The sequence below is a fragment of the Algoriphagus antarcticus genome (assembly GCF_002150685.1).
Taxonomy (GTDB): domain Bacteria; phylum Bacteroidota; class Bacteroidia; order Cytophagales; family Cyclobacteriaceae; genus Algoriphagus; species Algoriphagus antarcticus.
Genome location: NZ_MSSW01000046.1, coordinates 1 through 90724, shown reverse-complemented (window position 1 = coordinate 90724; position 90724 = coordinate 1). Strand labels below are relative to the sequence as shown.

85 protein-coding genes, 2 tRNA genes and 2 pseudogenes are annotated in these 90724 nt (G+C 41.5%); 53 read left to right on the top strand and 36 right to left on the bottom strand.

Going from position 1 to position 90724, the window contains the following annotated elements; all coding sequences use genetic code 11:
• Positions 1–163: 163 nt before the first annotated feature.
• From BVH04_RS15860 to BVH04_RS15850, 3 genes are all read left to right on the top strand, one after another.
• Positions 164–925, top strand: a complete 762-nt coding sequence (locus BVH04_RS15860) for a PIG-L deacetylase family protein (protein ID WP_086542446.1) — start codon at positions 164–166, stop codon at positions 923–925.
• Positions 926–955: 30 nt separating this feature from the next.
• On the top strand, positions 956–1756 hold the full coding sequence (locus BVH04_RS15855) for a 3-keto-disaccharide hydrolase (RefSeq protein WP_086542451.1): 801 nt from the start codon (positions 956–958) through the stop codon (positions 1754–1756).
• Positions 1757–2059: 303 nt separating this feature from the next.
• Positions 2060–2854, top strand: coding sequence for a glycoside hydrolase family 25 protein (locus BVH04_RS15850; RefSeq protein WP_086542445.1), 795 nt, complete (start codon positions 2060–2062; stop codon positions 2852–2854).
• A gap of 126 nt (positions 2855–2980) precedes the next feature.
• On the opposite strand, the gene BVH04_RS15845 is transcribed toward BVH04_RS15850, so the two are convergent.
• On the bottom strand, positions 2981–3238 hold the full coding sequence (locus BVH04_RS15845) for a hypothetical protein (RefSeq protein ID WP_086542444.1): 258 nt from the start codon (positions 3236–3238) through the stop codon (positions 2981–2983).
• Between the two features lie 54 nt (positions 3239–3292).
• Here BVH04_RS15845 and BVH04_RS15840 point away from each other — a divergent pair, with 54 nt between their 5' ends.
• Positions 3293–4804 carry a sulfatase family protein gene (locus tag BVH04_RS15840; RefSeq protein WP_086542443.1) on the top strand — a complete coding sequence of 504 codons (1512 nt, stop codon included), beginning with the start codon at positions 3293–3295 and terminating at the stop codon, positions 4802–4804.
• 164 nt (positions 4805–4968) lie between these two features.
• Here BVH04_RS15840 and BVH04_RS15835 read toward each other — a convergent pair whose 3' ends face one another.
• A complete protein-coding gene (locus BVH04_RS15835; protein ID WP_086542442.1) occupies positions 4969–6600 on the bottom strand; it encodes a sulfatase family protein in 1632 nt (543 codons plus the stop codon).
• Between the two features lie 367 nt (positions 6601–6967).
• On the opposite strand from BVH04_RS15835, the gene BVH04_RS15830 reads away from it, so the two are divergent.
• From BVH04_RS15830 to BVH04_RS15815, 4 genes are all read left to right on the top strand, one after another.
• Entirely contained in the window at positions 6968–7915 is a 948-nt protein-coding gene (locus tag BVH04_RS15830; protein ID WP_086542441.1) for a TIM barrel protein, read from the top strand.
• 49 nt (positions 7916–7964) lie between these two features.
• Positions 7965–8351: a VOC family protein gene (locus tag BVH04_RS15825; RefSeq protein WP_086542440.1), complete on the top strand. Its 387-nt coding sequence runs from the start codon at positions 7965–7967 to the stop codon at positions 8349–8351.
• A gap of 306 nt (positions 8352–8657) precedes the next feature.
• Positions 8658–9044 (top strand): VOC family protein, encoded by a 387-nt coding sequence (locus BVH04_RS15820; protein ID WP_086542439.1) that lies wholly within the window; start codon positions 8658–8660, stop codon positions 9042–9044.
• Positions 9045–9194: 150 nt separating this feature from the next.
• The gene (locus BVH04_RS15815) at positions 9195–9425 is read left to right on the top strand and encodes a VF530 family protein (RefSeq protein ID WP_086542438.1); all 231 of its coding nucleotides are present in this window, start codon (positions 9195–9197) and stop codon (positions 9423–9425) included.
• A gap of 293 nt (positions 9426–9718) precedes the next feature.
• On the opposite strand, the gene dnaN is transcribed toward BVH04_RS15815, so the two are convergent.
• The 6 genes from dnaN to BVH04_RS15785 all read right to left on the bottom strand — a co-directional run bounded on the left by dnaN (position 9719) and on the right by BVH04_RS15785 (position 16273).
• Positions 9719–10843: a DNA polymerase III subunit beta gene (dnaN, locus tag BVH04_RS15810; protein ID WP_086542437.1), complete on the bottom strand. Its 1125-nt coding sequence runs from the start codon at positions 10841–10843 to the stop codon at positions 9719–9721.
• Positions 10844–10963: 120 nt separating this feature from the next.
• A complete protein-coding gene (gene gldG / locus BVH04_RS15805; protein WP_086542436.1) occupies positions 10964–12652 on the bottom strand; it encodes a gliding motility-associated ABC transporter substrate-binding protein GldG in 1689 nt (562 codons plus the stop codon).
• Positions 12649–13368: a gliding motility-associated ABC transporter permease subunit GldF gene (gldF, locus tag BVH04_RS15800; RefSeq protein ID WP_086542435.1), complete on the bottom strand. Its 720-nt coding sequence runs from the start codon at positions 13366–13368 to the stop codon at positions 12649–12651. The genes gldG and gldF overlap by 4 nt, the downstream gene beginning before the upstream one ends.
• Before the next feature lie 236 nt (positions 13369–13604).
• On the bottom strand, positions 13605–14513 hold the full coding sequence (gldA, locus tag BVH04_RS15795) for a gliding motility-associated ABC transporter ATP-binding subunit GldA (RefSeq protein WP_086542434.1): 909 nt from the start codon (positions 14511–14513) through the stop codon (positions 13605–13607).
• Between the two features lie 228 nt (positions 14514–14741).
• Positions 14742–15326, bottom strand: coding sequence for a TlpA family protein disulfide reductase (locus BVH04_RS15790; RefSeq protein WP_086542433.1), 585 nt, complete (start codon positions 15324–15326; stop codon positions 14742–14744).
• Between the two features lie 188 nt (positions 15327–15514).
• On the bottom strand, positions 15515–16273 hold the full coding sequence (locus BVH04_RS15785; protein ID WP_317045505.1) for an SDR family oxidoreductase: 759 nt from the start codon (positions 16271–16273) through the stop codon (positions 15515–15517).
• Between the two features lie 87 nt (positions 16274–16360).
• On the opposite strand from BVH04_RS15785, the gene BVH04_RS15780 reads away from it, so the two are divergent.
• Both BVH04_RS15780 and BVH04_RS15775 read left to right on the top strand, forming a co-directional pair.
• A complete protein-coding gene (locus BVH04_RS15780) occupies positions 16361–17662 on the top strand; it encodes an amidohydrolase (RefSeq protein ID WP_086542432.1) in 1302 nt (433 codons plus the stop codon).
• Between the two features lie 20 nt (positions 17663–17682).
• The gene (locus BVH04_RS15775) at positions 17683–18135 is read left to right on the top strand and encodes a DUF3995 domain-containing protein (protein ID WP_086542431.1); all 453 of its coding nucleotides are present in this window, start codon (positions 17683–17685) and stop codon (positions 18133–18135) included.
• A gap of 34 nt (positions 18136–18169) precedes the next feature.
• Here BVH04_RS15775 and BVH04_RS15770 read toward each other — a convergent pair whose 3' ends face one another.
• Both BVH04_RS15770 and BVH04_RS15765 read right to left on the bottom strand, forming a co-directional pair.
• On the bottom strand, positions 18170–19333 hold the full coding sequence (locus BVH04_RS15770; RefSeq protein WP_086542430.1) for an alpha/beta fold hydrolase: 1164 nt from the start codon (positions 19331–19333) through the stop codon (positions 18170–18172).
• An 85-nt stretch (positions 19334–19418) separates the two neighbouring features.
• Positions 19419–20789, bottom strand: coding sequence for a DEAD/DEAH box helicase (locus BVH04_RS15765; RefSeq protein ID WP_086542429.1), 1371 nt, complete (start codon positions 20787–20789; stop codon positions 19419–19421).
• Positions 20790–20836: 47 nt separating this feature from the next.
• On the opposite strand from BVH04_RS15765, the gene BVH04_RS15760 reads away from it, so the two are divergent.
• From BVH04_RS15760 to BVH04_RS15740, 5 genes are all read left to right on the top strand, one after another.
• The gene (locus tag BVH04_RS15760) at positions 20837–22180 is read left to right on the top strand and encodes a dihydroorotase (protein ID WP_086542428.1); all 1344 of its coding nucleotides are present in this window, start codon (positions 20837–20839) and stop codon (positions 22178–22180) included.
• Positions 22181–22256: 76 nt separating this feature from the next.
• A tRNA-His gene (locus BVH04_RS15755) sits at positions 22257–22332 on the top strand.
• A 342-nt stretch (positions 22333–22674) separates the two neighbouring features.
• Positions 22675–24591: an amylo-alpha-1,6-glucosidase gene (locus tag BVH04_RS15750; protein ID WP_086542427.1), complete on the top strand. Its 1917-nt coding sequence runs from the start codon at positions 22675–22677 to the stop codon at positions 24589–24591.
• 9 nt (positions 24592–24600) lie between these two features.
• On the top strand, positions 24601–25887 hold the full coding sequence (locus BVH04_RS15745; RefSeq protein WP_086542426.1) for a glycosyltransferase family 4 protein: 1287 nt from the start codon (positions 24601–24603) through the stop codon (positions 25885–25887).
• A complete protein-coding gene (locus BVH04_RS15740; protein WP_086542425.1) occupies positions 25884–27089 on the top strand; it encodes a glycoside hydrolase family 57 protein in 1206 nt (401 codons plus the stop codon). Before BVH04_RS15745 ends, BVH04_RS15740 begins: the two co-directional genes overlap by 4 nt.
• A gap of 163 nt (positions 27090–27252) precedes the next feature.
• Here the strand turns inward: BVH04_RS15740 and panB are convergent, their stop codons facing one another.
• The 4 genes from panB to BVH04_RS15720 all read right to left on the bottom strand — a co-directional run bounded on the left by panB (position 27253) and on the right by BVH04_RS15720 (position 30887).
• Entirely contained in the window at positions 27253–28074 is an 822-nt protein-coding gene (panB, locus tag BVH04_RS15735) for a 3-methyl-2-oxobutanoate hydroxymethyltransferase (RefSeq protein WP_086542424.1), read from the bottom strand.
• 4 nt (positions 28075–28078) lie between these two features.
• A complete protein-coding gene (locus BVH04_RS15730; protein ID WP_205635871.1) occupies positions 28079–28570 on the bottom strand; it encodes a phosphoribosyltransferase family protein in 492 nt (163 codons plus the stop codon).
• A 61-nt stretch (positions 28571–28631) separates the two neighbouring features.
• On the bottom strand, positions 28632–29555 hold the full coding sequence (gene rsgA, locus BVH04_RS15725) for a ribosome small subunit-dependent GTPase A (RefSeq protein ID WP_086542422.1): 924 nt from the start codon (positions 29553–29555) through the stop codon (positions 28632–28634).
• Positions 29556–29642: 87 nt separating this feature from the next.
• On the bottom strand, positions 29643–30887 hold the full coding sequence (locus tag BVH04_RS15720; RefSeq protein WP_086542421.1) for a 3-deoxy-D-manno-octulosonic acid transferase: 1245 nt from the start codon (positions 30885–30887) through the stop codon (positions 29643–29645).
• Positions 30888–31076: 189 nt separating this feature from the next.
• Here BVH04_RS15720 and BVH04_RS15715 point away from each other — a divergent pair, with 189 nt between their 5' ends.
• The gene (locus BVH04_RS15715) at positions 31077–31562 is read left to right on the top strand and encodes a low molecular weight protein-tyrosine-phosphatase (protein WP_086542420.1); all 486 of its coding nucleotides are present in this window, start codon (positions 31077–31079) and stop codon (positions 31560–31562) included.
• Positions 31555–32430: a fructosamine kinase family protein gene (locus BVH04_RS15710; protein WP_086542419.1), complete on the top strand. Its 876-nt coding sequence runs from the start codon at positions 31555–31557 to the stop codon at positions 32428–32430. The genes BVH04_RS15715 and BVH04_RS15710 overlap by 8 nt, the downstream gene beginning before the upstream one ends.
• A gap of 19 nt (positions 32431–32449) precedes the next feature.
• Here the strand turns inward: BVH04_RS15710 and BVH04_RS15705 are convergent, their stop codons facing one another.
• Positions 32450–33574 carry a Gfo/Idh/MocA family protein gene (locus tag BVH04_RS15705; RefSeq protein WP_086542418.1) on the bottom strand — a complete coding sequence of 375 codons (1125 nt, stop codon included), beginning with the start codon at positions 33572–33574 and terminating at the stop codon, positions 32450–32452.
• A gap of 95 nt (positions 33575–33669) precedes the next feature.
• On the bottom strand, positions 33670–34938 hold the full coding sequence (locus tag BVH04_RS15700; RefSeq protein WP_086542417.1) for an aspartate kinase: 1269 nt from the start codon (positions 34936–34938) through the stop codon (positions 33670–33672).
• A 57-nt stretch (positions 34939–34995) separates the two neighbouring features.
• On the opposite strand from BVH04_RS15700, the gene fbp reads away from it, so the two are divergent.
• Together fbp and BVH04_RS15690 are read left to right on the top strand one after the other, a co-directional pair.
• Positions 34996–36033: a class 1 fructose-bisphosphatase gene (fbp, locus tag BVH04_RS15695; RefSeq protein ID WP_086542416.1), complete on the top strand. Its 1038-nt coding sequence runs from the start codon at positions 34996–34998 to the stop codon at positions 36031–36033.
• Positions 36034–36102: 69 nt separating this feature from the next.
• A complete protein-coding gene (locus tag BVH04_RS15690) occupies positions 36103–37269 on the top strand; it encodes a PQQ-dependent sugar dehydrogenase (protein WP_086542415.1) in 1167 nt (388 codons plus the stop codon).
• 36 nt (positions 37270–37305) lie between these two features.
• Here the strand turns inward: BVH04_RS15690 and BVH04_RS25840 are convergent, their stop codons facing one another.
• The 5 genes from BVH04_RS25840 to BVH04_RS15670 form a co-directional block, all read right to left on the bottom strand.
• The gene (locus tag BVH04_RS25840; protein WP_205635870.1) at positions 37306–37593 is read right to left on the bottom strand and encodes a hypothetical protein; all 288 of its coding nucleotides are present in this window, start codon (positions 37591–37593) and stop codon (positions 37306–37308) included.
• Positions 37594–37606: 13 nt separating this feature from the next.
• Positions 37607–37780 (bottom strand): hypothetical protein, encoded by a 174-nt coding sequence (locus BVH04_RS25835; RefSeq protein ID WP_205635869.1) that lies wholly within the window; start codon positions 37778–37780, stop codon positions 37607–37609.
• Positions 37781–38025: 245 nt separating this feature from the next.
• Positions 38026–39084 carry an NAD(P)H-dependent glycerol-3-phosphate dehydrogenase gene (locus BVH04_RS15680; protein ID WP_086542414.1) on the bottom strand — a complete coding sequence of 353 codons (1059 nt, stop codon included), beginning with the start codon at positions 39082–39084 and terminating at the stop codon, positions 38026–38028.
• Positions 39062–40759 carry a 1-acyl-sn-glycerol-3-phosphate acyltransferase gene (locus BVH04_RS15675; protein WP_086542413.1) on the bottom strand — a complete coding sequence of 566 codons (1698 nt, stop codon included), beginning with the start codon at positions 40757–40759 and terminating at the stop codon, positions 39062–39064. The genes BVH04_RS15680 and BVH04_RS15675 overlap by 23 nt, the downstream gene beginning before the upstream one ends.
• 63 nt (positions 40760–40822) lie before the next feature.
• Positions 40823–41326 carry a DUF4199 domain-containing protein gene (locus tag BVH04_RS15670; RefSeq protein ID WP_086542412.1) on the bottom strand — a complete coding sequence of 168 codons (504 nt, stop codon included), beginning with the start codon at positions 41324–41326 and terminating at the stop codon, positions 40823–40825.
• A 147-nt stretch (positions 41327–41473) separates the two neighbouring features.
• Between BVH04_RS15670 and BVH04_RS15665 the strand changes: the two genes are divergently transcribed.
• Complete coding sequence (locus BVH04_RS15665; protein WP_086542411.1) at positions 41474–42448, top strand: polyprenyl synthetase family protein; 975 nt, start codon at positions 41474–41476, stop codon at positions 42446–42448.
• A 288-nt stretch (positions 42449–42736) separates the two neighbouring features.
• Here the strand turns inward: BVH04_RS15665 and thrC are convergent, their stop codons facing one another.
• Genes thrC through thrA form a run of 3 tightly spaced genes read right to left on the bottom strand, consistent with a single transcriptional unit; the run spans position 42737 to position 47422 of the window.
• Positions 42737–44032: a threonine synthase gene (gene thrC / locus BVH04_RS15660; protein ID WP_086542449.1), complete on the bottom strand. Its 1296-nt coding sequence runs from the start codon at positions 44030–44032 to the stop codon at positions 42737–42739.
• 4 nt (positions 44033–44036) lie between these two features.
• On the bottom strand, positions 44037–44972 hold the full coding sequence (locus BVH04_RS15655; protein ID WP_086542410.1) for a homoserine kinase: 936 nt from the start codon (positions 44970–44972) through the stop codon (positions 44037–44039).
• Positions 44972–47422: a bifunctional aspartate kinase/homoserine dehydrogenase I gene (gene thrA / locus BVH04_RS15650; RefSeq protein WP_086542409.1), complete on the bottom strand. Its 2451-nt coding sequence runs from the start codon at positions 47420–47422 to the stop codon at positions 44972–44974. The genes BVH04_RS15655 and thrA overlap by 1 nt, the downstream gene beginning before the upstream one ends.
• A gap of 529 nt (positions 47423–47951) precedes the next feature.
• Here thrA and BVH04_RS15645 point away from each other — a divergent pair.
• Complete coding sequence (locus BVH04_RS15645) at positions 47952–48374, top strand: META domain-containing protein (RefSeq protein ID WP_086542408.1); 423 nt, start codon at positions 47952–47954, stop codon at positions 48372–48374.
• 157 nt (positions 48375–48531) lie between these two features.
• On the opposite strand, the gene BVH04_RS15640 is transcribed toward BVH04_RS15645, so the two are convergent.
• The 3 genes from BVH04_RS15640 to BVH04_RS15630 are packed head-to-tail and all read right to left on the bottom strand — an operon-like array spanning position 48532 to position 50139.
• Entirely contained in the window at positions 48532–48987 is a 456-nt protein-coding gene (locus BVH04_RS15640) for a hypothetical protein (RefSeq protein WP_086542407.1), read from the bottom strand.
• Between the two features lie 6 nt (positions 48988–48993).
• Positions 48994–49452: a nuclear transport factor 2 family protein gene (locus tag BVH04_RS15635; RefSeq protein WP_240510950.1), complete on the bottom strand. Its 459-nt coding sequence runs from the start codon at positions 49450–49452 to the stop codon at positions 48994–48996.
• A 9-nt stretch (positions 49453–49461) separates the two neighbouring features.
• Positions 49462–50139: an SDR family NAD(P)-dependent oxidoreductase gene (locus BVH04_RS15630; RefSeq protein WP_086542406.1), complete on the bottom strand. Its 678-nt coding sequence runs from the start codon at positions 50137–50139 to the stop codon at positions 49462–49464.
• Between the two features lie 59 nt (positions 50140–50198).
• On the opposite strand from BVH04_RS15630, the gene BVH04_RS15625 reads away from it, so the two are divergent.
• From BVH04_RS15625 to tnpA, 3 genes are all read left to right on the top strand, one after another.
• Positions 50199–51092, top strand: coding sequence for a mechanosensitive ion channel family protein (locus tag BVH04_RS15625; protein ID WP_086542405.1), 894 nt, complete (start codon positions 50199–50201; stop codon positions 51090–51092).
• A complete protein-coding gene (locus tag BVH04_RS15620; RefSeq protein WP_086542404.1) occupies positions 51073–51411 on the top strand; it encodes an MGMT family protein in 339 nt (112 codons plus the stop codon). Before BVH04_RS15625 ends, BVH04_RS15620 begins: the two co-directional genes overlap by 20 nt.
• A 136-nt stretch (positions 51412–51547) precedes the next feature.
• Complete coding sequence (gene tnpA, locus BVH04_RS15615) at positions 51548–52009, top strand: IS200/IS605 family transposase (protein ID WP_086542403.1); 462 nt, start codon at positions 51548–51550, stop codon at positions 52007–52009.
• Between the two features lie 279 nt (positions 52010–52288).
• Here tnpA and BVH04_RS15610 read toward each other — a convergent pair whose 3' ends face one another.
• Positions 52289–53731, bottom strand: a complete 1443-nt coding sequence (locus tag BVH04_RS15610) for a sodium:solute symporter (protein WP_086542402.1) — start codon at positions 53729–53731, stop codon at positions 52289–52291.
• 53 nt (positions 53732–53784) lie between these two features.
• Here BVH04_RS15610 and BVH04_RS15605 point away from each other — a divergent pair, with 53 nt between their 5' ends.
• From BVH04_RS15605 to BVH04_RS15575, 7 genes are all read left to right on the top strand, one after another.
• Positions 53785–54078, top strand: a complete 294-nt coding sequence (locus BVH04_RS15605) for an ATP-dependent Clp protease adaptor ClpS (RefSeq protein ID WP_086542401.1) — start codon at positions 53785–53787, stop codon at positions 54076–54078.
• A 15-nt stretch (positions 54079–54093) separates the two neighbouring features.
• Positions 54094–54714, top strand: coding sequence for a recombination mediator RecR (recR, locus tag BVH04_RS15600; protein WP_086542400.1), 621 nt, complete (start codon positions 54094–54096; stop codon positions 54712–54714).
• A gap of 48 nt (positions 54715–54762) precedes the next feature.
• Positions 54763–54836, top strand: a tRNA-Ala gene (locus BVH04_RS15595).
• 244 nt (positions 54837–55080) lie between these two features.
• Positions 55081–55500, top strand: a complete 420-nt coding sequence (locus tag BVH04_RS15590) for a hypothetical protein (RefSeq protein WP_086542399.1) — start codon at positions 55081–55083, stop codon at positions 55498–55500.
• Between the two features lie 44 nt (positions 55501–55544).
• Positions 55545–55967, top strand: a complete 423-nt coding sequence (locus tag BVH04_RS15585; protein WP_086542398.1) for a hypothetical protein — start codon at positions 55545–55547, stop codon at positions 55965–55967.
• 15 nt (positions 55968–55982) lie between these two features.
• The gene (locus BVH04_RS15580; protein ID WP_086542397.1) at positions 55983–56258 is read left to right on the top strand and encodes a hypothetical protein; all 276 of its coding nucleotides are present in this window, start codon (positions 55983–55985) and stop codon (positions 56256–56258) included.
• Between the two features lie 85 nt (positions 56259–56343).
• Positions 56344–57180 (top strand): Cof-type HAD-IIB family hydrolase, encoded by an 837-nt coding sequence (locus tag BVH04_RS15575; RefSeq protein ID WP_086542396.1) that lies wholly within the window; start codon positions 56344–56346, stop codon positions 57178–57180.
• Between the two features lie 36 nt (positions 57181–57216).
• On the opposite strand, the gene BVH04_RS15570 is transcribed toward BVH04_RS15575, so the two are convergent.
• Positions 57217–57894: a DUF2461 domain-containing protein gene (locus BVH04_RS15570; RefSeq protein WP_086542395.1), complete on the bottom strand. Its 678-nt coding sequence runs from the start codon at positions 57892–57894 to the stop codon at positions 57217–57219.
• Positions 57895–58027: 133 nt separating this feature from the next.
• Here BVH04_RS15570 and BVH04_RS15565 point away from each other — a divergent pair, with 133 nt between their 5' ends.
• The gene (locus tag BVH04_RS15565; RefSeq protein WP_086542394.1) at positions 58028–58354 is read left to right on the top strand and encodes a DUF6364 family protein; all 327 of its coding nucleotides are present in this window, start codon (positions 58028–58030) and stop codon (positions 58352–58354) included.
• A gap of 45 nt (positions 58355–58399) precedes the next feature.
• Positions 58400–58762 (top strand): annotated as a pseudogene (locus tag BVH04_RS26155) (PIN domain-containing protein); the annotation flags it as partial.
• On the opposite strand, the gene BVH04_RS15555 reads toward BVH04_RS26155, so the two are convergent.
• Positions 58755–60050: a UDP-N-acetylmuramoyl-tripeptide--D-alanyl-D-alanine ligase gene (locus BVH04_RS15555; protein WP_086542392.1), complete on the bottom strand. Its 1296-nt coding sequence runs from the start codon at positions 60048–60050 to the stop codon at positions 58755–58757. The pseudogene BVH04_RS26155 and the gene BVH04_RS15555 overlap by 8 nt on opposite strands.
• Positions 60051–60143: 93 nt before the next feature.
• Between BVH04_RS15555 and BVH04_RS15550 the strand changes: the two genes are divergently transcribed.
• Both BVH04_RS15550 and BVH04_RS15545 read left to right on the top strand, forming a co-directional pair.
• Positions 60144–62231: an FG-GAP-like repeat-containing protein gene (locus BVH04_RS15550; protein WP_086542391.1), complete on the top strand. Its 2088-nt coding sequence runs from the start codon at positions 60144–60146 to the stop codon at positions 62229–62231.
• Between the two features lie 171 nt (positions 62232–62402).
• Positions 62403–64109 (top strand): amidohydrolase, encoded by a 1707-nt coding sequence (locus BVH04_RS15545; RefSeq protein WP_086542447.1) that lies wholly within the window; start codon positions 62403–62405, stop codon positions 64107–64109.
• Positions 64110–64392: 283 nt separating this feature from the next.
• Here BVH04_RS15545 and BVH04_RS26665 read toward each other — a convergent pair whose 3' ends face one another.
• Together BVH04_RS26665 and BVH04_RS15535 are read right to left on the bottom strand one after the other, a co-directional pair.
• Positions 64393–64845: a group II intron maturase-specific domain-containing protein gene (locus BVH04_RS26665; RefSeq protein ID WP_169714447.1), complete on the bottom strand. Its 453-nt coding sequence runs from the start codon at positions 64843–64845 to the stop codon at positions 64393–64395.
• A 41-nt stretch (positions 64846–64886) separates the two neighbouring features.
• Complete coding sequence (locus BVH04_RS15535; RefSeq protein WP_262481370.1) at positions 64887–65444, bottom strand: reverse transcriptase domain-containing protein; 558 nt, start codon at positions 65442–65444, stop codon at positions 64887–64889.
• 579 nt (positions 65445–66023) lie between these two features.
• On the opposite strand from BVH04_RS15535, the gene BVH04_RS15530 reads away from it, so the two are divergent.
• The 8 genes from BVH04_RS15530 (at position 66024) to BVH04_RS26150 (ending at position 75022) form a co-directional block, all read left to right on the top strand.
• A complete protein-coding gene (locus BVH04_RS15530) occupies positions 66024–68957 on the top strand; it encodes a S9 family peptidase (protein ID WP_086542388.1) in 2934 nt (977 codons plus the stop codon).
• Between the two features lie 287 nt (positions 68958–69244).
• Positions 69245–69826, top strand: coding sequence for a hypothetical protein (locus BVH04_RS15525; protein ID WP_086542387.1), 582 nt, complete (start codon positions 69245–69247; stop codon positions 69824–69826).
• A gap of 121 nt (positions 69827–69947) precedes the next feature.
• Positions 69948–71339, top strand: coding sequence for a mercuric reductase (locus BVH04_RS15520; protein ID WP_086542386.1), 1392 nt, complete (start codon positions 69948–69950; stop codon positions 71337–71339).
• Between the two features lie 4 nt (positions 71340–71343).
• Complete coding sequence (locus tag BVH04_RS15515) at positions 71344–72129, top strand: hypothetical protein (RefSeq protein WP_086542385.1); 786 nt, start codon at positions 71344–71346, stop codon at positions 72127–72129.
• Positions 72130–72139: 10 nt separating this feature from the next.
• On the top strand, positions 72140–72691 hold the full coding sequence (locus tag BVH04_RS15510; protein WP_086542384.1) for a lipocalin family protein: 552 nt from the start codon (positions 72140–72142) through the stop codon (positions 72689–72691).
• Between the two features lie 238 nt (positions 72692–72929).
• Positions 72930–73496, top strand: coding sequence for an NfeD family protein (locus BVH04_RS15505; RefSeq protein WP_086542383.1), 567 nt, complete (start codon positions 72930–72932; stop codon positions 73494–73496).
• Positions 73497–73508: 12 nt separating this feature from the next.
• The gene (locus BVH04_RS15500) at positions 73509–74537 is read left to right on the top strand and encodes a flotillin family protein (protein ID WP_240510948.1); all 1029 of its coding nucleotides are present in this window, start codon (positions 73509–73511) and stop codon (positions 74535–74537) included.
• Between the two features lie 107 nt (positions 74538–74644).
• Entirely contained in the window at positions 74645–75022 is a 378-nt protein-coding gene (locus BVH04_RS26150) for a hypothetical protein (RefSeq protein WP_240510947.1), read from the top strand.
• 44 nt (positions 75023–75066) lie between these two features.
• Here BVH04_RS26150 and BVH04_RS15495 read toward each other — a convergent pair whose 3' ends face one another.
• Positions 75067–75648: a DsrE family protein gene (locus tag BVH04_RS15495; protein WP_086542382.1), complete on the bottom strand. Its 582-nt coding sequence runs from the start codon at positions 75646–75648 to the stop codon at positions 75067–75069.
• A gap of 323 nt (positions 75649–75971) precedes the next feature.
• Here BVH04_RS15495 and BVH04_RS15490 point away from each other — a divergent pair, with 323 nt between their 5' ends.
• The 6 genes and pseudogenes from BVH04_RS15490 (at position 75972) to BVH04_RS15465 (ending at position 81549) form a co-directional block, all read left to right on the top strand.
• On the top strand, positions 75972–76928 hold the full coding sequence (locus tag BVH04_RS15490) for a calcium/sodium antiporter (protein ID WP_086542381.1): 957 nt from the start codon (positions 75972–75974) through the stop codon (positions 76926–76928).
• 18 nt (positions 76929–76946) lie between these two features.
• A complete protein-coding gene (locus tag BVH04_RS15485; protein WP_086542380.1) occupies positions 76947–79094 on the top strand; it encodes a cation:proton antiporter in 2148 nt (715 codons plus the stop codon).
• A gap of 46 nt (positions 79095–79140) precedes the next feature.
• Positions 79141–79434: pseudogene (locus tag BVH04_RS15480) on the top strand (OmpA family protein); the annotation flags it as partial.
• 117 nt (positions 79435–79551) lie between these two features.
• Complete coding sequence (gene upp / locus BVH04_RS15475) at positions 79552–80145, top strand: uracil phosphoribosyltransferase (RefSeq protein ID WP_317045504.1); 594 nt, start codon at positions 79552–79554, stop codon at positions 80143–80145.
• A 7-nt stretch (positions 80146–80152) separates the two neighbouring features.
• Positions 80153–81091, top strand: a complete 939-nt coding sequence (locus tag BVH04_RS15470; RefSeq protein ID WP_086542378.1) for a calcium/sodium antiporter — start codon at positions 80153–80155, stop codon at positions 81089–81091.
• Complete coding sequence (locus BVH04_RS15465; RefSeq protein WP_086542377.1) at positions 81088–81549, top strand: hypothetical protein; 462 nt, start codon at positions 81088–81090, stop codon at positions 81547–81549. The genes BVH04_RS15470 and BVH04_RS15465 overlap by 4 nt, the downstream gene beginning before the upstream one ends.
• On the opposite strand, the gene sdaAA is transcribed toward BVH04_RS15465, so the two are convergent.
• Both sdaAA and BVH04_RS15455 read right to left on the bottom strand, forming a co-directional pair.
• Positions 81538–82446, bottom strand: a complete 909-nt coding sequence (sdaAA, locus tag BVH04_RS15460) for an L-serine ammonia-lyase, iron-sulfur-dependent, subunit alpha (protein ID WP_086542376.1) — start codon at positions 82444–82446, stop codon at positions 81538–81540. The two genes, BVH04_RS15465 and sdaAA, sit on opposite strands and share 12 nt — an antisense overlap.
• 161 nt (positions 82447–82607) lie before the next feature.
• The gene (locus BVH04_RS15455) at positions 82608–83012 is read right to left on the bottom strand and encodes an OsmC family protein (RefSeq protein ID WP_086542375.1); all 405 of its coding nucleotides are present in this window, start codon (positions 83010–83012) and stop codon (positions 82608–82610) included.
• 70 nt (positions 83013–83082) lie between these two features.
• Here BVH04_RS15455 and BVH04_RS15450 point away from each other — a divergent pair, with 70 nt between their 5' ends.
• From BVH04_RS15450 to BVH04_RS15440, 3 genes are all read left to right on the top strand, one after another.
• Entirely contained in the window at positions 83083–83811 is a 729-nt protein-coding gene (locus BVH04_RS15450) for a hypothetical protein (protein WP_086542374.1), read from the top strand.
• 54 nt (positions 83812–83865) lie between these two features.
• Positions 83866–84744, top strand: coding sequence for a lipoyl synthase (gene lipA, locus BVH04_RS15445; protein ID WP_086542373.1), 879 nt, complete (start codon positions 83866–83868; stop codon positions 84742–84744).
• Positions 84745–85011: 267 nt separating this feature from the next.
• A complete protein-coding gene (locus tag BVH04_RS15440) occupies positions 85012–85326 on the top strand; it encodes a hypothetical protein (protein WP_086542372.1) in 315 nt (104 codons plus the stop codon).
• Between the two features lie 429 nt (positions 85327–85755).
• Here the strand turns inward: BVH04_RS15440 and gcvP are convergent, their stop codons facing one another.
• Positions 85756–88644: an aminomethyl-transferring glycine dehydrogenase gene (gcvP, locus tag BVH04_RS15435; RefSeq protein WP_086542371.1), complete on the bottom strand. Its 2889-nt coding sequence runs from the start codon at positions 88642–88644 to the stop codon at positions 85756–85758.
• Between the two features lie 280 nt (positions 88645–88924).
• Here gcvP and BVH04_RS15430 point away from each other — a divergent pair, with 280 nt between their 5' ends.
• On the top strand, positions 88925–90421 hold the full coding sequence (locus tag BVH04_RS15430) for a M28 family peptidase (protein WP_086542370.1): 1497 nt from the start codon (positions 88925–88927) through the stop codon (positions 90419–90421).
• Positions 90422–90724: the final 303 nt, after the last annotated feature.

Here is a 90724-nt window from a genome sequence, read left to right as displayed (position 1 = left end):
TTAGCGTTACGGCCGAAGCACGCGCGACACGCGCGCGTTAGCGGCCGAAGCACGCGCGACACTCGCGCGTTAGCGGCCGAAGCACGCGCGACACGCGCGCGCTAGCTGGTGATGACACGCGCGTTAGCCGAAGCGCGCGCTAGCCCTAACTTGAATAGAAACTATGAATCAAAAAACTACGCGAAGACAATTCTTCAAAAAAGCATCACTAATTAGCCTGGCTACTTTGCCGCTATCAGCTCTTGCTCAAACAAATTCAGTGGATCCGAGCACCAAACTAAAAGTGATTTGTGTCGGTGGCCACCCAGATGATCCGGAAAGCGGATGTGGAGGCACACTTGCAAAGTTTAGTGCAAAAGGCCATGACGTGAAAATCTTGTATCTGACTCGTGGAGAAGGTGGAATCGAAGGAAAATCAGCCAATGAGGCTGCAAATATTCGAACCAAAGAAGCCGAAGCGGCTTGTGTGATTCTGAACGTACAGCATGCCTTTCTCGGACAGGTTGATGGCAACACGGTGGTTAATAATGAGTGGATCACCAAGATGACTGAGTTCATGGAAAACGAAAAACCTGATTTGGTTTTCACGCAGTGGCCCATTGATTCTCATATAGATCATCAGGCTGCAAGTATGCTGACCATGCAGGCCGGATTGAGAACAAAGAAAAAATTCCAGATTTACTTTTACGAAGTCTGTGCTGGTGAGCAAACGATGACATTTCATCCCACAGATTATGTGGATATTTCGAATGAACAGGAAACCAAACGAAAGGCTTTATTCTGTCATGTAAGTCAGGATCCTGTCGGAATCTATGCCTGCGGACATGAGGCGATGGAGAAGTTTCGGGGGATGGAAGCCGGTGTGCCGGCTGCCGAAGCTTTTGTAAAAATGAATGGCAAAAACTCTCCCTCCTCAATCCTGTAATTGACCTTTGCTTTCAAACCCAAAAACCCATTGAAAAAAGTAATCCTATTATCGCTTTTGCTGATTGTGACTTCAGCAGGCTTTTCCCAAAGCCAATTAAAATCAGACATCAAAAATAAAGTCGCCCTATTTAATGGTAAAAACCTCGATGGCTGGTACACTTTTGTGCAAAACCGGGGACGTAACATTGATCCGAAAAATGTCTTCTCTGTCCAGAATGGACTGATCCGGATATCTGGTGAGGAGTGGGGAGGGATCACTTCCAATGAGGAATTTGAGAATTATCGGCTCCTTGTTGAATTCAAATGGGGTGGAAAAACCTTTGCTCCCAGATTGGAAAATGCCCGGGATTCTGGAATTCTCTTGCATTCAGTGGGGGAGGATGGAGCGTCAGATGGAATCTGGATGCACTCCATCGAATGCCAACTGATAGAAGGCGGAACAGGCGATTTTATTGTGGTAGGAGATGGAAGTAAAGATTTCAGCATTACGAGTCTGGTGGCTCCGGAAAAGCAGGGCAATTCTTATATTTTTCAACCCGACGGGGAACTAGCAACTATAAATGGTGGCCGAATCAATTGGTATGGACGTGATCCAAACTGGAAAGATGTGATTGACTTCCGTGGTCCGCAGGACGTGGAGAAGCCAGTGGGTGAGTGGAATAAAGTGGAATGTATAGTTGAGGGAGATGAGATCACAATTTACCTAAATGGAATTTTGGTAAATCATGCTTCCAATGTGAAACCAAGTAAAGGTCGTATTCAAATTCAATCGGAAGGCGCAGAGATATTTTTCAGAAAAGTGGAACTGAGACCCTTGGCAAAGAAATAAGGATCAAAACAAAAGCACATAAAACCGGCTTAAAAGGCCAAAGATAGTTCTAGAAATTGCATCAACATAGCAAACGGGATCTGAGCAGCTAATTTTACTTCAAGCTGGAAATATTTCCTTTGCTGCTGTTTAGGTGGAATGTCTGGATGTTTTAGGGGATTCAAGCCGAGGGGATTATGCCCCAAGAGAGACGATCAAAATGAAAGAATACCCAGAACTGATTAAGAGAAGCACCTTATTTCTTTATCGTTTGACAAGGTAAAATAGTAGCTTCGCTCCTCTTTATGATAATGTCAACAATAGATGGCTAAAAAAAAGTCAAGATCTACTCCTTTTGGTTTAATTGTTCTTTTGGTACTTCTGACTGCAGGGGCGGGATTTATTATTTACACCACATGGCAACGGCTTCATGGTAGACCCGATTACGCCAATAAGTCAATTTCAGACCAGGAAGCATTGAAATTTGATTACGTTTTCAGAACTCAACCGGAGGGTGTGTTAGGAATAGACATATCTCATTATCAAGGTAAAATCAATTGGAATAAGCTGGAGCTAAAAATTAAAAATCGACCTGTGGAATTTTTTATTTTCAGAGCAACAATGGGTGATAACCAAGACGAACTTTTCAAGGAATATTGGAAAGCACTGGACACCGTGGACATTAGCAGGGGAGCATATCATTATTATCGCCCAAATCAAAACAGCACCAAACAAGCTGAGAATTTTATTGATAATGTTAGATTAAGGCCTGGCGACTTTCGCCCAATTCTTGATATTGAGAGACATTCTACCATTCAATCCCAAGATCGACTTAGAGATGGGATTCAAAACTGGTTAAATTTAGTTGAAGCTCATTATGGTGTAAAACCCATTATTTATACTGGAGATTCTTTTAATAAAGATGTGCTGGTGGGTCATGGTTTTGAAGATTATCCATTATGGATTGCTAATTATAATCCTGTAAGAGAACCAAAAAGTGACTACTGGGTTATTTGGCAATTTTCGGAGAAAGGTAGAGTGAATGGGATTTATGAAAATATTGATTTAAACATTTTAAGAGGAGGGACAAAAACCCTTGATGCGTTACTGCTTGATTAAACCTGTTTTAGATTAAGATCTTTTTTTCACTGGTATTTAGATCACTCTTTTCCATTCTATCTTGATTATGAAATTTCGATTCTAGATGCAGCTGATTTTCCCGGGGAAGTATTATTCAATTCCATCCTAAAACTTCCCAAATACCTTTTCAAAAACCTGCTGAAAAGCTTCTTTGGATTGTGAAACATCATCCAACTTTCCGTAATTACCATCTGTCGCCCAACTGGTCGCCATATTTTTTTCAGGGAAATAGGATGTAGTTGCAAAATAAATAATCGCATCTCCGCTGTAATTGCAGGCAAAGCCAAATGGAGTTTTCATCCGGCTGAGTCCAAGTCCGTATTTAACTTTCCCTAACTTCTTTTCTTGAGAAATCACTCTCAAGTAAATATTGGATTAAACTTTCAAAGCCCTTAAATTCCAATTTACCCTGAGCCCATGAAAAATCTACTTCTCCTACTTTCTGTATTTTATATTTCCGCTTTTCAGGGAATTGCCCAAAGCAAACAGCCCAATATTCTCTTTCTCATCGCAGATGACTGGTCCTATCCACATGCCGGAGTTTATGGAGATCCAGTAGTTCGCACACCCACTTTTGATAGATTAGCGGCTGAAGGAGCCTTGTTTACGAATGCATATACAGCTTCCCCATCCTGTTCTCCGTCCCGAGCTGCAATACTATTGGGTAGATATCCGCACCAAAACGAAGACGGCGGAAATCTTTGGTCGGAATTTCCAGCACAATATCCTAGCTATGTTTCCATATTGGAAAAGGCTGGATACTTCAACGGATCCACGCGAAAAGGCTGGGGACCTGGAGATTTTCAAGTCAGTGGATTAGATCACAACCCGGCAGGACAACCTTATGAAGATTTTAAATCCTTTTTAACTGAAAGAAGCAATGATCAGCCCTTCACATTTTGGTTTGGGAGCACTGACCCACATCGTGAATACGCAACTAATTCTGGAATCCAGACGGGAATGGCTTTGGATGAGGTGCAAGTTCCAGGTTTTTTCCCAGATGTGGACTGCGTAAGAAATGACATACTAGATTACTACTTTGAGGTAGAGCGCTTTGATAGAGAGTGCGGGCAACTGATCAAAATGCTGGAAGAACTTGGCGAACTGGACAATACAATCATTGTGATGACCAGCGATAACGGCATGCCTTTCCCCCGATCAAAAGCTAATTTGTATGATTATGGAACTCGGATGCCACTTGTGATTAGATGGCCGGAGAAAGTCAATCCAGGAACTGTGATTGATGACTTTGTGAATTTTGTGGACTTTGCACCGAGCTTTGTGGAAGCCGCTGGATTAAGCGCACCGACTATGAGCGGACAATCACTCTGGCCGCTTCTGGCAGGAGAAAAGCAGGATCGGGAACAGGTCTATCTGGAAAGAGAACGACACGCAAATGTGCGAAAGGGCGACCTCTCCTATCCTATGCGAGCCGTCAGAGATCATGAATACCTATATATCTGGAATCCTATGCCGGAGCGAAATCCAGCCGGAGATCCAAGCGTTCATCAATCTGTGGGACAATATGGAGATGTAGACAATTCCATCACCAAGTATTTGATCATGAGTATGGAAGGAAAACCCAACGCTGGATCACCTGATTTTTTCAAACTGGCATTTGACAAAAGACCCGAAGTTGAACTCTATGATGTCATTTCAGATCCCTATCAATTGAATAATTTGGCTGAGGATAAAGCCTTCGCAACTGTGAAAACCAGAATGAGGGAAAAATTGCAAAGCTGGATGAAAGAAACCGGCGACTTGAGGGCTAGTGAACCTCGTTCTTTGTATTGGGATGAAGTCCGCTACACTCCTGATTATCAATTCAAAGACTATGACTTCAAACAAAGAATAGAAGAGTATAGGATTAAACCGCCGTTTGGGAAATATGCAAAAGAAGGAATACCATGCCTAGACATAAATCCATGACCTATAGCTGACACCTGCTCTAAGCTTGCAACTTCGAAACTTTATCAATGGGTTTGCAACTCTATATTTTTAAAATGGATTGAAAATTCTGTGATAAGTATTCGGGATTACAAATCCCGAGTAGCAGCATTGCAAATTCCGAGCGGTTCAGATTCGAGTAGCCACTACTTAATCACAATCGCATTCTCGCTAAGCTCATAGCCTATCCGATGTGCAAGCACATAAAGCGAATCACCAGCGCTCATTTCAAATGGAAATTGGTAAACAGACCAAACGTCTAAAGCACTTTTCTTGAAGCCGACTGAAGCACTTTTTGTCGCAGAAGAAAGCGAAACTTTCCCATCCTCAAAATGCACTTCCACTGGCTCAGTGGTTGGAGCATGATCCGCTCCATTCCACCACTGATCCACCATTTCCATTTCTGGTATTGCTCCCAGATCTCCAAAATCATCTATCCATTTCACATGTGCTTTGCGAAGCTCAGTGAGCTTATCCGCATAGTCCGGATTTCCTGCCAGATTGTTAAACTCATAAGGATCTGACTGGGTATCATAAAGCTCTTCTTCTGGCTTGGTCTCATCAAACCATCGCTCTTGGTTTTCGTCCAATTTCCCTTCTTCATGCAATTCCAGCAGATGAACCATCAGAGGATTGCTAAGTCGGTAGCGTATATTCTGATAGTTCGGCTTATCAGGCATGTAGTTCTTAATGTATTTGTATCGACCATCGCTAACCGCCCGTACTCGATCCACTTCAGAATCCATGCGATCCCGCGCGGCAAAAATGTACTTTCTAGGTTCAGCTTTCTGATTTCCCATGAATGCCTGCCCCTGCACATTATTTGGGATTTTCACTCCTGCGAGAGATAGTACCGTTGGTCCAAAATCCACAAAGCTGACTAGCTGATCATCCACTGACCCAGCTTCGATAAAGGGCGCTTTTATAATAAGTGGCACTCGCAAACCTCTATCATACAGTTCTCTCTTGTAATAAGGCATGCCATCCCCATGATCTGAGTAATAGAAAATGATCGTATTCTCATACAGTCCATCCTCCTTTAGCTGCTGGAGGAGTTCACCCACCTGCGCATCAAATCGCATGACATTAGTGATAAATCGAGCCAAGGTCCTTCGTGTAATCGAGTCATCCGGATAAACTGGTGGCACAGTCACATCGTCTGGATCTATCAACAAATCTTCGTTTTCCCTTGCCCATACTTGAGATTCATGCGTGGTAGTGAAGTTGAAAATTGAGAAAAAGGGCTGCTCAGGATCTTTCCGGTTTCTCCAATGAGCATTATTGCTACTCTCATCCCACATCGTCCCTGGTGCCACAAACTGGTAATCCTCTTTTACATTGTTGCTGGTATAATAGCCAGCCATGCGCAAGTATTCAGGAAAGCCGTGCATACCTTCAGGAATCACGGTAGAATATGACTTGTGACTAGGCGGATAATTGTCCCCACCTGCTGCTGAAAAGGAAAGTGTCCTCATATTCATCGCACCAATAGACGTTTGATACGCCCCCGTAATCAGGGCAGCCCTACTTGGCGCACATACTCCCGCTGTGGAAAATGCATTGGTAAAAATAACACCGGCCATCGCTAGAGAATCCAACACGGGTGTTTTGCCACCAGTACCACCATATATTCCCAGATGCTCAGGTGACATATCCTCATTTACGATCCAAAGGATATTAGGTCGCTCTGGGTATGCAATTTCCTCGGAGGAATTTGAATCCTTTTTGCAGGAAAAAAATAGAAGTGAAACAAGGCAAATTGAAAGTAAATACTTCATAAACAGATGGGTTTGAAAAATTCAAGTTATCCTTTTTACCATAAAAGTTAAAACCTTCTGTATATCATCCTGAATAAAAGCCATAGAACATTTGCTGTAAATACCTCTGAAGGTAAAGTTCTTTGGAATCAAGTTCAGCTTTGGTAAATTAAAAGCCTAATACCCCGAACCCAATCATGACTCCAATAAAGAATTTGAACCGACGGGAATTTCTTGGCTCCACAGCTTATGAAGCCGCATCAATTTTCATGGTTTCTTCTGTAGCCTATACTTCACTTAAATAAGTCAAGCGAAATTAAATCACATATACTGCTTAGGATTTAGAAATAATTAATCCAAATCACTTTACTCTTTAACCCATCTCAATATGAATAACCGAAGAAATTTCCTCAAATCAGCTGGGCTTGCTACTGCAGCAATCGGTCTAGGACTGCCACAAGTTGCTTTTTCAGCAAAGAAAGCTGCTCCTCTTTTTAAAATCTCACTTGCCGAATGGTCACTGAATAAACAGCTTTTCTCTGGAAAAATGAACCACTTGGACTTCCCAATTCTCACCAAAAAAGCTGGGATTGAAGCAGTAGAATATGTCAATCAGTTTTTCAAAGACAAAGCCAAGGACATGACCTATCTGAAGGAAATGAAAACCAGAGCTGATGGAGAAGGAGTTCGATCCGTCCTCATCATGTGCGATGGTGAAGGAATGCTAGGAGCAGTAAGTCCCGAAGAGCGAAATCAAACAGTGGAGAATCACAAAAAGTGGGTGGAAGCCGCTAAGTTCTTAGGCTGCCATTCCGTCCGTGTAAATGCATACTCTGCTATCCCGTGGAGCACATCTCAAGAAGACTATAAAACCTCAAGTGATCTGGCCAGTGCTGGCTTACGTGAACTTTGTGAATTTGCAGACGATTTTGATATCAATGTCTTGATCGAAAATCACGGCGGATTTTCAAGTAATGGTAAATGGCTTGCAGAAATGATTCAGAAAACTGATCATCGACGAGCCGGAACGCTGCCTGATTTTGGGAATTTCAGAATCGCCACTGAAGACGGGAAAGCGATTTCTTATGATTCCTATCTTGGCGTTGATGAATTGATGCCAAGAGCAAAAGGAGTAAGCCTCAAGCCAACCGTATGGGATGACAAGGGTAATGAACATCCTTTAGATTACTCTAAAATGATGAAACTTGTGCTGGCACATGATTTCCATGAATATGTGGGAATTGAGCATGGTGAAGAAGGTCGGGAATGGGAAAGCATCGAAGAGATAAAAATAGAGCTAGAGAAAGTGAGAAGTGGACTCGCAAAAGAAGGATAATCCACTTTTGGCTAAGAATTGATAGTTAGGATCATATTTATTTATTCTTATGAAAACTGATTTTATATGCACGATACCAGTTCTTCCATCTCAGAACATCGCCCGAGATCTGGATTGGTATTCCCGAAACTTTGGTTTTGTCAAAACCTTCGGGAACACCAAGTATGCTGGAATGCGCTTGGAGAAAATTGAAATACACTTACAATGGCATGCAGATACTGCAGATGATCCGCTTTTGGGAGGTTCAGTGGTTAGGATTTTTGTTAAAAACATTGATCCCTATTTTGAATCCTTAGTGATTAAAGGTGTAATGAAATGCGACAAACTTCATCGAAATACAGCTTGGGGTACACATGAATTTGGACTTTATGATCTAAATAACAATGCGATTTACATTGTCGAGGACATCAAATCCTCAGCAGAAATAGAATCATGAACGGAGCTCCATAGCTAGAAATGGGAAGTTGTCCTGAGATCAATAGACCTACACTTGTATGAAAAATAATTCATTGCTTTTATGGAGAATTTGAAACACGATATTGTGTCCTCTGCGAAAAACTCGGTGAGCTCTGTGGTTAAAAAACCTTATCTACTTCCAATTGAGGCAGTATTTGGCCTATTTTGATTATGAAATCGAGCATTACTAAAACATCACACAGACGGATGTTTTATTTCCCTGCGAGATTCTCCCGAATGAAGTTCGGGACAGGCTATCTGACCATAAAAAAACAATAATAAGCAGATGATACAACAACTCGGACAAATCGCAATTTTAGTTAGAGATTACGATGAGGCAATTGAATATTATACCGAAAAATTGGGTTTTGAATTGATAGAAGACACGCATCTCAGCGATGTAAAGCGCTGGGTGCGAGTTTGCCCTCCAGGCTCCCCTTGCCAGTTATTACTTGCAAAAGCCGCAGATGAACTCCAACGAAATCAAATTGGATTCCAATCTGGAGGAAGAGTTTTCCTTTTTTTGTACACGGACAATTTCTTCAGAGATTATCATAACTACACTGCAAAAGGAGTAGAATTCATCAGAGAACCTTCCGAAGAAGCATTCGGAACGGTGTCAGTCTTCAAGGATTTGTATGGCAATCTTTGGGATTTGATTGAGCTGAAGTAAAAATACCTGGAAGACCGAAGATGGATGACCGAAGCAGCGAATCACTAGGATTAACAATATCCGAAGTGCTTTATATCTAACTTTCACATTTCATCACCGAGTTGTTCAAATCAATTCTTAATTTTAAATTCACTCATTTTAAATTCCATTTTGGAAACTCAAGCTAACAATCCCCTCCACGGCATCAAACTCGCAGATATAGTCGAGCATCTCGTTGAATGCTACGGCTGGGAAGAACTCGGCGAGCGCATTACCATCCGCTGCTTCACGCATGACCCTTCGGTCAATTCCAGTTTGAAATTTCTTCGAAAAACTCCTTGGGCTAGAGAGCGAGTGGAAGGTTTGTATTTGAAGTCTTTGCGTGATGCGAAGAAGAAGTGATTATTTTTCTCGCGGCGGCGCGGCGAAAAAAAAAGAAACGCAGAGCTTAATTTGAGTTTTTTAACGCGACCATTCTTTTGGGACATAGTTCGGCAAAAACTCAATTATGTTCTTCCACACAGCTCCGCTTTGATTAAAACCAGAAAGTTTTTTTATATAAATAGATTCTCCGCCCCGTTGCGCCGCAGCGAGAAGTGACAAAATCAGAACACCTTTGACGATTCATAAACCTCAATGGTCACAAAAAAAGCCCGAAGAATTCTCCGAGCTTTAAGTTTTATGGTTTGTGGTTGTTATACATAATTATTCAACATCACTGGCATTACCAGCATCAGGATGTCTTCATTTTCATCTTGCTCAGCTGGAAGGATCAAACCTGCACGATTAGGAGCAGAGAACTTCAAGCTTACTTGCTTGCAAGAAAGATTATTCAACATTTCCACCAAGAATTTGGCGTTGAATCCGATTTCGATATCTTCTCCATCGTGCTCACAAGAAAGTCGCTCATTCGCTTCATTGGAGAAATCAAGATCTTCTGCAGAAATCATCAATTCACTACCAGTCAATTTCAATCTCACCTGATGTGTAGTTTTATTGGCATAGATCGCGATTCTTCGCAATGAACTCAACAGTTCCAGACGATCAATAGTCATCACATTTGGGTTTTCCGCTGGAATCACATTTTCGTAATCAGGGAATCGTTCGTCGATCAAACGACAAATCATCTTGATGTTATTGAAATTGAAATATGCATTCGACTGATTGAATTCTACAGTCACAGGAAGGTTTTCCGAAGGCAAAGTTGACTTCAATAAATTCAGCGCCTTACGAGGGATGATCAAAGTCGCAGACTCCTGAGATGCGATATCAACTCTTCTATACCTAACCAATCTATGACCGTCAGTTGCGACGAAAGTAGTATTGGTAGGGCTTAAATTGATGTAAACACCTGTCATTGCCGGACGAAGTTCGTCAGAGCTAGTTGCGAAGATGGTATTGGAAACAGCTGAAGCAAGAACCTCAGTGGACATATCCACAGAAGTCGCATTGCTTACAGTAGGGATTTTAGGAAAGTCAGTAGCATTCTCACCGGCAAGTCTATAGCGACCATTATCAGAGCTGATTTCTACCGCATACGTATCGTGATCGATGCTGAAAGTCACCGGCTGCTCAGGAAGATTCTTCAATGTCTCAATCAAAATCTTTGCAGGCACAGCGATATTTCCATCTTCTTTGGCCTCCACGTTGATTTCTGTGATCATCGAAGTCTGCAAATCAGATGCAGTAATGGTCAAAAGACTCTCTTTGATCTCAAAAAGAAAATTTTCCAAAATTGGCACTACGGGATTGGTTGTCACCACACCGTTGATTGCCGAAAGCTGCTTTAATAAGGCAGAAGAGGAAACAATAAATTTCATATCGTAGGGCTTAATTTATTTTTACTTTTGAATGGGGGTAAATTTATAAATAAATTCTAATTCGACCCCCCGTATAAATGATTCTCTGGAAAATTATTGAAATAGATGCTATTATATGGGCTAGTTTATTTTCCTACTGTATTTATTCTTCCGAATCCACCAGACTATACCACCCAAAATCAACAACACAATTACAGGAACCAGCACATTCAATCCTTGCCAAAAGGTTTTTTGCTGCGCAATCTTCATCTTATTCAATGGACGAATCTGGAAAGTGCGGGTACGAGAAGCAATGATTCCATCAGGATCGGCAAGATACTGGACTAGATTTTTCAGGAAAAGCTTATTCGCATAGGTAGTTTGGCTAAATGGATCTTCTCCCAGAGCGAGCGGAGTGCCGTCTTTTAGGTTGGTTTGAGCTTGAAAAACATCTCCGTCTCCGATCACCACCACTTTACCATTTCCACTTTCTTTAAAATCCGCTTTCGCAAAACCATCTGGTAGAAATCGGTTTTTATACAAGGATGTAAATTCCCCTTCCAGCAAGTACGCCAAAGGCAGATTTTTCATTCCAAACTGTTTCACGATGGGTTCCTGCTCCATATCTGCAAACGCTACACGAGTGGGAGCTGGCAGAACCCTCGTCAAATCAGAGCTGAAGATCAAAGGAGTCTTAGTAACTCCATCGGCCTTTACTGTATCCAGACTACTCGCAAAACGAAATTCGACCACATCCAAACCCTTTGTGATCGGATGTTCCTGCATTCGTCCAGCTAGGATATAGAAAGGCCAGGGCAGTGGAACCATTTGCTGCTGATCTCCAAAATTCCCGCCCATCACAGGAATGTAGCCAAAATTCAAATCCTGAACCAAGTCCTTATTCACCCGGACTCCATAGCGGAAAAGCAACTTATCCAAACCCAAATCAACCGGCATTGCAAGTGTTCCTTCACCACCGGCATTTTCAATTTCTACCGCAACACCATCTAGTAATATCACTAGATTTCCTCCACCCATGACATATTGATCGAGCAGATAAACCTCTCGCTCTGTATAATTCTCTTTTGGACCCTGAATAAAAACCATCTTAAAACCAGCTAAATCTGCCGGGGTTTTAGCTTGCTCTAGCGGCACCTTGAATAATTCAAAATCCCCATCCAAAGCTTCCACCATTCCATAGCCTTCGTCTGCACTCATTTCCCCATGTCCCATGATCATCGCTATGGACGATGATTCTGGAGAAATCAGCTTACGAATAGCATTACTCAGCTCGAACTCCAGGTTTTCGATTGACTGGTTGAGGATTTGATCCTGCCCCATTCCCCTATCACCGCTCAGTACTAATGCACCGGTCTCAAATTCGGCATTACTAACCAAAATCCCAGGGAAAATCAGCTGCTCTTGCTGACCAGAATTTCTCAGCACGGATAAGTTGGTCGGATTGATGCCATAGTCCGTCAAAGACAAAATAAAATCACCACGCTCGCTTTGTGGTAAACTCAACGGATCAAAATAAGAATAGGTAATCTTTTCAGGACTGTATGCATTGAACGTGCGGACAGTCGCTTCTATGGATTTTTGCAGACGCCGCATTCCACCTGGAAGATTTTCACCTACCAAAAGAATCTCCACATGAAGTGGCTCAGTAATTAAGGAGAGAACTTCTTCTGTCGCAGGATGTAAGGAATAGCGTTTCTCTTCCGTGAGGTCAATTCTAAAATTTAAGAATTGAGCTAACAATACAAAAACTAGAATACCTCCAAAAAAGAAAAACCAAGGCTTGGCGATATGTGCAGCGGTCTTTTTCATTTATTTCTCAAAACGATAACTGCCCCACCCAAAAACAGCCAAATCATGCCGAATAAAAAGAATAAATCAGCGGAGTCTATGACTCCCCTACTCAGATTGATGTAATGAAAACTCAAGCTCAGATCGGCTGCCCAATAAGAAATAGTTCCCAACTGCATATCTGCCAAAGCTGAGAATCCGAAATACAGAACAAAGCATAAAAATACGCCCAATACAAAAGCAACTACTTGCTGGGAAGTCAGAGAACTTGCGAACAAACCCACGGCTGCGAATACCGCTCCTATCATAATCAAACCAATCCAAGAACCAAAAAAGCCCGCCTGATCTAAGTTTCCAACCGGATCTCCGAGCTGAATAATACTGTAGAAATAAAGTAGTGTTGGTAAAAGCGCCACTAGAACCAGACAAAGCAATGCAAAGTATTTGGCCAGAATAATCTGTACCAAAGAGAGTGGCGAAGTTCTTAGAAGCTCCCATGTCCCTGTTTTCCTCTCGTCTGCAATCGCTCGCATGGAGAGAGCAGGAACAAGAAATGTAAATATGTAAGGCGTGTAGGTAAACAATGCTTCCAGATCTGCAAAGCCATATTCGAGTACGCTGCTTTCTGGAAAAACCCAAACGATCAGACCAATCGCCACCAGAAACAATGCTATAACCAGGTAGCCCAAAAGGCTTCCGAAAAACGCATTGATTTCTTTCAGAAAAAGGCTTTTCATCTGTCTGTTTTTTGTTTGTCAATGGTCAGATAGCCTGTCCCGAACTTGATTCGGGAGAATCTCGCAGTATTTATAATCATCGCTTTGTATATCGCTTGCGTCATGCTCGATTTCATGTGTTTACAATTGATTTTTTACGGCCACCACCTGTCCCTCGACGAAGGAAACGGGATGGAATCTCGCATGTAGAATGATTATCTCTCTATGTGTCGCTTTCGAAATGCTCGATTTCATACTTAGGCGTTAGTGATTTCTCGGAAAATTAATTCCAGATTTTTTTTACTTTGATTGAGGCTGACAAGATTTAATGAACGCTCATGGAGAATCTGCATTATAGCTTTTCTAGCGAAAGCTGGATCTGAAGTGGAAATAAGCAATTCCATTCTTCCTTTTGTGCCAAAATTTAGTTTCCCTACATTTTCGAACCATTCAAGCTCCAGACCTTCTTCAGTTTCCAGAATTAAAATCGTTTCGTCAGAGTTGGATTTCAAATTGGCGAGCGAGTCCGCAGCTAGTATTTTGCCCTTATTGATAATGACCACATCATGGCAAATAGCCTCTACTTCCTGCATGATGTGAGTGGAAAGGATAAGCGTTTTATCCTTAGCCACTTCTTGAATCAGATTTCTTATTTCCACTAGTTGATTTGGATCGAGACCAGTTGTCGGTTCATCCAAAATAATCACTTGGGGATCATGAATTAATGCCCGTGCCAAACCTACGCGTTGGCGATAGCCTTTGGAAAGTTGCCCGATTTTCTTGTGCTGCTCCGGTTCAAGACCAGTGCGATGAAGCATTTCGTTGGTTCTTGATTTTAGGTTATTTTCAGAAAGGCCATATAACCCGCCTGAAAATTCCAGAAATTCCCGAACGTACATATCGACGTAAAGTGGGTTGTGCTCTGGCAAGTAGCCGATTAGAGGACTCACTTTATTAGGTGAATTGATGGCATCCTTTCCCATCACTTTCACATCGCCCGAATCAGCAGACAAAAACCCGGTAATGATCTTCATCGCAGTTGATTTCCCCGCTCCATTTGGCCCCAAAAAACCAAGAATCCTTCCCGGCGTTGCCGAAAAAGACACATCATCAAGTGCTTTTTGGGTTCCGTATAGTTTGGTGAGTTGGGAGACTTCTAGTGACATGTAGCTTTTTTAGTCAGTCAAAAGTAAGGAAAAAATGTAGCTTCCCTTAGTTGAGAAGCATTTGGAAGTCATTATCTAAATGGTCGTTTCTGCTTTCAGGCCCACCTAAAAATAATGAAGCTCATATTCCAAATTCATGATATCATGTATTTGGAATACAAGCTTCTATAAACATCTTATCTACAGTTACTTACTTAGTAAAATGCATTCCATAGACTATTTCAAAACCTAATTTCCTTGAGACAATTTCTCCAGCAAAAGATCAACCTCTGTAATCCCGGCATAATCTCCCACTAATTGCTTTTTCGCATCATATAGGAATATAGAAGGAACACTTCTGATTTGATAAAATGTGGCGACTTCCATTTTAGCATCAAGTAAAAAATGGACAAAATCTTTATCCCTAATTCCCAATCTCACTACTAAGCCTAACATCTCTTCTATTGGCTCGACAGTCGTCAAAATCACATTGTAATCCTTAAACTCATCGATTCGTTTTGAAATAGAAGCGAGTTCATCCTGACATAGATGACAGGTGGAATTAAAGTAAATGAAGACGGTTGGCTTGTTGCCTGCCAGCTCGTGGATAGACTTTGCATCTCCATTAATGTCGTCCAACGTAAAATCAGGCAAATTACTCGCTACAGTAGAAGCAGGAGTAGAAGCAGGAGTAGAACTAGAAGCAGGAGCAGTACTAGAAGTTGGAGAAGGAGGTGCTGCTTCGACCGTATCCCCTAATTTTGATAAATAGCCCAGATAAGCCGCACCACCGATTAGAACGGTAAAGAGAATAATTAAATTTGTTTTTTTCATAGCTTGGATCTGGTAAATTCTCGTGCAAAATAAACACTTATCTCACCCAAAGCAACCTCAAAACATGCTAAGAGGTGATTATCTGTTTTGGGAAATTGGGAAGCCTAATTATAATAACAGCACCTATGAGAATCTTAACTGTTGCTCATAGGTGCCTGGAGTTGTATTTAATACAAAATAATATCTCCCTATTTCTTTCCTTTCGGTCTCAAAGGTCTGCATTCCACATCTGCCACGAAGTAATTTGGGTGGGTTTCTAATGTTTGCACCATTGTAGTTGCTACATCGATCGGTCTCATCATATTTTCATTGGCACTGGCACCTTCGATATCATCGAAGAAATTGGTTTGAATAGAACCGGGGAAAATAGTGGAAACCTTGATTCCAAAATCCCTAAGTTCCATATAAAGGGAATGAGAAATCCCACGAACAGCATGCTTCGTCCCGACGTATCCAGCAAATTTGTTTACTCCGTTTAACCCTGCAATGGATGCTACATTCAGTATATGTCCTTCATCAGCTGCTTTCATTCCAGGAATCAATCGTTTTACCGTGTAGAAAATCCCATGGACATTGGTATCAAACATGGCTTTCCAGTCTTCTGTGGAAAAAGTTTCCGTATCTCCAGCTACCCCAAATCCAGCATTGTTGACAAGAATTCTGATATCTGTGCCCAGTTTGCCTGTCGTTTCCCGGAAGGCTTTTTCCACTGAATCTTCCTTAGAAACATCACAGGTGAAAAAATAAAAATTTTCATGCTGATAATCCGGAGCATTTCTTCCCCAGCCCGCCACGACCGTTCCTTTTTCAATTAACAATTTGACTACTTCCAGTCCGATTCCTTTACTGACGCCGGTGACTACAGCTATCTGATTATTGAGTTGCATAGATTCTTGTTCAAATGATTTATAGTACAAAGTCATTTCAGGGCAAATAGTTCTTTTCAAAAAGAGTTTACAGGCTTAATACTCCAAAAAGCTTGAGCATTAGCCAATTTTTCTAAATTTGGATTATAGCAAATCAAATCACCAACCATGAAAAAATTCTTACGCCCCCTATTCCTTGTACCGATGATGATCGGATCGGGAACTCTTTTCGCACAAACTGATCTTCGGTCAGCGATCGACACAAAAGCAAACTCAATCGAATCAAAAGTAGTTGAGTGGCGCCGGGATATCCATATGCATCCCGAATTGGGAAATCAGGAAGTTCGTACAGCAAAGAAAATAGCAGAGCACCTTCGGTCACTTGGTATAGAAGTGACAGAAAATGTAGCAGTGACAGGAGTAGTTGGCGTTTTGAAAGGCGGAAAGCCTGGCCCAACTGTAGCTCTACGGGCAGATATGGACGCACTTCCCGTTACTGAGAGGAATGATTTGCCGTTCAAATCTGTAAACACCGCCACTTACAATGGCCAAGAAACGGGAGTGATGCATGCTTGTGGTCACGATACGCACGTAGCCATACTCATGGGAGTGGCAGAAGTCCTGGCCAGCATGAAGGATGACCTGGAAGGAACAGTGAAGTTCCTGTTCCAACCTGCTGAAGAAGGAGTCTATGATGCTGAAATAGCCGGAGCTGAGCTTATGGTAAAAGAAGGGGTGATGGACGATGTGGATGCTGTTTTCGGTTTACATATCAATTCCCAAACAGAAGTTGGGAAAATCGGCTACAGATCTGGACCGATAATGGCAGCTGTGGATAACCTGGAGATCACAGTAAAAGGCGTCCAAGCTCACGGTGCTTATCCTTGGTCAAGTGTAGATCCTATCGTGACCAGCTCGCAGATCATTATGGGATTGCAAACCATTCTTTCTAGAAACGTAAATGTCACCCAGAATCCTGCTGTTGTTACTATTGGAGCCATTCATGGGGGAATTCGACATAACATTATCCCAGAGGAAGTGGACATGATCGGTACCATACGGACTTTTGGCGATGAGCAGCAGACGCTAGTCCATAAGCGAATCACGCAGATCGTGACTAACATAGCCGAAAGCGCTGGGGCTACAGTAGATCTGAAAATCGAGAAACTATATCCTTCCACTGTCAATGACCCTGACCTGACGAAGGAAATGCTGCCAACTTTGGAAGCGGCAGCTGGTGCTGAAAATTTAATCTATTTGAACCCTGTGACTGGGGCGGAAGATTTTAGCTTTTTCCAGCGGGAAAAGCCCGGTGTGTTTATCTTTCTGGGAGGTATGAAAAAAGGCGGTGATCCACTTACTACACCTTCACACCACACACCTGGATTCTATATCGACGAGGGTGGATTTACACTTGGCGTGCGTGTGATGAGCTACTTTGTGGTGGATTATCTGGGGCTAAAAAAGTAGGGAGTAGTTAGACATGAATAATGAAATCAACACTCGCGACACTCTTAATAGCAATCTTCTTTGGACTTGCTTTAATTCATTTTTATTGGGCATGTGGTGGACAGTGGGGGTTTGAAAGCACATTACCTACAGATGAGCACGGGATTCGCCTACTTAATCCAAAGACTCTTGATAGCATAATCATCGGAGTTGCATTGGTTCTGTTTGGCATCTTTTACTGGGTTACATTTATCTCAAAAAAAGACAGGTTTCCTTATTGGCTCAAAACGATAGGTATGTGGTCTATCCCAATACTATTTGCGTTGAGAGCTATGGGTGATTTCAAATACATTGGTTTCTTCAAAAAAATTAATTCAACGGAATTTGCCAATTATGACAACCTCCTTTATTCTCCCCTTTGCTTAACAATAGCCATAATTGGATTTGTGCTGATAAGTAAAAAACAGGAACTAACAAAAAACCCCGGTTCGTAATGAATCGGGATTTTTGTTTTCTAGGCAATGAGAATCAAAACAAAGGCGGGATTTTAAAATCTCCCTCGCTGTATTTTTCAAAAATGAGGTTTGCTTCGGATAGTTTTTTATAGGCAGCTATCTTCTTTTCAAAATCATTGGTAATAAATGCTTCGACTAGTTGGTGCATTCCCTCTTTTCCTGAAGTTTTCTGAAATGCATGACCATCTTTAAGAAGTAATAAAGTGGAATTGGAATAGAATTCCGCAAGTATGTCGTATGACTTGGGATAAATCAACTGGTCGAAAGCACCTCCTATCAGTACCACTTTACCCTGAAAGTGAAGCAAATCATCATAGTTCGTTCCGAACACTGGGAAGTTTGTTTCTAAGTAGGTATTCCAAATTGCCTCAGACCACTTTTTCATTAATTCAAAGTTGGGATTCGGCTTCTGAGAAGTGTTTTGAAATCCAGAAAGTGCGATGGAATGTTCAAACAATCGAACTTGCAGAGCGAAATCATTTTCAAAATAAATTTTATGGGAAAACCCTCTCAGTACATCCCGATAGCTCAAAAAACCAATCAGACTGCTATATGAAGCGCTTTTTGCGCTTGACATTTGTCGGTTAAAATTGGAATAGTAACTGAAATCGAAAAGCTGTTCTGGACTGAATTTTAAAGTAGGAAAGGACAAATTGAACTCCGGAAAACCAAGGTTCTTTTGAATATCAAAAACCAAGGGATTGACGCTGATCATCCTACTTACCTGCTGAGGATATAAGGAGAGGTAATGCTGCAAAACCATAGCAGCCGAGGAATACCCCAACAAAATCACCTTCTTATCTCCAAGAAGCACCTTTCTGATCACTTCTATATCCCGAGCCACTTGATCTTGATTGAAAAGCTTATAAGCCAATTGATAATCTGGCTTCCCAGAATGCATTACGCCTCTCTTCAGTTCTTCGCTATTCTTCCGACCCTTGATCAAAACAAAATTGCTGGATTCGGTAAAATCCAGCAATTCATTAAAGTGCATAAAAAGATCATCAAATGCATCTTCCAGAAGAAATACGGTCTCCCTTTCTGCATTAAACTCATTCAAAAACTCAACTTGAACTTCTATTTTCCTTGAGTTAGGAAGGTGATGGTCGTAGGGGACTAAGTACGGTTGGGCATTTAGTTTAGAAATGGAAAAGATAAAAATCAGGGTTAGTTTCACATCTCTAATTTTATCATTTCACCCAAATCATCTAATAGTTGAACATTAGATTTATAGAAAATTAACTCAAAACCCATTTGGCTTTTTATTTCCCCTTGTTCTTCTGATGCTTTGTCTTCATCTGATTTCTATTGGTCTTGGCTTTGGAGTTTTTATTCCCACGCTTTTTCTCCACTTCTTTTTCTTGATGCGGATGAGCATTGGGAAGAGCCTTTTTCTCATGAAAAGCTCCCTTATAATCTGGATTATCGCGTTGTAGCAAGCGGTCAAGTTCACGAGCATAGGCTTGCTTTTCTTCATAGGGAGTTACAGTCACATCCACGTCATCAGGGATTTGTGATTCGTCCACCTTCATCCGTATGATTTCTTCGATCTTTTCGAAGTGATAAGTCTCTGCTGGATTGACAAAACTAATTGCTTTTCCTTCTTTTTCTGCTCTGCCAGTTCTGCCGATTCTGTGTACATAATCCTCATAGATAAGCGGCACATCAAAATTGATCACATGAGAAACCATCGTTACATCCAATCCTCTGGAAGCAACATCCGTAGCTACCAAAATCCGAACTTCTCCACCTTTAAAATCTTCGATAGAATTGATCCGTGTGTTCTGCCCTTTATTCGCATGAATAACTCTGACTTGGCCGAAGTTCCGATTATTTAAAAATGTAAAAACCTCCTCTGCATTTCTTCTGGAACGAGTAAATATGATAGCTCTATTGACCTCTTCATTCTTAAAAAGCTGCGCAAGAAGGTTGAGTTTTGTCCTAATATTTGGCACTAAGTATTTGATCTGACCAATAGTTTCTGCGGTAGTAGCTTGCGGAGTCACCTCAACTCGCTCTGGAAACTCTAAAAACTCAGCTGCAAAGCGATCTATACGTTCTCCAAAAGTTGCTGAGAACAATAAATTCTGTCTTTTCACAGGAATAATTTCCAAAATTGAGCGGATCTGAGGCATAAAGCCCATATCCATCATTTTGTCCGCTTCATCCAAAACCAACGTTTTGATTTCCTTTGTCAGGATTTTTCCTTTTCTATAGATATCCAGAAATCTCCCAGGAGTAGAAACAATAATATCAACCCCTTTCTCCAAGATTTCTATCTGAGTTTTTGGTCCTAATCCACCATAAAGCGCCACCATCCTCAGATCGGTATTAGCTGCCATTTGAAGAACAACTTCTTCGATCTGCATCACCAACTCACGAGTTGGAGCCAAAATCACTGCTCTAGCATGATCACCTTGCGCATATTTCACTTTCATGAGAAGAGGCAACACATAAGCTGCAGTTTTTCCAGTGCCCGTCTGAGCAATCCCCAACACATCATGCCCAGCAAGAGCTAGTGGTATAGCTTTTTCCTGAATAGGTGTGGGATGAACATAGCCAGCATCTGCTACGGCATTTAATAGCTGTCGATTTAGCTTAAATGCTTCAAAAGTTGAGGCCTCATTGCTCATGATTCGTTAATTTTGGTTGAAATAGTAAAATCCTAAATGGAGTAAAGATGAAAAGTATTCTGATCACCGGTGCAAATATAGTCAATGAAGGCCGGATAAGTCCGGGCGATATGCTAGTAGAAGATGGAAGAATCTCAAAACTGGGAGAAGATCTCAGCGCAGAGAAGGCTGACATCCATATTGATGCTTCTGGGAAATATCTTTTCCCGGGACTAATTGACGATCAGGTGCACTTCAGAGAGCCGGGACTAACTCACAAAGCCGAGATTTACACCGAAGCAAAAGCTGGAGTGGCCGGTGGTACTACTTCTTATATGGAAATGCCGAATACTATTCCTCAAGCAACTACTGTGGAATTGCTTGAGCAGAAATATTCAAGAGCTTCGGAAGTTTCTTTGGCCAACTATTCCTTTTTCATGGGAGCGACCAATAGCAATTTGGATGAGATCATGAAGGTCAATTTCGATGAAGTCTGTGGGTTGAAGATTTTTCAGGGCTCCTCTACTGGAAACATGGTAGTGGATAACATCGAATCTTTAGAAGGAATATTTAAGGAGTGTAAAGCGATCATCGCTATCCACAGCGAAAACGATAGCATCATCAAAGCAAATCTAGATGAATTCAAATCTATTTATGGTGAGGATATCCCAGTAAAATTTCACCCTAAAATCAGATCTGAGGAGGCTTGCTACGATGCATCCAGCCGTGCTGTGGCCATGGCAAAAAAATACGGTACTCGCCTTCACATTCTTCACATCAGTACTGCGAAAGAACTGGAGCTTTTCACCAATACTATTCCGCTGGAAGAGAAGAAAGTAACTGCTGAGGCCTGCATCCACCACTTGTGGTTTTCTGAAGCTGACTATGATACCAAAGGAAATCTCATCAAATGGAACCCTGCGGTAAAAACGGCTAAAGACAGGGAGGCCATATTCAATGCGGTGCTCGACGGTACCATTGACGTGGTCGCCACAGATCATGCACCTCACACGCTAGAGGAAAAAGCACAGATTTACACCAAAGCTCCCTCTGGCGGGCCACTTAATCAACACAGCTTAGTCGCCATGCTTGACTTCTATCATCAAGGGAAAATCAGCTTGGAAACAATCGCATTGAAAATGTGCCATAATGTGGCTACGCTATTCAATATTAAAGAGAGAGGATTTATAAGGGAAGGATATTATGCTGATTTGGTATTGGTGGACTTAAATAACCCGTGGAAAGTCGGCAGGGAAAATATTTTATCCAAGTGTGGCTGGTCACCTTTTGAAGGGCATACTTTCCAGTCAAAAGTCACGCACACAGTCGTTTCTGGACATTTAGCGTACGAAAACGGAGCATTCTACGAAGACAAAAAAGGAGAACGTCTTAAATTTTCAAGAAATTTTTAGAAATCATCTTGCGCTGGTTCAGCATAATTATTACTTTTGCAGACCGTTTGGAAGAAACCAGTCTAGACGTACAAATGGTGATTGTAGCTCAGTTGGTTAGAGCGCTGGTTTGTGGATCCAGAGGTCGCCGGTTCGAACCCGGTCTTTCACCCTAAAAGCCCCTCAATTTGAGGGGCTTTTTTAGTAGTAGAAGCCCTATTGGCACAGCATTTGATAAATCCTGCTAGAACTAAACCAACTTCAGATGTTTACTTTGTTCAAAACTTCGCCGAAATTTCCTCAGGTAAAACCCATCAACATTCGCATGGCAAAAAGCTACTTGATGAAATTTGAAGAATCGCTTAGAAATTTCGAGGAAATCCAAAAAGAAGCGATTCATTCTTGAAAATCTTTACAAAAACAAAGGGTTATGGCAACATAACCTTTATTTTTTTCCATTTCATTTTTCTTGTCCGCGCAAAACTCTATTTTTAGCAACATAGAATTTTTCGCACATGAGTTATATCCATTTCGATAAAACACAACTAGTCAATCTGAATTATTCCCTCGAAAGGGAAATAATCAGAACTAATCGGTCAGGTACATACATTAGTACTTCTATTATTGGCTGCAACACAAGAAAATACCACGGACTACTCGTAGCCCCTCAGCCTCAAATAGACTCTCAAAACCATGTCATGCTCTCAACGGTGCACGAAACGGTAATCCAACATGGAGCAAGTTTTAATCTAGGAATTAGCAAATTCCCTGGAAATTACTCGCCAAGAGGTCATAAATATCTAGAGGATTTCGATTCTGAGCCCATTCCCAAATTGACCTACCGCGTAGGAGGGGTGCTTTTGCAAAAAGAATTGATTTTGGATACAAATAGAGACCGTCTGATGATTCGGTACACCTTGCTGGATGCGCACTCGCCTACCAAAATACGAATCCAACCATTTTTGGCATTTAGAGGATACCACGATTTAAGTAAGGCAAACACTTTTATAAATAAGAAATACAAAAAAGCTCCCAATGGTGCGATTTTCCATCTTTACGAAGCATATGACCCGCTTTACTTACAAGTTTCCAAGAAAGTAGATTTTGTCCCTGCACCAGATTGGTTTTATAATATAGAATACATTCTAGAGCGTGAGCGCGGATATGATTATCAGGAAGATTTGTATGTTCCTGGATATTTCGAGTTTGATATTGAAAAAGGAGAATCTGTCATATTTTCCGCAGGACTGACAGAAGCAGATCCAAAAACACGTCAGAATGCTTTCGAGAAAGAAATCGCTAGAAGAATCCCGAGAAGCAATTTTGTAAACTGCCTCAAAAACTCAGCTGGCCAATTTTTAAGAAAGCGTGATGGAGATACCAGAGTTATTGCCGGCTATCCATGGTTTGGCTGGTGGGGAAGAGACACCTTCGTAGCAGCTCCTGGTCTTACTTTAACTATTGGAGACTCGAAGACTTTTCTAGATATCATGGACACGATGTCCCGTGACTTGAAGGGACCTCTTTTCCCCAATGTAGGCAGCGGAGTGATGACCAATATGAATTCTATAGATGCCCCGCTGTGGTACTTCTGGGCATTGCAACAATATATAATCTACACTGGCGACAGTAAAACCGTCAAGGATCGATACCTAGGAAAAATGAAGGGGATTATCGATGGGTATATTAAAGGAACAGAATTCAATATCCATGTGCAGGAAAATGGGCTAGTTTACGGTGGTGAAGAAGGAAAAGCACTTACTTGGATGGATGCTGTGACACCGGACGGGCCCGTCACACCTAGAATAGGATGCCCAGTGGAAATCCAAGCACTTTGGTACAATGCGCTTTGCTTTTACCATGAATTGACAGGCGATGAAGATGCTGCAAATTATGCCGCAAAAGTAAAAAGCAGCTTCGAGACAGAGTTTTGGTCAGACGAACATGGTCATTTGGCAGATTATGTCAACGGGGATGAAAAAGATTGGTCTATTAGACCAAATATGGTTTTTGCGACTTCATTGCCCTATATAATGCTAAGTGATGATAAATGTGATCAGGTACTTGAAACTGCAAAATCAAAACTTCTTACCACAAGAGGAATGCGCTCTCTTTCTCCAGACGACCCTGCTTACAAAGGATACTATTTCGGAGACCAGATCAGCAGAGATCAAGCTTACCATAATGGTACCGTGTGGGTTTGGCCATTGGGGCATTTTGTAGAAGGATATATAAGGCTTCATGGAAAATCAGGAGCGAATTTTATCCAGAAAATAGTAAAAGGTTTTGACGGGGTAATGACGCAATATGGCGTGGGAGCAGTGGCAGAAATTTACGACGGGGACCCGCCACATCGACCGAAAGGCTCGATTTCGCAGGCTTGGAGCGTATCAGAATTGCTTAGAATGATGGATTTGGTCAAAAAGATATAATAGACTTTTATGAAGGTGTTAATGTTTGGGTGGGAATTCCCGCCACATATTTCTGGAGGTCTTGGAACAGCGTGCTATGGTTTGGTCAAGGGGTTGGCTTACCATAAACAAGATATCATATTTGTTGTACCTAAACTTTGGGGCGATGAAGAACCGCTGGCAGATTTTGTCAACGCAAGTGATATCACCATTGATTATCGTGAAAAACGGTTCAAGAAATTCTGGAAAAACCTCACTTACTTAGAAGTGAGTAGTTTTTTGGTTCCCTATCTGGGGCCAGACCAATTTAAGAAATACACGGACTATACAATCCATGACAGGACTGACGTAGCTGAAAGTGTATTTTCAAATAAATTTGAGTTTAGCGGTAAATACGGCAAAGACTTGATGATGGAGGTTTCGCGTTATGCGCTTGTGGCAGCCCACATCTCCAAAGACAAGGAACATGACATCATTCATGCCCATGATTGGCTTTCCTTCCCTGCAGGAATTGCAGCTAAGGAAATCAGCGGTAAACCCCTTGTCGCCCACGTCCATGCGACTGAATTTGATCGCTCGGGAGAATCAGTCAATCAGGTGGTCTATGACATCGAAAGAGCTGGAATGCATGCTGCCGACCATGTAGTCGCGGTTAGTCAGTTGACCAAAAACATAATCATCAAAAAATACGGAGTTCCTGCTCACAAAATAACTGTACTTCACAATGCTGTGTTGGATGCCAGTATTATCAAATCCAACTACCAGAAGAAAGTACCAGAGAAAATCGTAACCTTTTTAGGTAGAATCACCTTCCAAAAAGGTCCTGAATATTTTGTGGAAGCAGCCAAAAAAGTCATCGAGAGAGATCCTAATGTTCGTTTTGTAATGGCTGGAAACGGCGACCTATTGAATCGAATGATTGATCGGGTAGCTGAATTACGGATGGGTACGAAATTTCACTTCACGGGCTTTCTCAAAGGAGATGATGTGGATCATATGTATGCTATTTCAGATGTGTATGTGATGCCTTCCGTCTCAGAACCTTTTGGAATTTCTCCTTTGGAAGCTGTGCGACATAACACGCCGGTGATTATATCCAAACAATCCGGAGTGGCTGAAGTCCTTAATAATGCGATCAAAATTGACTTTTGGGATATTGACTCTATGGCAGATGCCATTTTCGCATTGCTCCACTATGATGGTATTGCCAAAATGTTCAAAGAACTGGGAACTGAAGAATTGAAAAAATTGAAATGGGAGCATGTGGCTGAAAAACTTGTCACTGTGTACCAGAAAACATTATCACAGAAACCATGAGAACCATATGCTTTTACTTTCAGGTCCATCAGCCATACCGTCTGAAGCCTTATCGTTTTTTTGACATCGGAGACGATCATCATTATTGGGACGATTTTTCCAATCGCAGTATCATGAGAAAAGTAGCTCAGAAATGCTACTTACCCATGAATGCCTTGCTACTGGAAATGATTCATAAATACAATGGAGCCTTTAAGGTGAGTTTCTCCATGTCAGGTGTTTTTCTGGATCAGCTAGAGGCCTACGCTCCAGATGTGCTTGAAAGTTTTCAAAAGCTAGTGGCTACAGGTCATTGTGAGTTGCTAAATGAAACATACGCACACACCTTAGCAGCTTTGAAAAGCAAGGATGAATTTCAAAGTATGGTGAGAAAACATCAAGAAAAAATAAAGAAACTCTTCAATGGCTACCAACCAAAAGTTTTTAGAAATACAGAGCTAATCTATTCGGATCAGATAGGAGCAATGGTAGCAGAAATGGGATTTGAAGCCATTTTGACTGAGGGAGCAAAGCACGTACTCGGCTGGAAAAGCCCTAATTATGTATATGTCAACAGCATCGATCCCAAGTTAAAAGTGTTGCTGAAAAACTTCCAACTTTCCGATGATATTGCCTTTAGATTTGGCAACAAAAGTTGGGAGGATTATCCGCTCACAACAGACAAGTTTGTAAAATGGATAAATAATGTTCCTGATGAGGAAGAGACGATTAATCTGTTTATGGATTATGAGACTTTTGGGGAGCATCAGTGGGCAGAGACCGGGATTTTTGAATTTATGAAAGCACTTCCTGAGGCAGTGTTCAGTAAGACCAACTTCACATTCTCAACGCCGTCTGAAGTTGCCGCTAAGATCTCTCCTGTTGGAAAGATACATGTTCCTATTCCAATCTCCTGGGCGGATGAAGAGCGTGATTTAACTGCCTGGCTAGGGAATGATCTGCAGGACGAAGCCTTCGATAGATTGTATGATATGGAGAAATTGGTAAAGAATATTGATGATGATGATATTCAGCGTGATTGGACTTACTTACAGACCAGTGATCACTTTTACTACATGTGTACCAAATTCTTTTCCGATGGAGATATACACGCGTATTTCAGTCCTTATGAGTCACCGTACGAAGCATTTATCAATTATATGAATGTGCTCAGCGATTTCATGATAAGAGTGAAAGAAAAAACATCTCTTTCGCAGGACTAAAAGACAATTCACATTTTAAAATCAAAAAGACCGACGATCACCGGTCTTTTTGATTTTGTAGGAGTTAGTAATTTGATCAATGAAACTACCAGTACTCATCTCCAGCAATCTAATATTTTAGGCAAAATAAAGAGCGCGAAAGGCTCCAAATTTATTTATCTGATTAATAACTCTCCTTCTCATTTGGAAAGTCTTTGCTCTTCACGTCTTTAATATATTGCCCAAAAGCCTTCATCATTATTCCTTCCAAGTCGGCATATTGCCTTAAAAATCTCGGTTTGAATTCCTGTGTGATTCCTAGCATATCGTGGACAACAAGCACCTGCCCATCTACTCCGCCTCCAGCGCCAATCCCAATCACAGGAATTGATACCGCCTCAGCCACTTTCTTTGCGAAGTCAGCGGGAATTTTCTCTACGACTATGGCAAAGCATCCCAGCTCTTCCAAAAGCTTTGCATCTTCAAGCAGTTTCGCTGCTTCAGATTCATCTTTTGCCCGCACGGTGTATGTCCCAAACTTGTAAATTGACTGAGGGGTCAATCCCAAATGCCCCATTACCGGAACTCCCGCACTTAGTATTCTGGCTATAGATTCTTTGATCTCAGAACCGCCCTCCACCTTCACTGCATGCGCACCAGATTCTTTCATGATCCGAATCGTCGAGCGCAAGGCCTCAGAGCTATTTCCCTGATAGCTTCCAAATGGGATGTCTACTACCACAAATGACCTACTCACCGCTCTTACCACTGAGGAGGCATGATAAATCATTTGATCCAACGTGATCGGTAAAGTAGTCTCATGACCAGCCATGACATTGGAAGCCGAATCACCGACTAGAATAATATCGATCCCAGCTGCATCCACGATTTTGGCCATGGAGTAATCATAAGCTGTAAGCATGGATATCTTCTCACCACGCTCTTTCATCTCCTGAAGGATGTGCGTAGTAATTCTTTTTACATTTGCAGACGAGTGTACTGACATAATATTAATGTAGATAAACGAAGTAATTATCTCCTGAGAAATCTACCTTGATATGTTCATTGAGTGTAGTAGAAAGTTCGAATCCTGTGTAATCAGGTCGGATTGGGAAAAGACCATGGCTACGATTGACTAGGACTGCTATTTCCATTTTATAAAGTTCCTCCTCCAAAAAAGGCTTCATCGCGTACACCAAAGTTTTTCCGGTGTTGAGCACATCGTCCACCAAAATCAAGGTTTTTCCCCGCAAATCTATCTCATTCGTAAGCACCACTTCTTCAGAAGATACATGTGCCTTGTCCAGAATAACTTCAGTTTGCTCTATAGTAAGTGGAGAGATTGCCCGAAGTTCTGCGGCTAGAAGGTCGGAAAGAATTATTCCCATTCCTGATATCCCAGCAAAAACCACGGCTTTTGAGTTGAGATTTCTCTCATAAATCTCATAGGCCATTCTAGTGATTTTCTTCTTTATCTGCTGGTGATTGAGTACTTCGCTCATGGTGTTTTTCAAAAATGAAAATTAGTCCAATTCTACTTGGATTCAAAATCAAGCAGACAGCTTATCTGTAGTCGTCTTCCTCATTGAGGATATTCAAATAGCTTTCGTAGCGGTATGGATGGATATATCCCGCCTCCACTTTCTCGATCACTACACAACCTGGCTCATTCACATGCTGACAGTTATTGTATTTGCATTGACCGAGGTATTTTCTCATTTCAGGAAAATAATGTGAAAGCTCATAGTCCTCTATCTCTAATATCCCAAACTCCTTAATCCCAGGCGTATCGATCAGATCTCCTCCGTTTTCTAAGGCAAAAAGCTCTGCAAAAGTAGTCGTATGTACGCCCTTGGAAGTGAATCCGGAAACCTCTTTGGTATGCTGGGCTGCTTCGGGGACCAACGCATTGAGCAACGTCGATTTCCCTACCCCTGAATGCCCTGAGATCAGCGTTGATTTACCTGCCAGAACTGAATCAAATTTTTCTTTGAGGTTTTCTTCTTTTAGCGCCGACACTTCCAGTACTTGGTATCCCAAAGGTTCATAGATCTCATGAATATCAAGTAGCCAATCATCCGCTTTCTCCCCAGACATTTGATCCATTTTATTGACTACCAAAATGGCTGGAATCCGAAAACTCTCAGTGCTCACAAGGAATCTATCTATAAAACCCAAAGATGTCCTCGGGCTTTTCATGGTAATGACGAGGATTGCCTGATCTAGATTGCTGGCGATGATATGGGAAAAATGTTGCTTTCGGGTGGACTTTCGGATCACATAGTTTTGCCGAGGCAAAATATCTGAAATCACAGCAGTCTCCTGATTTATTTCTTTTTCCAACTCCACCCAATCTCCCACCGCAATAGGATTGGTCAGCTTAATATCGTCTTGCTTAAACTTCCCTTTCAACCTCGAAGCCACGACTTCTCCTTCGGTCTGAACCAGGTACCAGCTCCCAGTGGATTTTATCACTCTACCTTTCATCTGATTATATTTTGTTTTTCAAAGGTCAGATGGAATCTCGCATATCTGATAATCATTTCTTGTGTTTGGTTTGCGTCATGCTCGATTTCATACTTCTGAAACTAGTCTCTCAACTTTATTTAAAATTTTTTCTGCTGCGCCAATATTCATTTCCACCCATTTTCGGGCTGAATCTCTACTGTCTTGATAAAACTCTGGCTGCTCTAATTTCTCAAAAATCAATATCAAACTAGCTGGATCGCTGACCTCAAACCCACATCCGTACTTTTGACTTTCTGCTGACTCGGGAAATTTCGCTGTCTTTTTCAATTTGCCAAAGATCACCGGAATCCCAAACCCCAATGGCTCTAATATATTGTGCAGCCCTTTTCCAAAAGCTCCGCCCACATAAGCAACTCTGGCAAATTGATACAATGAATTTAGCATTCCAATGTTATCGATTAAAAGTACATCTGGGGATATATCTGTATCCCATTGAGAATACCTCACAGCTTTCAGCGACAATTGTTCCGACCAGCGCCTCATCGGCTCGGGACTCAAATCATGCGGTACAATAATCCATCGATAGGTTGGGTTAGCATTCATCAAAGGAATCAGCAAATCCATATCTTCTTCCCACACAGAACCCGCAACGATCGTTGGCATTTCACCAACCCATTTAGCTAGCTCAGGAAACTCCCTATAATTCTTCGCAGTTTCCGCCACTCGATCAAATCGTGTATCACCAGCAACACATACTTGCTGATAATCAATCGACTTCAGCAAATCAAGTGTGCTTTGATTTTGGGTGAAAATATAGTCGAATTGAAATAGGATATTTCTGAAAAAACCATCCCTTCTGAAATAAATCTGATCTGATCGAAAGGATGCTGAGAAAAGGAAAAGCGGAATAGCCCTAGCTTTGACAGCCATTATATGGTGATACCAAAGGTCATATTTGACGAAAAAAACAAGAGTAGGATTCAGTTCCTTTACAAAGTTCTCAGCCTGACTCTTACTGTCCAATGGCAAATGGGTAATAAAATCAACATTCTGCTGTCGCTTTTTAATCACATTATCATATCCAGACGGACTAAAAAAACTTACTGCTAAAAGTAGATCAGGGTGCAGTCGCTTCAATTCAGCGATCACAGGACGTGCCTGCTCATATTCACCTAAAGAAGCTACATGAAACCACGCCAAACTTCCTGGATATTTTGACCTAAACTCATTTAGTCCCTGAAATAGATTTTTTCTGCTAGTTAGGAAATGTCCAATTCTGGGAATAAACAGTCCTCCTACGAATAAAAGCATTCTTGCAAAAAATATCCCGATTCTATAAATCCATTTCATCCTTCAAAAGTAGCCATTTGAGTGGTAATAGTTTTATTCGCCTTTAATTGCATTCTGGATGGAATGCTACAGGCAAGTTTTGTGATTTTCCAGAAAAAACACTTCAAACGCCGTGCATTTCCCCACAAAAATTGGTACTTTCAAAGCCCTTGTTTTGCAGTACCAGGTTATGTTTAGAGTTTAATTGATATGATTAGAGTTTTATTTGTTTGTCTTGGTAATATATGTCGCTCACCTTTAGCCGAAGCTATTTTTACGAATAAGGTGAAAGCTGCTGGAATGCAGTTGCAATTTAAAAGCGATAGTGCAGGCACATCTGATTTTCATATCGGTGAGCTGCCAGATGAACGCGCGATAGAATGTGCCACCAAATACAGTCTACCACTAAATCACCGAGCCAGACAAGTAAATCGCACGGATTTTAGAGATTTCGAATATATCATAGCCATGGATGAAAACAACCTCCGAACGTTGAACAACCTGAAAGTTCGATACGGTTTTGATGACAAAGAAATCCACTTGATGCGCGATTATGTAGCTAAGACTCAGGGCATGCCCGTCCCTGACCCGTATTACGGAGGAGAAGAAGAATTTGAAGAAATATATCAGATTTTGGATGAGGCGCTTGGTAGTTTCCTGTCACAGGTAAAAGCGACTCACCAGCTCTATGTTTGATCAGAACGAGATCTATGAACAAATACTTTTTGAAAGCCTAGGCTCAAATGCTCATTTGAAATCGGCAACACTCGTGGCCGCAGGAAATCACAATCAAGGAATAAGACTGGAAAGTAATGACGAGGTTTTCTTCCTAAAGCTCAATTTCGACCACGAAAGAGAAATCCTTCACAAAGAATCAGAAGGTCTGGAATTGCTACGCAAAGCAACTTTTCTGAAAGTTCCCCAATCTTATGGATGCGGAAGAATAGGTGATTACAACTTCCTTCTGACTGAGTTTATCACCTCAAAGGGATATAAACTAGATTACTGGGAAAATCTGGGACTCGGACTGGCCGCCCTTCATTTGACCAGTCATACCAACTTTGGATTGCAAAATGACAATTACATCGCTTCAATTCATCAAAAAAACCTCCAAACAGACAATTGGCTCGATTTCTACATTGAGCAACGACTGGAGCCTCTTATTGGAAAAGCATATTTTGATCGGTTGATTCCGCTGGAATTCTTGAAGAAATTCCAAGAAATCTATCCTAAACTGGAATCTATTTTCCCTGTAGAAAAACCTGCACTAGTACACGGTGATCTCTGGTCTGGCAACGTCATCTGCACTTCCGATGGTCAACCTTGCTTAATCGATCCAGCAGTGTATTTTGGCCATCGGGAAATGGACCTGGCTTTCAGCCGTCTTTTCGGGGGATTTGACAGTAGGTTTTATGAAGCCTATGAATCTATCCTTCCGCTAGAACCAAATTTTGAAAACAGAATGGGCCTATACAATCTATATCCGCTCCTCGTTCATCTGAATCTTTTTGGAACAGCCTACCTTCCGGGAATCGAGCGAATTATCAGTCGATTTGCAAGATAGGCCAATTCTCCATCAAAGATTAGCTAAGGTTCAACTGCACTTTCTCCCCTGTCTTTACAGCTTTGAAAATCGCATCGATAATCTTCATATCCTTCACTCCTTCTTCCCCATTTACTGGCACCTCTGGTTTTTTTCCATCAAATATAATCGCCGCCATCTCATCCATCTGAACTGTCTGGTGTGTCACAATTGGCTCATCCAGGGGCCCTTTATCAGTCCTTCCCTTGATAGGCCCATAACCTGTAGAAGGATGCATTTCTACCCAGCCTTTGCTACCATTCAAGTAAAACCGATCTAGGTTATTCATGTTGTATGTCGAGAGGCATGAAGCAATCACTCCGCTTGGAAAACCTAATTGGAAGGTAATGGTCTCATCTATTCCCTCTTTAAATTTCTCAGGATTAGTCTTCGTTTCTTGGGCAGTCACCCAAGTCGGCTCTTCGCCTATCATATATCTCGATCCGTTAATCGCATAAATCCCAATATCCATCATCGCACCTCCACCCGACAACTCAGGATTTAATCGCCACTGATTTGGGTCACCAATCACAAAACCACACAAGCCCTGAAAAAATCGAATATCTCCAAACTCTCCAGCTTTCCGCATTCTGATCACTTCCAAGGTATTTGGCTCAAAGTGCATGCGGTAACCGATTAGAAGTTGAACTCCAGCAGCGTTGCAAGCATCTACCATAGCTTGACCATCTGCCGCATTGACCGCCATCGGCTTCTCAGAGATTGCATGCTTTCCAGCTTTAGCTACACGAATCACCTGATCTTTGTGTAAGGCATTTGGGGTGATTACATATACCGCATCGATGTCTGGATTATCCTTTATTGCATCGAAGTTTTCGTAATTGTAGCAGTTTTTTGCCGGTATATTATACTTCACTTTCCAATCCTCCACTTTAGATGGCGTGCCACTGATTACGCCTACCAATTTGGTTCGCGTACACTTCTGAATCGCTTCGGCGACTCTAGTGCCATAGCTCCCTAATCCCATGATGGCTACTCGAAGTGTTTTGGGATCTTTGGAATGTGTATTCATTATGTCAGTCATAGCGGAAAGTGGGTTGAACGTAGGAACAGCCAATGCCATAGCGGATAGACTGGCCTTTTGCAAAAATATTCTTCTGGTTTTCATGGGAAAGGTTTAGGTTATTGAGTTTTTATCCCCTGAAAATATTGATTTTTAACCAAAAACCCTTGGTATTATACAAAGGACTTTACTTCCAAAGGCTATTTTGCCCGGCGAACTATCTGAACAGCATTTCGCGTGCTTTGCTCCAGCAAAACCTCGTATCCCCCAAGTAACCTTGGAATATAATCCATCTCTGGATAAAGAACTGTCAGTAACTCCAGCCCATCATTGTATCGAATCTCAAAATCCTTATTGAGCTGAGAGAGCAATTGCTCCAGTTTGAATAACTGGGAATCGATCACTATAGAAATGGTGATTGCCGAAGTCTGTAGCATATTCACGCGCAGCTTCAGCTTCTGCAATTCCTCATAGACTTGATGGATATGTTTCTCTTCTATAAAAGTGAAGTCTGTCACTTTTAAACTCACCAGGATTTGATCTTTTTTCAAAATAATAGTAGGTACAGAGTCAACCTTCGCAAGTGAGTGAATCTTTGTACCTGGTTCATCCGGATTGAGAAAAGACTTGACAAATAGTGGAATCCCCGCATTTGCCAAAGGTTTGATCGTTTTGGGATGAATGACTGATGCTCCATAGAAAGTCATTTGCGCAGCTTGCTGATAATCCAGCTCCGCAAAAAGAGTGGTGTCGCTAAAGATTTTAGGATCTGCATTCAAAACCCCAGGGACATCTTTCCAAATAGTAACAGATCCTGCATCAAGGCTCGCCGCTAGAATTGCTGCTGTAAAATCCGAACCTTCTCTCCCCAATGTAGTCGGCCTGCCTGCGCTATCTGCTCCGATAAATCCTTGAGTTAAGACGGGAAATTGCTCCACTTTTGGTTTCAGCTGAGACTGACAATTCCTGCGAGTCTTCTCCCAATCTATTTTTGCGAAGCGAAAATCACTGTCGGTGCTAATCAGCTCCCGAGCATCCTGCCACAAGATGAGCAAATTTTGAGAACACAAATACTCCATCACAATCCGTGAAGAAAGCAACTCACCATAACCTATTATCCGATCATAGTACTCATCGTAGTTATCCTTCGAAATTGGTTTGTCGAGTTCATGATGGAGCAGGATGAAGTAGTTTTCTATTTTAGGGAAAATTACATGTCCATCAGGAAAGAGTTCTCTACAAATATCCAAATGGAAGCTCTTCAAAATTGAACTATTCGTAGAATAATCCAGATTTTCCAATTTGCGTGAGAGGATATTTTCCAGATGATTGGTAGTTTTCCCCATTGCAGAAACTACAATCACAAAATTATTCCGCAATCGATTACGGAGAATATCAGCTAAGTTTTGAACTGCGCGCGCATCTTTTAACGATGCACCTCCAAATTTGTAAATTTGAGTTTTTGTCATGAAAATATTTACCTACTTTTCAAAAGTATTTAACCATCAATTGAACTATTCCAACATATGAAAATTCTACCTTATCAGCCAGACAAAAGTGGTTTGGCTTACTCAGTAGGGACTACACTAGACCGATTCATCAAACTTAAGCAAAGCGATTTTCCTTTCGCCTCAGGTGAACTGTCCCAACTCCTACGCGATATCGCACTTGCCTCCAAGATAGTAAACCGCGAAACCACGCGTGCCGGACTATCAAATATTGGAGGAGCTTTTGGTCAAGTCAATGTACAGGGTGAAGAGCAGCAAAAACTAGACGTAATCGCAAATATCCGATTTATGCGTGCTCTGAGTAAGGGTGGCGAAGTCTGTGCCATAGTTTCTGAGGAAGAGGATTCTGTAATTGATTTGCAAAATAGCTCGGGTAAATATGTAGTGGCAATAGACCCGCTGGACGGGAGCTCGAATATCGATGTGAATATTAGTATAGGAACAATATTTTCGATTTATCGAAGAAAAACACCCGCTGGCAGCCCGATTCAGCGAGAAGATATCATGCAGGCAGGTACCGAACAAGTCGCGGCTGGCTATGTGCTTTATGGTTCTTCCACTATGCTCGTCTATACCACAGGATGCGGAGTGAATGGCTTCACCTACGAGCAGTCATTAGGAGAATTCTTCCTATCTCACCCTAACATTCAAGCTCCAAAAATCGGGGAGATTTACTCTGTAAATGAAGGCAGCCAGAAGGAATGGGAAGAGGGTGTCAAGGCCTATGTAAATCTGTGCAAAGAGAGAAGATATTCTGCAAGATACATTGGCTCCCTAGTCGCTGATTTCCACAGAAACCTGCTAAAGGGAGGGATTTATCTTTATCCAGCCACCAAAAGGAATCCTTCCGGAAAGCTGCGCCTGCTTTATGAGGCAAATGCTTTGGCATTTATCGCAGAACAAGCTGGCGGGATGGCTACTGATGGAAATCAACGGATTTTGGAGATTCAGCCCACCACACTTCACCAAAGAACCCCACTTTTAATTGGGTCTTCTGATATGGTGGAGGAAGCTGAATCCATGATATCTTCATTGTCATTAAAGTCCCTACTTTAAGTAGCTCGTGTAAAAAGATTTAAGAATCGAAAGATGTGTTTTATCTTGTGCCTAGATTTTAAACATACTATGAAAAATATCAAACGCTACCTACCTATTTCACTTCTAGTTGCTGGAGTTTCCACTTGGGTCTCCTGCTCACCAAAAGAAACGGAAGTTGTCGTCGAACCAATCGATGAGACTTACGCTGTTCAAACTGGAACAATGTTGATCAATGTCGACACGCTTTATACAGAATTTGAAAATCCTTGGGGAATGACCTGGCTTTCTGACGGAAGGATGCTTGTCACTGAAAAAAAAGGTGAAATCCTTATTTTCAAAGACGACAAATTCACTGGCGAAAAAGTCCAGGGGCTTCCAGAAGTTTGGACACAAGGTCAATCAGGACTATTGGATATTGCAGCTCATCCTAAATTTGAAGAAAACGGCTGGATATATATTTCCTATGGAAAACAAATGCCAGACAGTGCGTCTTCTACAACCATCATGAGATTCAAATTAGAGGGCAATAATGCTGTCAATCAAGAAGAGCTCATCCAATCTCTTCCTGCTTGGAAAAGCAACCAACATTATGGTAGCCGAATTGTATTTGATAATGACGGATATCTTTACTATTCGAGTGGGGAGCGTGGAAACACCCCTACCAATGCGCAGGATCTAACTAATTCACATGGTAAAGTCCACCGTATTAATGACGACGGAACAATCCCAACAGACAATCCTTTTGTAGGTACTGAAGGAGCTGAAGCATCTATCTGGACTTATGGCAATAGAAATCCTCAAGGCTTATATTTCGACAAAGAGAATAATAGACTTTACGAAACAGAGCATGGCCCACAAGGCGGCGACGAGCTGAACTTACTCGAAAAAGGTAAAAACTACGGCTGGCCAGTGATTACCTGGGGAATTGGCTATGACGATAAACCAGTGTCTGACATTCAGGAAAAAGAAGGAATGGAGCAACCTTTAACCTATTATGTGCCCTCAATCGCTACTTCAGGCGTAACCATGGTTACTTCAGATAAGTACCCAGCTTGGAAAGGCGACATGCTTATCGGCGCTTTGAAGAAAATGCACATCAATCGGGTAGATATGAATGGAGCAGTTGCGGGTGAGCAAGAAATAATGCTTCAGGACATCGGACGTGTACGTCAAGTTTCACAAAGTCCAGACGGCTATATTTATGCCATTACCGAAGGAACTGGATTGATGGTGAAATTGATCCCAATTAGATAGTCCAAAAAAAAATAAATACAAAGCTCTCTAAGATTTTTAGAGAGCTTTGTTCTTTTTCAGCTGATCAATATCCAAAAAATCTTTAGCTCTAGCAGCTCGTGCTTTACTTTCTATCAAATCATCAAAGTTTAACCCTTTCCATTTTTTTAGCGGAAAGCCAATAATATTCACTTCATCTGCACTCTCATAGGCTTCTTCAAAAGTTTTACCAATTTCAAATCTTGTAATCAATTCCAAGTCTAGATCCTCTGGAGTGAACTTTAAGGAAATAATCTTCACTTGATTCCTCATATCCTCAGGAAACTCTACAACTTCAAATCCCATTTCAGTAAATGCTTTAACCAGTTTGGAAAGCTTTCTTCATCACTTTTAATACAGAAATCCACATCAGCCGAGTGCCTTTGATATCCGTGAAAATTAACGACTCCTCCACTACCAACAACGTTTTTACCTCATGTATATTCGCAAGCTCAATAAACTCACTAATATTTCCCTTCCAGATTTGACTCATTTTCTTCTTTCAAGAATGAAATTGCCTTTAGTACGGTCTTCGAAAGATATTTTTGAAGGAAACATATGATTTATCTTTCTGCTCAAAGCTAAAAATGCCATAAAACGATCCGCCCCATAAAGAGCAAGAAACTCTTCCCTTCTAATTTTATTACTCCTCTTTTGTCAAAAATCTAATCTCCATTTCTTTAAGATAAAAATTGTAAATCTGAAATGGAAATAGCTAATACCTTCATTTTTGATTTTTTACACAAAATCTACATCTACGTTAAAAGGATATTTCATCAAAAACTGTAGCGCATCCTCAATCTCTAAATCTTCGAAAAGCACGCGATAGAGGTTTTCAGTGATAGGAGCTCGCAAATCAGCAGTCTCCAAAAATGCCTTGATGATTCTCACTGTATTGATTCCCTCCGCCACTTCATCCATATCTGCGAGGATAGCATCGAGAGTTTCACCTTTTGCAAGCCTAAATCCTACTGTAAAATTCCTGGAATGCACCGAGTTGCAAGTAGCAACCAAATCACCTATTCCCGCCAAGCCCATTACAGACTTGATGCTTCCACCCAGCGCATTGCCTAAGTGAATCATCTCCACCATCCCACGGCTTATCAGTAAGCCTTTAGCATTTTCTCCCAAGCCTAATCCAGCCAATGCTCCTGAAGCGATGGCTATAATATTTTTCAGCACTCCACTGATTTCCACTCCGATGATGTCAGAATTACCATAAACTTGGAATTTCTCAGACCTCAATAAGTTCTGACCTTCTAGGATCACCTCATTGTATTTACTGGCAATCACTGTAGCAGCTGGCTGACCTTGGGCAAGCTCTTTAGAAAGATTCGGACCTGCCAAACATCCCACTCGAACAGCGACCGTTTCTTGGAGTATCACTTCACTCATAGTCAGGATTTGACTACGCTTGATTTTTTTGACAGTCTGCAGCGTTTCTCCCGCTTTAAGGTTCAGACAAAGTCCTTTTGTCCCGTGAATAATCAAATGATAAGGAAAAAGAAAAGGAGAGAAAGTCCTCACCACGTCCTGAAATCCAGCAGAAGGAACCATAAAAAATAGCACATCGCAGCTTTTGCAAAGATGCTCTGGATCATTTGAAGCAATTACATTTACACTCAGCGCTTTTCCTTGGGCAGAATGAGAAGTATTGATCTCATCGACCACTTCCTGCTTTCGTGCATAGACCATCACTGGATTTTTGGCAGCCAGAATATTTGCTATAGCTGCACCAAAGCTTCCCACTCCGATTACACCGATATACTTTGCTTTAGTAGAGTTTTTCGAGTCCATATCCGGTTAATCTGTTGTGATAAAAGTAAAGCAAGCTCATATCATCAGTACCTATATCTCCATTTTTATCTTGAATAATTGGTCGCTTTGAATGGTACATACCCACATTTTCTATTCCTCTCTTGATGATTTCATCCATATCCTTCGAAAGATGTGGAGCAGTATTGATAAGCCCCTGAGACTTGAGTTCTTTGATTCTATCCAAAACAAGCTGACAACTGGCCTTAAAATCTTCATAGGGGATAGTAATATCTTCCTCTGGAAGTCTAAGTAAGTCAAACAAATCCAGCTTTCTGTTTTGCTTTTTGATCAATTCAAAAGCTACGAAAGCCACCAAATGTGAATTAAAGACTCGGTTAATTTTATGAAATTCCTCCACGATTCGCTTCCCGAGCATATTCGTGTACTCTTCCTCCCGCTGAATATCTACAGAGACGTTTCCCCCGGAAACGAAATAATCACGCGTATTAATTATACGACCATGCTTATCCATACTTCGGCCATCCACATCCACATAATTCCCAAGCACATCCATCGCTTTTCCTACAGAAACTGAGATATCTGATCCTTTGGTGAAAAACTTGATTAGGAACTTGGAGATTTTGTATGAATTGGAAAATTCATCATTCTCCTTATAATATCGCTCTTGTCCGGTAATGCTCAAATGATCCCGAATCAAACTTGGAGCCTCCAGCACAAAGTGGTAATTGATAGTCACAGGCACGATGAAAATCTTACCAGAAATATCATTCAGCCCATTCTCAAAATTTGCCCGCTGAGCTTCGATCGCAGTACTAATAAGTCCTAGCTTGAGTTTTGTTTCGATCATTCCGCTTCGGGATCTGGTGCCTCCAGGGAAAAACAAAGAGTGACACCCAAACTGAATAGCTTCCTTAGAATACGTCTTTAGCGTCTCGAGGTACATTAGATTTTTCTTTCTTCGATCCACTTTGTACGCGCCAAGTGAATTCATAAAGTAAGCGAAGATTGAAATATTGAAAAGATTCAAACCTGCTCCGTAGATAAATGGAGGCAACCCCAAAACGGATATCACCCAGCCAATCAAAATACTATCCAGATTACTGAAGTGCGTAGGAACCATGACCACGGTTCCTTTAGTGGCCAGATCACGCAATTGATCCGTTTCTCCAGTAATCTGAATTTTATCCTGAAGGGTATATTGATTACTGAAAATAGATTTAAAGCCTTTCACACGTGCCGCATTCAGCAATCGCGAAAACCCGTAAGTAACTACCGAGCGAGTGAATTTATAGTGCGTAGCTTTGAAATTACTCGCAATTTCCTCGGCATAGCGAGCCGTAATTTGATTCAAGATCGACTTATAAGCCTGAAGTTTTTTGACTTTACTTCTTCCGGTTTCGGTACTTATCTGAACCAAAGAAGATTTAACTCCACTCCAGAAAGACCCGTCGTCATCCGGATCCACTACCCATGGATTCTGCTTAATTCGAAGTTTTTCGCGGTAAAGTGTCGTTTCTAACTCTTCCTTGAGAATATCAGGGTTATTTCCGGTTAGTTTGAGAATCCTATTTTCTGAAAGATCAGCCACTTTCTTCACAAATTCCTTCCGCTCTCTCGCCAGCTTCACAACCGGCCATTCGTCTTTGCTAGGGTGGATTGGCTCGTACTTATGTTTGATATATTTCTGCTCCAAGTGGCTGGTTTTTATTAAAAATCAATTCAAAGATAGTGAAAATGCCCTTTCCGGTGCGAATGATCAATGTGAAGAAATAGATGCCACCCGAGACTTTGACTTCACCAAAATAGCCACAATTGCTGATGTGATCACACCCATTATTAAGGCTCCTGCCGCGGACATGATCATGTAGCTTTGCAAATTGAAGTAGGACTCGGCATTTTCCTGAGTCATTTCGCCTGTGCTTACAGCATAATTAATGACATTGGTGAAATACTCTGGACTAATCAATACACTGGTTATATATTGAGAAAGTGGGCTAAGAATCGCAACTATTAGCGTAATTATCAAACCGGACATAAATCCTTGGTAATAACTCATCACCCCGTGATAGAAATTTTTTCTTTTGTCCAGCAATGCAAAGACATAAATAGCGATGGAAGGAATTGCCACCAAGTTGGTCATCGTGGCATGATCTGAAATTTTCTCATCATGCCAGCCTAAGGACTTTTCTAAAATCATCCAAGCCAGCATCATGACTACAAAGATCAAGGCCCACTTGATTTCGATCTTAATATTTTTCATACTTTCTGGGATTATGGATGCAAAATCATCAATACAAAATACATAATTTCTTAAAATCCACATCATTTTCGATTGATTCCTACACCTAGGCGCTCAACCCCTTGCCCATGAGCTAAAGGGTATTATTTTTACAGCATCAAAGACCGGATGAAACCAGACCTTAAGCAAATACAAGTTCCCATAGAGAATGAAATGGCTCAGTTTGAGCTAAAATTTCGGGACTCTATGAAAAGTAAGGTTAAGCTTCTCGACCACATTACCAATTATATCGTCAAGCGCAAAGGCAAGCAAATGCGCCCAATGTTTGTATTCTTGACGGCAGGTGTTTGTGGCGGAATAAATGACGCTACTCATAGAGGCGCTGCGCTTATAGAATTGTTGCACACCGCTACGCTTGTTCATGATGACGTCGTGGATGATGCGAACTACCGACGCGGATTTTTCTCGGTAAATGCACTTTGGAAAAATAAAATCGCTGTGCTTGTCGGTGATTACCTGCTCTCTCGAGGATTGCTCTTAAGTGTGGACAACGGCGACTTTAAATTGTTAAAAATCGTCTCTAATGCGGTAAAAGAGATGTCTGAAGGCGAACTTCTCCAAATCGCCAAAGCACGAAAACTCGATATTACAGAGGAAGTTTACTACGAAATCATTCGACAAAAAACTGCCAGCTTATTGGCGTCTTGCTGTGCTGTAGGTGCTTCAAGTACAGAAAGTACTGACGAAACAATCGAAAAAATGCGGGAATTCGGAGAGAAAGTCGGAATGGCATTTCAGATCAAAGACGACCTATTTGACTACGGCGAAGATGAAATCGGCAAACCTGTGGGCATTGACATCAAAGAAAAGAAGATGACACTTCCTCTTATTTTTGCGTTGCAAAAAGCTGACTGGCTTGAGAAAACGAAAATCATCAACCTGATCCGCAATCACAGCGAAAATAAGAAAGCAGTAAATCAGGTGATCAGCTTTGTGAAGAAAAGCGGTGGTCTAGAATATGCTAAAACCATTATGGACAGATATTACATAGAGGCGCTCGATATTTTGAAGACTTTCCCAGAATCAGCCTACAAAACCTCTTTGGAAGGATTGGTAAGCTATACTATTGAAAGGAAGAAGTAGGGTTTTTTCAGTATTTATGCGCAGATAGGTCAGTGATCTAAATCGCCTTGACATACGGGCTGGAAGACCGAAGACCGGTGACCGAAGTTCCGGAATTGCTAGTGTTTATCAGCAAATAAGCCGCTTTTAATCTTTTTCGATGACTATATGCAGAAGGCGAATCATTTTTTATCGTTTACAATCCCGTATAACACATCCTAATTGATCTCAAGATTGATGTCACTGGAAAGATTTTACAATTGATCAGTTCGATCTCTGAAAAAATCGGTGAGGCAAAATCGTCACTATTTAAAGCGACTTTAGATACCCCTTAAACTCCTCAAAGTCATTTCCCATCGCAGTCACATCTTTCTCCCCTTCCAGAAAAGCAGCCAATCGCTCAGGTAAAATCACTTTTTCCCCCAATGCTTTTTCAACTGTACCGCGGAATTTTCCAGGATGTGCAGTTTCCAAAAAAACACCTTGGTAATTGGAATTTTCACCCATAAAATCCTTCAAGCCTTTATATCCCACAGCACCATGTGGATCAAGCATATAGCCAGACTTTTTCACTTGTTGCATCACTTCTATCGTCTCTTCATCAGAGTAGAAATAGCCTTTTACATTATCCTTTAGCACTTGCTCGTCTCCTCCATACAAGGCCAAAAGCCTAGGGAAGTTACTCGGATTACCCACATCCATGCTATTGCTAACCGTAGCGATAGATGACATCGCTTGAAAATCCGCGCCATTCAAAAAGTCAGGAACTACCCTATTTACATTCGTGGCGGCAACAAATTGATCAATCGGCAAGCCCATTCTTTGGGCTAAAATACCAGCTGCAATATTCCCGAAGTTCCCTGAAGGAACCGCGAAAGCTACTTTTTTATCATTTTTTGGAAGTCTGGAAAAAGCGTAGAAATAGTAAAGGCACTGCGGAATCCAACGTGCGACATTAATTGAGTTTGCTGAGGTTAGCAGAAGCTTTTCATTCAACTCGGCATCCAAGAACGCCTCCTTCACCAACTTCTGACAATCATCAAAAACGCCATCCACTTCCAGAGAAGTGATATTTTGACCCAGCGTAGTAAACTGCTTTTCCTGCAATTCACTTACTTTCCCCTTCGGAAAAAGAATGATCACATCCACCCCATCTACCCCTAAAAATCCATTTGCCACAGCACTCCCAGTATCTCCAGAAGTCGCCACAAGCACCCGGACTTTACGATCAGACTTCTCCAACAGCATACTCATCAATTTGGAACAAAAACGTGCGCCAAAATCTTTGAATGCCAAAGTAGGCCCATGAAAAAGCTCCAAACTATACACATCTTCTTCTAGCTTCACCAGCGGCGCATCAAAAGTCAATGTATGATCTACCAGTTCCCTGATTTGCTCTTGACTCAAAGCTGAGGAAAATAACGCTCCTATGACTTCATTGCCTATTTCCTGAAAACTCATTTCTGGAAATTTATCCAAAAGCTTTTTTGATAGAATTGGAATTTCCATCGGCATATAAAGCCCTTGATCAGGCGCCAAACCTTTGATCACTGCCTCAGCAAGATCTACTTGATGATCAGAATTATTTGTGCTAAAAAACTTCATATCCTTATTTTTCTTCAATGACGTAAGCGCCTTTGGTATTGATTTCAGAGAAATACACATCTACTCCAAGTCCAATTCCCTGATAGATTTTCTCAGCCGCTTCAGCCATAGCTTCAGCAGTTTCCTTCCCTTTGGAAAGAGCGAAAAGTGTAGGACCTGAACCCGAAATCCCCATCCCTAGCGCTCCAGCAGCTTTTAACGCTTCGCGTACTTCATAAAACCCCGGAAGCAGCACTGCCCGATAAGGCTCGGCGATCACATCCCGAAGTGATCTGGAGATCAACTCAAAATCACTTTCATATAACCCGGCAACTAACCCAGCCACATTCCCTGACTGAATCGTCGCATGCTTCATAAGAATCTGATCTCTCAGCACCGATCTGGAATCTGCCGTATTCAATTCAAAATGAGGATGCAAAAGAGTGCAATACAATCCTTCTGGGACAGGAAGTTTGATTACATCCAGCGGATGATAATCACGAATCAACACGAAGCCTCCCAATAAACTTGGCGCCACATTATCTGCATGACCAGCTCCACAAGCCACTTTCTCTGCAGCTATCGCAAAAGGCAATAAATCTTTCTTCTCAAATGGATCTCCCAAAAGTCTATTCGCTGCAGCCAAAGCTGCCACGGCACTAGCGGCACTGGAACCCATTCCTGATCCCAAAGGCAAACCTTTAGTCAGGATAATATTCATGCCTACATCAGTTCCCAATTCATCCAACATGGCTTGAATTGCCACTGCGCAGGTATTTTTCTCTGCTTCAAGAGGCAGTTTCCCTCCGTCTCCTTCTATAGAAACGACAACTAACCCAGGCTCATCTTTCAGAACCAATTCTACCGTATCGCCCATCGCATCAATCGCGAACCCAAGAATATCAAATCCACAGGAAACATTCGCGACAGTCGCAGGGGCGAAAGCTTTAACCGAGCGCATTATTCTCTAGTATAGTTACCGATACGAATCACATCCGCGAATACACCCGCAGCAGTGACATCTGCTCCAGCACCTGGCCCTCTGATAATCATTGGTCTATCATGATATCGATCTGTAGTCAGTAGAATCATATTATCACTTCCTCCCAGTCCACTAAAAGGATGCGAAAATGGAAGGGAATTCAATCCAACTTTGGCTTTTCCATTTTCTAAAGTAGCCATGAAGCGAAGTTTCTCTCCTTTTGCTTCGGCAGCTCTGAGCATTTCTGTAAAGTCTATGTCGTGTGTTTTTAGCACTTCAAAAAACTCAGGAACTGAACCCAAATTCTGACAATCTTCAGGCACCATGCTTTGGATTTCTATAGAATCAAATTCTAAATCCTGCTCAGCTTCCCGACCTAAAATCAGAATCTTTCTCGCCACATCCATCCCACTCAAATCATCTCTTGGATCTGGCTCAGTGAAGCCTAATTCTTTTGCCTTTTTCACCACTTCTGAGAAAGGATCACCTTTTTCAAGTTCGGAGAAAATATAATTCATGGAACCAGAAAGTACCGCTTCGATACGGATCACCTTATCTCCACTTAGCATCAAATCTTGTAATGTATTGATTACAGGAAGTCCGGCCGCAACATTGGTTTCGTATAAGAACTTCACTCCACGTTTTTTCGCCAACTTCTTTAAAGACCGGTATTGCTCCATAGATCCAGAATTAGCCTTCTTATTCGGAGTGACTATGGCCACTTTAGCTTCAAGGATCTGAGAATATAGCCCAGCTACATCCTCACTTGCTGTGCAATCCACAAATACTGTGTTGGAGAAATTCATCTCTTCCATGGTTCTGATGAACTTATCCAGATCAGTTTTCTCATCAGAATCACTCAGTTGATACGGATTGCTAAGGTCAAAGCCATCCTCATGGAAGGCCATAAAACGGCTGTTTGCCATACCGTGAATCTGAATATCCAGCTCATTGTCGCCACGTAGCTTTTGCTGTTGGTTTGCGATCATTTTGATCAAAGCCTGACCTATTAATCCAGTACCCACTAGAAATACGTGAAGCACTTTGTTTTCAGAAAGGAAAAATGCCTCATGGAGCGCATTCAGGGCTTTTTGCAAATCTGGCTGAGGAATCACCGCTGAAATGTTCAACTCCGAACTTCCCTGTGCAATTGCGCCCACGTTAATATTATTTCTTCCCAAGGCTCGGAACATTCTTCCGGAAGCACCAGGGTTATGTTTCATATTTTCACCCACTACCGCTACAGTCGCTAGGTCATGCAAGAGAATAACTTCATCCATCTCACCAGATTTGATCTCGTAGAAAAACTCTTTTTCCACGGCTTCTTTCGCCAGATAAGACTCCTGAGTCTTGATCGCCAAACAAATGCTGTGCTCTGAAGATGCTTGGGAGATCAGCAAAACATTCACTTTTGCCTCTGCCAATGCTTTGAAAACACGACTTGTACCGACTGCAGAGTCAAGCATTCCTGCACCTTGTACGGTGACAATGGACACATTTGGGATAGAGCTGATTCCTTTGATCAAAGCACCCGGGCTTACTTCTCCATTGATTAGTGTGCCTGCATTTGTAGGATCAAACGTATTCTTGATGTAGATCGGGATGCTCCTACGCATCGCTGGCTGCATAGTCGCAGGGAAAATTACCTTTGCCCCAAAATGCGAAAGCTCCATCGCCTCATTGTAGCTCAGCTGAGGAATAGTGAATGCGGTATAAACTAACTTCGGATCAGAAGTGAGCACACCAGAAACGTCAGTCCAAATCTCGAGATTCTCTGCTTCCAAAGCCGCTGCAAAAATCGCTGCGGTATAATCAGAACCAGATCTTCCCAAGGTGGTAGTTTCTCCTTTGGCAGTAGAAGCGATAAAACCAGTGATTATCTTGATCCCATCGTGCTTGGCAAAGTAGTTTTTGATTGCTGTATTAGTGAATTCAAAGTCAACTTTTGCCTGTCCAAATCTATCATTGGTGCGAATCACCTCTCGGGCATCTAAGAACTGCGTTTTGAAACCCTGTCCCTGCATAGACTCAGCCAGGATAAATGCCGCAAGTCTTTCTCCAAAACTTGCCACATAATCCAGTGTACGGGGAGAATTTTCTTTGATCAGGTAGATTCCATGAAAAAGATCCTCTAGTTCTTTGAATCTCACTTTCACAAAAGTCATCACAGTGGATTGGCTTTGCACCGAAATGAGTTGGCGGACAATAGTCAGATGCTTTTCTTCGAGCGTTTGCAATACCTCGCGATAGGCCTCGTCCCCTTCTCTGGCCAGCTGAGCGATCATCAGCAAACTCTCCGTCACTCCACCAAAAGCAGAAAAAACAATGGCTACTTCATGCTCTTTGAGTTTGTCCTTAATGATGGAGAAAACTCGCTGTATATTTTCTGGGTTGGCTACGGATGAGCCACCAAACTTGATGATTTTCATATGTTATTATTGGTTTTTATTGGTCACACCTGCCTGCCGGCAGGCAGGTGGAATCTCGCATTACTGATAATCATACCTCTGAGTGAACCTTCAGTCATGCTCGATTTCATAAATTAAACTTCTGAAATTAATTAATGGGAAATTAAAATAGACCTATAAAAGGCCACGGGGGCGGGTACTTTATAAATTGCAACGGGATCAACCCGTAATGGTGGTACCAATCCATGTCGTCATAGAAAAAGTGGTGCAGGCTCTCGATTCCATGGCTGGAAGTAGATTTAGGTCTGAAGAGATTTTTGCTGCAAATACCATAACTGGACAATTGACTGGGCAATCTTACTGCCAAAATTTCTATTAGCCAAACAATCCATTAGAGTTTTTTGAAAAAAACCGAAATTTGATTGGAAATAAAGCAACAATTCCACGAAAAACTGATAATCTAATATAATCGTTGCCGAAGTGATTCAAATTCAAAATTGAATTTGGAACCAATTTACTTAAATTCGTCTAGGACGAAACCCTCGAAAAAATGCGATCATTTAAAACCTTATCCTTTGGACTTATTTTCTTGCTTTTTGCAAGTTGCGGCAGTACCAAAGCTATAAATCCTTTAAACCTTCTGACAGGAAATAGCTGGACTCTTTCATCTCTAATGGGCAAAGGACTCGATATGAATCAGTTTGCAGGAGGCATTCCCTCATTGGCTTTTCTGGAAGACGGCAAGCTTTCTGGATTTTCTGGCTGCAATAATTTCTCAGGGAATTTCTCGCTAGAAGGTACTGGTATCGAACTTGACCCTGGAGCAATGACCAAAAAAATGTGCCCTGGCTCTGGAGAGCAGGATTATATTTCAGCTTTAGGCAAAGTAGGCGATTTGAAAATAGGAAAAGACAAACTCACCTTACTCGATGGAGCCACCGAGTTGATGAGTTTTGTGCCAAAGAAAGACTGAGAAATATCTTACCCATGCGCTATTACGCAAGTAAACTTCTTCTCTTTGCTTAGGTAGAGACGGAAGACCGATGAAGGGTGACCGAAGTAGCCTAAAACCTTAAGTTCACCAAATCCTTTGATGCTTTAGCTTTTTAAAAAACTGATTTATATAAAACTTAGAGCAATTCAGTGATCAGGATAGATTTTCCACGGAATTCTACCTGATCATTTTTTTTATGTCCAACCAAAATCTCACCAAGCGGAGAGTTTTTGCTTAGCATAAAGAGCTTTTGACCATCAACAGTTATTTGGCCCAAACTGATTGAAATCAGATATTTATCTGTGCCTAATTGAACCAGACTACCTTCTTGCACGGAGGAAGATGGTTGTTTGATCGCCTGAAATCTGCACAACTCGTCAAATTCGAAATTCGCCTGCTTGAGCTGATTTTCAACAGTCATAAGATCACGAGACATCGTCTCTCTGCCCGTTTCAAACTTATCTCCAGCGCTACTTTTCGTATCCTCCAGAATGCCATCATTGATCGCCTTGCGCTCAGCCTTCAAGAGGTTGATTTTCTCTTTCACCTGCACTATCGCAGTCTGATAAACTTTTTCTTTAAACGTATTCATAAATTATCAAGAGCAGCCGTCTTTTTGGCGAGTATCGATTATATAAACTATTTTCCAGCCTTCGGCCATTTTCACTAATTGAAAAGAATTCACACCACAGTGGCTGAATTTGTCATTGTAATAAAATTCATACGGAGTCCAAGCAGTAGCCATCGGCCCGTCAATGTTGATTTGATAGTCAGTGATTCTTTCGTCTAGCTTTGCCTCTGCAGGAAGACTTCCTATTCCTGTGACAAAATCAGCAACCGATCCAGCTTTTACCACGCCTATCCCGCCAGTAGTCTCTATCGTCTGCATGATTGCATTTTCTGAAAATACAGCCCCAACCTGATCTGCATTTTTAGCTCTCATTCCTTCAAATAGAGATTCGATTACAGCTTTCACAGCCACCTCATCGGACTGAGAAAATGCTGGAATTGCCATCATAAAGACAAAAAAACCAAGTAAAACGGATTTCATTTTCATAAGGATAAGTTAAACTTCACCATAAAGTTTGAATGTCATATTTCGAAGTGCATGGGTATTTACAGCATAATGCATTGTTTCTGCGATCTCGTCTGAGCGCACCCATTTGCTAAAATCAGCAGCTGGCATAGACTCGCGATTTGGAGGCGTATCGATAATACTTGGTACAAAAACATGCGATCGGATGGGGGTGTTCTTAGTCTCCTCTCCTACTATTTCGGCCAGTGAGATGACTAATTTCTTGCTTAAGGAATAGGCCAAAGTTCCACCAGCATCCTCAATTTGTAGCGCAGGTCTGGCTCCTACGAAAAGAAATGTGCCTTTTTCCTGATTCTTCATGATCGGCAAAAAGCCTTTTACCAAATGAAACGCTGAGAAAAAATTCAGTGTGAACATTTTCTCCAGATCTGCTTGGCTTGTTTCCTCTATTCCACCCATCGCAAAACCACCTACTAAAAACGCCAGCGCATCCACACTTCCATATTGTAAATGGTACTCTTTGATGAATTCAGCAACGGCATTTTCATCTGTCACATCTACTTCGTAGATATCATCAGCATCTTCCAATTCATAGTCTTTGCCTGGCTGAACCAAAGCAATAATGTGATATCCTTCGCGAGCGAACTTCTCCACGACTGCTGATCCCAGATTTCCTCCTGCTCCTGTGATAATGATATTTCTGCTCATACTACTCCGAAATTCTTTCTGATATTTGTTAAAAATAGCCTTAATTTTTCGAAAACGACATGAATCAACTCAAAAGCATCATAAAGACTCAAGAAAATAAACGCAGAATAAATTTCTTTTTCAAGCTCGTGCTTCTGGTAATTTTGGTCATAAGCTTTGAGTCGAATAGCTGGTTCAGTCCTTTCTTCGAAACTCATATAATCGCTTCAAACCTAATAAGAGCCGCCATAGTTCTGGTAAGTGGCAACCTGGTAATCTCTCTTGCGAGAATTATTACTTTGCAGTTTTACCTGAAGAAAACCGAGGATATGCGGGTTCAGCCCAACTTTGTAATCGGTATAGACAGACTTTCCACCTTGCTCAACATCATTGTGTTTTTGATCACCTTGATGTTAGCGTTTGGAGTTCGCCCGCTGGAATTCCTCACGAGCATCACTATCGTAGCGGCGGCAATCGCCTTACTAACAAAGGACTATATCACCAATATCGTCAACGGATTGATCATGATGTTTTCGGATCAGTTGGAGATTGGAGATAAGATTTTGATTGGGAAAAGTGTGGGTTTTATACGCGATATCACCCTGATCAATTTGGTGCTCAAAAGTGAAACAGGCGAGATTATCATCGTCCCAAATACGCTGGCGTTGACTTCGGAAGTGGTAAACTACTCTAAGAATAATTCCCATCAGATCATCTTGGATTCCGAGATCCCATTTTATTCTGTGATCCAGCTAAATGACTTGGAAAAGACGCTGAATGAGTCACTGGCCAAATTCTCCGATTATGTATATGTGGAAGGATCACAATTGAATGTAATCGACAGAAAACCCGAAAGCATCATCATCCGCTATCAATTCCCAATCAAATCAGGAGAAAAAGTCATAGAAAAGAACGTCAAAAAAACCGTCAATCAAGCCTTAATCAACTGGTCTAATGAAACCCGAAAAGCTTAATTATTTTGATCTCGTCTATCAGGTAGTTCGCTTGATTCCAAGCGGAAGAGTTACCAATTATGGAGCGATCGCGCATTATTTAGGGATAAAAAGCGGCGCGAGAATGGTGGGTTATGCTATGAATGCTGCTCATACTATGGCGGATGTACCAGCACATCGGGTAGTGAACAGTCAGGGGTTATTGACAGGAAAAGGCCATTTTTCCACCTCAACAGAAATGCAAGAATTGCTTGAGAAAGAAGGGGTAAAGGTAGTAAAAGACAAAGTCCAGAATTTCGAGAAAGTCTTCTGGAATCCCGAGGTGGAGTTGGTGCTATAAAAATATAGACAATAGTAATTTAAGACAAGACAATTACCATGTGTTCCGATGGAACGCTCGATTCTATCGATCCGTAGGAACGTTTGGTAATGGACTAATAAGAATTTAAATTAGTTAACACTTTTTATTTTTCGTTATGCCAAACACCTACACACAAATCCATATTCATTTAATTTTTGCGGTAAAATTCAGGCAAGCACAAATTCATTCAAGTTGGAAGGAGCGTCTCCACCAATATTTGACTGGAATAATTCAGGCAAACAAGCACAAAGTTCTGCAAGTTGAAAGTATGCCTGACCATATTCATATTTTGATTGGATTAAGGCCAGACCAATCCTTATCCTCATTAATTCAAAACACAAAAACGGAAAGCTCAAAATGGGTCAATGCGAATAAATTAAGCGCCTCCAAATTCCAGTGGCAAGATGGTTTTGGAGCTTTTTCCCATTCTAAAAGTCAAATACCTCAAGTAATTAGATATATCCAAAATCAGGAAGAGCATCACAAAAAGAAATCATTCATTGAGGAATACAAGTTTATTCTTGATGTTTTTGGTCTTGAATGGGATGAAAAATATATATTTCACGATTTGATCTAAATTTGATTCACCAAGCGTTCCGATGGAACGCTTCTCCTGGAAACCTATCATGTTTCTACCGACCAGTTGTCCCGATGGGACAAATGCTAAATCAGATTTGTATCGATACAATGAGGTTATTAACTTTTTTCGATATGATCAATGATTCATTCCGTGGAATGTATGGTCGGTAGAAATGTCAATCGGAAGTAATTCTCATCGTTCCGTAGAAACGTGTGGCTGGTAGGATATTACACAGGGTTTTTATTCTGTCTTTCCGTAAGAACGTTTGGTGAAAAATCACTTCCTCCTCAACAAATACAGCCCAACAAACATGATCAACCCATTCAAGATCAGCGCTTCGAATCCGAATTTGTAACCCCAGAATAATTCCTCTGAATTGGATGCTATCGCAAATGTCAGTAAAGGTGCAAATACTGCTAGGTAAGGAACCCACTTATCCTTCACTTTCCACTTCGTGAAAAGACCAAAGGAATAAAGTCCCAGCAATGGGCCATAGGTATATCCTGCTATCACAAAGACAGAATTAATTACACTTTGGTTATTGATCCAGTGGAAGGCCATAATCACCAAAAACATCACGAAGGTGAATACGATGTGGACTTTCTTACGCACCGATACGCGCTTTTCCGCAGGATACCTTTTATCAATCTCAAGAAAATCAATACAAAATGAAGTGGTCAGCGCTGTAAGTGTGGAATCCGCGCTAGAATAAGCTGCGGCAGTGATTCCCAGTACAAATACGATTCCCGCAAATGGAGAGAAATATTGCGTAGCCAATAATGGAAAAAGCTCATCTGTTTTAGTTGGAATCTGTACTCCCTGAGTTTCAGCATATAGAAAAAGGAGAACGCCCAAAGCCAAGAAAAGCAGGTTTACAAAAACCAAAATCGTCGTAAACCAGAACATGTTCTTCTGAGCATCACCAATGTTTTTACAGGTCAGATTCTTTTGCATCATATCCTGATCTAAGCCTGTCATCACAATGGTGATAAATGCGCCCGAGATAAATTGCTTGAAGAAATTCGTGCCTGCTTTCCAATCCCAATTGAAAATCTGAGAACGTGGATCATTAGAAACAGCTTTGACATAATCGCTCACACCGTCGAAGTTCAATTCATTGCCAACCATAATCACACAAACAACCACAGCGGCCAGCATAAAGAACGTCTGAAGCGTATCCGTCCAAACTACTGTTTTGATACCGCCACGATGGGTATAAAGCCAAATTAACCCAACAGTTATCAGCACCGAAACCCAAAAAGGAATACCTAAGGAATCAAAAAGTATCAATTGAAGTACTGTTGCTACCAAAAAAACCCGAATGGAAGACCCTAAAGTTCTTGAAAGAATAAAGAAAAAAGCTCCCGTCTTGTAGGACCAAAAGCCAAATCTATCGTCTAAGTAAGAATAAATCGAGACAAGGTTTAATCGGTAATAAAGAGGCAGCAGAACTTTGGCAATAGTGAAATAGCCAAGTGTGTACCCCAAAACAACTTGAAAGTAAAAGAAGTTAGAATTACCAACCTCCCCAGGAACAGAGATAAAGGTGACTCCTGAAAGTGAGGCCCCTATCATCCCAAAAGCCACCAAAAACCATGGCGATTGGCGGTCTCCAGTGAAGAAGGTATCCGCGGAAACGTTGCGGGAAGTGAGCCAGGAAATGAGAAAAAGGAGTAAAAAATAACAACAGATTACCAGGAGGACTACTTGGGAATTCATAAATCGTATTGAAGTGGGTTCGCTAAGTTGTTCAATATTCTTAATTTTGCAAAATGAATCATTCAAACGACCCATTTCCATATATCGAAGAATCCGAAGTTTTGGTGGAGGATATGATTGATATTGAATCCAACGACCTGATTGTCTATAATGACGAATTCAACACATTCGATCATGTAATCAAGATTCTGATAAAAGTCTGCAAGCACACTAATGAACAAGCGGAACAATGCGCTATCACCATTCACTACAGGGGAAAGTGTGCGGTAAAAAAAGGCAGTATCACTGAGCTAAAACCTATGTGTGAAGCTATATTAAATGCCGGAATCCAAGCTACAATCGAATAACTCAAACCCGCCTAAGTGAATTTCCCTTCCAAACTGATAGAAGATGCTGTCACCGAAATCTCCCGACTTCCAGGAATCGGTAAGAAAACAGCTCTTCGACTAGCGCTGCATCTTCTCAAGCAACACGAGGCAAACACTGAAGCTCTGGCTTTGGCAATCACTCGTATGCGAACTGAGATACAGTATTGCAAAATCTGTCATAATATCTCAGATGCTGAAGAGTGCAGTATCTGCATCAGTCATCGCCGTGATGGATCCATTATTTGTGTGGTCGAAGACATTCGGGATGTTTTGGCAATAGAAAATACCAATCAGTTTCAGGGTAAATATCATGTACTAGGTGGAGTGATTTCTCCTATTCAAGGCATCGGACCAGAGGAGCTGAAGATCGAGACTTTGCTATCCAGAGTAGACGCTGCTGGGCAAGATGACCCGATTAAGGAAGTTATTTTAGCACTCAGCGCCACAATGGAAGGTGATACTACTTCATTTTATCTGGCAAAAAAGCTGAAGGAAAAAGGCGTCATGGTAAGTTCTATCGCCCGGGGAATACCTGTGGGAGGTGAATTAGAATTCACTGATGAAGTCACACTTGGCCGAAGCATCATGACTCGAATTAATTACTCTACGGAGTAAAATTTCCTTTGCACAGCAAAAACCTAGGTCTATATTTGCAAACCAAAAGGGGGATTAGCTCAGTTGGCTAGAGCACTACGCTGGCAGTGTAGGGGTCAACGGTTCGAATCCGTTATTCTCCACTTTGAAAGCTTCACAGTAAAATGTGGAGCTTTTTTGTTTTTTTACATATAAATAGAAGGTCATCGGCTCTCCCGATCACTATCTGGGCCGTTATTCTCCACTTTGAAAGCTTCACAGTAAAATGTGGAGCTTTTTTTTTATACAGTTTCCTTTCTCCCTAGATTCCTACACAATATTTTGAAGCACTTCCTTCCTCAAATCCGTATAGTTCATACTTTTAAACCATCTCTAATTCGAACCGCTATGCGCAACCTATTGATACTATTCCTGACTGCCTCTTTATTCTTCTCTTGCAATAATGGTAATGATTGTGAGGGCTTTGACCTAGACAAGGAATTTGAAATAGCGAATAATGAAACACTTCAAAATTGTCCTAAAAACATATCCGTTACCCTTTTGGATATTCAGGATTCTCGATGTCCAGCTGGAGTAAATTGCATCTGGGCGGGGATGATCGTTATTGAAGGACAACTCAAAATTGATGGAAAGAATACTGACTTTCAGCTAAGCACCAATGAAAATGCAAGTGGTTTTCCTCAGGAGTTTTCTACTTCAGAATACACAGTAAACCTGATAGATGCTTTTCCTTACCCAGACCTAAACAACCCTCAAAAACCCGAAGAAAAACGCGCCATTTTTGTCATCTCAAAAAGATCTACCTAAGATTGTTTAAATTCGCATGACCTAATTCCTAACTGGAAATCAACATGCGAAACCGAATACTTATCCTACTTTTTTCCCTGGCAACAATCAGTTCCTGCTCGTGCAACCCTGAAAACATTGCAAAATTTGCTTTCAAAGGAATGGAGGCGATGATGGGAGAGGGATTTATGCCTTCTGAGGAAATCCGAATGCTTGGTAAGTTCCAAGGAATGAATGTGAATCTCAGCAAATCAACTTCGAATGACACGACCACTTCTACAATTTATCTGAAATTAGAAAATGGCGATCCGCTCATTTTAGGAAATCAACCCGAGGTTTTGGCTAGAAAATGTGCTGAACTTTACCTCAGAGATTTTGAAAATGCAGGAGATTATCAACAAATTACCGTGCAGTTTATTCAAACAGATCCAACTAATCCTGAGAATGTGGCCATGCAGGAATATATGTTTGAAACGAAAGATTTTTAACTAACCCTATTGTATATGGAATTTCCAAATGAATACAAAAAACCTCCTACCTCTTTGGGAGAATGGATAATCGCAGTTCTGATAAAAAGGCTTCCTTTAATCGGTCTCATCATGCTCATTGTATGGGCAACGGATAAAACCACCGATCCAGAAAAAGCGACTTGGGCCAAAGCTGAGTTAATTGTCAAACTCATTATTTTTGCCGCAATAATACTATTTATAGCTGTCATTGGTTTTGGGGTGTTCGCCAATTTTGCAGATGATGTGGTCTGGTCTGAATTCAATCAATGAAATCGAGTATGACGCTAGTCTTCAAACGAAAGGATTATCAACCCTATGAGATTCCATATGGCTATTGAAAGAAAATTAAAACCATATGAAAATAAAAGCCTTTTGCTCTGACATTGACGGCACACTCCTCAATTCGGTGCGTGATCTTTCTCCTCGCCTCAAAGCCGTAGTAGCTGAGTTACCGTCGGATTTTCCCGTGATTCTAGCAAGTTCACGCATGCCTGATGCTATGCGCCATTTGCTTCATGATATGAATCGCGTTTCCCAACCCTTGATAAGTTACAATGGCGGATATGTCCTAAGTGCAGAAGGAGAAGTGCTTGAAGACGTGAGTATTCCTGTTGATTTGGTAGCCAAAATCATTCGACTAACTCATAAAACAGACATCCATGTGAGCTTATTTCAGGGAGAAAATTGGTATGAGGAAAAAGACGACTATTGGTCTCAGCGGGAAGTTAGAAACACGAAAGTTGCTTGTACCTGGCTTCCGGGACAAGATGTGGTAGAGCTTTGGTCAAAAGGCAATTCTGGCGCACACAAGGTCATGTGCATGGGAACAAGCGAAGAAATCTCTTGGCTTTTCGGAGAATTGCATTTTGAGCATTCATTGGATTTGCACCTTTATCGATCCAGCGATACGTATCTTGAAATTGCTCCAAAAGCTATTTCAAAAGCTACGGGACTAAAGAAGATCCTAGAACATGCATTCGACTTCGGCATGGAGTCAGTGATTGCCTTTGGCGACAATTATAATGACATCGATCTGTTGCAGTCTGTAGGCTGGGGAGTCGCGGTTGAAAACGCCCGAATGGAAGTGAAGGCTGTTGCGAATGAGATTACTCACCACAATAAGGAAGATGGTGTCGCTGCTACACTGGAGAAAATGAAAGATTTGAAATTCGAGATTAATTCTCAGGTCTAGACTCTTATATCTCTAATCTTACATCTAGATACTAGCTTATAATATTCCCGATCCGCCTTCCACATCTTCTATCGCTTTAGCAAGAAACTCCTGCAACGGTCTCATTTTCTGAAAACCATCCAAAGCAATGTTGATGAAATTTCCTGATTCAATATCGCTATCTGAGATTTTCGAAGAAACAGTAAAACTCTTCAATCTTAAGTATCCAATAAATTCATGATCAGCCTCGTAATCGCGGGGACTGGTTTTGAGTTTTTCTCCTTCGATTTGACCAAAGAGTGATTTGAATTCAGGCTTGCTTTCAATTTTCGCTAGTTCTGATCCCGAGTAATCTATTTCCCTCCTGATTTTTTTCAAGGTCTCAGCCATCGGCATCCAGATTCCTCCCGCCAAAAATGAATTACCAGGTTGAACTTGAAGGTAGTATCCAGGCCCTTCCGACTTCTTTCCTTTTGGTGAAAAATAAGCTCCAAAGTTTGACTTATAAGGAGCTTTATTAGTCGAAAAGCGGATATCGCGATTTTGTCTAAACACACAATCCTTGGGTTTAAACACCAAAAGCTCGGGTTCCCATTCGCCGATTCCTTTCAGCAAAACCGCCACATCTTCCAAAAACTCAGCCTTTGTGTCCTGATACCATTTCTTATTGGCATCCATCCACTCTTTAGAATTATGTTCGCCAAGGGCAGCTAGAAAAGGCAAGAATGGACGCATGATATGTATTTTTCGTAAGCAATAAAACTCGTAAACCGTCAGAGGTCTGACTCGGAAGTAAACTTAATTGAATCAAAATTGATTTCAACAATGAAAGAAATCTTCTTAAATTATATCCAATATTCCAGAAGTCATGACAACGAAAGTAACATTAGACATCAACGAAGAACTTGCCGAAAAAGCAAAAAAGTATGCTGAGCGGCAAGGTCAGAGTCTATCTGATCTTGTAGAAACACTTTTGGCTGATGTAACTGAAACCAAGAAAAGAGGCTTAGAGAAAATAACTCCCAAAAACCCTGAACTAGTGAAGCGGATTTTAGAAGGAACTGAGCCTATTCCAAAGAATTTGGAAGTGTTTTTTTCACACAAGGAAAAAACTAATGCAGAATTAGAGTATTCAGAATTATCAAAAGATAAAAAAACTCTTACCGAGGAATTAATAAAAAAATATGGCTCTTAACATATTAGTTGATTCCGATGTCTTCTTGGACACTTTACTGACAAGAGTTCCTTTTTCAGAAAATCAAGTAAAATCTTTCTTTTGGGTGTAACTGGTGAAGTTTCAATTTTTCTTTCGAGCCTCATGATTTCAAATTCATTTTACATTGCTAGAAAAGAAATCGGAAAAGATAAAACGATACAGTCAATACTCCAGATTTTGGAATATTGCCACATTCTTTCAGTGGGAGATCTTGAAATCAGAAATGCGTTTCAGAACGGATTTAAAGATTTTGAAGATGCTATACAATTTGAAACTGCTATACAAAACCCGCCCGTTGAGGCTATTATTACAAGAAATATTAAAGACTACAAATTATCCACTCTTCCCGTCCATACACCAGATTCCTTCCTTGCCCTCTTCAAATAAAATCAACCAACCCTTCCAGCTTCATTCCGCGGCTACCTTTTATCAAGATGAGATAATCCTCCAGATTGCTGTCCTGCAGCCAATTTCTAAATGAAAAAGTGTCTGGGAAAAACAATGCCTTAGGGTAAGTGGCTAAGGCAGACGCGATCAGCTGACCAGTAAAGCAAACTTTTTCGATCTCATATTCGCTGATAATTTCTCCCAGCCTAGCATGTTCCGTCACTGCATGCTCACCCAATTCGAACATATCACCCAGGATCAGCATTTTGTGCTTCTTGCCAGTCATCTGCCCAAAAGTCCTAATCGCTACTTCCATGCTAGAAGGATTAGCATTGTAAGCATCAAGGATGATCAAATTGCTGCGCTTTTCAAGTAGTTGTGATCGCATATTGGAAGGCTGATAATTCACAATAGCTTCCACAGCCTTTTCTACCTCCACTCCAAAAAACTTCCCGATAGTGAGCGCAGTGGCTATATTCCCGAAATTATAAGCTCCTATCAAGTGTGTTAGAAACACCTCTTCTTCCCCTCCCAATGAAAATTTAACAAAAGGATTGGCCTCTTGAAAAATCACCTCACAAAAATCACCATGAGAAGGATAAAGCACCGGATTCTCAAATCGCTTTACAAAATTGGATAAAATCGGATCTTGAGAGTTGATAAACACAGTCCTTCCATTTTCTCTTAAAAATTGGAACAACTCTGTCTTGGTTTTCAGTACTCCCTCTGGCCCGCCCATTCCTTCCAGATGCGCTTTACCGATATTGGTTATCATCCCATGCGTCGGTTCAGCGATCTGGCAAAGCTCGGCTATATCACCTTGTTTATTCGCCCCCATTTCTACTAGTGCGATTTCATCCTCTTCGGTAATAGTTAGTAATGTCAAAGGCACTCCAATGTGATTATTGAGATTCCCATCCGTTGCAGCCGTTTTGAATTTCTTGCTCAAAACAGCCTTCATCAACTCCTTGGTGGTTGTTTTACCATTCGATCCCGTCAATCCTATGATCGGAATAGTTAATTGCTTGCGATGATGATTGGCCAAATCCTGAAGCATTTTCAAGGAGTCCTCAGCAAAAAAATAACGCTCATCATCCTCCACAAAGTAGGCTATGTCATCGATTACAACAGCCGAAGCCCCCATTTCCAAAGCTGTTGGAGCAAAAGAATTAGCATCGAAATTTGGACCTTTCAACGCAAAAAACAGGTTGCCTTTTGCGATCTTTCGGGTATCAGTACTGACTCCAGTACTATTTTTGAAGAGGGTATATAAAATGGAGAGATTCATCGTTTTTGAAGGAATTAATTCCCAAAATAAAGCAATCATTCACATCTTTGAACTGAGACTACCGTATTAATTTGTCTTACCTATTACCATTCCATGCGCAAATTCTGGATTATCATTTTTCTCATCAGCAGCTTACAGCTGAATGCACAAGAAATTTATCGAATTGATCAACAGCCGGAAGTTCAGGTTAATGATGTTTTGCTTGCCTCTCCTTTTGCCGGAGGAATCAATTCAGCACAAATAGAAACAATTGATTTGACGGGAGATGGGATCGAAGAATGGATTATTTGGGACATCAATTCCCGACAACTACTTGTTTTTAAAAAGGGTGGAGAAACCTTCACTCACCTGCCAGAATTAAGCTATGCATTCCCGACTGACATCAGAGGATTTCTTGTGCTGGCAGATTTTGATGGAGATGGGAAAAAGGATCTTTTCACTTCCACCGCCCTTGGAATCAAAGCCTATAAAAATACATCGACGGGAACCCAGATTTCTTGGACAATTGCTCAAAACTTTCTCAAACTGGATGGCTCAGGAAATATCCAAACCAATAACTTGGACACTCCTCTAATCCAAGACCTAGATGGAGATGGGGATCTGGATTTAGTCATCTTCAATTTTGCCGGAGGCGATTACATGGAGTTCTACAGAAACACCAGCGTGGAACGAAAAGGAACAGCGGATATCGATGGATTTGCATTTGGAGAAAACCATTGGGGCAACTTTGAGTTTTGCGGATGTGGAGATTTTTCCTTCGGAAAGACTTGCTCAGGTTCTCCATTGGCAAAATTAGATTTGGAAGATGAAAATAAAAGAATCGAGCATGCAGGAGGACATTCTATTTTATTTCAGGATTTTAATGGAGATGGAATAGATGATCTGGTTTTGGGTCGGGATGAGTGCAGTGTTCTTTATTTTCTGCCCAATTCAGGAAGTTCGATAGATCCAATTTTTACAAGCTTCACCAATAGCCTTCCCGACTATGGCGATTTCCCCGAATTCCCCATTTTTCATAGTGGACAACTGATTGACGAAGACCTAATCATTAGTCTAAATACCAGCGAAATTGCTTTCAATTACAAAATGGATTTCGCCAGTTCCATTGTGAAAATCGATAATCAGGGAAATGCTGATTATGATTTCCTACAAGATCAAATGATTGATTTAGGGGAAAATGCGAGGCCTGTTTTCTTTGGAAATAAAAGTCAGGGAGAACTTCTAGTCACTGCAAATACGCTGATGGAAAATGGGCAAGTAGAGTCCATGCTTTCCAAGTTTAAAATGATCGACGGGAAACTCATAGAACAAGTTGGTGAATATGTAAATCTGTCTGCTCTCGATCTGTTGGATGCACAGTACATCAATTTTCGCGACAAAGCTGGACAAACGAATTTGCTGGCCTCAGGTATCAGGTATCAAAACAATATTCCCTCACAGGCAATTTATGATCTATCTAAAGCCGAAAACACTCCTGTTTCCGTAGCTGGATACGCTCCTCAGCGTGGAGATTATCTCCAGTTTTTCAATTATGAGAACGTAGATCTGATGCTTGTGGCTTCGCAAAATGGAAGCTTGGATTTATATGAGATAGATTTCTCCACGTATACCGCAATCCTCAAAGAGACTGATTTTTTGGGCTTTAGCGATAACCCCGCAAATCGAAACCTAAGCGTCGCCGTAATCGAAAAGCCTAATCCTGACCTTTACACGGTCGATCAAAATGGAGTACTTAATAAAATTGAAAATTTCATGCAATCCTCGACTCGCTCTGATGTATTTGTGCAAATAGGCAATCAAACCCTTCCAACCCGATTGGGTAGAAACGCATGGATTGCTACGATCAAACCAGCTTTTGAAGGGCCAACAGATTTGGTTCTAGGAACACGAGGAGGCGGCCTGATTTACTTGAGCTCGACCGAAAACCCAAATCCTGGTACTGACGAGTATAAAATCAAAATCTATCCCAACCCAAACGACGGTCCTATTAAAGTCATTACTAGTAAAGCTTCAATAGGCACATTAGTCAATTCTCTCGGACAAGAATTGCTGAGTAACATTCAGATTCCAGCTAACCTAGAAGTCGAAATCCAAGCGAGTTTTCTTACTCCTGGATTATACATCCTTATACTCGAATCTGAAGGGAAATTCAGAGAAACCCGTAAAATCTGGATGCGCTAATTACAGGACTGGCTTTTTGGATTGTTTGAAATAGGGTAGTTTTGGCTGTAATACTAATCCATGAAATCGAGTATGACCTTGCCATCGCACGCTGGGGAGAATTATCAATTATGCGAGATTCCACTCGCCTGCCGGCAGACAGGTGTGACCATAAAAAATAGGTATAAACACATGAAAAACATCTACTTACTCGCAATACTGGGTATTTTCCTCATTTCTTGCTCTTCAGACAAGGCTGAACCCGCTGATCTGATTTTTACCAATGGCATCATTTACACCGTCAATGATGCGCAACCCACTGCCGAAGCAGTCGCCGTCAAAGACGGAATGATCCTAGCGGTGGGATCCGCCGAAGAGATCGAAAAACACAAAGCTGAAAATACTGAAGTAATCGATTTGCATGGAGAAACCATGACTCCTGGTATCATCGAATCCCACGCTCACCTGATGGGAATCGGCTACAACAAGCTTGAACTGGATCTTATGTATGTGAAGACCTACGATGAACTGGTCGAAAAAGTAGCTGAAGCAGTGGCCAAAGCAAAACCAGGCGAATGGATCACCGGTCGCGGCTGGCATCAGGATAAATGGATCGAGAAGCCTGAAAAAATGGTGAAAGGCTTCCAAACCAACGATCAGCTAAATGAAGTTTCTGCCGACAATCCTGTGTTTTTACGGCATGCTTCTGGCCATGCCGCTTTTGCCAATGGAAAAGCACTTGAACTCGCTGGCATCAGCAATCTAAAAGGTGAAAGACCAGGCGAGGTAGAAGGAGGAGAAATTATTTTGGATGAACTGGGAAATCCAACAGGAATTCTTGCCGAAAGAGCTGCTGGACTTGTCGCCAGATTGATTCCAGCCGAGACTCCAGAGAGAGCTGAGCAGGCGTTGACTTTAGCGCTTCAAGAATTGAATGAAAAGGGAATCACAAGTTTCCATGATGCTGGAAGTGGACAAAATGTGATTGACCTAATCCAGAAATTTAAAAATGAAGGAAAGCTTACCGTCCGCCAATATGTGATGCTGACTGGAACTCAGCCTGCACTTTTGGAAAAATGGTATGAAAGAGGCCCTATGATCGACACAGCAGATCATATGCTGACCGTTCGATCGATTAAGTTGAACTGTGACGGAGCTTTAGGTTCTCGGGGAGCATGGCTTTTGGAAGATTACGCAGATCGACCAGGTCATCGTGGCCACGAAACATTGCCGATGTCTGTGGTAACTGAAGTCTCTGAGAAAGCAATTCCAGCTGGATTACAAGTTTGCTCACATGCTATCGGCGACCGAGCAAATCAGGAAATTCTTGATCGCTATGAAGGAGCTTTTGCAAACTATCCAGATTTCAAAAACCTGAGATTCCGTATCGAGCATGCACAGCATATTCATCCAGACGACATTCCTAGATTCGGTGAACTTGGGGTAATCGCTGCTATGCAGGCAATTCACCTGAGTTCGGATCGTCCTTGGGCTATCGATAGACTGGGCGAAAAAAGAATTATAGACGGAGCTTATGTTTGGCAGAAACTCATGCAAAGCGGAGCTGTAGTCACCAACGGAACGGATGCACCAGTTGAGCCAGTTGATCCTATTCCTTCATTCTATGCGTCTGTTACTCGCAAAACCTTACAAGGATTGCCCGACGGAGGATATGAAGGAGATCAGAAAATGACGCGTAAAGAAGCACTGAAATCTTACACCTTAGATGGAGCTTTTGCAGAGTTTGAGGAGGATTTTAAGGGTTCAATTGAAGTAGGAAAAGCTGCTGATTTCACGGTTTTCGATAAGAATATCATGGAAGTTCCGGAGGATGAAATCTTGCAAGCCAAAGTCGCAATGACTGTAGTCGGAGGTAAAGTGGTGTATAAGAAGGAGTAATCAGTTTTCAGTCGCAGTAATTCAGTCAGAGATCATACGATATAACTAGACATTAATTTTAAAAAAAGTCTCAGATCAGAAGATTTGGGACTTTTTTTTGCTTTTTATAGTCTCCTTATGATTCCAGCTAAAAAATCACAAACCCATCAACATGTGTGGCTCCGATGGAGCTTTAGAATAAAAATCTATCACGTATATCTCTAATCGGGTAGGAAGCGGCTTACGCCGCTGTCCCCCCACACCACCCGGCATACGGCTATCGTACCAAGGCGGTTTTTATTGATTAGAACGTCTTCATGCGAAGTAATAGAGAGTGTAGCCCATGTTGGGCGAACCATTGATTACCCATAGCCTTTGCTACTGCAACCTTAGAAGACATTTTCCACCAGCCCTGGGAGTACATAACAACGTACCAGCTGGTGGTTTCAGGGACACCAAAACTTCGTAGGAATTTAAATATGGTGTATTTCCTTCCACATTGTTTAAGGCGATAACAGCGCAGCTTTCTGCGCATCCACCCCTCCATGTTGCGGAAGGTATCCAACCATCTATTGGCGAGTTTAAAGTAATTTACCCAGCCGATAATTACCCGATTTAACTCACGGATTAGCTGCATAAACGGCACTCCCCGATTCCGTTTAGTGATTTCCCTGATCTTGTCTTTTAGGCGAGTTACCGAGACATCCGATACACAGATGTATCCTCCCGGTAGCAAGGTGTATCCTAAAAACTTCACCTCCGAACAATGACGTACGCCGCTCTTCTTGCGGTTTACTTTCAGTTTAAGCTTGTCTCTATGAAGTTGATTAAGGAAGCCATTACACGTTCGCCTGCCTTTTTGCTGTTGACATAAATGTTGCAGTCATCGGCATAGCGGCAGAAGGCGTGACCCCGTTTTTCTAACTCTTTATCCAGTTCGTCTAAGACGATATTGGACAACAGCGGGGATAATGGCCCACCTTGTGGAGTTCCTGAGGTACGTTGCCTCACCAGTCCGTCAGCCATCAGCCCGGCTTTTAGATAGGAGTTGATCAGACGCAAAAGGCGTTTGTCTCCTATTCCTTTACCCAATCGCTGCATAAGGCGGTCGTGGTTGATCTTATCGAAAAACTTCTCCAAGTCTATATCCACTACCCACTCTCTGCCTGACTGGATGTGCCGTGCTGCTTGCTCTATGGCTTGGTGGGCACTCCTCCCGGGCCGAAAACCAAAACTGCTTTCACTGAATCCCGGATCGTAGTAAATCATTAACTCCTGGCTGATCGCCTGTTGGATCATACGGTCTTTTACCGTAGGTATTACCAGCATGCGTGTGCCACCGTCGGGTTTACGGATGTCTTTTTGACGAACAGGTTCAACTTCGGGCTTTTTGATTCATGGGACAATAACCCCTCTGGACAGGCCTTGTATCAGGTTTCTGTTCGTCACGTCAAATTTTCGCCTTCAGATTCCTTCAGATTCCATCTCGCAATGGACACCCTTGCTTTCGACTACAGGATTCCGATCATTACGGCTCCTTCGGGACTCTCACCCTTTGGCAATGAAGCATGCCCGGCACACCACCAAAGGTTTCGCTCCTTTGGAGCTCAATAATAATAGAATAACACATTAAAAGGATAAGGCCAAGACGGCCGATATCTTGGGTGTGCTGGGCATTTGCCATACCCAAAAGGTAAGAGTCCTGAAGGAGCTCAATAAAAGAATATCATAGTAAAAGGAAAAGGCTTAGCGGGCAGATATCTTGGTAGCCCAACCTATAATCAGACGCTGCGAAAGCGCAAGCGGGGCGACTATTTTAAAACTTGGAAATCCTAACTTAATGAAAGTCATAATTCAATATTCTTGACAAACAGGCAATCTAAACTTATCCAACTCAATATTTTTCCCTATTTTCAAATTTGAAAAAAACTCCCTATGAAAAGACTCTTTACCTTTTTCTGGCTTTTTTGCCTGATAGCCAATTTGGCGATTGCCCAAGATGAAGCGCCCAAGCCGATCACTTGGAAGGACATCCCGACCTGGAAATACATGAACAATAGCACTTTTAAAATCTCGCCTGACGGCAAATGGATCGCCTACGGAATGATCGCTCTGGAAGCTGATGGAGAAGTTATTCTTCACTATGTAAGTGATCCCGACTCCACTCAGAATTTCAAAATCGGTTTCACTACTTTCCCTTCCATTGAATTTAGCGAGGACAGCAAATGGATTGCGTTTAAAGAATATCCAACTTTTAAGGAAAAGGAAGCAAATGAAAAGTCAAAGGGAAAACCGCTGCACGACAAAGTCACTCTGATCAAGCTTGGCTCCGACGATAAAGAAGATAAGAAAACCTTTGAAAACGTGAGTAATTTCTCTTTCAACGGAGAGGCTTCTACCCACCTTGCTATCAACCTAACCAAAGATGGTGGTGGAGATGCCAAAGGTTCTGACCTTTTGATCTATCATCTCAACGCTAAAAAAGCTCAGAACCTTGGAAATGTTGCAGAGTTCTCATTTAACAAGAGTGGGAATTACCTAGCCTATACTATAGATGCCGCCAATGAATCAGGTAATGGCATTTACTTGTTGAACATGACTAACAACAGCACAAGTGTTCTTGACTCTGACAAAGCTTCCTATAAGTCTATCAACTGGACAGAAAAAGGGGATGCTTTTGCAGCGTTGAAAATGGTCAAAGACAAAAAGTATAAGCAAGACCAAGGCAAATTAGTTGGGGTAAAAAACATGACAAGCCCCCAAGTGGCCGTATATGATCCAGCGAAGGATTCCACAGGGTTTTCCAAAGAGTACACGATCAGCCCTAATCGCCGTCCAATGTGGTCAGAGGATCTCACAAGACTTTTTTATGGAATCCACCCGTTGGTTTTAGCCAAAAAAGAAGAAGAGAAGAAAGAGCTGGACAAAGATTCGGTAGCTCTTGCCGAGTCTGAAGCAATGAAAAGAATCATGTCAGATACTTCTGTGAATTCTATTGCTGATCTGAAGAAAGCACTTTCGAAATTGGATTCTGGAAAAGTAAGTCCAAAAGACAACGATGCAGACAAACCTGATATGACTATCTGGCACTGGAATGACAGTCGCCTTCAATCCCGCCAGCAAGTGCTGGAAAATCAGGATAAAAATTACAATTTCTACTCCATGTATACTGTAGCTACTGGCAAGCATATTCAGCTGCAGGATAGCACCATGCGTGATCTCAACATTCTTGAAAAAGAGAAATATGCTGTAGGCTCCGATAATCAGACTTACGAACTAGATGGTAATCTTGATGGGCAGAACTACCAGGATTTCTACATCGTAGATCTAATGACCGGTGAGAAAAAGATCCTTTTCACCAACTTTTATCTTCCAGGATACTCTTCCTACCCTCGTGGCTCAACCGATGGAACGAAGTTAATCTATGCATCTGATGGCAATTTTTATAGCCACGATATCGTATCGGGAGAGGAAATCAATCTGACTGCTAGTTTACCAGTTTCTTTCGTGGATAAAGAGGACGACCACAATGTGAAAAAGCCAATGCATGGCGCACTAGGCTGGAGTAGCGACAGTCAATATGTACTTCTAAATGATGGCTGGGATATCTGGCAAGTACCAGTGACTGGAAAAGCCAAAGCAGTGAATTTGACACAAAATGGAAGAGAAGAAAAAATCAGATATCAATACCGTTTTTCTCTTGATCCAGATGAAAAAGGCATCAATCTCAGCAAGCCAATGTACATCAGAACCTATGGTGAGTGGACTAAGAAAAGTGGTATTGCTGTGATTAACACTTCGAAAAAGGGTATAGAGCCAGGTGCAAAACCATTGATTTGGGAAGATGCAAGTATTGGTTCTATGAAAAAAGCTGAAAACGCTGATATTTACTTCTTTAGCAAGCAGACATTCAATGAACCCGATCAAATTTACACAGCTGACGCATCGCTTTCTTCACCAACAAAAGTGACAGAGAATGCTCCTGATGCAGAAAAATACGCTTGGTCTGCAGGTACACGCCTAGTGGATTATGTGTCTGACAAAGGTGATACCCTTCAAGGAGCGCTATTCCTTCCCGCCAATTATGTAGAGGGCGAAAAATATCCTACAGTAGTTTATTACTACGAAAAGCTATCCCAAACACGTCACAACTGGACAAATCCAGGCTACAGCGGAACAGGCTGGAATCCGAATGTGTATACAAGCAATGGCTTTGCTGTGTTTATTCCAGACATCGTCTACACCATGAATGACCCTGGAATGTCAGCGGTTTGGTGTGTAATTCCTGGAGTAAAGGCAGCCATTGAAACAGGAGTTATTGATGAAGAAAACATCGGTATTCATGGACACTCATGGGGAGGCTATCAGACTGCTTTCTTGATCACCCACACGGACATGTTCAAAGCCGCAGCGGCTGGAGCTCCACTGACAAATATGATCTCTATGTACGATTTGATCTACTGGAATTCTGGTGGAGGAAATATGTCGATCTTTGAAGCTTCTCAGGGAAGATTCACAGGAGCTCCTTGGGAAAACTGGGATGCTTACGAGCGAAATAGCCCTGTCTATCACGTGAAAAACGTTAATACGCCACTACTGATGCTTCACAATGACAAAGATGGCGCAGTAGATTTCACGCAAGGAATTGAGTATTACTCTGCTCTAAGAAGATTGAAAAAACCTGTGATCCTGGTTCAGTACAAAGGAGAAAATCACGGCCTTGGCAAACTCGAAAACCGAAAGGATTACTCGGTAAGAATGATGGAGTTTTTCGATCATCATCTGAAAGGAGCTGATGCTCCTGTATGGATGTCTAAGGGAATAGATAAAATTGACTTGGATGAACATCTGGAGAAAAGAGCCTTTTAATATCAGGGGAGCTGTAAAAGGCTCCCCTTTTTTGAAAGTTTATTTAACCGCTGAGAAAGCCGGGGATGCAGTTGTCCTGCTTCTCCAGTAGCTGGAGTAGATTATCATACAAGAGAAAAACAATCCTGTTGAAAGGGCTGGATAGAAAAGTAAAAAAACAACCTTCTTTCAGAATTACAAAAAAAGAATATCCAATCAATGCTTCCTCTTATCATCAATTGATTGCGGATTAATCGCAGGTTCGCTTTCTTTAGAATACGATTCGCGAAAGCGATCCAATACAACCCATGCAAGAAACCACGGAAGAAAAGTACGTTAAATCAGAATATGATTTTGTGAAGCTAAACTCCATCTGCTATCAGGAAACAGATCCCAATTATCACGAACATTTGGAAACTTACACCTACGATGAGACCTTCGATTCTGTCTGGAATGGCTACATCAATATTTCGCCAGAAAAAGCTTGGGGAGGAAGAATGATCCATTTCCACAGGCTGTATTGCAGACAAAGCCGAGAAGAAATATTCCCTGGCCAAGTATATACCCGAGGCATGACGGAAAACCAGGTGCTAATATTAAATCTGCATGTTTTTAATGGGGCTGTGAAACTCCAAGTAGGACATGAGGTAATGGAAATCAACAAGGATAAAAAGCTTATACGAATCTGCTATTTGGAGAACTCTAAATCTGAAGGCTCACAATTCATCAACTTCAAAACTCTTCCAAATGGAAAAACTGAAGTTTCTCACAAAACCTTCTACAGAAGTGGTTCATGGTTCAGAGATAAAATCATCTACCCCTACTTTCACACGAAGGCCATCAACGAGTTTCATGGTAACGTGCGCAATTGGATAGTTTCGAAAGTGTAAGTACTTAATCTTTTCCATCCCTAGAAAAGGAGTCTGGTTATCAGGCTCAATTTTTTTGTCTTTGGCTTTCTGTTTGTAACTTTTAGAGAAACTAAGTGATCTCACCAAACTTTTTTTGAGCATGATAGAAGACAGAGTTGAAACTTTTGATGCAATCATAATTGGATCTGGGCAAGCTGGAAACCCGCTTGCTTTGGCTCTAGCCAAGGAAAAATGGAAGGTTGCACTAGTAGAAAAAGCTGCCTTGGGCGGCACCTGCGTGAATACGGGTTGCACTCCTACCAAAGCTTACGTCGCCAGTGCACGAGCTGCATGGGCTATTTCAAATGCTCATAATCTGGGAATCGAAGTTCCCAAATCGCCCAAAGTCAATCTAAAAGCTATCAAAAAGAGAAAAGACAAACTTGTCAATGATTCCAGACTCGGTATACGAAAATCTTTGGTTGATTCTCCCCAAGTCTCGATGATCAGAGGAACTGCAACGTTTGTGGATAAAACCAGAATAAAAGTGGGTTCTCGAATCCTAAAATCTTACAAAATATTCCTGAACGTAGGCGCTAGACCAAGAATCCCGGAAGGATTTGAAGAGGCAGGATATCTTACGAATTCATCAATTCTTCAGCTTGATAAAGTTCCTGATCAGCTAATTATAGTAGGCGGAAGCTATATTGGGCTGGAATTCGCTCAGATTTTCCACCGATTGGGATCAAAAGTTACCATTCTTGAAATGGGAGATTATTTGGTTTCTAAAGAAGACAATCACACATCCGACCTAGTCCGGGAAATCGTAGAAAACGATGGCATACAAGTAACCTGCGGAGCGAAAAATCTAAAAGGCAAGAACAAAAAATCAGGAGGCATCACAGTTTCCTTCGAAAAAGAAGGAAAGGACAAAAAAATCAGTGGTTCCCATTTATTGCTTGCCACAGGAAGAATACCTAATTCCGATTTGCTTAAACCAGAAAATGCAGGATTAATACTTACCGACAAAGGGTACTTTGAAGTAAACACTACATTGGAAACCAATGTCGAAGGAATTTATGCGCTGGGTGATTGCAATGGAAAAGGTGCTTTCACCCATACTTCCTATAATGACTTTGAGATTATGCAGAATCAACTTTTTGGTGACAAAAAGAGAACACTCAAAGATCGTCTTACCAACTATGCTTTGTACATCGACCCTCCTCTTGGAAGGGCTGGGATGACGCTAAAGCAAGCAAAAGAATCAGGCAAAAAATTACTCTTTGCCCGTATGCCCATGAGCGATATTTCCCGGGCAAAAGAAAAGGGAGAAACTCAAGGAAAAATGGAAGTCATCGTAGATGCGGAAACCGAACAAATCCTCGGAGCGGCTGTCTTGGGTACAGGAGGTGATGAAATTATCGGTACTTTTCTGACGGCTATGTATGGTAAAATGAGCTACAAAACCCTAATGAACTCCGTACAAACTCATCCCACGGTCACTGAACTAATCCCTACATTACTTCAGCAACTCCAGCCGGTAGAAAAATAATCCTATGAAAAATTCACACAAAGTATATGCTATCCTAAATCTAATAGTCTTAGCCATAATTATCTTTTGGAACTATTGGGTAAACGCAAAAGGAATCGACGGAAATACAGTTAGCTCTTTAAGCTCAGAATACATAAATCTATTCACACCGGCAGGTTATGCTTTTTCCATTTGGGGACTGATCTTTTTGGCTCTTTTTGCTCAGGCTATTTTCTTTATCTCTAGGGCATTCAGTCCCACCAAAGACTCAGATTTTCTTTCTCAAATCGGACCATACTTAATCATGGCAAACATCGGAAACGGCCTTTGGATATATATGTGGCTCATGGAATATACCGGCATTAGCGTGGTGGTGATGCTCGGGATTTTAGCCAGTCTCATCATCACTATTTTGAATACAAATATGGAACGATGGGATGCTCCGCGTCCAATTATCTTCTTGCTTTGGTGGCCAATTGCACTTTACAGCGGATGGATCGCTGTGGCTACTATTGCAAATATCTCAGCCTACCTAGCCAAAGCTGGTTGGACGGGCGGTATTTCTGAGCTCACTTGGGCAATAATCATGATCATCATAGCAGTCATTGTAAATCTGTTTATGGTCGTCACTCGAAACCTCCGAGAATTTGCTTGTGTAGGGATTTGGGCTTTAATAGCAATTGGAGTGAGACACTGGGGAAGCATGCCGACTATCCAATGGACAGCACTAATTGGAGCCGTAGTGCTATTCGTGGCCGTCAGTATTCACGGCTATCAAAACAGAGCAACGGCACCATTCAAAATTAACTAAATCTACTAACATGAGAACTTTAAAAAATTCAGAAAAATTTGCCTTAGCGATGCCAATATTGGCCGCAGCAGGCATTTTATTTCTCTCACATAGCACTAAAGCACAAGATCTAGAAACAGTTCCTTATGTAGATCTTGAAAAATATGCCGGGAAATGGTATGAAATCGCCTCATTTCCCCAGTCCTTCCAGAAAGGATGCACATGCACCAAAGCCACTTATACTCCGAATGACGACGGTACAATCGGTGTGGAAAACAGCTGTAATATTCCAGCAAAAGGAAAGACTAAAACCTCCACAGCTATAGCAACTGTGGAAGATGGTTCAGGAAATGCAAAGCTCAAAGTTCAGTTCTTCTGGCCATTCAAAGGCAAATACTGGATCATTGATCTGGCTAAAGATTACTCCTATGCGGTAGTTGGACATCCAAACCGAAAATATCTCTGGATTCTTTCCAGGACACCCGAGATGGATAAAAAGCTTTACGAAAGGCTTCTCGAGGGCATAGCCGACAAAGGTTTTAATCTCAGCAAACTCGAAAAAACAATTCAGTGCGAAGATTAGGCTAACTGAAATCCCAGAATTAATACTTCTGGGATTTTTTCGTTTCTACCTCCATAACTTCTGATTTACAATAAGATAGGCTACAGATTAAGTCCAAAATTCTCAAAAGAAATAGCCAACAAAAACTAAAACCTCTAACCCTTAAATTTTCCCGTCATTTATTTAAAAATAAAAAATTAGTAATTAAAAATTTTTTAATAGTTTCAGGCTACCCAATTTGGCTATAACTCATTATGATATGGAATTTTTAGATGGATTAGATCCTCAACTCAAACTTTTCTGGTATATCGCGATACCGGTTTCATTGATTTTTGTTCTTCAGACAATTCTAACATTTGTAGGATCTGGTGGATCAGATGGTATAGAAGCTGATTTTGATGGAGACCTAGACAGTGCTGAAGCACCATTTCAGCTTTTCTCTTTCAGAAATCTGATTAATTTCTTGCTAGGATTCAGCTGGACAGGAATCTCTTTTTACAAGCTCATTCCAAATACCACACTACTCATATTGCTTAGTTTAGCAATAGGATATGCCTTTGTTTACTCCTTTTTTCTCATCATTAGGCAAATTCAAAAGTTAGGCGAGGACAATACTTTTCGGCTAGAAAAAACACTGAACCGCATTGCTGATGTGTATCTAGCTATCCCTGGCAAAATGCAGGGCAAGGGAAAAATCATGGTAAGCTTAAATGGTTCCGTGAGGGAACTTGATGCCATGACCGAACAAGACAAAATAGAGACAAACGCCACCGTAAGAATCATGCGAGTAGAAAGTGGTAACATCCTTATCGTAGAAAAGCTATAACTCAATTCATTCATGGAACCATTAATACTCATCGTCGTAGCGACGGTTGTCGCATTTGTGACTATTCTGGCACTTGTCTCCCGATACAAGCGCTGCCCTTCAGATAAAATCCTCGTCGTCTACGGAAAAACTGGAGGTACATCAGCCCGATGTATTCATGGAGGCGGAGCTTTCATCTGGCCAGTAATTCAGGATTACGCTTATCTCGACCTGAAGCCTATTTCTATAGAAACAAATTTGACAAATGCACTAAGCCGTCAGAATATTCGTGTGGACGTGCCTTGCAGATTTACGATTGCCATTTCCACTGATTCAGACACGATGAATACCGCTGCTGAGCGTTTACTTGGCTTTGCTCATGAGCAGATTCAGGAGCTTTCAAAAGATATTCTTTTCGGCCAGTTGCGATTAGTAATCGCGACTATGACTATTGAAGAAATTAATTCTGATAGAGATAAATTTTTGGAGAGCATTTCTAAAAACGTGGATAGTGAGCTGAAGAAAATCGGTTTGAAACTGATCAACGTCAACGTGACGGATATCAAAGATGAGTCTGGATATATTGAGGCTCTCGGTAAAGAAGCCGCTGCAAAGGCTATCAACGAAGCAAAAATATCAGTAGCCGAGCAAGAGAAAATCGGTGAGACAGGTAAAGCACTTGCTGATCGAGAAAAGGATGTTCAGATCGCAGACACCCAGCGTGATCGTGATGTAAAAATAGCGATCACCCATAAAAACAGGGAAGTCAGTATAGCGGAAGCTGCAAAAGACGAAAGCATAGGAAAGGCTGAAGCGCAGCGAGACACCCGAGTAAAAACTTCTGAGGCGAATGCCATAGCGATCAAAGGAGAAAATGAAGCCAAAATTTCCATTGCACAATCTGATGCATTACGAAGAGAAAAAGAAGCAGAGGCGCTAAGAGTAGCATTGGCATCTGAAAAAGTACAAGCGGCAAGAGCTCTCGAAGAGGCCTATCTAGCGGAGCAAAAAGCAGGACTGCCCGAGCAGAAAGAGAACGATCAACTCAAAATGCCAACATAGTTATTCCTGCTGAAATTGCAAAACAACGAGCTATCATCGATGCCCAAGCAGAAGCTGAGCGAATCAGAGAACTGGCAAAAGGTGAGGCTGATGCTATTTTTGCCAAGATGGAAGCGGAAGCAAAAGGACTTTACGAAATATTGACCAAGCAGGCAGAAGGTTACCGAGAGGTAGTGAGTGCAGCGGGCGGAGACCCTACCAAAGCATTCCAATTGCTATTGATAGAAAAGCTACCTGAATTGGTTAAAACTCAGGTGGAAGCTGTCAAAAACATCAAGATCGATAAGATTACTGTTTGGGATTCGGGGAATAACGAAAACGGAAATGGCTCCACAGCTAATTTTGTATCAGGAATGATGAAGACCGTACCACCGCTAAATGACTTATTCAACATGGCTGGCTTGAATCTGCCGACTTACCTGAAAGGAGAGGATCTAAACGAACCTCCCAAAAGCAAAGTGAAAATAAAACCTGAAGAGGAATAGTTAATGAAAAAGGCTCAAATTGAGCCTTTTTCGGTTTCTTAAGATCAATCTTCACTCACATTGAGATATGAATAATCCATTTGATCCAGGGTGACAAAAGCAGTTTTGGCTGAAACGGCCACTTTAACCATTGGGGTGATTCGATCCGGTAGTATGTTATTAAACCCCAAGCTTTGTCCACACACATAGAAGGTAACACCCACATCTTCCAAGGCTTTAATTGCAGCTAAGTTAGGATTGGTTGTCTGATATTTTTTCTGATAATCTTCTTCAGAAAGGATAGCCTGTACTAAACCCCCATGAATAATTGCTGCAATCTGGATTTGATCAGCGGGCACACCATTAGCAATAGTTAGGTTGTAAGTCCTCGCAACTTCAAGAATAACTGGATGAATGGCTGTAGAATCTTTCACTTTCCCATACAGATCGAGGGCGATTTTGTAATCGAGAGTCGGATCGTAAGGTAAGGCTCCATTTGCTATGGGCATCACGCCTACCCAAGGGTGAAAATCCAAAACCGGATAGGAAATATTCTCTTTGATATGGTTTGGCATTTCACCTTGAGCAAAAGCACCTGAAAAACCTACTAGCATCAATACGAACACTGAACAAAAAAAGAGTTTCATTATTTTTTGGTTTAAAGCATACTATGAAATTTAGAAAATATAAATCAAAAATTACTAAAGAAATTTATTGGGTGAAAAGCGGGCATTAGCAAGAGAAAATTTCACTAATCTGTATATACGCGATCTTGGCAGCAGAAAACTTAAACGATCGAAAATCTAAAGGCACATTGAATTCTGGTTTAGTCAGGTTATTTCCAGAAAAGTGTACCTGCTTTTTCACCAATAAAAATTTATTGATTCAGTATGTTTTTACGTGAATTTTTCAATCTACTTTTGAGAGATTTTTATAACTAATTATCTTTCAGTCAAAAATCAAATCTTCTATGATTCTTCAGATTGTCATTCTCATTGCTGGTCTATTGTTATTGGTCAAAGGAGCGGATTGGCTTGTAGATGGAGCCTCAGTTTTGGCAAAAAAACACAAGATCTCTGACCTTGCCATCGGTCTGACTATCGTAGCATTTGGCACCTCTGCTCCTGAGCTAGTGGTGAACACCGTCGCTTCTATTGGCGGCTATCCAGATATTGTTTTTGGCAATGTGATCGGTTCCAATAATTTCAATTTGTTTATCATTCTGGGAATTGCAGGGCTTATTACGCCACTTGCGGTTCAGTCCAGCTCCGTATGGAAAGAAATACCTTTCTCTCTTTTAGCTGCCTTCGTGCTATTATTTCTTGTCAATAACTATTTCCATTCCGAAAATCCTGGACTTTCCATGGTAGATGGAATTATTTTGCTCGTACTATTTGCAGCCTTTCTTTATTACGTTTTCACCCAACTCAAATCCGAGCCGAGCACTGAATTAATCGAGCAAAAAGATTATTCAAACATGAAGATCTGGGGGTTGATCCTGATTGGCTTGGCAGGATTGGTAATCGGTGGCAAACTCGTGGTAGATAATGCAGTTGCAATGGCACAATCATTAGGAGTAAGCGAGAAAATTATTGGTTTGACCATTGTAGCAGCTGGCACCTCATTACCAGAGCTCGCTACCTCCGTGGTCGCATCGATGAAAAAGAACAACGACATCGCAATTGGCAATATCATCGGCTCCAATATTTTTAACATTTTCCTGATTCTTGGGGTTAGTTCGATAATCAATCCACTGGTTTTTAATGTAGCTTTCAATACAGATATCTACATTCTGATTGGTGGAACACTATTCTTATTCCTTGCCATGTTTACAGGCAAAAAGAAATCATTAGATCGATGGGAAGCAGGGTTGCTATTGGTCGCATATTTGGGTTATACCACGTATTTGGTCAGTTTAGAAGTATAGCCTTTTGCTCCTAACTATATGATCCTGGAATCGATTTTTTCTGCCGAATTGCCCATAACCAATCCGGTGATCAAATTCCTATTGATCTTAGTGATAATCCTGCTTGCGCCTCTTGTGCTAAACCGAGTGAAAATCCCACCGCTGCTCGGTCTGATTATCGCTGGGGCGATAGTTGGCCCCACGGGGCTGGGTTTGATCGATAGGGATAGCGGAATCATTCTTTCTGGAACTGCTGGATTGCTTTACATTATGTTTTTGGCGGGCTTGGAAATTGATCTCGTTGACTTCAAGAAAAACAGTAAAAAGAGTCTCATTTTCGGGATGTACACTTTTTTGATCCCGATGGGATTGGGGATTTTAGCTGGATTATATCTTTTGAGTTATGGCTGGGCTACTTCAATTTTGCTGGCGAGCATGTTTGCTTCACATACGCTGATCGCCTATCCCATGATTTCAAAAATGGGCATTTCTAAAAATAGAGCGGTAAACATTACAGTAGGTGGCACACTGATCACCGACACGCTAGCCTTATTGGTTTTGGCTATAATCGTAGGGATGGCTAATGGTGAAGTAAATGCAGCATTTTGGACGAAACTTGGACTTTCCCTTTCACTTTTTGTCATCATCATATGGTTCATTCTTCCCCCTATCGGACGCTGGTTTTTCAAGAAATATGAAGATAATGTTTCTCAATATATTTTCGTATTGGTGTTGGTTTTTGCTGGAGCTGCTTTGGCAGAACGGGCTGGAGTCGAGGGTATCATCGGCGCGTTCTTAGTAGGGTTGGCACTGAATCCTTTGATCTCACATGCATCTCCCCTGATGAACAGGATTGAATTTGTGGGCAATGCTATTTTTATTCCCTTTTTTCTGATAGGTGTAGGAATGTTGGTCGATTTCCGCGCATTTATTCAAGGATGGGAAACGATCACGGTTGCGATAATTATGACAGTCGTAGCCACCACAGCGAAGTATCTCGCGGCTTTGGCTACTCAAAAGACCTTGGGCTTTTCCAAAGACGAACGTAAAATTATTTTCGGCCTGAGCAATGCCCAAGCTGCGGCGACTTTGGCGGCAGTGTTGGTTGGTTACAATACAATCGTCGGGACGGACGCGAATGGAGAACCTATCCGCTTGCTTTCAGAATATGTTCTCAATGGAACAATTATCATGATTCTGGTGACTTGTACTATTGCTTCACTGGAAGCGCAAAAAGCTGCGAAAAGCATTGCCTTGTCTGATTCTTCACTTGCCGAAGATGGAAATGAGGAAAGTGTAGAACGTATTTTGATCCCTGTGAGAAATCAGGAAACTTCAGATGAGCTAATCCATCTTAGTTTGATGCTGAAATCGCCACAGAAGCAAACGGGACTCTATGCACTGAGTATAATTAATCCTGATCTGGAAGATACAGGAGCAGAGATGAAGGCTCAAAAAACATTGAATCAGGCAAGCAAAGTGGCTGGCTCAACCGATCATTTTCTGTATGAGCTTCTACGCTATGACACAAATGTGGAGCATGGAATCTCCAGCGTAATTCGCGAAAATAAAATCACTACCCTTGTCCTTGGTCTTCACGAAAAGCGTGGGATGGATGATAGTTTCCTGGGGAATCTGACGGAAGGAATACTCAGCAAATGCAACACAACGACTTTCATTTATAAACCTTATCAGCCATTTGACACTCATAAGAGGCACTTGGTTTTCATTCCACCTAAGGCAGAAAAAGAATTAGGCTTTCCTTTTTGGGTGGTGAAAGTCTGGAATATCGCGAGAAATACCGGTGCTCGGATGATTTTTTACACAGGGGAAGACACAAGAGAATACCTTTTGGAAATTCTGCAAAAGCATCCAATCCGTGTTGATTTCCGTCCTTTTCCCACCTGGGAAGAGCTGGGTAATCTCAATATTTTGCTCAAACCGGATGATAATCTGATCATGGTTCTCAGTCGCCGAGGCGAACCGTCCTACCATCCAAAATTTGAACAGGTTCCAAATCTGATTAATCTCTGGCTCAAGAATCACAGCTTTATTCTGATCTATCCAACTCAGCCAAAAGCAGGGGGCATGCCAGTGATGGACATGATGCACGGTTCGCTGATAGGCCCGATCGAAAGATTGGATTGGATCGGGAGAACACTTGCACACTTACTCAAGAGAAAATAAATGTAAAAAAAGCCCCAACTTGAATAATTTATAGCTGGAGCCCGGAAATTCTAAGCCACTTGATTACTCGACTAGTGCAGCTAGCTATGTGTCGAACTTCCTGAAGAAAAATCCTGGAGTACGTGTTGAGATCAAAGGATATGCTGACGAATTAGGCCCAGAAGATTACAATATGAAGCTTTCAGAAAATAGAGCAAAATCTGTATATGACATCCTAGTTGCTTCTGGAGTAGATGCTTCAAGACTTTCTTACAAAGGTTACGGTGAAGACACCAGCGCTAACAAGTCTTCTGCTGATGCCAGACAGATGGCTAGAAGAGCCAGCTTTGAAGTGAAATAACCACTATATCGTCCCAAACAAAAACCCGGTTCCAAAAGAGCCGGGTTTTTATTTTATCTTCGCAGCATGTTTGTTTTATCTGACACACCCTCTCTGGCAAATCATTTCCTACGCGAAATGAGAGACATTCGTATTCAAAATGACAGAATGCGGTTTCGTAGAAACTTGGAGCGGATGGGTGAACTAATGGCCTATGAAATCTCCAAATCTTTCGAATACGCTGTGGAAGAAATCGAAACTCCACTGACCTCATTATCAACACTTGTCCCTGCCGAACAGCCGGTGATCATCTCAGTAATGCGAGCCTCCTTGCCGTTTTACAATGGTTTTTTAAATTATTTCGATCAGGCAGATAGCGGATTTATCGGAGCTTTTCGAGATGAGAGTGAGCCCGGAGAAATCACTATACAATTGGGCTACCATGCCAGTCCCAGCGTAGAAGGAAGAGTACTGATCCTCGCTGATCCTATGCTAGCCACAGGCAAATCATTGGTGGAATCGATCCAGACCATATTGTCTCACGGTACACCCAAGCATATTCACATAGCAGCAGTCATTGCAGCTCCCGAGGGTATCCAATACCTCAAAGAAAACATCTCTTGCTCCTACTCACTATGGCTTGGAGCCATAGACGAGAAATTAAATGACCAATCCTACATTGTCCCTGGACTGGGCGATGCTGGGGATCTTGCTTTTGGCCCAAAACTTTAATCACTGCATGCTGCCTTACTTCTTATTATTTCTTGGTTTAGTCATTCTTCTATACGGTGGGAAAATCCTAGTGGATGGAGCGTCCGCTATGGCTGTAAAGCTAGGTATGAGCGCAGGCCTGATTGGGATGACGGTAGTCGCTTTTGGTACCTCAGCACCTGAGCTGTTAGTGAGTGTAAATGCCGCTCTCAAGGGAAACAGCGATATTTCTATCGGGAATGTAGTCGGCTCAAATATTGCAAATATCGCCCTAGTGCTAGGAATAAGCGGGATATTTTACCCTATTCTTATCAGAAAAAGTCATATACGCTTTGACTATTTAGTCACCTTACTTGTCTCTATCCTTTTCTACGGGTTAAGCTACAATGGGCTCATAGGCTTTTGGGAAGGTATTTTACTTTTTGGGCTCTTCATCGCCTTCAACGTGTACCTTTTCAAAAGTCCCGGAGCAGACTTAGTGAATAACACGGAGGTAGAGGAGGAAATAGAGCAAGTAAAAGGTTACTCATGGGCAGCCTCCATCGGCTTATTTCTAGGAGGGGTAGTGGGTCTTTATCTAGGTTCTGAACTATTAGTAACAAACGCTGTGAAAATCTCCAGAGAGTTTGGAGTTTCAGAACGAATAATCGGCGTGACTATCATTGCTATTGGCACTAGTTTACCAGAGCTAATCACCTCTATCATAGCAGCATTGTCCAAGCGAACGGATTTGGCATTAGGAAATATTCTGGGTAGTAACATCATGAATATTTTATCCATAATTGGTATCACAGCGATCATTAAGCCGATAGGAGTTTCTCAGGAATTTATCGATTCTGATTTCCTGTGGATGATTGGAATTACTCTGTTTTTATTCGTGTTGATGCGTACTAAGATGCGGGTTTCGAAAGTTGAAGGCTCACTACTATTGTTAAGCTATTTTGCCTATTTGTACTTCCTGCTATGATGGAAGATATTCTAACCCTCCTGGGAATCTACTTTTTATGTTGGTTCAAATTTCTTGCTGGGCCGATTTTAGGGTCTGCAGCAGGTTATAGTGTATGGGTGAATGTGTTGGTAACCATCGCAGGGATGATGACAAGCGTGTTGATTTTCACGCTGATCGGCACAAAAATCAAAGCTATTTTTCAAGGGAATTTTCAGAAAAAACCAAAACTAGTTTTCTCCAAGAAGAACAGGAGAATAGTACATCTTTGGAGAAAGTATGGGGAAATTGGGATTGCTTTTTTCACCCCTATATTATTTACGCCGATCGGAGGAACACTAATAATGGTGTCTTTTGGTGTCAAAAATAGACATATATATTTACACATGTTTTGGAGCGCCTGCCTTTGGGCTGTAGTGTTCAGTTTAAGTATTGACCAACTTCTGGCCGTCCCATTCGTCAAAAACTTATTCCTTTAATTCATCATCGGGTAAAATTTCTATATCCTTTATCAAAACCCTTTCAGAAATAGCCTGCCCAGTCAAAGTAGCTGCTAATCCGCCCATGGCAGTCTCCTTATACCGACTTTCCATAGATGCTCCTACTTCACCCATTGCCTCAACACACTCATCAACAGGAATTACAGCACTGACATTTGCCAAGGCTATTTGCGCAGAACTGAAAGCAATGGCTGCTGCACTGGCATTTCGCACCACACATGGGACTTCTACCAATCCCGCCACAGGATCGCAAATCAATCCCAGCATGCATTGAATAGTCACAGCCACAGCATTGAAGATCTGATCTGTATTTCCTCCTAAGCAATAAACAATAGCACCGGAAGCCATCGCAGCAGCAGATCCTGTCTCCGCCTGACAACCGCCAACAGCTCCAGCCAAACTTGCTTTTTCTTCAATAATCAAAGCTATACCTGCACCTACTAAAAGTCCCTCAACGATTTGCCCATCACTCAATCCATGGATTTCTTGTAGTGTAACCAAGGTTCCTGGAAGGATTCCACTTGCACCAGCTGTAGGAGCAGCTACCACTCTTCCCATGCAAGAATTAACTTCTTTGGCTGCTAAAGCCCGTGAAATCAACTTCTGGAATTCAGGCGAAAGCACTGATAATGGGTGATTGTAAACTTTCTTTGCACCATTGTTAATCATTCCAGAGCGAGAAGTCATTTCCTCTTCCAATCCAGTTTTTACCGCATCTTTCATAACCTCATAAGCCTGAAGAAGCCCAGCTTTGATTTTATCATCTTCTCCATTTTTCTGATCTACTTCATATTCGATCACAGACTCTGGTAATGATACATTCTTCTCTTCGCAGTAGCTTTTCCAGCCTTTGAAGGATTCAAATAAATAGCTCATATTATGTGGGTTTATATACTATGATGGATACTCTTTCTATTGCTAGAGACCTTAGATTCTTTAAGTTAATGGCAGGAAGACCGAAGACGGGAGAACGATGTAGCATCCTCGATAGAGTCTAACAAATCCTAGATTGATATTGTCAATTACTATTATATCACTCAGAAATCGAAATTTAAGGTCTGCTTAATCTCTGGATCCAAGCTTAAAGCAACTGGGCAAGTCTTTGCTGCATTCTTCAATTTTTGAATCATAGCAGCATCACTTACAGGATTTTCCCAACGAAAATCAACCACGATTTCACTTATTTTCCGAGGAGATGACTGCATTATTTTGGTCACTTCCCAAGTCAGCCCTTCTAAGGAAACAGAATCTCTAGTGGCAACAATTCCCATAATGGTAACCATACAACTTCCTAAAGCGCTAGCTACCAAGTCAGTCGGAGAAAATGCTTCACCTTTTCCATTATTATCTAGTGGGGCATCCGACAGGATTTTGATCCCTGATTGTAAGTGCTCAGATTCAGTTCTCAAATTCCCTAAATATGAACTTTTTATAGTCGGCATAAACTCTTATTTTTAAAATCAGTTAAACTACTAACACCCAAAAATAGGGCAATATTTTTGACCAATTCGAATGAACAAACTGAAATACATTTTACCGCTTCTATTTCTTTCCTTTTCCATTGAATCTTTTGCCCAAAGAGAAGACACAGGCAATTACGAATACGACAAGGAATACATGTTCGGTGTCAACAAAAATACGAACGGAGGATTAATAGGTGGTTTCATCTTTAAAGCAGGAACACGAATTGACGACAGTCAGTTTAGTTTTTGGGCAATAGAACTATCTAATGTCAAAAACCCGAAGGAGGTACGATACACTAATACGCTGGGCAATAGCTATATTTTCGGGAAATCGAACTACCTCTATTCGATCAGGCCTCAATACGGTCGAGAAATTATTCTCTTTAAAAAAGCTCCCAATCAAGGGGTACAAGTATCCGCGCTGGCAGCTATCGGCCCATCATTTGGTTTAATCGCTCCCTATTACATAGAGTATGTACTGAATCGTGTAGAAACAGTGCGCGAGCAATACGATCCAGAAATTCATCAAAGTATATTTAACATCCTGGGTACAGGCAGACTTTTCGAGGGAATAGGTCAATCAGAGTTTGCTATCGGTGCCAATCTAAAAGCTGCTTTATCATTTGAGTTTGGAGTTTTTCGCTCAAATGCAACAGGATTGGAACTTGGATACATGCTCGAAGGGTTTACCAAAGAAATCCCCCTGATCCCAACTACAGAAAACCGGCAGTTGTTCCAGTCCGTGTACTTCACCTTTTTCTATGGGTTCAGACAATAAGTCAACTTGGGTTTTGCCCTTTGCTGACTTACCTTTGCATCAAATCAGAAATCAATGATCGAATTACCTGTAATTTCCGAAGAAGCTACTCGAAGAAAAAAGCCAGATTGGCTTAGAGTAAAACTTCCCGTAGGAAAAGAATACGCCAAAGTCCGCAAGCTGGTAGATGAGCATAAGCTTCACACGATTTGTGAAAGCGGCAATTGCCCAAATATGGGTGAATGCTGGGGAGCTGGCACCGCTACTTTTATGATTCTGGGAAATGTGTGTACACGTTCTTGTTCATTTTGCGCAGTAGCTACTGGCCGACCGCCAGAGTATGACACAGATGAGCCTCGAAGAGTAGCTGAGGCAATCAAACTCATGGGTGTAAAGCATGCAGTGTTGACTTCAGTAAACAGAGATGAGTTGAAAGATAAAGGCGCAGAAATCTGGTATCAGACCGTGATTCAGACAAAAGAACTTTCTCCTGCCACTACTATAGAAACGCTGATCCCGGATGTAAAATCAAACTGGGATGCACTCTATAGAATGATCAGTGCTGGACAGGAAGTCGTTTCTCATAACGTGGAGACCGTGGAAAGTCTCTATAGAAGAGTTCGCCCGCAAGCAAAATATGCTCGCTCATTGGAGCAAACCAAATTGACCAAGGAGTACGGCAAAAGAACCAAAACTGGTATGATGCTAGGTTTGGGTGAGAAAAAAGAAGAAGTATTCAAAGTGATGGATGATCTGGTGGATCATGGCTGTGATATCCTGACCTTAGGGCAATACCTTCAGCCTACCAAAATGCACATTGAAGTTGCCGAATTCATACATCCTGATCTTTTCGCAGAATACAGAGAAGAGGGACTGGCAAGAGGATTAAAATACGTAGAATCAGGCCCATTGGTGAGATCATCATACCATGCTGAAAGGCACGTGAATGTGTAAGTTGAACTAAATGAATATCATTCCTTTCTCCCTTTGTTTTGGTAGACAGAAGACCGAAGACGCCTGCCTGCCGGTAGGCAGGGATGACCGAAGTAACGAATTTGGTAATTTCTGCCATTCCCTAGAATTCTTTTGTCTCTTGGGAGAGTAGATGTTGTTTAAAAGTACTTATCAGAATTTACAGGCGCACTTACGAGTGTGCTTTTTTTATGACTATTTTTTTAATATTTTGAAGCAAATTACATCTCACAGTAAACTTTTAACCAAATGGTAAAAATTGAAAAAATTGGAGTTTCCTCCGCCGCCAAAATCTATGGATTGACACTTGGTGTCCTTGGCTTTGTGATCGGCATATTCTATGCGTTATTTATGTCTGCCTTTTCCGGATTACTTGGCGACACCTTTCCTATTTCTAATGCAGGTGGCTTGGGATTAATTATGGTGATAGTTTTTCCAATTATGTATGGATTCCTTGGTTTCATAATGGGTGCATTAGGTGCAGTAGTCTATAATTTTGTGGCTTCAAAAATCGGAGGTCTGGAAATTCAGCTTTCAACAGAGGATAAAGTTCCTTTGATTTAAAGTAAAAAATAATCATGCGATACCGTTCCATAGGAACGAATGGTTGGTAGTAAGAAATTGTGCTTTGTCTGGTCGTTCCATGGGAATGTGTGATGACAATTTATTTACCAAATGTTCCCATAGAACATGAAAAAGATCTTGGATAAGATCGAGCTACCAACCAATTGTGCCGCTGGGACAAATCCTTTAAAAAATGCTCAAGGATCAATTTTCAAATACAAGAATCAAGAATTGAAGATGCTAAAACAAAAATCACCTTGAGTTTCAAAACTTCGCATCCCTGACTTCATCTATGCACTCAACCTTACTGTGCTAACGTAATCCTAAAAACTCGGCGACCTCTGCGAAAGCTCGGTGACCTCCGTGGTTAACAACCAAAAAAAAGGCTACCTAGTAGGCAGCCCTTTCTCATTTTATCTTCAAAGCTAATTAAGCTTCTTCACTTACGTAATCCTCCACTGGAATACAGCTGCAGATCAAGTTTCTGTCTCCGAAAGCAGAATCAATTCTTCTTACAGTTGGCCAGAATTTATTTCCTCTCACAAAATCAAGAGGATAAACTGCTTTTTCTCTTGAATAAGGCAAATCCCAGTTGTCGGTAAGAACCATCATCGCTGTGTGTGGTGCGTTTTTCAATACGTTTTCTACTCTGTCAGCTTTCCCATCTTCGATCTCTTGGATCTCAGCACGGATGGAGAGCAATGCTTCGCAGAATTTATCCAACTCAGCTTTAGTCTCAGACTCAGTAGGCTCGATCATCAAAGTACCTGCTACCGGGAAAGAAACCGTAGGCGCGTGGTACCCATAATCCATCAATCGCTTCGCGATATCTTCTACCTCCACACCTACTTCTTTGAACGCTCGGCAATCCACGATCATCTCGTGAGCTGCTCTTCCCTCCGTACCGGTATATAAGATAGGAAAATGATCCTTCAATCTTTCTTTGATATAATTCGCATTTAGGATAGCCATTTTCGTCGCATTCGTCAGACCATCTCCACCCATCATTGCTATATATGCATAAGAGATTGGCAAAATGCTCGCGCTACCATATGGTGCTGCAGAAATAGAAGAGACAGCTTGCTCACCACCAGCTTTCACCACTGGATTACCTGGAAGGAATGGTGCCAAATGACTTGCTACGCAAATAGGTCCCATGCCAGGCCCACCACCACCATGAGGGATACAGAAGGTTTTGTGAAGGTTCAAGTGACAAACATCAGCTCCGATTCTTCCTGGACTAGTCAGTCCTACCTGAGCATTCATATTAGCTCCATCCATGTAAACCTGACCACCATTTTCGTGAATGATTTGGCAGATTTCCTGAATTGCTACTTCGAATACTCCGTGAGTAGATGGATAAGTTACCATTAGGGATGACAGGTCATTTGAATGAGCAGTTGCTTTTGATTTTAGATCCTCTAAATCGATATTTCCTTTTTCGTCACATTTCACCAAAACCACTTTCATTCCTGCCATTACCGCAGAAGCAGGGTTGGTGCCATGGGCAGAAGTAGGAATCAACGCTACATTTCTATGATGATCGCCTCTGCTCAGGTGATAAGCACGGATTACCATCAGTCCGGCAAACTCCCCCTGAGCACCAGAATTTGGCTGAAGAGAAGTATCTGCAAAACCGGTGATTTCATTCAACCAATGTCTCAAATTTGCAAAGAGCTCTTGGTAACCAGCAGTCTGATCGGTAGGAGCAAATGGGTGCATTTGTCCGAACTCTGGCCAAGTCACAGGAATCATCTCCGCAGTAGCATTTAGCTTCATGGTACATGAACCCAAAGAAATCATGGAGTGAACCAATGACAAATCTTTGTTTTCAAGACGCTTGATGTAGCGAAGCATTTCATGCTCACTCTGGAAATCATTAAAAACCGGATGAGTCAAGTACTCAGATTGTCTTACCAAACCTTCTGGCAATTCAAATTCAATAGCTGAAGCCAAAGACGTAAGATCAGGAGCATCTTTTCCTTTCGCTTTCGCAAAAACCTCCACAACCGCAGCTACATTTTCCAATGTTTTAGCCTCATCAAAAGTCAAGAACACCGTATCGTAATCATAACGGAAATTCATTTCAGAAGACAGCGCCAAAGACTGTATAGCATTAAGCGACTTAGTTTCGATAGCTACTTTGATCGTGTCAAAATAATTCTTTGAAGAAACCTCATAACCCAATTGCTCAAGAGCCTTGGCCGTAAGTTTCGCTAGTCCATGTGTTCTTAGGGCAATATTCTTCAGTCCTTTTGGTCCGTGATAGACGGCATAAAAACCAGCCATTACAGCCAAAAGTACTTGTGCAGTACAAATATTCGAAGTTGCTTTTTCTCTCTTTATATGTTGCTCACGAGTTTGTAAAGCCATTCTGTAGGCTTTGTTTCCTTCACGATCCTGAGATACACCGATGATTCTTCCCGGAATCTGACGCTTGTAAGCTTCTTTGGTAGCGAAAAAACCAGCATGTGGCCCACCGTAACCCATCGGCACACCAAAACGCTGGGAAGAACCAACAACCACATCAGCTCCCATTTCACCTGGAGCAGTCAACAATGTCAATGCTAGAAGATCGGCAGCAAACGCAGTAGTTACATTATTCTCTTTGGCAGCAGCTACGATAGCGGAGTAATCACGCGCTTCACCATCAGCATCTGGATATTGGAATAACACCCCGTAAAGGTTCTCGTCCGTCAAGTCCAATGAATCAATTGACCCGAAAACCAATTCAATTCCTACCGGCTCGGCTCTAGTTTCTAGAACTGCCTTTGTCTGAGGGAATACTTTTTCGTCAACAAAGAATTTTGTCGCATTCTTCTTTTCTCTTGGCTTCACAGCAAAAAGCATATTCATCGCCTCAGCTGCAGCAGTCCCTTCGTCTAGAAGAGATGCATTGGCTAGTTCCATGCCTGTTAACTCCATCACTACCGTCTGGAAATTGATCAAAGCTTCCAATCTACCTTGAGCAATTTCCGCTTGATATGGAGTATAAGCGGTGTACCATCCCGGATTTTCCAGTACGTTTCTCAAAATCACTCCTGGTACCAGGGTATCGTAATATCCCAAGCCGATGAAAGACTTGAACACTTTGTTTTTAGAAGCTAACTTTTTGAAATCTTTCAAAAACTCCGATTCCAACTTCGCAGCCGGAAGATCCAATGGGCGCTCCAATTGGATAGATTTCGGAACAGTTTGATTGATTAATTCCTCCAAAGATGAGGCTCCGATTTTCTCCAGCATTGCTGAAATCTCCTCATCTGTCGGGCCATTGTGTCTGCTCTCAAATTTGACAGCATTAGAAAGATTGATCTTCATATAAGAACGTTAAAGTCGATGAACTATTTGGGTTTGAAATTGGCTCATTTTTCAAGGTGCGAAGGTACAATTTATTGAAAGATAAAGCTTTCATGAACCCCATTATTTCCTTTGTATAACATCAAAATATACAAACGGTTTATTGTTGGCTAGAAAAATTATCTAGTTTAGCGCCTGAGATGCAAATAGATTGAAATTAGCCCAAAGTTTACTCATCATATCTCAATGAGTGATCTCAAAACGGCTAATTTCTGAACTAAAAAAACCTAACTATAAACTGATGAACAAAAGTCTGTTATTGACGGGCGCAATGGCCTTGGGCCTTGCACTACCGTCGTTGGCACAGCAATCTGCACAATTGAAGTATGCCAACACAATTACCGCCGGAGACCTGAAAGAGCGTCTTACTTACCTTGCCTCTGACGAAATGAAAGGTAGAGACACAGGTTCAGAAGAACAAAAAGTAGCTGCTAATTATTTAGCAGACTTTTACAAAAAAATTGGCTTGGCTGGCCCAGTAGAGGGGAGTTATCTTCAGGAAGTTGAGCTAGTTAGCGCTTCATTCGGAGAAGTTTCTTTAAAAGTAGGCAAAAACAAGCTTGTCAACAATGAAGATTTCGTTTTCATTGGCGATGGAGATATGAAGAAAGCTGCTAAAGCCGACCTTGTTTTCCTAGGTTTGGTTTCAGAAGAAAACCTGGCGAAAGTGGACGTAAAAGGCAAACTGGTTGGAATCTGGGCCGTTGGCGTAAGATCCAATGACCTTTTGACTCAAGTAATGGATGCAGGAGCTGCCGGAATAGTAATTGTCAGTATGGAAGGTCAGGCAAACTTTGACAGAATTGCCGGTCGCTACCAAAGCTTAGCGGGCAAAGGAAGAATTGGTTTTGCGAAGCCTGTTGAGCAAAAGCCAGTATTCATGGTAAGCTCTGATAAAATGGCTGAATTGTTCGATACTCCTGTGGAGGAACTGAAAGAAGCCGCAAAAACAAATCCTGAGTCTATCAAGTCTCAAAAAGCTACCTACCAAATCGAAAAAGAAATCAAGGAAGTGGAAAGCTCAAACGTAATGGGCTACTTGGAAGGAACCGATAAGAAAGACGAACTAGTCGTGATTTCGTCTCACTACGATCACGTAGGAGTGAGCAGCACTGGCGAGATATTTAATGGTGCCGATGATGACGGATCAGGAACTGTTTCTGTGACTGAAATTGCTCAAGCATTTGCCATGGCTGCAAAAGACGGAATCAAGCCAAGAAGATCTATTCTATTCCTAAATGTAACTGGTGAGGAAAAAGGTCTTTTGGGATCTGAGTACTACTCAGATCATCCAATATTCCCTCTGGAAAATACAGTGGTGAATTTCAACATCGACATGGTTGGTAGAATTGACTACGAATACCAAGACGCTGAAAACACAGATTTTGTCTACGTGATCGGTTCTGAAATGCTTTCTACTGATCTGAAAAAAGTCTTAGAATACAATAACATCACGTATTCTGATTTGATCTTGGATTACAGATATGATGCTGAAGATGATCCAAACAGATTCTACTACAGATCAGATCATTATAACTTTGCGAAGCATAATATCCCGGTAGCATTCTTCTTCAATGGCGTTCACGACGATTATCACCAAGTGACGGATACGGTGGACAAAATCGAATTCCCTCTAATGGAAAAGAGAGCGAGACTGATTTTCCACACCGCTTGGGATGTAGCCAACAGAGAAAAAAGACTTCCTGTCGATGGCACAAATAACAGAACAGAAAGATAAGAAGGCTTTTAAATGAGCTGAAATTTTTGAATTTGAAAGGCTATTGGATGAATCCGGTAGCCTTTTTTAGGTTTTATGAAAATACTGACAAGAAACTGGGGTTTGTAAATGGGAATTAAAGGGAAAAATGATGATAAAAGGAAGTCAGAAAACTGCATTGGTTTTGGTTAAAGTCTGGAGACGTAAACCAAATATGTGTATCCGCATGAATGCACGTTCTGTAATAATATTTGGATTTTATTTTAGAAAATCCCCCTTGCCCCCTTTTAGAAAGTAATGGTACTAACTTAATGTAATTATTTA

Excerpts from the sequence above, each read along its gene's own strand:
- rsgA (WP_086542422.1), bottom strand. The coding sequence starts at position 29,555 with ATGAAAGGTAGAGTGATAAAATCCACTGGGAGCTGGTACCTGGTTCAG.
- BVH04_RS15610 (WP_086542402.1), bottom strand. The coding sequence starts at position 53,731 with ATGAATTCCCAAGTAGTCCTCCTGGTAATCTGTTGTTATTTTTTACTC.
- BVH04_RS15515 (WP_086542385.1), top strand. The coding sequence starts at position 71,344 with ATGAAAAATTCACACAAAGTATATGCTATCCTAAATCTAATAGTCTTA.
- BVH04_RS15550 (WP_086542391.1), top strand. The coding sequence starts at position 60,144 with ATGCGCAAATTCTGGATTATCATTTTTCTCATCAGCAGCTTACAGCTG.
- BVH04_RS15570 (WP_086542395.1), bottom strand. The coding sequence starts at position 57,894 with ATGCGTCCATTCTTGCCTTTTCTAGCTGCCCTTGGCGAACATAATTCT.
- BVH04_RS15545 (WP_086542447.1), top strand. The coding sequence starts at position 62,403 with ATGAAAAACATCTACTTACTCGCAATACTGGGTATTTTCCTCATTTCT.
- BVH04_RS15510 (WP_086542384.1), top strand. The coding sequence starts at position 72,140 with ATGAGAACTTTAAAAAATTCAGAAAAATTTGCCTTAGCGATGCCAATA.
- BVH04_RS15775 (WP_086542431.1), top strand. The coding sequence starts at position 17,683 with ATGAAATCAACACTCGCGACACTCTTAATAGCAATCTTCTTTGGACTT.
- thrC (WP_086542449.1), bottom strand. The coding sequence starts at position 44,032 with ATGAAGTTTTTTAGCACAAATAATTCTGATCATCAAGTAGATCTTGCT.
- gcvP (WP_086542371.1), bottom strand. The coding sequence starts at position 88,644 with ATGAAGATCAATCTTTCTAATGCTGTCAAATTTGAGAGCAGACACAAT.
- BVH04_RS15835 (WP_086542442.1), bottom strand. The coding sequence starts at position 6,600 with ATGAAGTATTTACTTTCAATTTGCCTTGTTTCACTTCTATTTTTTTCC.
- BVH04_RS15655 (WP_086542410.1), bottom strand. The coding sequence starts at position 44,972 with ATGCGCTCGGTTAAAGCTTTCGCCCCTGCGACTGTCGCGAATGTTTCC.
- BVH04_RS15565 (WP_086542394.1), top strand. The coding sequence starts at position 58,028 with ATGACAACGAAAGTAACATTAGACATCAACGAAGAACTTGCCGAAAAA.
- BVH04_RS15645 (WP_086542408.1), top strand. The coding sequence starts at position 47,952 with ATGCGATCATTTAAAACCTTATCCTTTGGACTTATTTTCTTGCTTTTT.
- BVH04_RS15830 (WP_086542441.1), top strand. The coding sequence starts at position 6,968 with ATGAATAACCGAAGAAATTTCCTCAAATCAGCTGGGCTTGCTACTGCA.
- BVH04_RS15720 (WP_086542421.1), bottom strand. The coding sequence starts at position 30,887 with ATGAAATGGATTTATAGAATCGGGATATTTTTTGCAAGAATGCTTTTA.
- BVH04_RS15840 (WP_086542443.1), top strand. The coding sequence starts at position 3,293 with ATGAAAAATCTACTTCTCCTACTTTCTGTATTTTATATTTCCGCTTTT.
- fbp (WP_086542416.1), top strand. The coding sequence starts at position 34,996 with ATGAAAATTCTACCTTATCAGCCAGACAAAAGTGGTTTGGCTTACTCA.
- sdaAA (WP_086542376.1), bottom strand. The coding sequence starts at position 82,446 with ATGAGCTATTTATTTGAATCCTTCAAAGGCTGGAAAAGCTACTGCGAA.
- BVH04_RS15750 (WP_086542427.1), top strand. The coding sequence starts at position 22,675 with ATGAGTTATATCCATTTCGATAAAACACAACTAGTCAATCTGAATTAT.
- BVH04_RS15700 (WP_086542417.1), bottom strand. The coding sequence starts at position 34,938 with ATGACAAAAACTCAAATTTACAAATTTGGAGGTGCATCGTTAAAAGAT.
- BVH04_RS15455 (WP_086542375.1), bottom strand. The coding sequence starts at position 83,012 with ATGCCGACTATAAAAAGTTCATATTTAGGGAATTTGAGAACTGAATCT.
- BVH04_RS26150 (WP_240510947.1), top strand. The coding sequence starts at position 74,645 with ATGGAAGCGGAAGCAAAAGGACTTTACGAAATATTGACCAAGCAGGCA.
- BVH04_RS15580 (WP_086542397.1), top strand. The coding sequence starts at position 55,983 with ATGGAATTTCCAAATGAATACAAAAAACCTCCTACCTCTTTGGGAGAA.
- BVH04_RS15490 (WP_086542381.1), top strand. The coding sequence starts at position 75,972 with ATGATTCTTCAGATTGTCATTCTCATTGCTGGTCTATTGTTATTGGTC.
- BVH04_RS15485 (WP_086542380.1), top strand. The coding sequence starts at position 76,947 with ATGATCCTGGAATCGATTTTTTCTGCCGAATTGCCCATAACCAATCCG.
- BVH04_RS15705 (WP_086542418.1), bottom strand. The coding sequence starts at position 33,574 with ATGAAAACCAGAAGAATATTTTTGCAAAAGGCCAGTCTATCCGCTATG.
- BVH04_RS15530 (WP_086542388.1), top strand. The coding sequence starts at position 66,024 with ATGAAAAGACTCTTTACCTTTTTCTGGCTTTTTTGCCTGATAGCCAAT.
- BVH04_RS15780 (WP_086542432.1), top strand. The coding sequence starts at position 16,361 with ATGAAAAAATTCTTACGCCCCCTATTCCTTGTACCGATGATGATCGGA.
- BVH04_RS15640 (WP_086542407.1), bottom strand. The coding sequence starts at position 48,987 with ATGAATACGTTTAAAGAAAAAGTTTATCAGACTGCGATAGTGCAGGTG.
- BVH04_RS15605 (WP_086542401.1), top strand. The coding sequence starts at position 53,785 with ATGAATCATTCAAACGACCCATTTCCATATATCGAAGAATCCGAAGTT.
- thrA (WP_086542409.1), bottom strand. The coding sequence starts at position 47,422 with ATGAAAATCATCAAGTTTGGTGGCTCATCCGTAGCCAACCCAGAAAAT.
- upp (WP_317045504.1), top strand. The coding sequence starts at position 79,552 with ATGAGAGACATTCGTATTCAAAATGACAGAATGCGGTTTCGTAGAAAC.
- lipA (WP_086542373.1), top strand. The coding sequence starts at position 83,866 with ATGATCGAATTACCTGTAATTTCCGAAGAAGCTACTCGAAGAAAAAAG.
- BVH04_RS15495 (WP_086542382.1), bottom strand. The coding sequence starts at position 75,648 with ATGAAACTCTTTTTTTGTTCAGTGTTCGTATTGATGCTAGTAGGTTTT.
- BVH04_RS15525 (WP_086542387.1), top strand. The coding sequence starts at position 69,245 with ATGCAAGAAACCACGGAAGAAAAGTACGTTAAATCAGAATATGATTTT.
- BVH04_RS15440 (WP_086542372.1), top strand. The coding sequence starts at position 85,012 with ATGGTAAAAATTGAAAAAATTGGAGTTTCCTCCGCCGCCAAAATCTAT.
- BVH04_RS15450 (WP_086542374.1), top strand. The coding sequence starts at position 83,083 with ATGAACAAACTGAAATACATTTTACCGCTTCTATTTCTTTCCTTTTCC.
- BVH04_RS15860 (WP_086542446.1), top strand. The coding sequence starts at position 164 with ATGAATCAAAAAACTACGCGAAGACAATTCTTCAAAAAAGCATCACTA.
- BVH04_RS15465 (WP_086542377.1), top strand. The coding sequence starts at position 81,088 with ATGATGGAAGATATTCTAACCCTCCTGGGAATCTACTTTTTATGTTGG.
- BVH04_RS15850 (WP_086542445.1), top strand. The coding sequence starts at position 2,060 with ATGGCTAAAAAAAAGTCAAGATCTACTCCTTTTGGTTTAATTGTTCTT.
- tnpA (WP_086542403.1), top strand. The coding sequence starts at position 51,548 with ATGCCAAACACCTACACACAAATCCATATTCATTTAATTTTTGCGGTA.
- dnaN (WP_086542437.1), bottom strand. The coding sequence starts at position 10,843 with ATGAAATTTATTGTTTCCTCTTCTGCCTTATTAAAGCAGCTTTCGGCA.
- BVH04_RS15715 (WP_086542420.1), top strand. The coding sequence starts at position 31,077 with ATGATTAGAGTTTTATTTGTTTGTCTTGGTAATATATGTCGCTCACCT.
- BVH04_RS15710 (WP_086542419.1), top strand. The coding sequence starts at position 31,555 with ATGTTTGATCAGAACGAGATCTATGAACAAATACTTTTTGAAAGCCTA.
- BVH04_RS15505 (WP_086542383.1), top strand. The coding sequence starts at position 72,930 with ATGGAATTTTTAGATGGATTAGATCCTCAACTCAAACTTTTCTGGTAT.
- gldG (WP_086542436.1), bottom strand. The coding sequence starts at position 12,652 with ATGAAAAAGACCGCTGCACATATCGCCAAGCCTTGGTTTTTCTTTTTT.
- BVH04_RS15630 (WP_086542406.1), bottom strand. The coding sequence starts at position 50,139 with ATGAGCAGAAATATCATTATCACAGGAGCAGGAGGAAATCTGGGATCA.
- gldA (WP_086542434.1), bottom strand. The coding sequence starts at position 14,513 with ATGTCACTAGAAGTCTCCCAACTCACCAAACTATACGGAACCCAAAAA.
- BVH04_RS15665 (WP_086542411.1), top strand. The coding sequence starts at position 41,474 with ATGAAACCAGACCTTAAGCAAATACAAGTTCCCATAGAGAATGAAATG.
- BVH04_RS15745 (WP_086542426.1), top strand. The coding sequence starts at position 24,601 with ATGAAGGTGTTAATGTTTGGGTGGGAATTCCCGCCACATATTTCTGGA.
- BVH04_RS15820 (WP_086542439.1), top strand. The coding sequence starts at position 8,658 with ATGATACAACAACTCGGACAAATCGCAATTTTAGTTAGAGATTACGAT.
- BVH04_RS15470 (WP_086542378.1), top strand. The coding sequence starts at position 80,153 with ATGCTGCCTTACTTCTTATTATTTCTTGGTTTAGTCATTCTTCTATAC.
- BVH04_RS15500 (WP_240510948.1), top strand. The coding sequence starts at position 73,509 with ATGGAACCATTAATACTCATCGTCGTAGCGACGGTTGTCGCATTTGTG.
- BVH04_RS15585 (WP_086542398.1), top strand. The coding sequence starts at position 55,545 with ATGCGAAACCGAATACTTATCCTACTTTTTTCCCTGGCAACAATCAGT.
- BVH04_RS15790 (WP_086542433.1), bottom strand. The coding sequence starts at position 15,326 with ATGAAAAAAACAAATTTAATTATTCTCTTTACCGTTCTAATCGGTGGT.
- BVH04_RS25835 (WP_205635869.1), bottom strand. The coding sequence starts at position 37,780 with ATGAGTCAAATCTGGAAGGGAAATATTAGTGAGTTTATTGAGCTTGCG.
- BVH04_RS15680 (WP_086542414.1), bottom strand. The coding sequence starts at position 39,084 with ATGGACTCGAAAAACTCTACTAAAGCAAAGTATATCGGTGTAATCGGA.
- BVH04_RS15555 (WP_086542392.1), bottom strand. The coding sequence starts at position 60,050 with ATGAATCTCTCCATTTTATATACCCTCTTCAAAAATAGTACTGGAGTC.
- BVH04_RS15430 (WP_086542370.1), top strand. The coding sequence starts at position 88,925 with ATGAACAAAAGTCTGTTATTGACGGGCGCAATGGCCTTGGGCCTTGCA.
- panB (WP_086542424.1), bottom strand. The coding sequence starts at position 28,074 with ATGTCAGTACACTCGTCTGCAAATGTAAAAAGAATTACTACGCACATC.
- BVH04_RS15635 (WP_240510950.1), bottom strand. The coding sequence starts at position 49,452 with ATGAAAATGAAATCCGTTTTACTTGGTTTTTTTGTCTTTATGATGGCA.
- BVH04_RS15520 (WP_086542386.1), top strand. The coding sequence starts at position 69,948 with ATGATAGAAGACAGAGTTGAAACTTTTGATGCAATCATAATTGGATCT.
- BVH04_RS15590 (WP_086542399.1), top strand. The coding sequence starts at position 55,081 with ATGCGCAACCTATTGATACTATTCCTGACTGCCTCTTTATTCTTCTCT.
- BVH04_RS15730 (WP_205635871.1), bottom strand. The coding sequence starts at position 28,570 with ATGAGCGAAGTACTCAATCACCAGCAGATAAAGAAGAAAATCACTAGA.
- BVH04_RS15575 (WP_086542396.1), top strand. The coding sequence starts at position 56,344 with ATGAAAATAAAAGCCTTTTGCTCTGACATTGACGGCACACTCCTCAAT.
- BVH04_RS25840 (WP_205635870.1), bottom strand. The coding sequence starts at position 37,593 with ATGGGATTTGAAGTTGTAGAGTTTCCTGAGGATATGAGGAATCAAGTG.
- BVH04_RS15760 (WP_086542428.1), top strand. The coding sequence starts at position 20,837 with ATGAAAAGTATTCTGATCACCGGTGCAAATATAGTCAATGAAGGCCGG.
- BVH04_RS15625 (WP_086542405.1), top strand. The coding sequence starts at position 50,199 with ATGAATCAACTCAAAAGCATCATAAAGACTCAAGAAAATAAACGCAGA.
- BVH04_RS15670 (WP_086542412.1), bottom strand. The coding sequence starts at position 41,326 with ATGAAAAATATTAAGATCGAAATCAAGTGGGCCTTGATCTTTGTAGTC.
- BVH04_RS15740 (WP_086542425.1), top strand. The coding sequence starts at position 25,884 with ATGAGAACCATATGCTTTTACTTTCAGGTCCATCAGCCATACCGTCTG.
- BVH04_RS15765 (WP_086542429.1), bottom strand. The coding sequence starts at position 20,789 with ATGAGCAATGAGGCCTCAACTTTTGAAGCATTTAAGCTAAATCGACAG.
- BVH04_RS15620 (WP_086542404.1), top strand. The coding sequence starts at position 51,073 with ATGAAACCCGAAAAGCTTAATTATTTTGATCTCGTCTATCAGGTAGTT.
- BVH04_RS15690 (WP_086542415.1), top strand. The coding sequence starts at position 36,103 with ATGAAAAATATCAAACGCTACCTACCTATTTCACTTCTAGTTGCTGGA.
- gldF (WP_086542435.1), bottom strand. The coding sequence starts at position 13,368 with ATGAAAAGCCTTTTTCTGAAAGAAATCAATGCGTTTTTCGGAAGCCTT.
- BVH04_RS15825 (WP_086542440.1), top strand. The coding sequence starts at position 7,965 with ATGAAAACTGATTTTATATGCACGATACCAGTTCTTCCATCTCAGAAC.